The organism is Pseudarthrobacter sp. MM222 (assembly GCF_947090775.1).
GTDB lineage: Bacteria > Actinomycetota > Actinomycetes > Actinomycetales > Micrococcaceae > Arthrobacter.
This window is the reverse complement of sequence record NZ_OX352321.1, coordinates 2,237,116-2,352,458: the sequence shown is the minus strand read 5'-3', so window position 1 is coordinate 2,352,458 and position 115,343 is coordinate 2,237,116. Positions and strand designations below refer to the sequence as shown.

Genomic DNA, 115,343 nt, shown 5'->3' with positions numbered 1-115,343 from the left:
CCGTGGGCTCACCGCTGATCAAGGTTGCCGCGTTCAGCTACGGTGTGCGCTCCGCCTTCACCGCCCGCAAGAAGCCCACCACCGGCCGCCGCAGCCGCTAGTCCCGCTGGAGACACTGACATGAACAGAATCATCTGGATGGGAATCGGCGTCGCCATCGGCGTCATCGCCTTTCGCAAGGTCACCGAGGCGCAGTCCAATCTGGGCCCCGAGGGCCTGAACCGGGCCGTTGGCCGGCTCGCCGACGGCCTGTTCGACTTCGCGGACGCCGTCCGGGAGGGCATGCAGGAGCGGGAAACCGAACTCCGCGCTGCCTTAGGGATTGACGCTGACGCCGATACCGCCGTCGCCGGCCGGGATGCAGTCCGGCGCTAGCCGGGAGAGAATTAGTAAAGGGCCGCGCCCGTCAGGCCGGCCAGGCCGGTCCGCCGACCGGAACCACATTGTCCCGCGGAGTACACGCGTGGACGATGCACGCAGTGAATAACTCAGTGAATATTGAAGGGTAAGTAATCAGCTCATGAAGTCGCAGGAGATCACCAAGCGCTGGATCGACTTTTTTGTCAGCAAAGGGCACACGCCGGTCCCCTCCGCCTCCCTGGTCTCCAGCGACCCCTCGTTGCTGTTCACGGTGGCCGGCATGGTGCCGTTCATCCCGTACCTGACAGCTCGCGAGGAAGCCCCGTACAAGCGGGCAACCAGCGTGCAGAAGTGCATCCGCACCGGCGACATCGAGGAAGTCGGCAAGACCGCCCGCCATGGAACCTTTTTCCAAATGTGCGGCAACTTCTCCTTCGGCGACTACTTCAAGGAAGACGCCATCAAGTACGCCTGGGAACTGCTCACCTCCAGCGTTGACGACGGCGGCTACGGACTGCCGCCGGAACTCCTGTGGGTCACCGTCTACGAAGAGGACGACGAGGCCGAGCAACTCTGGCTCACGAACACCGGCATGCCGGCCGAGCGGATCCAGCGGATGGGCAAGGCGGACAACTACTGGTCCACCGGCCAGCCCGGTCCCGCCGGCCCCTGCTCCGAGATCTACTTCGACCGCGGCCCGGCGTACGGCGTCGAAGGCGGCCCGATCGCGGACGAGAACCGTTACGTCGAAATTTGGAACCTCGTGTTCATGCAGTACCAGATCGACAACGTCCGCTCCAAGGTGGACTTCGACATCACCGGCGAACTGCCCAAAAAGAACATCGACACCGGCCTCGGCATGGAACGCCTCGCGATGATCCTGCAGGGCGTCGAGAACATGTACGAGACAGACCAGGTCCGTCCCGTGATCGACCGGGCCGCGGCACTCTCCGGCCGGGAATACACCTCCGCCGAATCCGCCGAGGACCCGCACCACACCGACGACGTCCGCATGCGGGTCGTCGCCGACCACATCCGCTCCGCCCTGATGCTGATCGCCGACGGCGTCACCCCCTCCAACGAGGGCCGCGGATACGTGCTGCGCCGCCTCATCCGCCGGGCCGTCCGCTCCATGCGCCTGCTCGGCGTCGAAAAGGCGTGCCTGCCCGAACTGCTGCCGGCTTCCCGGGACGCCATGAAGGGCGTCTACCCGATCGTGGAGACCGACTTCGACCGCATCAGCCGGATCGCCTATGCCGAAGAGAAGGCATTCCTGCGCACCATCGCCTCCGGCACGGCCCGGCTGGAAGACGCCGTCCAGGAGTCCAAGACCGCCGGCCGCCCGCTCTCCGGAGCCGACGCGTTCGCCCTGCACGACACCTACGGCTTTCCGATCGACCTCACGCTGGAAATGGCCGAGGAGGCCGGGCTGAAGGTGGACGAGCCCGAGTTCCGCAAACTCATGCTCGAACAGCGCCAGCGCGCGCAGGCCGACGCCAAAGGCAAGAAGGGTTCCCATGCGGACCTCAGCGCCTTCCAGGAGCTGCTGTCCGCCGGCGAAACCGTGTTCACGGGTTACACCGAACTCAACGGCGAATCCAAAGTCCGCGGCATCCTGTCCGGCGGCCAGAAGGTGGCCCAGGCCGCCACGGGCGATGAAATCGAACTGGTCCTCGCCGAGACCCCGTTTTACGCCGAGGCCGGCGGCCAGGCGGCCGACACCGGGCTGATCACCGGCGACGGCTTCGTCGTCGAGGTTCTGGACGTGCAGCGCCCGATCAAGGGCCTGAGCGTGCACAAGGCAATCGTCCGCGAAGGCGAAATCGGTGCCGACTCGCTCGTCCAGGCGGCCGTGGACCGGGAACGCCGGCACGCCGCCGAGCAGGCCCACACCGGGACGCACATCGTGCACGCGGCCCTGCACCAAATTCTCGGCCCGGAAGCGCTGCAACGCGGGTCCTTCAACAAGGCCGGCTACCTGCGCTTCGACTTTGCCTGGGGCGAGGGCCTCAGCGCCGCCACGCGGTCCGAGATCGAGGAAGTTTCCAACCTCGCCATCCGCAACAACTACCGCGTCGAAACGAAGGTTATGGGCCTGGCCGAGGCGAAGGCACTCGGCGCCATGGCACTCTTCGGCGAGAACTACGGCAACGAGGTCCGTGTCGTGGAGATCGACGGCGCATGGTCCCGGGAGCTCTGCGGCGGCACGCACGTCGAGAACACCTCGCTGATCGGCAGCCTGTCACTGCTGGGGGAGCAGTCCGTCGGTTCAGGAAACCGCCGTGTCGAGGCCTTCGTGGGCATGGACGCCTTCCGGCACCTTGCCGCGGAACGCGCCCTCGTCACGGAGCTGACGGAGATGCTCAAGGTTCCGTCCGGGCTGCTCGCGGACCGGATCGCCACCACGCTGACCAAGCTCAAGACCGCCGAAAAGGAACTTGAGCGTCTGCGCAGGGAACAGCTCACCGCTGCCGCCGCACAGCTTGTCGGCACCGCGAAGGATGCGGCCGGAGTCAAGGTCATCGCACACGACGCCGGCCAGGTCAGCGGCGCGGACGACCTGCGCGGTCTGGCCCTCGACCTCCGGACCCGCCTCGGCTCCGAACCCGCCGCCGTCGCGGTGGCCGGTGTCAGCAATGAGCGCCCGGTCATCCTGATCGCCACGAACGAAGCTGCCCGCGCCGCAGGGGTCAAGGCCGGCGCGCTGGTGCGGCTCGCCGCCGGAATCCTCGGCGGCGGCGGCGGCGGCAAGGACGATGTCGCCCAGGGCGGCGGCACGGACGCCGCCCAGGTCGGCGCGGCACTGGCCGCCGTCGTGGATGCCATTACCCGGCGATAACGGACGACACGTGAACGAAGCTGCTGTGCCCGACGGCTACCCCCGGGGCGTGAAACTGGGGGTGGACGTCGGCACCGTCCGGGTGGGCGTGGCGGTCTGTGACCGAGACGGCATCCTGGCCACACCATTGCGCACGCTGGACCGGAACGCGAAGAAAAACACCGACGTCCGGATCCTCGCGGCGCTGGCCGAAGAGCTCCATGCCGTCGAGATCTTCGTGGGCCTTCCGCGGACGATGAAAGGCGAAGAGCACGCTTCGGCGCGGATGGCCACGGACTACGCGCAGCTGCTGGCAACTGCCCTCAGGGACCTCGGATCCGAGGTCCCGGTACGTCTGGTCGACGAGCGGTTGAGCACGGTCACCGCACACCGCAACCTGCACGAAGCTGGCATGAGCAGCCGGAATCACCGTAAAGTAGTTGATCAGGTTGCGGCCGCAGGTATCCTGCAACATGCGATCGATATGCAAAAGGCCAGGGGAACGGAGATCGGAAGCCGCGTTTACGCGGAAACCGCTCCGGGGCCAACCGGGAACGGCGCTTCTGCCGGCCCGGACGTACACACGCAATCTGCAGAAAACGGAAGGCTACAGTGAGCCCGGTCAACAGTGACGACTCCCCAGGAGACGCGTTCGGCGCCTCCGGCCGACCGCTGACGCGCAAAGAGATTAGGGCCCGGGAAAAGTCGCTGATGACCCAGGGCCACGAGGTCATCCCGCCGCAGGCGTTCGAAACCGGGCAGGACAGCCCGACGGCGCCCGCGCCCGCGCCCGCTGATGCCGCGCCCGCTCCCGCGCCCGCGCCCGCTGAAGCCGCGCCGCCCGTCCACGCGCCCCAACCCCCTGCGGCCCGGCCGACCGTGCACGAGGACACTGAGTCCCAGGAGACCGTCCCAGCGGACAGCGCGGCCAGGGACAGCGCGCCCGAGGACGCAGCGTTTCGGCATGCCCCGCGCGAGTACGCCGGTAGCGTCATCCCCGGGTCCGGACCGCACTACGAGACGGGACTTCAGCCCGGCTACGCAGCCCACCCTGGTGCGGACTACTCCGGCTATGAGGCCCACCCTCACGATTCAGACGATCCCTATGGCGATGACTCTGACCGCTACCCTGATTATTCCGACGCGGAAGCCGGACACGAAGTATTGGCCGGAGCTTCCGCCAAGCGCAGCGGCAAGGGACTTTCCAAAAAGTCCGCCGCCGGCGCCGTTTCCTGGCTCTGGTGCTGACCCTGGCAGTGTTCGTGGCCGCCATCGTTGTGGTCGCCCAGTTCATCAAGCCCTTGCTCGGCGGCGACACGGTGGCCGACTACCCCGGACCGGGGACCGGCGAGGTGACCATTACGGTTCCCTCCGGTGCGGGACCCAAATCCGTTGCCGCGGAACTGCAGAACAAGAAGGTCGTAGCCAACGCCGACTCTTTCCTAAAAGAATTCGCGGCCTCCGGCGGGGCGCTGAGCCCTGGCGACTTCAGCATGCGCACCGAAATGAAGAATGCGGACGCCGTAGCCGTGCTACTGAACAAGGACAAGGGCAAAGTCATGTACTTCGCCCTCAACGCAGGCCTTCGGATCGGAGAGTCGTTGCAGGCGATTTCCGAGGGCACCGGGATTCCGGTGGCCGAGTTGAAGGGCTTGAGCGACTCCCCGGCCCAGTTCGGCGTTCCCTCCAAGTCCAAGAACCTTGAGGGCTTCCTCGCCCCGGGGGAGTACCGCTTCCCGCTCGGCACCCCGGCCAAGGACATCCTGGAGAAACTCGCGTCCACCACCCTGGACGAGCTCAAGGCCCAGGGCATCACGGACCCGGCCAAACAGTACGACGTCGTCACGGTCGCCAGCATTGTCCAGGCTGAAGGCGGACAGGCCGAATACGGCGACGTGGCCGGCGCGATCTACAACCGGCTCAAGCCCGGCAACACCGAAACCAACGGGCTGATCCAGTCCGATGCAACGGTGACCTACGGCCTGGGAATCCGGAGTTTCCATATCGACGAGGCGCAGAAGGCCGATGCCTCCAATCCGTACAACACCTACGCGAACACCGGCCTGCCCGCTGGACCCATCGGCTCGCCCGGCAAGACAGCCATCGATGCCGCAGCGAAGCCCAAGTCCAACGATTACCTCTACTGGGTGACCATCAACCTGGACACCAAGGAGACCAAGTTCTCGAAGACCCTGGCGGAACACAACGGCTACGTGCAGCAGTACAACGCCTGGTGTGAGTCCAACGCCGGACGCTGCGTATGACGCTGCGGGCCGCCGTGCTTGGGCACCCCATCAGCCATTCGAAGTCACCGGCACTGCACCGGGCCGCGTATGACCATCTCGGTGTCGAAATCAGCTATTCGGCGATCGACGTGACCGAGGAGGAGCTGCCGGCCCTCATGGCGCGGGTCCGGGAGGAATCCCGGCACGGGAAAGGCTGGTGCGGCCTGTCCGTCACGATGCCGCTGAAAACCGCAATGGTCGCGGAAGTGGACGAGGTCCGCGGCGTTGCCCGCGCACTCGGCGTCATCAACACGGTGGCCTTCGAACCGGCGGCCACCGGCGGCCACCCTGGCGGGGACACCGCCGGGTCCACCCGCCTCGTCGGCTACAACACGGACGTCGCCGGCATTGTCAACGCCCTGCGTCACGCGGGCGCCGCGACCGCCCCGACGGCCGCCATCCTCGGCGGCGGCGGGACCGCTGCGGCAGCCATCGCGGCCCTTCGGGAACTAGGCGCCCCCGGCGCGGACGTCTTTGTGCGTGATGTCGGCCGCGCCGCCGAAGCGCGGGCCGCCTCAGCCGCCGTCGGGCTGCCCATCCGGGTGCGGTCCATCGCCGGAGCCGCCGCGGCAGTGGCCGCCGCCGACGTCGTCATTTCCACGCTGCCGCCCCGCGCGGCGGATACCCTGGCAGCGGAGTTGCAGCAGGCATTTGAGAGCGATCGCACCGCCGCAACCGCCCGCAGCCGTCCCGGCGTGCTCCTGGATGTGGCCTACGATCCCTGGCCCAGCGTGATCGCCGCGGCCTGGCAGGATGCCGGCGGCACGGTGGTTCCCGGACTTGAAATGCTGATCTACCAGGCGGTGGAACAGGTACGCCACTTCACCCGGCTCGGCGCCGCCGTACCGGAGGAAGTCATAGATGTGATGTGTGACGCAGTAGGGGCACCCCGACGGGTGTTCTGAGGACCTTACATGGCAGGATGGAAATTATGTTGCGTTGGTTGACTGCCGGAGAATCCCATGGTCCGGCCTTGGTCGGAATTATTGAAGGCGTGCCCGCCGGTGTTGAACTCACCAGCGCCCAGATCGCCGATTCGCTGGCCCGCCGCCGGCTCGGCTACGGCCGCGGTGCGCGGATGAAATTTGAGCAGGACGTGGTGACGATCCTCGGCGGCGTCCGCCACGGCATCACCCAGGGCGGCCCGGTCGCCATCCAGGTCGGCAATACCGAATGGCCCAAGTGGGAGCAGATCATGTCTGCGGATCCCGTGGCCCCGGAAATCCTCGCTGACCAGGCACGCAACGCGCCCCTGACCCGGCCGCGGCCGGGTCACGCCGACTTCACCGGTATGCAGAAATACGGCTTCGACGAGGCACGTCCTGTGTTGGAGCGCGCCAGCGCCCGCGAAACCGCCACCCGGGTGGCCCTCGGCACCGTGGCGTCGGCCTTCCTCAAGCAGCTCGGCATCGAACTGGTCTCCCACACGGTCTCAATCGCCAGCACCGCCGTGCCGGAAGGCCGGCCGCTGCCGGTACCGGCCAACGTGCTGGCCCTCGACGCCGACCCCTTGCGCTGCTTTGACCGCGAAACCTCCGACGCCATGGTGGCCGAGGTTGACGTCGCACACAAGGAAGGCGAAACCCTTGGCGGCGTGGTCGAGGTGCTCGCCTACGGCCTCCCGCCCGGACTGGGCAGCTACGTCCACTGGGACCGCCGCCTCGATTCACGGCTGGCGGCTGCCCTGATGGGGATTCAGGCCATCAAGGGCGTTGAGGTCGGCGACGGTTTCCTCACCGCCTCCCGCCGCGGCTCGGCCGCCCACGACGAGATCGTCAAGGACGCGGACGGCAGGATCATCCGCACCAGCAACCGGGCCGGCGGCATCGAAGGCGGCATGAGCATCGGCGATGTGCTGCGCGTCCGTGCGGCCATGAAGCCGATTGCCACCGTGCCGCGTGCCCTCCGGACCGTTGACGTCAGCACGGGGGAGGCCGCCAAGGCCCACCACCAGCGCTCCGACGTGTGCGCGGTCCCGGCCGCCGGTGTCGTGGCGGAAGCCATGGTGGCCCTCGTCCTGGCCGAAGCCGTCACGGAAAAGTTCGGCGGCGACTCGGTTGAGGAAACCGCCCGCAACATCAAGGGTTACCTGGACAGCATTCCGGCGGCCCTGGACTCGATCGGCCAGTAGTGTCGGCCGGAAACAATGCCGCTTTCCGCCCGATCGCCCTGATCGGACCGATGGCCGTGGGTAAGTCGGCCATCGGCCGGCAGCTCGCCCAGCAGCTGGGGGCGGAGTTCGTGGACACCGACGTCGCGATTGTCGCGTCCCATGGAACTATCGCGGAAATCTTCGCCTGCCGGGGCGAGCACGCCTTCCGCGAACTCGAGGCCCGGGCCGTGGCCCAGGCAATCGAGGACGCACAGCTAACGAGCACAGTGATCTCCCTGGGCGGCGGAGCCGTGCTGGATTCCGGGACGCAGCAGCTGCTGGAGCAGTGCACCGTGGTGTACCTCGAATGCGACGCGGACACGGTGGCGGAACGCATTGCCAGGAACTCCGGGCGGCCACTGCTGGCGGGTGACGCCATGGAACGATGGAAGGCACTGTTCGCCACCCGCCGGCCCGTCTACGAGCGGCTGGCCGATTTAGTATTCGACGTCCGGAGCGGATCCGTTCCGGACCTCGCCCACCGGCTGGAAGATGCGCTGGGTGGGTCCGTCACGGCGAAAACCGCGGCTGGATCCACGCCGGCGGCGACAAAGGAAGTTGAAAAGTGATTACCGAATCAACCGTCATCAAGGTCACCGGCCTGACGCCCGGCGAAAATTACGACGTCGTGGTGGGCCGCGGCCTCCTGGCCGGGCTTCCGGCCCTGCTGGGAGAGCGCGTCAAACGGGTCCTTGTCGTCCACCCCCGCGCGCTGCGGCTCACCGGGGACACCGTCCGGGAGGAGCTGGCCGCCGCCGGCTTCACCGCGCTGACTGCCGAAATTCCGGACGCCGAAGAAGGCAAGCACATCGAGGTGGCATCCTTCTGCTGGCAGGTGCTGGGACAGAACGATTTCACCCGCTCCGACGCCGTCGTCGCCGTCGGTGGCGGAGCCGTCACCGACCTGGCCGGATTCGTGGCGGCCACCTGGCTTCGCGGCGTCAAGGTGATCCACATGCCCACCAGCCTGCTGGCCATGGTTGACGCCGCGGTGGGCGGAAAAACAGGGATCAATACGGCCGAGGGAAAGAACCTCGTCGGTTCTTTCCACCCGCCTGCAGGGGTCCTGGCGGATCTGGACACCTTGGATACGTTGCCGAAGAACGAGATGATCTCCGGCATGGCCGAGGTCATTAAGTGCGGCTTCATCGCCGACCCCGCCATCCTCGATCTGATTGAACGGGACCCTGCCGCGGTTTCCGATCCCCGCTCGGACGCCGTCCGGGAACTTATCGAGCGCGCCATCTCGGTCAAAGCCAGGGTCGTGTCGGCGGACCTCAAGGAGGCGGGCGAGCGTGAGATCCTCAACTACGGCCATACTCTGGGCCACGCGATCGAACTGGTTGAACGCTACTCCTGGCGGCACGGCGCCGCCGTCTCCGTCGGCATGATGTTCGCCGCGGAGCTGGCCCGCAGCGTGGGCCGTCTCAGCGACGCCGACGCCGACCGGCACCGGAGCATCCTGGAAAGCCTCGGGCTTCCCATCACCTACCGCCGGGACCGCTGGCAGGCGCTGTTGGACGGCATGCGGCGGGACAAGAAGTCGCGCGGTGACCTTTTGCGTTTCGTGGTGCTCGACGGCGTCGCCCGTCCCGGTATCCTCGACGTCCCGGACACTTCGCTGCTGTTCGCCGCCTACCAGGAGATCGCCTCTTGATGAACGGCCTCAGGGTCGGTACCAGCGAATGGCCCGACGGCGGGTTCGCTGGGATCAGGGTCAATCCAGTCAGCCTGATGCCGGAGATCGTCAATGAGGAAGCCTGCGCCGCCGCGCTGTCGGCCTCCGCGGATCCAGCGGACCTGATCTTCGTACGCCTCGTCCAGGGGCACGCCGGTGAGGCAGCGGAGCTGCTGGCCGAGGCCCGGTACAAGGACCCGGATTCACTCCGGCTGCGTATCTTCGAGGCTGACGTGCTGCGGGTCTCGCACCGTTCTGACCGCGCCGTTGACCTGTTCCGGCAGCTGCTGGCGGAAACCCGGGGTACGCCGGATGAAGCCGTCATCCGTCAGCAGCTCGGCCGTTCCTACTTCGCCGCTGGCAACATCGCCGCGGCCGTGGAGTCCTTCGCGACAGCGCTGGATCTCCGCGTGGCCGGTTCCGCCGACGCGGCACTGATCTACGCCTCCACCGTGGCCCTGCAACGGGCCCGGGACGTGCTGGATCTCGCCTCCTGAGGCGCTGCGCCGGGCGCCGTCGGACTCCCCGTCCGGCGGTGGCCCACTGGAACCGGTAGAATGGTTCTTGGATTTTTGAAAACTACGCGCTGGCGGGCCGCATGGCATGCCTGCCCGACATAGCAGCTGGCAGCCAGAACCAGTTCGAAACGAAACCAGAGGATACAGTGGCAACCACTAACGACATCAAGAACGGCACCGTCCTTAAGCTCGAGGGCCAGCTCTGGAACATCATCGAGTTCCAGCACGTCAAGCCCGGCAAGGGTGGCGCATTCGTGCGCACCAAGATGCGCAACGTGATGTCCGGCAAGGTGGTCGACAAGACCTTCAACGCCGGACTCAAGATCGAGACCGCCACGGTTGACCGCCGCGACTACCAGTACCTGTACCAGGACGGCGCCGACTTCGTGTTCATGGACACCACGGACTTCGACCAGCTGACCGTTCCGGGCGCCACCGTTGGCGACGCCACCAACTTCATGCTCGAGAACCAGATGGTCAACATCGCCATCCACGAAGGCAACCCGCTGTACATCGAGCTTCCCCCGAGCGTCGTGCTTGAGATCACCTACACGGAGCCCGGCCTGCAGGGTGACCGCTCCTCGGCCGGCACCAAGCCCGCCACACTCGAAACCGGCTACGAGATCCAGGTGCCCTTGTTCGTCGAGAACAACACCAAGGTCAAGGTCGACACCCGCGACGGCAGCTACCTCGGCCGGGTCAACGACTAGTGAGCGCCCGCGGTAAGGCCCGCAACCGGGCCCTGGACGTACTCTTCGAGGCCGAGCAGCGCTCGGTCTCGGCGTTCGACGTGCTGAAGTCCCGTCGCGAACAGACGGACCAGATCGTCAATCCGTACACCCTCGAAATCGTCGAGGGCGTGGTCTCTTATCAGCCGACGATCGACGAGTTCCTCGAAACCTATTCACAGGGCTGGACCTTGGAGCGGATGCCCTCGGTGGACCGCATCATCCTGCGGATCGGCACCTGGGAATTGCTCTACAACGACGACGTCCCCGACGGCGTCGCCGTGAGCGAGGCCGTGGCCCTGGCCAAGACCCTCTCCACCGACGAGTCGCCGCAGTTCATCAACGGCCTGCTGGGCCGCCTGCAGCAGCTGAAGCCTTCGCTGCTCGCCTGACACCCGCTGACACGCTCACAAGGAACCCCGTTCGGCTCAGCCCGGACGGGGTTTCTTTATGTCCGCGTCGTCCTGCAGCAGGCAGCTCCGGGCGGTTATTGTGGTCCCGTGATGACCGATCCAGTGCTGGCTGCGACGCTCAGGGCCCGGTTGGGGCCGCGGGCTTCCCGGTTTGCGGGCGCCGCAGTGACCGTCGACGCAATTAAGATCGGCGTCCACGGGGTCTCCCCGGACGCCGACTTCGAACTTGGCTCCATCTCTAAGGCGCTGACCGGCCTGCTGTATGCGGACGCGTCCGCGCGGGGCGAGATCGGTCCTGACACAACCCTGGGGGAGTTGTTGCCGCTGGCCGGTTGCGCGGTCGCGGAGCTCAAACTGGAACCCGTGAGCCGGCACTGCTCCGGACTTCCGAGGCTCCCCCCGGGTCTTCCGGGCGCACCCTCGCGGCTGCGGCGCAGCGTTTCGTTTTACCTGCACGGGACAAACCCGTACGGGGAGAGCCTTCCGGAGCTCCTCGAGCAGGCACGCGCGGTCCGGCTGCAATCACCCCGCCCGCGGTACTCCAACCTGGGCTTCGAGCTCCTCGGTCACGCCATTGCCGCCGGCGCCGGGTTGAGCTACCGGGACCTCGTCGCCGCGCGCCTCTGCGCGCCGCTGTCCCTCGACTCGGTCTACCTGCCCGCAACCGCCGGCGAACTGGGCCCGGAAGCCCTGACCGGCAGCAGCCGGTCCGGGCGCGCGAAGGAACCCTGGACGGGGGAGGCGCTGGGCCCCGCCGGGGGCATCCGCGCATCCATCCGCGACATGGCCCGGCTCACCCGGGCGCTCCTGGACGGCTCGGCCCCCGGACTGACTGCCCTGGACCCGGTGGCGGCGTTCGCCGGTCCCGCGGCCCGTATCGGCGCCGCGTGGATCACCCTGGAGGTCAACGGACGTCAAATCACCTGGCACAACGGTGCCACCGGCGGATTCCGGAGCTGGATTGGCCTGGACCGGGAGGCAGGTGCCGGCGTCGTGCTGCTGACTGCGTCCTCGCAGGCCGTGGACCGGCACGGCTTTGCGTTGTTGCGGGAGCTTGCAGCTCGCTGACAGCAGTATTGGCTTGCCCGCGCCCGGACGCTTGGGTTAGTGGACGACGGCGGCGCGCAGGCCGACGACGTCGGAGAGCAGGTGCTGCTCATCGAGCTGGTGGGCGGGGACGTCCCGGCCGCTGAGGATCCGCTGCCGGGTGAAGGCCAGTTGCGTCGCGGTATGCAGGAAGGCTTTCATCTGCGGTCCCCGGCCAATGGAACGGGCCCAGCGCAGGGCCGCACGCCGGCCCGCAGGCGTGGATACCATTTCCACCTCCGCGGCCGTGAACCATCCGGCCGCCGCGTACTCCTTGAGCCGCTGGCGGGTCAGCCGGCGTTCCGCGACCCTCAGCAGCACGATGACCAGGACCGCCAGCAGGAAAATCGGAATTTGGACCACGATGTACTGCGCCAGGAAGTCCTGTCCCATGCTGTTCCAGCCGCTGTGAAGCAGCATCGCAGGAATCAGCCCGACGGCGAACGCCACCACGGACAGCCCGTTATGCCAGCGCCGGGCGGCCAGGCCGAGAATGAGTCCGGTGGTTCCGGTGAAGATGGCGTGGGCAAAGGGTGACATGACGCCGCGCAGGAAGAACACCACCGCAAGATCCGTGCCGGGATCCGAAGATTCCGCGATGGCCCGGCCGAAGTACAGGATGTTTTCGGTGAAGGCGAAGCCGCCGGCGATCGTGAAGGCGAACACCACGCCGTCGACCGGTCCGTCGAAGTGCCGGCGCGCGAAGAGCAGGAGCAGCAGCAGGCCCAGCGATTTGGCGAACTCCTCGACTACCGGCGCCTGCACGGTGACAGCGAAGGTCCGGTAGTCCAGTCCGGACACGGGACCCGCGGCGAGCGAAAAGTACGGCTGGATCAGTAGGGTGACCGAGATGGACACCACCGCGCCCCAGACGAAGGCGAAGAGCAGCAGGCTCTTGGGCTCAGGCTCCCAGCGGTCGATTACGCGCACGGCAAGCAGGACCGCGGCCAGCGGCAGCAGCGAAGCGACGAAACCAATAACGAAGCCTGCGATACCGGTGTTGCCCAGGACGAACGGCAGGACCGAGAAAAGGCTGAAGAACCCAAGCACGCCTCCGCCCGCCACCAGCCCTCCCGCACCGGTGGAACGCCGGCCACCGCGCGGGGCCGGGACGGCGGGAGGCAGGGCGGCCTGGAGCTGGCCAGCGAAGTTCGCCGGTGCCGGCCGGTAGTGCTGATCCGGGACCTGCCCCATCCAGCTCGGGTTGGCTTGCTGCGGCAGCGGCGCGCGGCCACCGGGCCGCGGATTGGAGCTCGTCATGTACAAGAGCCTAGGGGATTCCATGGCCAGCGGGGGTGCGGCACTCGCACGTGCCGGTTTGGCGCTGTGTTCGGGTTAGGGGCAAACTGACTGACCTTTTTAGGCCCACCTTTTGGGCCCACCCTGGTGAGGTTGAACTCCCGGTGAACTGGTCCCGGGCTTGGGTGGTTTCGGTAGGCATCCGGCAGGTCGTGCGCCGACCGATTCATGCACCACTCCGATCAAACGGACATCGGTACCGCCGCCAGCCAGCACTCCTCGACGGCATCCCCTGCGGGCGATGAGTGCCAGTCCGTATCTATTGCGGGCCATTGCTGTCCCGCGGTGAATTGCTGCCGGGCAGTGAATTGGTGCCAGTCCGGGAAGGGGTCAGTGGGCAGTTCCTGTTCGGGGTCGGGGCCGGGATCCTCGGGCAGGCCGGGGTCCGCGGGGAAGTAATGGTCCGGAAACTGCTCCGGTTCGATATCGGGCCCCTGCTCCAGGAGCGGGCCGGAGTCGAACAATGTGTCCGTGTCCGTGTCCGTGTCCATGTCCGTGTCCATGTCCGTTGCCGGGAGGTGGGGCGGCCAGGTGGGTGGTTCCCAGTCCTGGTGTTCGCTGGGGTAGTGGCGTCCGGTGGGTGAGGTCCATCCGGGTGGGGTGGTTTTGGTGGCTGGGGTGGGTGTCCAGGCGGTGGTGTGTTTGAGGCGGTGGTGTTTGGGGCAGGGTTGGCCGAGGTTGGTGATGCCGGTGGTGCCGCCGTCGGCCCAGGCCAGGAGGTGGTCTGCTTCGTTGTCGAGGGAGTGGTTGTTGCAGCCGGGGAAGGGGCATTTGGCGTCGCGGAGGCGGAGCCAGCGGCGTTGGGGTGTGGTGAGGCGGTAGCTGGTCCGTCCGATTTCGAGCGGCGCGCCGTCGCGGGGGTCGGTGAGGACGCGGTAGAAGGAGTCGGCGCCGTCGGCGATCAGGCGGCGGGCCATGGAGGGCGGGATCGGCCCGTACCCGTCCAGGATGGCCGGTTCCTCCGTGGCGCCGAGGAGGGACAGGACCGGGACGGTGATCAGGACCTGCGCCCGCGGCGACGGAACACCCCCGGGCACAGGTCCGCCCACATCCCGGCCCGTGCCGGTGCCTCCATCGGCCGTTCCGACGGTGGCGCCGTTACCGGCGGTGCCGGTGGTGAGGAGCCAGGTGGCGGTGATGTCGGCGCGGAGCTGGGGCAGGGTCCTGGCCTCGTGGGGCCCCTGGAGCGCGCGGGCGGCGGCCGTGGTCCGGTCCCAGATCCCGGCGGCGGTGTCGGCCGGGAGGTAGGCCGAGAGCCAGGCCATGCCGTCCCGGTCCGGGGTGTAGTCGACCCGGCGGTCCGCGGCGCTTCTGGTGTGGCGTGCCTCGATGCTGGCCGGGTGGTGGCGCTCCCGCCAGGCGCGGGCCTTGGCCCGGAACCGGCCCGGAGTGAGGTCCCCGGCGGGGCAGCCGCGGGCCGGGTTCGGTGCAGCGGGGTCCAGGAAGTGCGCCTCGAGCGCGGCCGCCGCGCCGGGTTCCAGGTTGTTGGTTTCGTCGATGAGGATCCGGGCGTGCTGCCAGGAAATCATCCCGGCCTGCAGGGCAGCCAGGGTCAGCGGCAGCGCCGCCGTTAGGGCCAGGGCTTCGGACAGGAGGGCTGCGGCGGTGCGTTCGCTGACGGTCAGGACGCAGGCGACTTCGGCGACGACGGCCATTTCCTGGGCGGTGTGGTCCTGCGGGGACGCCGCCGGTGGCGCCAGGGCCGTGGCGGCCTGGGCGTAGTCGGCGGTGAGCCTGACCTTCAGCGCCGCGGAGCGGGCGTCCATCCGGGCGAGTTCGCCGAGCCCGTCCAGGCACGCGTCCGCCAGGTCCCGCAACGGATTGGCGTCCCCGGGCGCGCTATCGTTTCCCAGCGGGCCGGTCCCGGACTCATCGAAGCTGTCAGCCCCGCCGGGGAAGGCGAGGGCAGCAAGCGCCGCAACGGACGCCGCGATCTCTTTCAGGGCCTCCCTGCTCTCCGCACTCCATGCCGCCGTGCTTTCCATACCCACAGCATTTCAGGAGGCACCGACATTTAGGGGGGCATTGGCGGCCCTGGTTTTTGGTGCTGGCCGGCGCCGGGCAGGCCTAGTGGGAGCTTCGGGGTGCGATGGGACCGAGTCGTTGTCCCGACGGTGCGGCTGCCCAGATGTGGAGATCGTTGGTTTGGCGGCCGTCGTCGTGGTCGCCTGGTGCGGCATCCACTCTGGCACCCGCCGCGGCCCCGGCCAGCGCCCCGCCCGCGGCCCCGGCCAGCGCCCCGCCCGCCGCCCGCCGGCCCCGGCCAGCGCCGCTGTGACGCACGACGCCCCGTCCCGGGCAGGTCCGGGGCGGGCGCTGTGGTAATTTGAAAGGGCAAATGATCCTTTTTTAATTCCGTCCCGTGAGGCGGGGAAAGGGGAGACGAGCGTTGACTTCTGTTCCAGAAGCACCGGTTCCGGCCAAGGTTGTTCTTACCCGAGTGGTACTCAACCAGGCGGACATCGACCGTGCACTCACTCGTATCGCCCATGAAATTCTCGAGTCCAATAAGGGCTCCCAGGACCTGGTCCTGCTGGGCATTCCGCGGAGGGGCTACCCCCTCGCCGTCCGCCTCGCCGAGAAGATTGCCGCAGCCGATCCCACTGTGGATGCCGCCGCGATCGTGGGCCAGCTGGACGTCACCATGTTCCGCGATGACCTTTCCCACCAGCCGACGCGGCCGCCGTACCCGACGCAGCTTCCGCGCACCGGGATCGACAACAAAGTTGTTGTGCTGATCGACGACGTCCTTTACTCCGGGCGCACCATCCGCGCCGCCCTCGATGCGATCATCGACCTCGGCCGCCCGCGGATTGTCCGCCTCGCCGTGCTGATCGACCGCGGCCACCGCGAATTGCCCATCCGCGCCGACCACGTCGGCAAGAACCTGCCCACGTCCTCTTCTGAAAAAGTCCGTGTCCGGCTCGAGGAAACCGACTCTGTGGACGGGGCGCCCGACGGCGTCCCCGTCAATGAAGTGGTCATCGAGGCCACCGCATGAGGCACTTGCTTTCCACCGAAGACCTGAGCCTGCACAACGCCGTCCGCATCCTCGACACCGCCGAGGAAATGGCCGCCGTGGGGGAGCGGGAGGTCAAAAAGCTCCCCGCGCTGCGCGGCCGCACCGTGGTGAACCTGTTCTTCGAGGATTCCACCCGCACCCGGATCTCCTTCGAGGCCGCCGCCAAGCGGCTCTCGGCGGACGTCATCAACTTCGCCGCGAAGGGCTCGTCCGTGTCCAAGGGCGAGTCGCTCAAGGACACCGCCCAGACCCTTGCCGCCATGGGCGCCGACGCCGTCGTCATCCGGCACTGGGCTTCCGGAGCGCCGCACCGGCTCGCCGCCACGGACTGGATCGACGCCGCCGTCATCAACGCCGGCGACGGCACCCACGAACACCCCACCCAGGCGCTGCTGGACGCCTTCACGATGCGCCGGCACTGGTCCAAGCTCGCCGGAACCCCGTCCGCCGGGGCCGACCTCACAGGCATGCGGGTTGCGATCGCCGGCGACGTGCTGCACTCCCGGGTGGCCCGCTCCAACGTCTGGCTGCTGCGCACCCTGGGCGCCGAGGTCACCCTCGTGGCGCCCCCGACGCTGCTGCCGATCGGCGTCGAAAAGTGGCCCTGCACCGTCAGCTATGACCTCGACGAGACGCTCGCCAAGGGCGTGGACGCCATCATGATGCTCCGGGTGCAGGGGGAACGGATGAACGCCTCGTTCTTCCCCACGACGCGCGAATACTCCCGCCGGTGGGGCTTCGACGACAACCGGCTCCGGGCCCTGGACCGGCTGGGCTTCAAGGACACCATCATTCTGCACCCCGGCCCGATGAACCGGGGGCTGGAAATTTCCTCCGCCGCCGCGGACTCGCCCCGTTCCACTGTGCTCGCACAGGTCCGGAACGGCGTCTCCATCCGCATGGCCGCGCTTTACCTGCTGCTCTCCGGGGACACCCGCGAACCAGCTGCCAATTCCACGAAGGAGAGCCACTGATGGCATCACAGCAACAGGACACCGGCACCAACGGCGCCTACCTGATCCGCGGAGCCGCCATCCTCGGCGGAGCCCCTGAAGACCTCCTGATCCGGGACGGCTTCATCGCCGAACGCGGCCAGGACCTTTCCGCGGAGGGCGCCACCGTTATCGAGGCCGCCGGGCTCGTGGCCCTGCCAGGCATGGTGGACATCCACACGCACCTGCGCGAACCCGGCCGCGAGGACGCCGAAACGGTCGAGACCGGGACCCGCGCCGCGGCCCTGGGCGGTTACACGGCCGTGCACGCCATGGCCAACAGCACCCCGGTGGCGGACACCGCCGGCGTCGTCGAACAGGTACTGACCCTGGGCCGCACGGCCGGCTGGGTGGATGTCCGCCCGGTAGGCGCCGTCACCGTGGGCCTCGCCGGGGAACAGCTCGCCGAACTCGGCGCGATGGCCGATTCCCGCGCCCACGTGCGGGTTTTCTCTGACGACGGCATCTGCGTCTCCGACCCCGTGCTGATGCGCCGCGCGCTCGAATACGTCAAGGCGTTCGACGGCGTCGTGGCCCAGCACGCGCAGGAACCCCGGCTCACCGCCGGTGCCCAGATGAACGAGGGCGAAGTGTCCGCCGTCCTGGGGCTCACGGGCTGGCCCGCCGTCGCCGAGGAAAGCATCATTGCCCGCGACGTCCTCCTCGCCCAGCACGTCGGTTCGCGGCTGCACGTCTGCCATGTCTCCACCGCCGGCTCCGTGGAAATCATCCGCTGGGCCAAGTCCCGCGGCGTCAACGTCACCGCCGAGGTCACCCCGCACCACCTCTGGCTCACGGACGAGCTGGCCCGCAGCTATGACCCCGTCTACAAGGTCAACCCGCCGCTGCGTACCGACGCTGACGTCCAGGCCCTGCGCGCCGCGCTGGCCGACGGAACCATCGACGTCGTCGGCACGGACCACGCCCCGCATCCGAGCGAACACAAGGAATGCGAATGGGCGCAGGCCGCCATGGGCATGACCGGACTGGAAACGGCGCTGTCCGTGGTGCAGCACACCATGATCGAAACCGGCCTGATGGGCTGGTCGGACTTCGCCCGCGTCACCTCCACCGCCCCTGCCGAGATCGGCCGGCTGGAGGATCAGGGCCGCCCGCTCGACGCCGGGGAACCCGCCAACGTCACACTCGTGGACCCGGCTGCGCGCTGGACCGTGGACCCTTCTAAGATGGCAACCATGGGCCGTAACTCACCGTTTGCCGGCCGGGAACTCCCGGGCAAGGTGGTGGCGACGTTCTTCAAGGGCCACCCCACCGTCCTCGACGGCAAACTCAACACCCCGTACCGGTGGCTCCCCGCCGTACCGGGCACGCCCGACACCGCAGCGGTAGGCCGCGACTGATGGTCAAGGACCTTTCATTGCTCTTCACGCTGGTCCTGATCGGCGTCGCGCTAACGCTGATCTGGCTCGGCTGGCGGAACCGCCTGCGCCGCCAGGCCGACGTCGATCCCTTGCCCCAGATCCCTGCGGAGCTCGGCTCCCCGCTGGCGGCAGCCGACGGCCAGTACGTCGCCTCCACCACCGCCGGTGACTGGCTGGACCGCATCGCGGTCCACAACCTCGGCATCCGGACCAACGCCGAACTCAGCGTCCACGCCGAAGGAGTGCTCTTCGAGCGCTCCGGCGCCGGCCCGGTCTTCATCCCGGCCGACCGGCTCACCGGCGTCCGCCAGGAAAGCGGCATGGCCGGAAAGTTCGTCGAAAAGGACGGACTCCTGGTGCTCAGCTGGATGCTGGGCGCCCATGAGCTGGACACCGGGTTCCGCACCCGGCACGCCGACGACAAAACGACCCTCCTCAACGCCCTGCAAGATCTGATCTCCGCAGCCCCTCAGGCGAATGCCGATAGTGGAAAGTAACAACGTGACGGAAAACCCCACAGTGACAGAAGCGGAAGCGACGGCAAACGCAGCCGCCTCCACCCCCGCGGCCCTCGTGCTCGAGGACGGACGGATCTTCCGTGGCACCAGCTACGGCGCCACCGGAACCGCCCTCGGCGAGGCTGTGTTCGCCACCGGGATGACCGGCTACCAGGAGACCATCACCGATCCCTCGTATGCCCGCCAGCTGGTGGTCCAGACCGCCCCGCACATCGGCAACACCGGCGTGAACAAGGACGACGCCGAGTCCCGGCGGATCTGGGTGGCCGGCTACATCGTCCGGGATGCTGCCCGCCGCCCGTCCAACTGGCGCTCCGAGCGGTCCCTCGACGCCGAACTGGTGGAGCAGGGCGTCGTCGGCATCCAGGGCGTGGACACCCGCGCCATCACCCGCCACCTGCGCGAACACAAAACCATGCGCGCCGGGATCTTCTCGGGCGACGCCGTCCTGGCCACGGACAAGGAACTCGTGGACACCGTTTTGGCCAGCGCCCCGATGGAAGGCTCCCGCCTCGCGGAGGAAGTCAGCGTGGACAAGGCCTACACGGTCGAGCCGAAGGACTGGGGCTGGGACAAAGAGCCGCTGTTCAGCATCGCGGCGATCGACCTCGGAATTAAGCGGATGACCCCGATCCGCCTCGCCGAACGCGGCATACGGGTGCACGTGCTGCCGGCCACCTCGACCATCGAGGACGTCAACGCGGTCAACCCGGACGGCTTTTTCATGTCCAATGGTCCGGGCGACCCGGCCACAGCGGACAACCAGGTGAAGCTGCTCCGCTCGGTGCTGGACGAGAAGATCCCGTACTTCGGCATCTGCTTCGGCAACCAGATCCTGGGCCGCGCCCTGGGCTTCGGCACCTACAAGCTCCGCTACGGGCACCGCGGCATCAACCAGCCGGTGATGGACCGCCGCACCGGCAAGGTGGAGATCACCTCGCAGAACCACGGCTTCGCCGTCGACGCTCCGCTTAACGGCGCCACCCAGGCTCCCGAAGAGCGGTTCGGCCGTGTCGAAGTCAGCCATGTGAGCCTCAACGACGACGTCGTCGAAGGCCTGTCCTGCCTCGACATTCCGGCTTTCTCGGTGCAGTACCACCCCGAGGCCGCCTCCGGCCCGCACGACGCCGCCTACCTCTTCGACCGCTTCATCGACCTGATGGCGGACAGCAAGAAGGAAGCCGCCGCTGCTTCTCCCACGACTTCCACCGAATCCAAGACTGAGGACAAGAAGTAATGCCCAAGAGAACTGACCTTAAGAGCGTCCTGGTCATCGGTTCCGGCCCGATCGTGATCGGCCAGGCGGCCGAATTCGACTACTCCGGCACCCAGGCACTGCGCGTCCTCAAGGAGGAAGGCCTGCGCGTCATCCTCGTCAACTCCAACCCGGCCACCATCATGACCGATCCCGAGTTCGCCGACGCCACCTACATCGAGCCGATCACCCCCGAGGTGGTTGAAAAGATCATCGCCAAGGAACGCCCGGACGCGATCCTGCCCACCCTGGGCGGCCAGACCGCGCTGAACACCGCGATCGCGCTGGACAAGAACGGTGTGCTGGAGAAGTACAACGTGGAACTGATCGGCGCCAACATCGCCGCGATCGAGCTCGGCGAGGACCGCGAGAAGTTCAAGGGCGTCGTGGAACGGTGCGGCGCCGAATCGGCCCGCAGCCACATCATCCACACCATCGACGAGGCCCTGACGGCGGCCGAGGACCTGGGCTACCCGATGGTGGTCCGGCCCTCCTTCACCATGGGCGGCCTCGGCTCCGGCCTCGCCTACGACGAAAACGACCTCCGCCGGATCGTCGGCCAGGGCCTGCAGTACAGCCCCACCAGCGAAGTGCTGCTCGAAGAGAGCATCCTCGGCTGGAAGGAATACGAGCTCGAGATGATGCGCGACAAGAACGACAACGTCGTGGTGGTCTGCTCCATCGAGAACTTCGACCCGGTTGGCGTGCACACCGGCGACTCCATCACGGTGGCCCCGGCCCTGACCCTGACGGACCGCGAATACCAGCGCCTGCGCGACATCTCCATCGCCGTGATCCGCGAGGTCGGCGTCGACACCGGCGGCTGCAACATCCAGTTCGCCGTCGAGCCGGACACCGGCCGCGTCGTTGTGATCGAGATGAACCCGCGCGTCTCCCGGTCCTCCGCCCTCGCCTCCAAGGCCACCGGCTTCGCGATCGCCAAGATCGCCACCAAGCTCTCCCTGGGCTACACCCTGGACGAGATCCCGAACGACATCACCCAGAAGACCCCGGCCTCCTTCGAGCCGACCCTGGACTACGTCGTCGTGAAGGTCCCGCGGTTTGCCTTCGAGAAGTTCCCGGCGGCGGACCCTACCCTGACCACCACCATGAAGTCCGTGGGCGAGGCGATGGCGATGGGACGCAACTTCACCGAGGCACTGCAGAAGGCGCTGCGCTCCCTCGAGCAGAAGGGCTCCCAGCTGGACTTCAGCCACGTCCCGGAATGGGAAGTCGCCGAGCTGATCGAGAAGGCCAAGCGGCCCACCACCGACCGCCTGCACCAGGTCCAGCGCGCCATGCTCGGCGGCGCCACCGTGAGGCAGCTTTTTGAGGCCACCAAGATCGACCCCTGGTACCTGGACCAGCTGCAGCTGCTGAACGAGATCTCGCTCGAAATCCGGCAGGCATCGGCCCTGACCCCGGAGATGCTGCAGCGCGCCAAGCGCCACGGCTTCTCCGACGAGCAGATCGGTGCCCTGACCCACAACTCCGAGGACGTCGTCCGCGGCGTCCGGCAGGCCCTCGGCATCCGCCCCGTCTACAAGACCGTGGACACCTGCGCCGCAGAGTTCGCCGCGTACACGCCGTACCACTACTCCTCCTACGACGAGGAGGACGAGGTGGCGCTGCACGCCAAGCCGTCCATCATCATCCTCGGTTCCGGTCCCAACCGGATCGGCCAGGGCATCGAGTTCGACTACTCATGCGTGCACGCCTCGATGGCGCTCCGCAAGGCGGGCTACGAGACCGTGATGGTCAACTGCAACCCGGAGACCGTCTCCACCGACTACGACGTCTCCACCCGCCTGTACTTTGAACCGCTCACCCTCGAAGACGTGCTCGAGGTCATCGCCGCCGAAGAACGCACCGGCGGCGTGATGGGCGTCTTCGTCCAGCTCGGCGGCCAGACCCCGCTCAAGCTCGCCCAGCAGCTCGCCGACGCCGGCGTGCCGATCCTCGGCACCTCCCCGGAAGCGATCGACCTCGCGGAGCACCGCGGGGCCTTCTCCCGCGTCCTCGACCAGGCGGGGCTCATCTCGCCGAAGAACGGCACCGCGGTGTCCTTCGAGGACGCCAAGAAGATCGCCGACGAGATCGGCTACCCGGTCCTGGTCCGCCCGTCCTATGTCCTGGGTGGACGCGGCATGGAAATCGTTTACGACGAGCCCAACCTTTCCCGCTACATTGCCAACGCGACCGAAATCACCCCGGACCACCCGGTGCTGATCGACCGCTTCCTCGAGGACGCAGTCGAGATCGACGTCGACGCGCTTTACGACGGCAAGGAGATGTACCTCGGCGGCATCATGGAGCACATCGAGGAGGCCGGCATCCACTCCGGCGACTCGGCCTGCGTGCTCCCGCCGATCACCCTGGGCAACAACGTGCTGGAACGGGTCCGGACCGCGACGCTGGCCATTGCCGAGGGCGTGGGTGTCCGCGGCCTGATCAACATCCAGTTCGCGCTGGCCTCCGACGTCCTCTACGTCCTGGAAGCCAACCCGCGGGCCTCCCGCACGGTTCCTTTCGTCTCCAAGGCGACCGGCGTGCAGATGGCCAAAGCCGCCGCCCTGATCGGCACCGGCGTGACCATCAACCAGCTCCGCACCGCCTACAAGATGCTGCCGGAAACCGGCGACGGCTCGACGCTGCCGCTCGATGCGCCGGTCTCGGTCAAGGAAGCCGTGCTGCCGTTCAGCCGTTTCCGCACCCCGGAGGGCAAGGTGGTCGACTCGCTGCTCGGCCCCGAAATGCGTTCCACCGGCGAAGTCATGGGCATCGACAAGCACTTCGACACCGCCTTCGCCAAGAGCCAGGCCGCGGCCAACAACGCGCTGCCGACCGAGGGCAAGATCTTCGTCTCGGTCGCCAACCGGGACAAGCGCTCGGTGATCATGGGCGTCAAGCGGCTCTCCGACCTCGGCTTCGAGATCGTCTCCACGGGCGGCACGGCCGACGTGCTGCGCCGCAACGGCATCCAGGCCACCCCGGTCCGGAAGGTCGCCGAGGGTTCCAGCGCCGAAGGGGAAGGCACCATCGCCGACCTCGTCATCGCCGGCGAGATCGACATGGTCTTCAATACCCCCTCCGGCGGCGAAGCCCGCAGCGACGGCTACGAACTGCGCGCCGCCGCGACCTCAATCGGCATCCCGTGCATCACCACCGTGGCCGAGTTCAACGCCGCTGTCCAGGCCATCGAGGCGCTGCGCACCTACGAATGGTCCGTCACGAGCCTGCAGGAGCACGCAGCCGCCCTCACGGCCTCGCAGAACGCGGCCGCGCAGGCCGCCTCGCAGATCGCGGCACCACAGAATGCCTGAGCCTGAGGCGGCAACGGCCGGCCGGGAGTCCTTCGGCTCCCGGCTGGGCCGGGCGATGGCCGGGCGCGGTCCGCTCTGCGTCGGAATCGACCCGCACCCGGCGCTGCTGCAGCGCTGGGGCCTGAACGACGACGCCGCGGGCCTGGAGCGTTTCTCGCTCACCGTGCTCGACGCGGTGGGTCCGCTCGCTGCCGCGGTCAAGCCGCAGGTCGCCCTGTACGAGCGGCACGGCTCCGTGGGGATGGCCGTACTGGAACGGACCCTGGCCGCCGCCGCGGACGCCTCGGTGCTGACCATCGCCGACGCCAAGCGCGGGGACATCGGCTCCACCATGGCCGCCTACGCGGATGCCTGGCTGCGGGACGGTTCGGCCCTGGCCGCGGATTCGGTAACCCTGAGCCCGTACCTGGGCTTCGAGTCGCTGCGGCCGGCGCTCGACCTGGCGGCGCAGACCGGGCGCGGCGTGTTTGTCCTCGCTCTGACCTCCAACCCCGAGGGCGCCTCGGTGCAGCACGTCGGCGGCGCGGATTCCGTGGCCCGCCGGATCGTGCGGGCGGCCGCGGCGGAAAACCAGCGGTACTTCACGTCCAATACCTCAAATAACCAGCTGGCCGCCCCGGATCTGGGTTCCGTCGGTCTGGTCGTCGGCGCCACCGTCGGCTCCGCCCTCACGGACCTGGACCTGGACCTCGCCGCGGTCCGCGGCCCGATCCTGGCCCCCGGCCTGGGCGCGCAGGGGGCCACCGCGGCGGATCTGCGCCGGACTTTCGGGGCGGCCTACGGGCAGGTGCTGGGGACCTCCAGCCGGGAGATCCTCGGCGCCGGACCGCGGGTCCAGGACCTGCGGGACGCGGCCCAGCGCACCCTCGAAGAGCTGCGCCTCGCCTGACCTTCGGACAAGCTGGGACCGGGCAATCGTCCATTGATTTCTCCAGCATCCAGACTGTAGGTTCAGGACACGCCCACGCAACTGCCTGGGCGCTGTCCGGCCGGGCCGTTACAACGCAGTATTTGACGTACCGCCGGACAGGCCCGGCAGCGCAGCAGGGAGGACTTCAGTGAGTTTGCGACCCCTCACTCCGCAGGAGCGTGCCGACGCCTTGGGCAAGGCGGCCGCCGCCCGGACCACCAGGGCGGCGGCTAAGGAACGGCTGAAGTCCGGGGAACTGAGCATTGCGCAGCTCCTCAGCTCCGGCGACACCGACGACGCCATCGCGCGGATGCGGATCGTGGAACTGCTCGAGGCCCTGCCCGGGATCGGCCGGGTCCGGGCCGCAGCGATTATGGAGCAACTCGGGATTGCCGCCTCACGACGGGTCCGCGGCCTCGGCATTCACCAGCGCCGGGCGCTGGTAGATTTTATAGACGACAAATAGCTTCACCGGCTATGCCAAACACCGCCCAAAGGAATATGTGAGCAAGAATCCGGGACTGACAGTCCTCGCCGGCCCGACGGCTGTTGGTAAAGGCACTGTGTCCACCTACATCCGGGACAACTATCCTGGCGTCTGGCTATCCGTCTCGGCGACCACCCGGCCGCCGCGCCCGGGAGAAGTGGACGGTGTCCATTACTTCTTCAAGTCCGCCGAGGAATTCGATGCCCTGGTGGAAAACGGCGAGCTGCTGGAGTGGGCCGTGGTCCACGGACAGAACCGCTACGGCACGCTCCGCAGCACCGTGGACGCCGCGATCGCCGAGGGCCGGGCCGTGTTGCTGGAGATCGACCTGCAGGGCGCCCGGCAGGTCAAGGAGGCCGTCCCGGAGGCCCAGTTCGTGTTCCTGGCGCCGCCGACCTGGGACGAAATGGTGCGCCGCCTGGTGGGCCGCGGCACCGAAACAGCCGAAGAACAACAGCAGAGGCTGGAAACCGCTAAACTAGAACTTGCCGCTGAACCGGAGTTTGACCACACCGTCATCAATGATGACGTTCGACGGGCAGCGGACGAGCTAGTTTCACTCATGGGGCTGACCCCGAACCCACGCTAGGCGCCGGGACGTATCGGCCCGTTAGAATTTGGAGAATTCGTGTCCACGAACCTTGAAGGCATCATCAACCCGCCGATCGACGAGCTGCTGAAGGCCGCCGACTCGAAGTACGGACTGGTAATCTTCGGCGCCAAGCGCGCACGCCAGATCAACGCCTACTACGCCCAGCTGCACGAGGGCCTGTTCGAGTACGTCGGCCCGCTGGTCGACACGAAGCTGAACGAAAAGTCGCTTTCGATCGCGCTGCGCGAAATCAACGAAGGCAAGCTCGTTTCCACGCCGATCGAAGCTGCAGAGTAATTACGTAGCCGTTGACGGAGGTCACGTGCGCATAGTCCTCGGAGTCGGGGGAGGGATTGCCGCCTACAAGGTGGCGTCGCTCCTCCGGCTTTTTACTGAAGCGGGCCACGACGTCACGGTCATCCCCACGGAGGCCGCCACGCGCTTCGTGGGCGTGGCCACGTGGGAAGCCCTGTCCGGGCATCCGGTCAGCAACAGCGTCTTCGACGACGTCCACACTGTAAACCACGTCCGGCTCGGCCACGAGGCCGAGCTGATTGTGGTGGCCCCCGCGACAGCGGATCTGCTGGCGCGCGCGGCAACGGGACAGGCCGACGATCTGCTCACCAACACCCTGCTGATGGCCGGCGGCTGTCCGGTGCTGATGGCGCCCGCCATGCATACCGAGATGTGGCAGCACGCCGCCACCCAGGCCAACGTCGAGACGCTGCGCAGCCGCGGCGTCACCGTGCTGGAACCGGCCACGGGCCGGCTGACCGGCGCGGACTCCGGGCCCGGCCGGCTGCCCGAACCGGAGGCGATCTTCGAGGCGTCCATGGCCCTCGCCGGCGCCCCGGCGGTGCCCAACGCCCCTACTGAGGCCAACGGTATGGCGGCACCCAACGGCGCGGCCGTGCCCACGCAAGCCCTGCCGCTGTCCGGGCTGACAGTCACCATCAGCGCCGGCGGCACCCGCGAACCGCTGGACCCGGTGCGCTTCCTCGGCAACCGCTCCTCCGGCAAGCAGGGCGTGGCCCTCGCCGCCGCCGCCCGCGAAGCCGGCGCGAAAGTTCGACTCCTCGCCGCCCACATGGAGGTCCCGGCTCCCGACGGCGTTGAACTGGTCCGGGTGGAGACCGCCCTGGAACTGCGCAAGGCCGCGCTGCATGCAGCCGCGGATTCCGACGTCATCATCATGGCCGCGGCCGTCGCCGACTTCCGCCCCGCGGACATCTCCGGCACCAAAATCAAGAAGCGCGACGACGTCGCCGATCCCGTCATCTCCCTGGTCCGGAACCCGGACATTCTGCGGGAGCTGGTCGAGGTCCGCGACGCCGCGTCCCGGAACCAGCTCATCGTCGGCTTCGCGGCCGAGACCGGTGACGCCGACGGGGACGTCCTGGCGTACGCGGCGGCAAAGCTGCGGCGCAAGGCCTGCGACCTGCTGGTGGTCAACCAGGTGGGCAAGGACCGGGTCTTCGGCGAGGACACCAACTCCGTAGTCATCCTTTCCCGCTCCGGCTCCGAACCCCAAGAGGCGTCGGGTGCCAAATCCGACGTTGCGGCTGCCGTTATCGACCGGATCAGCGCCGAGTTGAGCCGGGTTGTTCCGCCAGCCTAGCTTTGGCGTAATCAACGTCTCCTTAGCACGGGGACACACGCCGCCGGACGTTCGTTTTCCAACCAGTAAGGTAGTTGAGTGACTTTACCGCTGCACATCCCTGACTTTCACGGGTCCACGCCCGCTTCGCTCCGGCTGTTCACGTCCGAGTCGGTGACCGAGGGACATCCCGACAAGATCTGTGACCAGATCAGCGATGCGATCCTCGACGCCCTGCTGGCCAAGGACCCCGAGTCGCGGGTCGCGGTGGAGACCCTGGCCACCACCGGGCTGGTGCACGTAGCCGGCGAGGTTACCACGGACGCCTACGTCGAAATCCCGCAGATCGTCCGCGAGACCATCCTGGGCATCGGTTACGACTCCTCGGCCAACGGCTTCGACGGCGCCCGCTGCGGCGTGTCCGTATCCATCGGCCAGCAGTCCAACGACATTGCCGGCGGCGTCTTCAACTCGCTGGAAGCCCGCGAAGGGCGCCAGGAAGATGATTACGACCTCCAGGGCGCCGGTGACCAGGGCCTCATGTTCGGCTACGCCAGCGACGAGACCCCCTCCTACATGCCCGTCCCGATCTGGCTCGCGCACCGGCTCTCCGAACGCCTCACCGAGGTCCGCAAGAGCGGCGAACTGGCCTACCTCCGCCCCGACGGCAAGACCCAGGTCACGGTGGGCTACGACGGGGACCTTCCCGTCTCGGTCGAGACGGTCGTCATCTCCAGCCAGCACGCCGAGGGCGCCAGCCTCGAACAGCTCCGCGCCGACCTGGCCGCGTACGTCGTCGATCCGGTTCTGGCCATGTCCAACCTGGACATTTCGCGGGCACGGAACATCCTGAACCCGGCCGGTGCCTTCGTCATTGGCGGCCCCGTTGGCGACGCGGGCCTCACCGGCCGCAAGATCATCGTGGACACCTACGGCGGCATGGCCCGCCACGGCGGTGGTGCCTTTTCCGGCAAGGATCCGTCCAAGGTGGACCGCTCGGCCGCGTACGCGATGCGCTGGGTCGCCAAGAACGTGGTGGCTGCCGGACTTGCCAAGCGCGCTGAGATCCAGATCGCCTACGCGATCGGCCAGGCCCGCCCGGTGGGCACCTACGTGGAGACCTTCGGCACGGAAACCGTTGACCCCGCGAAGATCAGCGCCGCGATCGCCGAAATCTTCGACCTGCGTCCGCGCGCCATTATCGACGCCCTGGACCTGAAGCGGCCCATTTACGCCAAGACCGCGGCACACGGCCACTTCGGCCGGGACGATCCCGACTTCACCTGGGAGCGGCTCGACCGGGTGGACGAGCTGAAGGCTTTCTTCAACGCCTGAATGTCATAGCCGTGTGATGGACTGTAGCCAGGCCGCCGTTCCGGGGCCTGGCTACTTTCGATTGATCTGAAGGGGAGGGACACGCCATGGCCCAGGTCCCTGCCGGTGCACCGGCGCAGGAGGAGCCCTTCCAGCTGTCGCTGCTCGCCGGCTTCCCCACCTCCGCCGCTGCTTCCACGACCTCAGGGCCAGCCCTGGCCGCCGAACTGCCCGTCGCGCGGGTGCTGATCGAGTCATCCCTCCCGCACCTGGACAGGCCCTTCGACTACAGCGTCCCTGCGGACCTGGACGCCGCGGCCCGGCCCGGTGTGCGCGTGAAGGTCAGATTCAACGGCCAGGAGCTCCCCGGCTACCTCGTTGAGCGGACCGCGGAGTCCGACGCAGGCCACGCCCTCGTCCCGTTGCACAAAGTCGTTTCGCCGGTCCCCGTTCTGACGGCCGCCGTGGCGGAGCTCGCCGGGCGGGTGGCGGCCCGTTACGCCGGAACGCTCAGCGACGTCCTGCGCGTCGCTGTGCCGCCGCGGATGGCCAAACTGGAAAAGGAATTCGCCCCGGACGGCCACCTAAACCCCGCACTGTTCGCCGACGCCGGGACTGACGACGACGCGGGAGCAGCCATTCCTGCCGGCCTGCAGGCGTCCAGCTGGGCAGGCTACCGCAACGGTCCGGCCTTCCTCCAGCATCTCGGCGCGGGGGAGTCGCCCCGGGCCGTGCTGGGCGCACTCCAGGGCTACGGCGAAGGAGGCTGGCCCCGGATGATCGCCGAGGCCGTCGCTGCCGTCCGGCTGTCGGGCCGGGGCGCCGTCGTGGTGGTGCCCGACTACCGGGACCTGGACCGGGTGGAAGCGGCCCTGCTGGACCTCCTTCCCGCCGGGGACGTCGCCCGGCTCACCGCCGACGACGGCCCGACGCCGCGCTACCGGAGCTACCTGCGGATCCTCAGCGGCGCCGCCGGGGTCGCCGTCGGCACCCGGTCCGCCGCCTACGCGCCGGTCTCCAACCTTGGTCTCGTGGTGTGCTGGGACGACGGCGACGACCTGCACATCGAGCAGCGCTCACCGTACGCCCACGCCCGCGAGGTCCTGCTGCTCCGGGCGGGCCAGGAGGGGGCAGCCTGCCTGCTCGCAGGCCACACGCGCAGCACCGAAACGCAGCGGCTCGTCACCTCCGGCTGGGCCTGGCCCGTCGAGGCGGACCGCACCGTGATGCGCCGCACCGTTCCGCGGGTGCAGAACACCGCCGACAGCTTCGAATTGGAGCGCGACCCCCTGGCCCGGGTCGCCCGGCTTCCGGGCGCAGCCTGGCGGGCAGCCAAGGAGGGCCTGGAACGTGGACCCGTCCTCGTCCAGGTGGCCCGCGCCGGCTATGCCCCCTCGCTGGCCTGCGAGACCTGCCGCGAACCCGCCCGGTGCGCAGCCTGCAGCGGCCCGCTGGCGGTCGCCGGGTCCACCGGGACTTCCGCCGTGCCGCAGTGCCGCTGGTGCTCGACGCCGGCTCCGGACTGGCGTTGCGGCACCTGCAGCGGTGTCCGGCTCCGGCGGGGCGCCACCGGGGCGCTCCGCACGGCAGAGGAATTGGGCCGCGCGTTTCCCGGCACCCCCGTCCTCACCTCCTCCGGCGACCGGGTGCTGGCCGCCGTCCCGGACGCGAAGGCGCTCGTCGTGGCCACCGTCGGCGCAGAACCGGTGGCCGCCGGCGGCTACGCTGCCGCCCTGCTGCTCGACGGCGACTCACTGCTGCGCCGCGAGAACCTCCGGGCCGGCGAAGACGCCGTCCGCCGCTGGTTCAACGCCGCGGCCCTGGTCCGGCCCGCCGCCGAGCAGGGACTGGTGGTCATCACCGCAGACGACACCGCCGGCGTGGGCGCGCTGCTGCGCTGGGATCCCGCCGGCTACGCACAGCGCGAGCTGGCGCTGCGGCAGGAGCTGCAGCTGCCCCCCGCGGTGCGGATCGCCTCCGTCACCGGCGGCCGGACCGCCGTCGGACACTTCACCCAGGCCGTCGAGCGCCAGCTGGGCGGGCAGGGGATCGTGCTGCGGGCCGCCGGACCGGCTCCCCTTGTACTCGCGGCCGGCCTCGGCGCCGCGGCGGCCGGGGCCGGAAGTACCCCGGGCAGGGGCGGCGGCGAAGACGTCCGCACCCTGCTGTTCATTCCCTATGCCCAGGCCGGGGAGGTCACCCGGGTGCTGCGGGCGGTCAAGGCCGCTGCCGCCGCGAAACGCAGCGATGACCCGGTCCAGCTGCGCCTGGACGGCGTCGACGTTCTCTAGCCGGTGTGCCCGGGGCTGCCTAAGGGCGGCGTCCGCGGAGGACGACGGCCTCCTCGGCAACTGCAAGCAGCCTGCGTGCAGACTCCTCCCAGCTGAAGTCGGCCGCGCGTTCAACCGAACGACGTGAACGTTCCTTCCAGAGTTCCGGTTCTTCCAGTTTCCGTACCGCCGCGGCGAAGTCAGCCGGGGAGTCCGGGTGGACATAGCTGACCGCGTCGCCGCCGACCTCGCGGAAGATGGGGATGTCGCTGGCGATCACGGGCGTGCCGTGGGACATCGCCTCAACGAGGGGGAGTCCGTAGCCTTCCGCCCGGGAGAGGCTGATCAGGGCGGTGGTGCGGGCCAGCAGTTCCTCGTACTCGGCGTCCGTCACGCCGTTGTGGAACACGATCCTGGCGCCGGCCGGGGCCAGGGCGTCCAACTCCGCTCTGCGTTCCGGCGTAATGCGGCTCAGCAGGTGCAGGGTGAGGTGGGGCAGTTCGGCCATGCCCCGGATCATCGTCTCGACGTTCTTGTAGGGCATGAACGATCCCATGTAGAGCAGCGTCTTCTCTGCCCCGGCTCCGGGATCACGGGGACTGAGGCCGGGCTGGGGGCGTTGCCCACGATCCGCACCGGGCGCCTGGTGAGCCGGTATTTGGAGATCAGCGCCGCCGTCGTGGAGCTGATGGTCGCGACGACGTCGGCCCGGTTCAGCAGGAGCCGTTGGGGCCAGTAGGCCTTGTGGTAGAGGCGCCAGAGGATCCGGACCGGGGCCGGGAGGAAGCCGGGCGGGGCAGGGTGCTCATAGTAGATCAGGTCGTGCAGTGTCAGGACGAGGGCGTACTTCCGGCCCCAGCTCCCCATCGTCTGCATCGGGCACACGACGACGTCGGCGCCGAGTTTGTTGACCCGTCCGGCGACGAACAGCTCGGCCGGGGACAACGGGCTGTTGATCAGCGTATACGGAACGTCTGGCAACAGCGCCAGTTGCCGGACGTCGCTGATCAGCATGGAGACATCCGCGATCCTGGCCGTTGCCGCGATGAGGCTCGCCCCGTAGCGGCTGATCCCGTCGTGGTGGTCCAGGCGGGTGAAGCGGGCATCGATGAGGATTTTCACGCGGTGTGGTCCTTCAGGAAGCGGCGGATGAATTCGGCGGCGGGCTCCGGAGTCTCGTAGTGGATCAGGTGCCCAACGCCGGGGATCACGTCCAGGTGGCCGTCCGGCAGCATGGCGAGGAGCTTGTGCTGGTCCGTGAGCTCGGCGATTTCATCCTTCTCGCCGGCTATGAGAAGGACCGGCAAGGTAAGCCTGTTGGCGATTTCCGAGACGTGGTTCCCTACGGAAGCCCTGAAGGCTTCCAGCAGGCTGTCGCGGTTGGCGAAGGCGGAGAAATAGGCGCTGTGTTGGGCGTGGACGAACCGGCGCAATGCCCTGTCCGGGGTCTTGGCCATGGCCTCGCTCATCACGCGCACTATCAGCTGGCTGCGCAGCAGGGCCTGCCCGAGCCGGCGGGGGAGCCGGGCAGCGGCCTCGTAATAGAGGATGGCAAGCTTCGTCATCAGTCCTTTGGCGCCCTCAAGGGCGGGGGCCGCGATGGGATTAATGAGGATCAGCTCGGCGACGGCCCCCGGGTTGGCCGCCACGAAATGGCCCGCCACGATCGACCCGAACGAGTGGCCGAGCAGTACCGTCTCCGGGCCCAGCTCAAGGGCGGCCATGAGTTCGGCGAGAAAGCGTCCGTAGCGCTCCACGCTGTGTTCGTCGGCCGCAAACGCCGCGGAGCTGCCGAAGCCCGGGAGGTCGGGCATGATCAGGCGCATTTCGGGGAGCTGGTCAGCCACCCGGAGCAGGCCGTGGTGGTCACCGCGGAAGCCGTGGACCACCAGGATGGTCCGGGTTTCGGGCGTGACCCGGAGCGGTTCATAGCTCCAGTACGCCACGCGCGCGCCGGCCAGGACCACCTCGGCCGGAGCGGTTCGGCCCTCGAGGTCGCTGCTGAAGAGGGGCCTGGGGGAGGACTCGGTGTCCACGGTGTCCATTCGTTTGCGTCCTAGTTGACGTTGTCAGGGTGGGAGCCGGTGCGGAACCCGCGGTCCAGCGCTGCGATGTCGGCAAGATCGACGTCCGAGAGTTCAAAGTCGAACACCGCACGGTTTTCCCGGATCCGGTCCGAGGAGCTGGCCTTGGGAATTGTGATGTTGTCCAGCTGGAGCTGCCAGCGGAGGATGATCTGGGCCGGCGTGCGGCCATGCTCGGCGGCCAGGGCGAGAATCACCGGGTCGCGAAGCACCTGTCCCCGGCCCAGCGGGCTCCACGCCTCGGTGCGGATGCCGAGGGCTTCGTGTTTCTTCCGCAGCTCAGCCTGCTGCAGCCAGGGGTGCAGCTCTATCTGGTTGATGGCCGGAACCACTTCGGCGGTCTGCATCAGACGGTCCAGGTGGTCGGGCTGAAAGTTGGAGACGCCGATCGCCCGGACCTTGCCCTCCCGGTAGAGCGTTTCCATGGCACGGTAGCTTTCCGGAAACAGCCCCTTCCGGGCGCAGGGCCAATGGATCAAGTACAGGTCGATGTACTCCAGTCCCAGGTTGGCCATGGACGTGTGGAAGGCCCGTAGCGTCGCGTCGTATCCATGATCGTCGTTCCAGACCTTGGTGGTGACGAAGAGGTCCTCGCGGGACAGGGCGGGGGACAGTTCGCCGGACCCGCCGGCCGCCCCCTCGAGTCCTGCGAGGCCGCCGATGGCCTTGCCGACTCCGCTTTCGTTGCCGTACATGGCTGCCGTGTCAAAGTGCCGGTAGCCGGCTTCCAGGGCCATCGTCACGAGGCCGGTGGCCTCCTCGGGCGGGACTTTGTACAGCCCGAATCCCAGCCGGTCGATCAGCACGCCGTTGTTCAGGGACGTCCGAGGGGAGATTCTCATAGCAACGACTCTACCCATTGCCCCGGCGGCGCCGCCGCGGACAGGCCGTCGGCGATCACCGACGTCGCTCCCCGTCGGCCGCTCAGGAGTCACCGTCGAACCGCACCAGCCGCCGGGCGCTGGCCTCGTCGAGGATAAGATCCGTCGCCAAGCCCGCGGCGAGGGCTCCGCGCAGGCCGTTGATCTTGGACGCGCCGGACACCACACAGATCCGCCGGTGGACCTGGCGCAGCTGCGCGAGGTCCGGCCCGGTGGACCGCTCGTTGAGGACTATTCCGTTCGAGGAACCGTCCGCGCGGAAGAACACCGTCGCGACGTCACCGACGACGTCGGAGCTTGCGAGGATGTTCAGATCGTCCTCATCGAGGTAGCCGCCCGCGTAGACGTGGCTGGGGTAGTCGGCGTCGACCGACCCGACGCCGAAGATCGCGATGCTCATCCGGGCCTGCAAGGCGAGGATGCGTTGCACACTGCGCTCATTCCACATCGCCTTCTTGGTTGCGGCGTGGTCAAAAAACGCAGGCACCGGGAACTGCTCCACCCGTGCCCCGTAGGCGCTGCCGAAGCGGCGCATGATGTCCGAGGCGTAGGTGATGCCGGTGGTCTGCATGTTTCCGGCCCCGTTGAGCTGGACGATCACGCTGTCATGCGTGATCTTCCGGGTCAGATGGCGGCTGACAGCGCTCAGGGTTGAGCCCCAGGCGACACCGATAATGGCGTTTGAATCCACGAGGGGCCCGATGGTGCGGGCCGCCTGCATGGCCACTCTGTCCAGTGTTTCCGCCTCATTCAGCGTGTCCACCACCGGCACGACGTGGACGTCAACCTTGTACTCGGTCCGGATCAGGCGCTCCAGCTCCGGGCCGGTGTCGAGCGGGCTGCGGATCTGCACCTGCACCAGACCGGATTCCCGTGCCGAGGAGAGCAGCCGGGAGACGGTCGACCGGGAGGTCCGCAGTTCCCGTGCAATCGCGTCCATGGTCAGGTCTTGCAGGTAGTACAACTGGGCCGCGCGGAGGGCGTCGGAGTGGCGTGAACTCAATTCGCATTTTCCGTTCTGCACGTTTGTGCATAGTGCTTGACTCCATTTTCCATTATTCCAAACAATAGTCTTTAACGGCGACGCGCCCTCCGGCGCGCCGCGCAAAGCCAGACCCAAGGGAGCAGTTTTGGGATACAAGGATTCAGCCCGCAACCAGGAGCCGGCAAGCAGGCGCGCGCCGGTGCAGAGGCTGCGGATGCGGCCGAAGGCCCAGGTGCTGATCATCGGCGGCGGGATCAACGGAGTGGGTACTTTCCGGGACCTGGCCCTGCAGGGCGTCGATGTAGCGCTCGTGGAGCGCGGCGACTATTGCCAGGGCGCCAGCGGCGCCTCCTCGCATATGATCCATGGCGGCATCAGGTACCTCGAAAACGGGGAGTTCCGGCTCGTCCGTGAGTCCGTGGTCGAGCGCAACCGGCTGCTGCGCATCGCTCCGCACTACGTCAAACCGCTGCAGACCACGATCCCGGTTTTCAGCACCTTCTCCGGCGTCCTGGCGGCGCCGCTCCGTTTCCTGACCCACAAGCAGCAGGGGGCGCCCAAGGAGCGCGGCGCTTTCCTGATCAAGCTGGGCCTGAGCCTGTATGACTTCTTCTCCCGGGACGGCGGAACGGTGCCGCGCCACCAGTTCCGCGGCCGCAAGCGGGCCCTGGCGGAGCTACCGCGGCTGCATCCGGGCATCAAGTATGCGGCCACCTACTTCGACGCTTCCGTTCACAACCCGGAGCGGCTCACCCTCGACGTGCTGCAGGACGGCGAACGGGCCGGCGGCTCCGGGGACACGGCCCGCGCCAGCAACTACCTCTCACTCGACTCGCTCGAAGGCACGGCCGGTCCCGGGCCCGGCAGCACAGTCCGGCTCCGCGACGAACTCACGGGGGAGGTTTTCGACTTCACCGCGGACGTGATCGTCAACACCACGGGCGCGTGGGTCGATCTGACCAACGAAGCAATGGGTGCGGCGTCCTCCTTCATGGGCGGCACCAAGGGCTCGCACATCGTCCTGGACCACCCCGAGCTGCTCGCGGCCTGCAACGGCCGCGAAATCTTCTTTGAGCACACCGACGGACGGATTGTGCTGATCTACCCGATGGGAGACCGGGTCCTCGTGGGTACCACGGATGTGGACGCGGACATGGCCGAAGATGCCGTCTGCACCGAGTCCGAGATCGACTACTTCTTTGACCTGATCGGCCACGTCTTCCCCGACGTCGCCGTCAACCGGGAGCAGATCGTCTACACCTTCTCCGGGGTCCGTCCGCTGCCGAAGCACGACGCGACCCAGCCGGGCTTCGTCAGCCGTGACTACCGCATCGAACGCGGTGCAGCGCGGCCAGCCGGGGAAGCCGGCGGCAGCGGCGCCGTCGTACTGAGCCTCGTCGGCGGAAAGTGGACCACCTTCCGGGCCCTGGCCGAACACCTGAGCAACGACGTCCTCGCCGAACTCGGCAGGGAACGCAGGGTATCGACAGCTAAGCTCGCGATCGGCGGTGGCGCCGGCTTCCCCGACAGCGAGGACGGCGTCCAGCGCTGGATCAAGGCGCACATGTCGGACCGCCGCGACGCGGACCGCACCGCGGGGCTGCTCACCCGCTACGGCACCCGCGCCGAGGAGGTCATCCGCTTCCTGGACAGCGGCAGCGGCGGCACGCCCGACAGGCTGCTGCGCTCCACCCGCGAACTCAGCGTCCGCGAACTCGAATTCATGGCACAGAACGAGCAGATCGGGCACTTGATCGATGTTCTGATCCGCCGAACGTCCCTGGCGTTCCGGGGACTGGTGACCGGCGAGCTGCTGAACGAGGTTGCCGAAATCCTGTCGGGCCCGCTGGGCTGGGACACGGCAACGCGAGCCTCCGAGATCAGCCACGCTCAGGAGGTGCTCAAACGGTTCCATGGCGTCCAGGTTCACAGCCTGGTCTCCTGATTAGACCTCGGCGCCCGGACGGGGGACGTCCGGGCGCAAGGACTGCGGGGCCCCACAGCGGGACCGGCGCAGTTGCCGGCCGGCGGCGCAACACCTTGCCGGCCCAACAGCCTCTCAAAATCGCGAGGGCTGACAACAGAAAATAGAGGAGTCAAAGATGTCTCTTGGAATAGTTTTCCTGTCCGAAGTTTTCGGTACCGCGATGCTGACCCTGCTGGGTTGCGGCGTTGTGGCGAACGTTGCGCTCAAAGGCACCAAGGGCAACAACGGCGGGTTCCTGATGGTCACCTGGGGATGGGGCATTGCCGTCTTCGCCGGTGTCTACGTCGCCGCCAAGTCCGGGTCACACCTGAACCCGGCCGTCACCTTCGGCCTGCTGCTCAACGGAAAGCGGGAGTATGCTCCCGGCGTTCCTGTCGACTTCGCCTCCACGCTCACCTACTTCGGCGGTGAACTCCTCGGCGCCTTCCTGGGCGCAGTGGTGATGTGGCTGGCCCACAAGCAGCACTTCGACGCCGAGCCTGAGCCCGCCAACAAGCTGGGCGTATTCTCCACCGGTCCGGCGATCCGCTCCACCCCGTGGAACCTCATCACGGAAATCATCGGCACCTTTGTCCTCGTGTTCGTCATCCTGGCCTTCGGCGGGATACCCTCCGGGCTCGGCCCGCTGGCCGTCGCCCTGCTCGTGGTGGGCATCGGCGTCTCGATCGGTGGACCCACGGGCTATGCCATCAACCCGGCCCGGGACCTCGGCCCCCGCATCGCGCACGCTTTGCTCCCGATCAAGGGGAAGGGTTCCAGTGACTGGAGTTACTCCTGGATCCCGGTGGTCGGACCGCTGATCGGCGGAGGGCTCGCCGGCCTCGTCGCCCTCGTGGTGCCGATCATCGCCACCGCGGCCCCCTAGTTTCCCCTCGCGTCAGTATCCACATAAACAGCAGGCCAAAAGACAAGGACGTCAACATGAACCAGTATGTAATCGCCATTGACCAGGGCACCACCAGCACCCGCGCCATCGTGTTTGACCACAGCGGCAACATCGTCTCCTCCGGGCAGATGGAGCACGAACAGATCTTCCCGCAGGCCGGATGGGTGGAACACGATCCGGCGGAGATCTGGAACAACACCCGTGAGGTCATCGGCTCGGCCCTGTCCAAGGCGAACCTGACCCGCCACGACATCGCCGCCGTGGGCATCACCAACCAGCGCGAAACTGCTGTCGTGTGGGACAAAACGACCGGCGAGGCGATCTACAACGCCATCGTCTGGCAGGATACCCGCACCCAGCCGATTGTCGATGAGCTGGCCCGGGACGGCGGACCGGAGCGCTTCAAACAAAAGGTGGGCCTGCCGCTGGCGACCTACTTCTCCGGCACGAAGATCAAGTGGATCCTGGACAACGTCGAGGGTGCCCGCGCCAAGGCCGAGGCCGGCGATCTGGTCTTCGGCAATACTGACTGCTGGGTGCTGTGGAACCTCACCGGCGGAACCGACGGCGGGGTGCACGTCACCGATGTGACCAACGCCTCCAGGACCATGTTCATGGACCTGGAAACACTGTCCTGGGACCAGGAAATCCTGGACGCCTTCGGTGTTCCGGCCTCCATGATGCCGGCCATCAAGTCCTCCTCCGAGGTCTACGGCACGGTCCACACGTCTCAGCTGCTGCGCGAAGTACCCGTCGCCGGCATCCTGGGCGACCAGCAGGCGGCGACCTTCGGCCAGGCCGCGTTCGACGCCGGCGAAGCCAAGAACACCTACGGCACCGGCTGCTTCCTCATCTTCAACACGGGAGAGGAGATCGTGCACTCCAAGAACGGGCTGCTGACCACGGTGGGCTACAAGCTCGGCGATGCGGCTCCGCATTACGCGCTGGAGGGCTCAATCGCCGTCACCGGGTCCCTGATCCAGTGGCTGCGCGACAACCTGGGCCTGATCAGCAGCGCCCCGGAAGTGGAAACCCTCGCCGCATCGGTCGAGGACAACGGCGGCGTGTACATCGTCCCGGCGTTCTCCGGCCTGTTCGCGCCCTACTGGCGTTCCGACGCCCGCGGCGCAATCGTCGGCCTGACCCGCTTCGTGAACAAGAACCACATTGCCAGGGCCGCCCTGGAGGCGACCGCCTTCCAGACGCGCGAGGTCCTCGACGCCGTCAACGCGGATTCCGGTGTGCCGCTGACAGAGCTCAAGGTCGACGGCGGCATGGTCGCCAACGATGCTCTGATGCAGTTCCAGGCGGACATCCTCGGCGTCCCGGTGATCCGGCCGAAGGTCGTCGAGACCACTGCGCTCGGTGCTGCGTATGCCGCAGGCCTGGCCGTTGGTTTCTGGAAGGACCTGGGCGAGTGCTCGGCCAACTGGTCCGAGGACAAGCGCTGGGAACCGCAGCTGGACCAGACGGAGCGGGAGCGTCAGATGCGGCTCTGGAAGAAGGCCGTGACCAAGTCCATGGACTGGGTGGACCAGGACGTGAAGTAGAGGCGTTCAGCACAGGGTTCCAACAGCACAGAAGAGCTCCGGCCGGATTTCCCGGCCGGAGCTCTTCTGTGCTGTCCGGTGTGGCGCGTGCGCGCTACCGGCGCCCGGGCTTGGCGACCACAGCGCGGGGCGTCTTGGCGTAGACGTCCCTGCTGACGGTGTAGCCGCGCCTGTCGAGGGCCAGTGCTTGCTCGTTGATGCTCTTCAGCTCGGAGTCGCTGAGTTTCTTGATTTTGACGAGGTCCAGGGACTCCTGGTCCTCCCCGCCCACGGGCTTGACCTGGACCAGGCCTGTCTTCTTGGAATAGAACTTGTGTTGGAGGCCCGCGACGCTTCGCGGCTCCAGCGGGTTGGATTCCTCGATGACCAGCACGTTGTTGTAGCAATCCGCCGGGACGCAGACGTCCACGTGCCGGTCCACGACCTTCGCGCAGTCCAGGAAGTCCACGCTGGGTGCGTAGGCCTGGGGATACGCCGGTTCCTTCGGGCGGGGGTGGTCCAGCATGGCGATTCCGGCCTGGGCCTTGTCGATTCCACTGATAAAGGTGCTCGGCGCGCCCACCAGCTTCCCGTTTTCATACTCTTCGGGATACTCGCCGAACAGCCACACGGTTCCCTTCTTCGTCTCTGCGAAGAAGGCCAGCTCTGATTCCGCAAGCTCACCGTCGGAGATGTCCCGGTCCCACACCACCACGGTGTTGACGCCGTCGATCTTCTTGGTCAGCCCGGTCACCGTGGAGATGACCGTGCGCTTGGTCACCGTTTTCTCCACCGTGTTGACCACCTTTCCGGTCGTGGTGAACTGCATACCGGGCTCAAGCGGGAACCACTTGTTCTCGATTTCCGGATCCCACGGGAAGGCCGAGCGGTCCAGAGTGATCGCCGTGCCAGGTCCGCAGAGGTCCTTTCCTTTGGTGGTCGTGGCGGTGGCCGTGGCCGCCGTCGTCACTGTCAGCGTTGCCAGCACCAGGAGGGCCGCAGAGCCGTAGGCGGTGATTCGGGTGCTTCGCTTAAGCATCTGCATGGCCTCTCCTGGTGTTGGGTGATCACGGCTAGACAGCCGCGACCGGTTCGGGCTGACGGGGCCGGCGTTGACGGGCCGGTCCCTTCTTGGCAAACCGCAGGTACAGCGAGGGGACAATGAACAGGTTGACCAGCGTCGACGTGACGAGCCCGCCCAGAATCACCACCGCCATCGGGTGTTCAATCTCATGACCGGGAATATTGCCCATGACCACCAGCGGAACGAGGGCCAAGGCGGTAGCAAGGGTGGTCATGAGAATCGGGGACAACCGCTCGGCCGCTCCACGCAGCACCAGGTCCCGGCCGAAGGGCATTCCCTCGAACTGTTCCAGGTGCTGGCAGTGATTGATGAGCAGGATGCCGTTGCGGGCCGCGATGCCCATCAGCGTCAGGAAGCCGACCAGCGACCCCAGCGAGAGGATGCCACCGCTCATATGCGCGGCGATCACACCGCCCACGAGGGCCACCGGCAGCGTCAGGATGGCCAGGATCGCCAACCGCCAACTGCGGAACGCCGCCTGGAGCAGCAGGAAAACCACGATGACAGCGCCGATAGAGTAGAGCAGCAACCGCTGCGAGGCGGCCTGGCGTTCTGCGTACTCGCCGAGGACAACCGCTTCGTAGCCGACCGGGAACTCAACCGACTTCATCTGGGACTCGAGGTTCTCGACGACCTTCGCCAGGTCGCCTTCCTTGACGTTGGCGCTGACGTCGATGCGCCGGGATCCTTCCGAACGCTCAATCACGTTTGGAGTAGGCTTGACCGCCACTGTGGCCACGTCCGCCAACCGGATCCTCTGCCCGCTCGGGGTATCAATCTGGAGGTTTTCGATGCTCGTGACGCTGGTCCGGGTTTCCGGCGGGCTCCACACTTGGACGTCGTATGCCTTGCCGTCCCGGTAGATGTCGCCCACCTCCTCGCCGGCGATCATCGTGGCCGCGGCCCGGCGGACGTCGCCAGGTTTCAGCCCGTAGCTGTTGGCCTTGTCCAGGTTCACTTCCACGTTGACCTGTGGGATGTTGGCCTGGAGAGCGACCTTCGCACCCACGGCTCCTTCGATACCGCCCAGGATGGTCTTGAGCTTGTCAGCCTCCTTTTTCAGTATCGCGAGGTCGTCACCGTATACACGAACGACGACCGCGTAACCCGTGCCGGTCAGGACCTCGCGGATGCGTTCCTTGAGGTAAGTCTGGACATCCCGGACGATGCCGGGGTAGCCGTCCACCACTTCCTGAACAGCGGCCAGCGTCTCGTCATAGTCGACCGCAGGGTCGACGCTGATCCAGTTCTCACCGAAGTAGACACCCACCACCTCGTCGGCGTTGAAGGCCTGCCCGATGTGGGATCCGCAGTTGTTAACGCCCGGGATCGTCATGAGCTCCCTGCAGGCCAGCTGGCTGACACGGACCTCCTCCGAGTTGGACGTGCCCGGCTGCGTGAGCCAGTGCATCAGGAAGTCCCGTTCCTTGAAGGACGGCAGCAGCGATTGGCCCAGTAGCGGAGCCGCCACGATGCCCACGACACCCAGTGCACCCAGGGCAAGGTACCCCGGTACGGGCCGGCGGACGATGGGCCGAAGCGCACTGGCGTACCAGCGCTTCAGAACCCGGACCAACGGCGGATCACGATCCTCCAGTTTGGCGTTCCGGAGGAAGATGTACGCCATCGCCGGGGTGACGGTGAGCGCGACCAGCATGGACGCCATCACCGCGAGGGTGTATGACGTGGCCAGCGGCCGGAAGAACGCCCCCGTCAGGCCGTCCAGGAAGAAGATCGGCACGGTGGCAGCAACGATGATCAGGGTTGCGTACACAATCGGTCCCCGGACCTCAAGCGAGGCGTTGACCACCACCCTGGCGGTGCTTTCGGTGCCGCCATTTGCCCGGTGCTGCCGGAGCCGTCTGACGATGTTTTCGACGTCGATGATGGCATCGTCCACCACCACCCCGACGGCAATCACCAATCCCGCAAGCACCATCGTGTTGATTGTGCCTCCGGTCCAATACAGCACCAGGGCTGCGGCCATGAGAGACAGCGGAATGGCCAGTACACTGACCAGCGCGGTCCGCCACTGGAAGAGGAAGACGCTCAACACCATGATGACCAAAAGGCATCCGAGGACAAGAGCCACACCCAGGTTGCCGAGTGATTCCTCGATGAAAGTCGCCGGCCGGAAGATCGTGGTGTCCACCGCGATCCCGGTGAGGCCGGGTTCGAGTTGCTTCAGCGCCTCTTCGACCCCACGCGTGACTTCGAGCGTATTGCCCCACGGGAGCTTTTCCACGATCAGCATGAGCCCCGGGCCGCCGTTGATGACGGCGTCACCGATCAGCTGCTGGTGATCTTCCACGACGTTGGCGACGTCGGAAAGCCGCAGCGGGGCCTGCCCCTCCCGGTCCGCCACCGCCACCTTCGCCAGTTCTTCCGGCGAGGTGATGGGCTGGACGTGTCGGATGCCCATTGTCTGGCTCGGCGTGTCGATCGCTCCGCCGGTACCGATGAGGGCACCTGGCGAGTACTGCAGCAACCCCGCGTCCAGGGCGTCCGACGTACTGCTCATCACTGTGTCAAGAGTGACGTTGTTGGCCGCCAGTTTGTTGGGATCTACCTGCACCTGCAGCATCTGGAGGCGTTCGCCCCAGATGGCCACGTTGGCCACGCCCGGAACGCGGAGCAGATGCGCCCGGATGTTCCAGTAGGAAATCATCGACATCTCGATGAGTGACCGGGTGTCCGAGGACAGCCCGATCTTCATGACACGGCTGGTAGAGGACAGCGGCTGCAGCATCAGCGGCGGCGCGGCCCAGGTGGGCAGGGTCGGGATCACTGTAGCCATCCGCTCCGACACCAGTTGCCTGGCGGTGAGCACATCCGTACCGTTTTCGAACTCCATGACAATGGACGAGAGCTGGGGTACTGACTTCGACCGCATATGGTGGAGGCCGTCGATGCCGTTGAAGGCCTCCTCCAAGGGAACGGAGACGAGTTCTTCGACCTCAGCGGCGGTGAGTCCCAGGCAGGCTGTCTGGACCTCCACCTTCGGCGGCGCAAACTCGGGGAACACGTCCACCGAGGCGCTGCTGAGCTGTGCGCCGCCGACGATCATCAGCGCCGCCGCCATGGCGATGATGATCGATCTGAACCGCAGACTTGCTGCGACTATCCGGCGCATGTCATTTGCCTGTATTGAATTCGGCGCCGAACAATTCAGCCGCGCCTACCGTGACAACCTGGGTTCCAGCCGGAGGACCAACGGTGGCCGTGACCACGCCGGCTTCCACCTTGCTGACCGTGACCTCCTGGCGCTCGTAGACCCGCTCGGCTGGGTTGGTGTAGACCCAGGTCTTGCCGGCGGAGTCGTACATCAGGGCTCCGTAGGGCAATTGAACTCCTCCCGCGCCGGCAGTTACCGGCTCGGTCTTGAGTTCGATCCGATCCAGACCGCGCTGCGTCAGGGTCAACTTTGCGATTCCCGTCGTAGCGTTCTTCTCCACCTTGGCGGGGGCCTCACCAACCGCTGCAGGGGCGGCCACGGGCGCGGCGCAGGCCGGGAGGGAGAACACGAGGGCGGCACAGACAGCGGCCGCCAGGGGCAGGCGCCGTTGGGGCTTTTGGCTGGTCATTTTGCTTCCACCTTTTCCTGCATAACGGGCTGAACGGGGGTTTCCAATTCGTATACTTCCGACCACTCTTCCGGCGCGGTGCGGGGACCGAACCAGAGGGTCAGCAATGGGAGCACCAAGAGCCCCACAAGCGTGGTGGTCACGAGGCCGCTGGCGATTATCAGCAGCATCGGGACAATCAGGGCCTGGCCAACAGTGGTGCCCACCAGGGCTGGCGGGATCAGAACCGCAAGCGTGATGAGCGCCGACTTGAGGATTGGTGAGATGCGCTCCCGGGCGGCCGTCAGAACGACCTCCGCCCGCGACTGCTGCGGCGTGGAGCGCCACAGTTCGTCGGTCCGCGCTGACAAGAGGGCCGCGTTGCGGGCGGCAATCGCCAGGACCGCAGCGAGAGCCGTGAGCGAGAGCCAGGACAACGAGGCTGACATGAGCCACGCGGCCACAAGAGCGCCCGACAGGGCCGCCGGAAGGGCCAGGAAGACCGCTAGGGCCAGCTTCCAACTCCGAACGGCCGTCTGGAGAAGCAAGAGCACGCCGATGAGGGACGCTGCCGCCAGCCAGAGAACCAGGGAGTCTGCGGCCTGGAGCTCGCCATACTTCTTCGGGATTTCGGCGTGGTACTCGAGCGGGAACTGGATCTGCTTGACTGCAGCTTCAATATCCCGCTGTACGTCAGCCAGAGGCCGTCCGCTGACCTCGGCTACGATGTCGACCCGCCGCGACGTGTCATCGTGTTGGATGACAACCTCGTTCGGAACCAGCCGGACGGCGGCGATCTCGCCCAGCGTGACGTGTCCGCCATTGGGGGTGTCCAGGAGCAGTTCACGGATGCTGGTGAGGTCATCCCTGACGCCGAGCGCGCCTCGCACTACCACCTCGAACACTTTCTGCTGTTCGAACAGGTTGCCAACAACGACGCCCTGCATCAGAGTCGCCGCGGCACGCCGGGCGTCACCGGGCTTGATACCAACCCGCTGGGCGGCCTCGAGATTGACTTCGACCTCGACGATGGGAGTCGTGGCACTTGCGTTAATCGTGGGGTTCTTGATCCCGTTGATGTTTGCCAGCGCCTTCCGCACCTCTTCTGCCTTCTCCCGCAGGATAGGCATCTCGGTCCCGTAGACGCGGACCGCAAAGTCTGGTTCCAGCGTGTCCTGCATGGCACCGATCTTCTGCTGCGAATAGTTGACGACATTGTGCGAAATGCCGGGGTAGCCCTGGACAACGTCGCGGACTGCCTGTTCCGTATCACCGAAGTCGGCGTCGGAGGCAATCGAGACCCACAGCTCGGCGGAACTATTGCCGACAATCTGATCAGACGTGATGGCACGGCCGATGTGTCCGCCGACTCCGGATACGCCCGGGAGCGCCCGCAGTTCGTCAGATGCCTTGGACGCGATCCGGCGGACTTCATCATTGGAGGTACCGGCCATGGAGTCCCACTGCACGAGCAGGGTCCTGTCCGGCAGAGTTGGAACCAACGGCCGGTTGCCGAGCAGCTGGGAGCCGGCGGCAAGACCCAGCACACCGATTACAGCTACGGCGACCAGGCCGAGGGCCTTCCGGGAGCCGGCACCTGCCACTGCGCGGTCGTAACTGGCCCTTGCGCGGCCGGAGGCAGCGGATTCCGCCCGGGGCGCGGTCTCGCGAGGCAGGAGCATCTGCGCCAGCACCGGCGTAACCGAGAGTCCGACCAGCAGTCCCGCTGCGAGGGCCAGCGCCGTCGACCAGACGAGCGGCTGGAAGAAGGAGCCGCCCACTCCGGGGAGGAACAGCGTCGGGATGAGGGCGATCGCCATGATGAGCGAGGCATGGAAAAGCGGTGTGCGGATTCCCCGGACGATGTAAATGATGCGCGACCGAATCGTTGCGTCCGTTTCCGTGGCCTCGGTGACGAGGGACCGACGTCGCTGGGCTTGGACGTCCTCCACAATGTCGCCGACTATCACCGACATTCCCAGTACTATGCCTACCAGGACAGTGACATTGAGCGTGGCGTTTTGTGCGAAGAGCACCAGCGCCGCCACTATGACGGTGGTGGTGATCGCCACGAGGGAGATCACGGCAACACGCCAGGAGCGGAAGAGCAGCCAGAACAGTCCGACGGCGATCAGCAGGCTAATCAGGAGAGCTGCGCCCAGTCCTGACACCGAGTCCTGAACTGCGGTTGCAGGCCGGAACACGCTGGTGTCGATCTGGACTCCGGTCAAACCGGGCTCCATATCCTTCAGAGCTGCCTCGATATCCTCGGTTACCTGCACCGCGCTGGTTCCGGGGAACTTCTCGATGACCAGCATGAGGCCGGCGTCCTGCCCTACGACGGCGTCGCCGATCAGGGGCTGGTGGTCTTCCCGGACAGCCGCGATATCGCCGAGCAACATCGGCGTGGGTGCGTCCTCCACGCTGACCTTGGCCAGATCGGCCGGCGTGCGAATCGGAAGGACATGCTGGATACCCAGCCGCTGGCTGGGGGACTCGACGAAGCCGCCGGTGCCCGGAGTCGAGGCCTCCAGGAAGCTCAACGGAGAAACCCAGACTGCGTTGCCGGTGGTCTTGATGACCTGTTCCAGGGTGATGCCCTTGTCGCGCAGTTGGGTCGGGTTGACCTCGACCTGGAGTTGCTGCTCCCGCTGGCCCCAGATGGACACGTTGGCAACACCCGGAATTCCGATCAGGCGCGGCTTGATCTTCCAGCGCGCCAGGACGGACATCTCGATGCCGGAGAGCTGCTTGGAGTTCAACTTGACCATGAGGACACGGCTGGTGGATGACGTAGGCTGCATGATCAGCGGTGGGGCCGAGACGTTCGGCAGGGCTACTGCCTGCGTCATCCTCTCCGCCACTAGCTGGCGGGCGCGCAGTAGATCCGTGCCCGGCTCAAATACAAGTTCGATAGATGACAGCCCCGGTACGGACTTCGACCGGATCTCGTCCAGCCAGGCCACTCCGTTGAGGAGATCGGCCTCCATCGGGGAGGTGATGAGCTGCTCGACTTCGACAGCTGAGAGGCCGAGGGCCTCAGTCTGGATTTCAACCTGCGCGGGCGCGAACTCAGGCATGGTGTCCACGGCCATCCGCGGAACGTTGACAACGCCGAAGGCAATGAGGCCGGCCGCGAGGGCGAGAACCAGAATGCGGAATTGCAAACTGAACCGGGTAACCCAGCCAAACATGGCTAGCCCTGTTCCTGGGGGCTGCCGATAACGGCGTTGCGCCCGGTCAGAAGAAATATTTGTGGCAGAACAGAAACACGCAATAGATACATGACAGGCTCCTCAACCCGAGACCTTTTTGCGAATCCCCCCAGAGATCTTGGGAGAATAGTGTTCCTCTTCGGTATCTTTGGCAAGGCCGCTGGAATTGCGGTAGCCGGGCTCTTTTCGGGGAGCCTAAACCATCAGAGTGCTGCATTTTCCGCAGTGGCTAGCGGACTACGCGGAGCGCGCCCCGGGGCTACTCGCCTTGCCGTCACCTTCTACCTGCCAATTAGTGCAAACTACTTGGGGGGCGATTTTCTGCACTCGTCGCCGCGGCACGCGATATTAAAGTAAGTACGGTTTATTTCCAAGTGGGGCATTTATAACAATTTGAGCGCATATTGAAGCCGCGGCATTTTCGCGGCGTCAATGGCCGACTCCCGGCGGAGAACTGTTTCGTCGCACAGCCCTTGCCGGAGGCATGTGGGCCGTCGTCCTGGCCTTTGATGCGGGCGGGTGTGCCGCCCGCGAACCAGTCGGAGGCGCTAAAGTAGATCTATGCATGCGATCCTTCTGCTTAGCTAGCCGCCCGGCATCCCGAGGAGAACTCGGAGTGTCGAGCGGCCGCCCCTCCCTATCGAGGGGCTTTTGTGTGTCTGGGCCCTTTCGGGCCTGCAGCAGGGGACAGGGGCCAGAGCGGGACGGCCCCGCGCAGTACGGACTTGACGGTAATCAGGCTTGAAGAACAGAAGAGGCCAGCAGTGAGTGTTCAGCCGGAGACAGAGACCGGAACAGCAGGAATCGGAACGGAAGGACCCGAAGAGGGTGCCTACAGTTTTGCGGCAATGGAAGCCAGGTGGCCGCAGGTCTGGGAGGACCTCAAGGTCTTCACGCCCCTCGACGACGGTTCCAAGGAACGGCGCTACGTGCTGGACATGTTCCCTTACCCGTCCGGTGACCTGCACATGGGCCACGCCGAAGCCTTCGCGATGGGCGACGTCGTAGCGCGTTACCTGCGCCAGCAGGGCTACGACGTGCTGCACCCGATCGGCTGGGACTCCTTTGGGCTCCCCGCGGAAAATGCTGCGATCAAGCGCAATGCCCACCCCAGTGAGTGGACCTACGCCAACATCGAGACCCAGGCGGCGTCATTCAAGCGCTATGCCATTTCCGCCGACTGGTCCCGCCGGATCCACACCTCGGACCCGGAGTACTACCGCTGGACGCAGTGGCTGTTCAAGCGCTTCTACGAGCGCGGCCTGGCGTACCGCAAGGATTCACCGGTCAACTGGTGCCCCATGGACCAGACCGTGCTGGCCAACGAGCAGGTGGTCAACGGTGCCTGCGAGCGTTGCGGCACCCCGGTCACTAAAAAGTCCCTGAACCAGTGGTATTTCAAGATCACCGAGTACGCGGACCGCCTGCTGGACGACATGGACGAGCTGCGCGGCCACTGGCCCGAGCGGGTCCTGGCCATGCAGAAAAACTGGATCGGCCGCTCCGAGGGCGCGCACGTCCATTTCGTGATCGAGGCCGACGGCGCCAAGCCCGCCACGGACGTCACGGTCTTCACCACCCGCCCGGACACCCTGTACGGGGCAACATTCTTCGTTGTCGCCGCCGACGCGCCGCTGGCCCTTGAACTGGTGACCGAGGAGCACGCCCCGGCCCTGACCGCGTACCGCGAGCAGGTCAAGGCGCTCACGGAAATCGAGCGCCAGTCCACCGAGCGCGAGAAGACCGGCGTCTTCACCGGCCGCTACGCCATTAACCCGCTGAACGGCGAAAAGCTGCCGGTCTGGGCTGCCGACTACGTCCTGGCCGACTACGGCACGGGCGCGATCATGGCGGTCCCCGCCCATGACCAGCGCGACCTGGACTTTGCCAGGACCTTCGATCTTCCGGTCCGGGCTGTCCTGGACACCGGCGACGAGGATCCTGCCGCCAGCGGCGTGGCGACCTCGGGCGAGGGAACGCTGATCAACTCCGGCGCGCTGAACGGGCTGCCGAAGGCTGAGGCCATCCCCGCCGCCATCGGGATCCTGGAGCAGCAGGGCACGGGCGAGAAGTTCGTGAACTTCCGGCTGCGCGACTGGCTGCTGAGCCGGCAGCGCTTCTGGGGCACGCCCATCCCGATCATCCACTGCCCAGCCTGCGGGGAGGTCCCGGTGCCGGACGAGCAGCTGCCGGTTGAACTGCCGGCGGGGCTGCGCGGCGAGGACCTGTCGCCGAAGGGTACGTCACCGCTGGCCGCCGCGGAGAGCTGGGTCAACGTCGATTGCCCGAACTGCCACGGCCCGGCCAAGCGGGACACGGACACCATGGACACCTTCGTGGACTCGTCCTGGTACTTCCTGCGCTTCGTCTCCCCGCAGTACACCGAAGGCCCCTTCGATCCCGCGACGATCAACGACTGGATGCCTGTCGGCCAGTACGTCGGCGGCGTCGAGCACGCCATCCTGCACCTGCTCTACGCACGGTTCTTCACGAAGGTCATCCACGACCTGGGCCTGATCGAGGCGGACGAACCCTTCCGGGCCCTGCTAAACCAGGGCCAGGTGCTCAACGGCGGCAAGGCCATGAGCAAATCGCTGGGCAACGGCGTGGACCTCGGCGAGCAGCTCGACAAGTTCGGCGTCGACGCCGTGCGCCTGACCATGATTTTCGCTTCCCCGCCGGAGGACGACGTCGACTGGGCGGACGTCTCGCCGTCTGGTTCGGCGAAGTTCCTGGCCCGCGCCTGGCGCCTGGGGCAGGGCGTCACTAGCGCGCCCGGCGTCGACTTCTCTACCGGCGACCGGGCACTGCGCACGGTCACCCACCGGACGATCGCGGACGCCGAGGCCTTGCTGGACTCCAACAAGTTCAACGTCGTCGTCGCGAAGCTGATGGAACTGGTCAACGCAACCCGCAAGACTATTGACGCAGCCTCGGGCGCCGGCGGCGCGGACCCCGCAGTCCGCGAGGCCGTCGAAGCCGTCGCCGTGATCCTGAGCCTGTTTGCGCCGTACACGGCCGAGGACCTGTGGAACGTCCTGGGCCACCCCGCGTCGGTAGCCAACGCCGGCTGGCCCACGCACGACGAGGCGCTCCTCGTCCAGGACACGGTGACCGCCGTCGTCCAGGTTCAGGGCAAGGTGCGGGACCGCCTTGAGGTGGCCGCGGGAATCGGCGAGGACGAACTGCGCGAGCTAGCGCTGGCGTCGGAGAACGTCCAGCGCGCCCTCGACGGGCGGGGCATCCGCACGGTCATCGTGCGGGCGCCTAAGCTGGTCAATATCGTCCCGGCATAACCGCGCGGGCCAATGAGCCGGCCGCCGGCACCAGCTGTCGGCCGGTTCAGCCTTAACGACCAAGCGAGCAGGAGGTGCTCTGTGCCCGACCGTGAGCCAGCAGGATGGCCGTGGCTGAGGGAGCGCCTTACGCGGCTCCGTCCGGCCCCCCGTGCCGGAGCCGAGCCCACGCCTTCCCTGGGCGGTGCGCGGACGGCCGTGGTCACAGACTCGGCTGCCGCCCTGCCTGCCGACTGGGTACGGGCCTTCACGGTCGACGGGCGGCTGACCGTTGTTCCCATGCCTGTCATGGTGGGCGCGGAGATCTACGGGGAGGGTGAGGACGACATCACCGAGACGATCGCCGTGGCCATCGCCAGCGGCAGGTCGGTCAAGACGTCACGTCCTTCCCCCGGACAGTTCGAACACGCGTATCTGGCGGCGAAGCAGCGCGGCTTTGAGTCCGTCCTGTCCGTCCATATTTCCGGCGAACTCTCCGGAACGGCTGATGCCGCCCGTCTCGCGGCCGGCAGGGTCCCTATCCCGGTGGAGGTCCTGGACTCGCGCACCGTCGGGATGGCCCAGGGGATGGGGGTCCAAAGCGCTGTCGTCGCTGCGGCGGACGGCAGGAACGCGGCTTACGTCCGCGCTTTCGCGGAGGAACGGCTGGCCCTCACCAAGGTCTACTTCTACGTTCCGAGCCTTGAGCAGTTGCGCCATGGAGGGCGGATCGGCGCGGCCGCCTCGCTGTTGGGCACTATGTTGTCCATCAAGCCCATTCTTGCGGTCGAGAACGGGAAGATCGTCCCGCTGGAAAAGGTCCGCTCCGCAGCCAAAGCCGTGGCGCGGTTGGAGGAAATCGTCACAGCCGACGTCGTGGCCAGGCCGGTCGGGCACGCCCGGATCGCCATTCACCACTTCGGCAACCAGGCGGAGGCCGAACGGCTCGCCGCCCGCCTCGCCATCGCGCTGCCCGACTGTCCGGCGGCGCAGACCAGCGCCCTCCCGGCTGTCCTGGCCGCCCACGCAGGGCTCGGCGTGCTGGCCGTGATTGTGGGGGAGAGCAGCACCCCGCCGGCCTGATCCGGAGTGCTTTCCACATAGACCCGGCCGGGGATGCGCACCCCGGCGGGGCGACCCTACCGTTGGTCCTATGCCACGCCGGAGCCTGTTCCACCTAAAGCCCGGAACTGAACCGCCCGACGGCGTTCCCGGTGCCCGGCACCGGCTGTCCGCCACGCTCGGCGGGCCGGACGGCACCGGACTGGTCACCGGACTAGTCACCGGGCCCCGGACCGGGCTGCTGGAGCCTGCGGCGGCGGAGGACGCCCTCGCGGACCAACCTGACGATGGCCGTCGCGGCATGCCCGGAGTGCGGAGCCGCATCGGCCTTAGAGCGGTCGCCCTGCTCGGAGTGGTTGCCGTCGTGCTTGGCGGCTGGTTCTGGTGGAATGCGGTCACCGGCGCACCGGACGCGGTTCCGCTGAGCGACGTGTCCTCGGCCGGCGTCCCACAGCAGGACACTGACTCCCGACCCGAATCTGCGCCGGCCGGGGAGGGCACGAGCCCGGAACCGACGAGGATTACGGTCCATGTGACCGGGGCGGTGGCACGTCCTGGCGTGGTTGAGCTGCCGGCAGGGAGCCGGCTGCACGAGGCCCTCGCTGCCGCCGGCGGCCCCACCGGCTCGGCGGAACCAGACCGGCTCAATCTCGCCTCGTTCGTCGAGGACGGGCAAAAGATCGTCGTGCCCGAACGGGGGCAGCCGGAGGCGTCGTCCGGCGAAGCAGCAGGCTCCGGCGACGCCGCCGGCCCGCCGGACTCCGGGGGCGCCGGTTCGGGGAGCGGCGGAGCCGGTGTTACGCCCGGCGGAAGCAAGGTCAATCTGAACACCGCAGGCATCGAGGAACTGGGCACACTGCCCCGGGTCGGGCCGGTTCTGGCCCAGCGCATCGTGGACTGGCGCAAGCAACACGGACGCTTCCAGACGGTGAACGAGCTGGACGCCGTCGACGGAGTAGGCCCCAAGCTCCTTGAGGCCTTGCTTCCGCTGGTACGTGTCTGATGGCGGTGCCCTGATGACACGGCAGAGCCGCTGGCAGCGGTACGTCGATGCAGCGGTGAAGGGCCCGGCCGGCCACGGCGATCTGCGGCGCAGCGGTGCCGCCACGCCGCCGCGACGGGCGGGACCTGGCTTGGCCGGCGCCCGGGCGGGTACCCGGGCACGTGCCGGACGTGAACATGTCCGCGACTGGCTGAGCGGCCGGCAGCTCACCGCGGCAGCTCCACACCGTTCCGCACCGGACCATTCCGGCCATACGGCGCGCAGGACGGACCTCCGTCTGGTTCCGGCGGCGCTATTGGCCTGGGCCACCGCGGCTGCCGGAGGCTGGCTGGACCCCGGCGCACTTGGTGCCTTGTGCGCCGTGTTGCTGGCAGGCTCCGGGGCGTTGCTGCTCCGGGTCGCGGTCCGCTCAGCCGAGCAGACGAGGGACCGGACCGGAGGCCGGGCTGGCACCCCGGGATCATCCGGACGGAGCGGGCCGGCGCCGCGCAGCCTGCACGCTACTGCGGCGGTGGCAATGCTGCTTGCGGCCGTGGCGGGCTCCCACTCAGCTGTTGCGTCCGCTCAGCGCTCCGACGCGGACCTGGCTGGCGCTGTGGCTGCGAACGCGCCGGTGGTGGTGGAACTCGTCGTCGCCGGCGCGCCGCGGCGGCTCGCGTCGCCGGGTCGGTCTGGGCTGTCGGACCGGTGGGCCGTACCGGCCATGCTGATCGCTCTGGACTGGGACGCCCGCCGGATCCGGGCGGCCGCCGGATTGCTGGTAATGGGTGGCCCGGACTGGGAACACGCCAGGCCCGGCGAGCGGCTCCGGACGACCGGAAAACTCAGGGCGGCGGAGCCGGGCCAGGTCGCGGCGGCCGTTCTCTCGGCCTCCTCTGCCCCACGAACGCTGGCAGGCCCGGGAGTTCTGCAGCAGGGGGCACGATCGCTGCGGGAGGGCCTGGCCAGGACAGGGGAACGGTTCGGTGGTGACGCCGGGGGGCTGCTGCCGGGGATGGTCACAGGGGACACCAGCAGACTCGATCCGCAGCTGGAGAGCGCGATGAAGACGGTCGGGATGACCCACCTCACGGCTGTCAGCGGGGCCAATTGCAGCCTTATTCTGGGCGTGCTCCTGTTGGCTGCCCGCAGTCTCCGGCTGGGCCGGGTTGCTGCCGCAGCCGTGTGCCTCGCCGGGCTGGGCATGTTCGTCCTGATGGTCGGGCCGGACGCCAGCGTCCTTCGCGCCGCCGTGATGGGCGCCATCGGCCTTGTTTCCCTGGTCGGCGGCCGGACCGGAGGCGGCCTCAGTTACCTGTGCCTTGCCGTCATTGGCCTGTTGCTGGCGGACCCGGGACTGTCCACGGCTTTCGGATTCCTGCTTTCGGTGCTGGCCACGTTGGGCATAGTGGTCACGGGACGGCCGATCATGTCCTGGCTTCCCAAGGTCGTGCCGCGCTGGGCGGCTGCCGGCCTTGCCGTCCCGTTGGCGGCGCAGGTCTTCTGCGGCCCGGCAATTGTCCTCCTTCAGCCCCAATTTTCGATCTATGCTTTGGCCGCAAATCTTGTTGCCTCCGCCCTGGTACCGCCGGTCACCCTGTTCGGGACGGCAGCCGTGCCGCTCGTGCCGCTTTCGCCCGAGCTTGCTGCGGTACCGCTGGCGGTGGCTGCGGTGTTCGCGACCGGGGTGGCCGGCGTAGCCCGCTTCTTCGCCGGGCTCCCCGGGGCGGTGCTGCCCTGGCCGGAGGGCACCTATGGCATGGCGACAATGGCGCTGTTTTCCGCGGCGGTCCTCAGCTCGGTCTGGCTGGTCCTGCATTCCGCCGCCGTCGTCGCGCTGGCCCTGGCGGCCCAGAGGCAGACCGTCGCCCTTCTCGCCGGGCTGTCGTCCGGCCACTCTCGCCTGCGGGGGCCGGCCGGACGGGTCCAACGCGGCTTGGTGGACCGTCCGCGCCGTGGCACGCTTAGAGTCTGCAAACAAACATCCCGGAGGAATCACGAGTGGCTGCTGCCCAGACCCAACGCCCCAGGACCGCCGCGACGAACACGGCCACCTGGCGGGACGTGACCCCCGCGGCCGTCGTGCTGGTCGGTGGTCCGGAGGACTACCTGGGCACGCGCGCCATGGACCGGGTCCGCTCGCAGGTGCGCGCGGCCGCGCCCGACGTCGAAGTCACCCGCCTCAATGCCGGCAGCTACGAGCCGGGCTCGCTCGCGATGAATGTCAGTCCGTCCCTGTTCGGTGAGCGAAAGCTCATCGAAGTCGAGGGGCTCGAGGCCATGAACGATGCCTTCCTGTCCGACGCGCTGAAATACCTGGCGCACCCCGAACCCGATGCTGTGCTGGTTTTCCGCCATGGTGGTGGCGTGCGGGGGAAGAAGCTGCTGGAAGCAATCAAGGCGGGCGGCTGGCCGGTGGTTGACTGTCAGCCGCTGAAGAAAGACGCGGACAAGGTCGCCTTTGTGACCGGCGAGTTCAGGGCCGCGGCCCGCCGAATCGACCCCGAGGCAGTGCACGCGCTGGTGAACGCTGTCGGCGCCCACCTGGCCGAGCTCGCGGCTGCCTGCAGCCAACTGATTGCCGATGCCGCAACCGGAGTGGACGCCGCCATGGTGGACCGGTATTACGGCGGCCGTGTGGAAGCAACTGCCTTCAAGGTGGCCGATGCTGCCCTCGCAGGGAATGCCCCGCTGGCGCTGTCCACCCTCCGGCATGCCTTGGCCACCGGTGCCGACCCTGTTCCGCTCGTCGCTGCGCTGGCTTCCAAGCTGCGCAGCCTGGCCAAGGTCGCCGGGGCACAGGGCTCATCGGCCCAAATTGCCAAGCAGCTGGGGATGCAGCCGTGGCTGGTGGAGCAGGCGCAGCGCGAGGTCCGCCGCTGGACGCCGGAGGGACTGGTCCGGTCCATTCAGGTGACGGCTGAGGCGGACGCACAGGTCAAGGGAGAGGCCCGGGACCCGGTTTATGCCGTGGAGCATGCCGTCACCGTGATTGCGACCTCGGTCCGCCGCTGAGCGCTGCCGACGGCGGAATGTCGGTCCCTGGGCTTCGGGCCGGGCACGTCCCCGCGGGGCCATGCTGTCCGGAAGTGCCCTTTAAACTGGACGTGGCCGGCACCCTGAGGGTGCCGGCCACATTCATCAGTTCCGTTGAACTGGAAACCTTAGAGCGCGTTGACCTTTTTGGAGATCGCGGACTTGCGGTTTGCTGCGTTGTTCTTGTGCAGAACACCCTTGCTGACAGCCTTGTCCAGCTTGCGGCCGGCGGCAACCAGTGCGGCAGCGGCGGCATCCTTGTCGGTGGACTCAACGGCGGTGTTGACGGCGCGGATGGCCGTCTTCAGCTCGGACTTGACTGCGTTGTTGCGCAGGCGAGCCTTCTCGTTGGTGAGGATGCGCTTCTTCTGGGACTTGATATTAGCCACGTGTGAACTCTCTTTTTCAATGCGGAAAATGGTCTAGAGGGCTTTCAGATTGGCCATTGACTGAGCGGCGTGGGGATACCTATGGCGACCAACCATATGTGGCCGTCGACCTGCACGGACACACAGCTGTAAATCATAGCAGAGACGCCGGTCCGGTGACGATCCGGAGGGCTGCGGTCAGGACCAGCCGTGACGCGTGCGCAGCGCCGTGGCGACCAGGTTGAACCGGCCGGCGTCGAGGATCGCTCCTTCGCGTCGGATGTCCGCGGGGTTGACCTGGAGGATCCGGTCCATCTTCGCCTCACTGGGGCGCCCCTGCCGGTCCCAGTCTCCGGTGCCTATATCCACGTAGTCGTCGGCGTCGCGTCCGTCGCGGTCGTGGTCCTTGCTGGTCAGCATGAGCCCCAGCAGGTAGTCCCCGGTGTTGCCCACCAGCAGTACCGGGCGGTCCTTGCCCTGCGAATGATCCTCTTCATAGGGCACCCAGGTCCAGACCACTTCACCGGGTTCGGGGAGGCCGTTGGGGGAGGGGGCGTAGCGGACCGCCGCGGTTCCCTGGAAGTCGGCCGGGTATTTCGCGGCGGTTCTTGTCGCGACGGCGGGCTTTCCCGGGCGCGGTGCTGCCTTCGCCCGCGCTGGAGCCTGCTTTCCCTGTGGCGCGGGCCTCTTTCCGCGGGGCTTTGCGGGAGCGTCGGTGGGCGTTCCGGAGCTGCCGGATGCAGAGCCGGACAGCCGGTCCAGGAGGCGCAGGGTGGTGCGGACGGCGTTGCCGATCATGCGTAGATTCAATGCCATGGGGAAACCATACCGGTGCCACCAGCGGGGCCGCCCGGTCTTGGAAGGCAGTAATGCACTGCGCCGCGCCGGGACGTGGGAGACTAGAAGTTCGAAGATGCGGCACGTCGCGGGATGGCACCACCATCCGCACGGATCCGTGCAACGCCAACAGTAAAGCCAACAGTAAGGACCCTGCGTGTCTCCCATGGCCCGCACCGCCCCGGTGCCTGCCGCAACAGATCCGGCCATCATCCGGAACTTCTGCATCATTGCGCACATTGACCACGGCAAGTCCACGCTGGCCGACCGGATGCTCCAGTACACCGGCGTCGTCAAGTCCCGTGACATGAAGGCCCAGTACCTGGACCGCATGGACATTGAGCGCGAACGCGGCATCACCATCAAGTCCCAGGCCGTCCGCATGCCGTGGGAGCTCGACGGCACCAGCTACGCGCTGAATATGATCGACACGCCCGGACACGTCGACTTCACCTACGAGGTCTCCCGCTCGCTCGCGGCCTGCGAAGGCGCTGTGCTTCTCGTGGACGCCGCGCAGGGCATCGAGGCGCAGACCCTCGCCAACCTCTACCTGGCGATGGAAAACAACCTCACGATCATCCCGGTGCTGAACAAGATCGACCTCCCGGCCGCCCAGCCCGAGAAGTACGCTGCAGAGCTGGCCAGCCTCATCGGCGGCGACCCCGACGAGGTGCTGCGTGTCTCCGGCAAGACCGGTGCCGGCGTCGAGGTCCTGCTGGACAAGATCGTCCGCGACCTGCCCGCCCCGGTGGGCGACCCCAACGCCCCGGCCCGCGCCATGATCTTCGACTCGGTCTATGACACGTACCGCGGCGTGGTGACGTACGTCCGTGTGGTCGACGGCATGCTCCACCCCCGCGAACGCATCCAGATGATGTCCACCCGAGCCACGCACGAGCTCCTCGAGATTGGCGTCAGCTCCCCGGAGCCCACCCCCTCCAAGGGTCTGGGCGTCGGCGAGGTCGGCTACCTCATCACCGGGGTTAAGGACGTGCGCCAGTCCAAGGTCGGCGACACCGTCACCAACCTGGCCAAGCCCGCCACGACGTCGCTCAGCGGCTACGCGGATGCCAAACCCATGGTCTTCTCCGGGCTGTATCCGCTGGATGGCACCGACTATCCGGTACTTCGCGATGCGCTGGAGAAGCTGATGCTGAACGACGCCGCGCTCGTGTACGAGCCGGAAACGTCCGCGGCCCTGGGATTCGGATTCCGCGTGGGCTTCCTGGGCCTGCTGCACCTGGAAATCACGCGGGAACGCCTGGAACGCGAATACAACCTGGACCTGATCTCCACCGCCCCGAACGTCGAATACGAGGTGACGCTGGAGGACAAGAAGATCGTTCACGTGACCAACCCCAGCGAGTACCCCACCGGCAAGGTCGCAGAAGTCCGCGAGCCGATGGTGTCCGCCACCATCCTGGCGCCGAGCGAGTTTGTCGGCGCCATCATGGAGCTGTGCCAGAGCCGGCGCGGCGTTCTCGGCGGCATGGACTACCTTTCCGAGGACCGGGTGGAAATCCGGTACCGCCTGCCGCTGGCCGAAATCGTCTTCGACTTCTTCGACATCCTCAAGTCCAAGACCCGGGGCTACGGGTCGCTCGACTGGAAGGCCGACGGCGATCAGGTCGCCGATCTGGTCAAGGTGGACATCATGCTCCAGGGCGAACAGGTTGATGCCTTCTCCGCCATCACGCACCGTGACAAGGCCTACGCCTACGGTGTGATGATGACGGGCAAGCTGCGCGAACTGATTCCGCGCCAGCAGTTCGAAGTGCCCATCCAGGCCGCCATCGGTTCGAGGATCATCGCCCGTGAAAGCATCCGTGCCATCCGCAAGGACGTGCTCGCCAAGTGCTACGGCGGTGACATCACCCGAAAGCGCAAACTGCTGGAAAAGCAGAAGGAAGGCAAGAAGCGCATGAAGATGGTGGGCCGGGTCGAGGTCCCGCAGGAAGCCTTCATCGCAGCCCTCACCACGGACGAGTCCAAGGACAAGGCCAAGAAGTAGCGGTGCCCCTTATGACTGTCCACCATCAGCCGGGCGGCTCCGGTGCCTAGCGCTCTGCCGCTGGGAGACCCGGCGCCGCCGGACGGACTGCTGCCCGCCCAGGCGCTCGAGGGCGCCGCCGGGCGGGCCTTCGGGCTCTACGTCCACATCCCGTTCTGCGCCGTCCGCTGCGGCTACTGCGACTTCAACACGTACACCGCCACGGAGCTCGGCGGCGGGGCATCACAGGACGCCTACGCCAGCACCGCCATCGCGGAAATCGACTTCGCCGTACGGGCACTGGCCGGCAGCGGCCTGCCCCCGCGCTCCCTCGGAACGGTCTTCTTCGGCGGCGGGACGCCCACGCTGCTCCCCGCCGAGGACCTGGCGCGCATCCTGACCGCCGCGATCTCCGCGTGGGGCCTGGCGCCCGGCGCGGAGGTCACCACCGAAGCGAACCCTGACTCCGTCACGCCCGAATCCCTGCAGCTGCTCGCCGACGCCGGGTTCACGCGCGTCTCGTTCGGCATGCAGTCGGCGGTCCCGCACGTGCTGAAGGTCCTGGACCGGACCCATACCCCCAGCCGGGTGCCGCAGGTGGTCCGGTGGGCCCGGGACGCAGGCCTGGCGGTCAGCCTCGACCTTATCTACGGGACCCCGGGGGAGTCGCTGGAGGACTGGCGCTACTCGCTGGAGACAGCCCTGTCCTACGGCCCGGACCACATCAGCGCCTACGCACTGATCGTCGAGGAAGGCACCAAGCTTGCGGCCCAGATCCGCCGCGGCGAAGTGCCCGGGATCGACGACGACGACCACGCCGCCAAGTATGAACTCGCCGACCAGCTCATTTCGGCTGCCGGCCTCGGCTGGTATGAAGTCAGTAACTGGGCCCGCACCGCCGAACAGGCTTGCCGCCACAACCTCGCGTACTGGCGGGGTGACGACTGGTGGGGGATCGGACCGGGGGCGCACTCCCACGTGGGCGGCGTCCGCTGGTGGAACGTCAAGCACCCGACCGCCTACGCGAACCGGCTGGGTTCGGGGCTCTCGCCGGCCGCCGGGCGGGAAACGCTGGACTCGGAAACCCGCAACGTGGAGCGGGTCATGCTCGAAGCGCGATTGAACACCGGGCTGGAGATCAACAGCCTCGGCGGGCTGGGGGACACCGGCCGGCACACGGTGGCCGGTCTGATTGCCGACGGCCTGGTGGAACCGGCAGCGGCGTTCCAGGGCCGGCTGGTGCTTACGCTACAGGGCCGGCTCCTCGCCGACGCCGTGGTCCGCCGGATTCTGCCGGACTGACCCCCGCTGCCCCCCGGGCTGATGCACTGCGCGCTGACTCCCTGCGCGCTATTTAATCCAGCGCAGGTTGAAGTCGTAGCGGTGCGGCTGGCCGCGGTTGACGTGGATGCCGGCGGCGACGGAGAAGCAGGTGACCGCAATCCAGATCACCGTGGCCAGGACCGCGAAGATGTTTCCCACCACGGGGACGAAGACCAGCAGGTTCGCGACCACGGCCGCGATCGTCGGCGGCAGAGTGAAGTTGAGGGCTTCCTTGGACTCCTGTGCCGTAAACGGGCCACGGTCCTTGAAGATCAGGTAGATCAGCAGCGAAGGCACGCAGCCGAGGATGCCGCCGAAGTGCGCGAGCGTGGCCCATTGCCGGTCCTCGCTGGCCGTCAGGGGCAGCGCGTTGGCCGGAACGCCATGGTACGGGGGCTGGCCATGGCCGGCCTGGTTGCCCGTGTGTTCGCGTGCGTCATCTGCCACGGTTTCTCGTCCTTTGGATTGCTGAGGTGCGTTGTTACTTGGAGTGCGGGAGCAACGCCAAGTGCGCGGCCGCCAATCCCAGAATACTTGCTCGGACGCCGAATCAAGGATCGGGCCTCACGGAACCGTCAGGAAATCGATGACCTCTTCCACGCGGCCCAGCAGGGAGGCTTCCAGATCGGCGTAGCTGCGGACGGCGCCGAGGAGCTTCTGCCAGCCCAGGCCGATATCCTCCTTGGTGCTGTGCGGCCAGCCGAAGGCCATCAGGATGCCCGTTTTCCAGTCCGTGCCGCGGGGGATTACCGGCCACTTCTCGATGCCCAGGACCGCCGGGCGGATGGCTTGCCAGACGTCCACGTACGGGTGGCCGACGATCAGGACGTTCCCGGCGGCGCCGGGCGTCGCCATCACGGCGTCGGCGATCCGGGATTCCTTGGAATCCGGCACCAGGTGGTCCACGAGCACGCCGAGACGGCGTCCGGGGCCGGGACGGAACGCCGCGACGGCGGCGGAGAGGTCATCGATGCCGTGCAGCGGCTCGACGACGATACCTTCCACCCTCAGATCGTCGCCCCAGACCTTTTCCACCAGCTCGGCGTCGTGCTTTCCCTCCACCCAGATGCGGCTGGCCTTGGCCACCTGGGCACGCTGGCCCTCGACCCGGACCGATCCGGACGCGGTGCGGCCTCCGGCCGGGGCCTGAGCGGGCCTTGGGGCCGGTGGCATCAACCGGACGGGCTGGCCCTCCAGCAGGAACCCAAAGCCGAGCCGGAAGGACCGCGATTTGCCCCGGCGGTCCTCCAGGGCCACCACATGCATCCCGCCTGACTTCTCGACCCGGGTCACAGCGCCAACCCAACCGGACTGCACATCTTCAAGCACCATGCCGCGTTCCACCGGCACTTCGGGCAGCTGGGCCTTGGCGGGGGCGGACAGGTCCTGAGGTCCCCAGTTCTGGTATGACATCTGTTACACTGCCTTCTTTCTACACTGCCTGGCGCTTGGAGGGACACGGCGGGCTGTGCCCGAAAACACCCGCCCCGGGAACAACGCCTGGAGCGAATCCAATGCTAACAACGCGGCGACTCATATTAGACTGGTTAGCACTTAGGCATGTCGAGTGCTAACCCTGCCTGTTCTAAGCCTGCCCAGTGCGGACCGCCCAGCCGGGCGGGGCCGGAGAGGGCGGCACCGTATGCGGGACAGCCGATTGGAGGTGGAGCGTGAGCGAACCACGCAAACTGGAAGTGCTGCGCGCCATCGTGGAGGACTACGTCCATTCCCGTGAACCCGTTGGCTCCAAAGCCCTCGTGGAACGGCACCACCTCGGCGTGTCCAGTGCCACCATCCGCAATGACATGGCAGCGCTGGAAGACGAAGGCCTCATCATGGCGCCGCACACGAGCGCCGGACGGATTCCCACGGACAAGGGCTACCGGCTCTTCGTGGACCAGATTTCCGCCGTCAAACCCCTCTCCCCGGCGGAACGCCGGGCCATCCAGGCCCTCCTGGAAGGTTCCGATGACCTCGACGACGTCCTGGAACGGACCGTGCGGCTGCTGTCGCAGCTGACCAACCAGGTCGCCGTCGTGCAGTATCCGCATCTGAGCCGGGCCAAGGTCCGGCACATCGAATTCGTCCTGCTGGCACCCCGTAAGGTGCTGGTGGTCCTGATTGCGGACACCGGCAAGGTGGAACAGCGGGTGATCGACGTCGGCCAGGACCTACCGGACGAGGCCGTCGCGGAGCTCCGCACGCGGTTCCTGGGCAGCCTGTCCGGGACGTCGCTGAACCTGCTGCCGCAGTCCCTGCAGTCCGTGATCGCCAGCTGCCCGCCGGCGCGGCGCACCGCGGCTCAGGCACTGGCCCGGGGACTTGAAGCCGTGGCCACGAGCAGCCGCGAAGAGCGGATGGTCATGGCCGGAACGGCAAACCTGGCCCGCTCCAATGTGGACTTCCCGCTGAGCATCGGCCCGGTGCTGGAGGCCCTCGAGGAGCAAGTGGTGATGCTCCGGCTGCTTAGCGACATGGCGGCGGATCCCCGCGGCGTGACCGTCAGCATCGGCCGGGAGAACCCCTATGACGGGCTCGCCGAGGCGTCGGTGGTGGCCACCGGCTACGGCCCGGACGCCACCGCCAAAGTCGGCGTGCTCGGTCCGACCCGGATGGACTATCCGACCACCATGGCCGCCGTCCGTGCGGTGGCCCGCTACCTTTCCAGGATCCTCGGGCCCTGACCGTCCACGCAGCGGACAACGCGCCGCTGTTGACCAGACTTCTTGCCCCAACAGGCAGTGCCCCACCGGCAGTACAAAAAGGAAGAGATACACACTTTGAGCAGCCACTACGACGTTCTTGGAGTCTCCCGCGAAGCAACCGGGGAAGAGATTAAGAAGGCTTACCGCAAGCTTGCGCGGACCCTGCACCCGGACGTGAACCCCGGCGATGACGCATCAGAGCGCTTCAAAGCCGTCACGCACGCCTACGAGGTGCTCTCTGACCCGCAGAAACGCCGGGTCTACGACACCACCGGCAACGAGAACGGCACCGACAACGGCTTCGGCGGCGGCAGCTACGCAGGCCAGGGCTTCGCCTTCCAGGACATCTTCGACACCTTCTTCGGCGCGGGCGGCCAGGCCGGTCCGGCCTCCCGGGTGCGGCGCGGGCAGGACGCGCTGATCAGCGTCCGGATCGAGCTCCGCGACGCGGTGTTCGGCGTGAACAAGAAGCTCGAAGTGGACACCGCCGTCACCTGCCCCACCTGCGCTGGCTCCTGCTGCCGGCCGGGCACCCACCCGGAGCGCTGCGACATCTGCGGCGGCAGCGGCCAGGTCCAGCGCGCCGTCCGGTCCATCCTCGGCCAGGTCATGACGGCTGCGCCCTGCGGCAGCTGCGAAGGCTTCGGCACCGTCATCAAGGATCCCTGCAACGAGTGCGCCGGCCAGGGCCGGATCCGCAGCCGCCGGACGCTCACCGTGAAGGTCCCGGCAGGCGTGGCCACCGGCACCCGCATCCAGCTCTCCGGCCAGGGCGAGGCAGGTCCCGCCGGCGGTCCCGCCGGCGACCTCTACGTGGAGATCCGGGTCAACACCGACGCCACCTACGTGCGCGACGGCGATGACCTGCACGCGAGCCTGAACATTCCGATGACGGCCGCCGCGCTCGGCACCGAACTGACCCTCGACACGTTCGACGGTCAGCAGGAAATCGATGTCAAGGCCGGCACCCAGTCCGGCGAGGTCATCACCCTGCGCGGACTCGGCGTCACGCACCTGCGCGGTTACGGCCGCGGGGACCTCAAGGTCCACCTGCAGGTCGAGACCCCGGCCAAGCTCGACCCCGCCCAGGAGGACCTGCTCCGGCAGCTCGCGAAGCTGCGCGGCGAGCAGTTCACCGAAGGAAAACTCGCTGCGAGCGGCGGCGTCTTCGCCAAGCTCCGGGACCGGCTCGGTAACCTGTAGCGGTGAGCAACCCGGTCTTCTTCACCGCCCCGGGAACCCTGGACCAGCAGGTCCCCGGTTCCAGCTTTGTCCTGGACGGCCCTGAGGCGCGCCACGCGGTTACGGTGAAGCGCCTCGCCGTGGGCGAGACGGTGGATATCGCAGACGGCGCCGGCAAGCGGCTCACCGGTTCCGTGACCGCCGTCGCGCCCGGCGAACTGACGGTGGAGTGTGCGCAGCTGACCGCGGAACCGCGGCCGGACATCCGGCTGGTGCTGGTTCAGGCACTCGCGAAGGGCGACCGGGACGAACTCGCGGCCGAGACCGCCACCGAGCTGGGGGTCGACGCCGTCGTCCCGTGGCAGGCGGAACGCTCGATCGTCCGCTGGAAGGCCGAACGGGCCGCGAAGGCCCATGCCAAGTGGGCATCAGTGGTTGCGGCGGCCGCCAAGCAGGCACGCCGCGCCTGGATCCCGGAGGTCCGACCGGCCGTCGACGGCGCCGGCCTGCAGGCGGCCGTCGCCGCGGCAGATCTGGCAGTCATCCTGCACGAGGACGCCGTGCGTCCGCTGCGGCAGGTGCTGGAGTCCTGGCGCGCGACCGTGGAGGCCGACGCCGACGCGGAGGGCGCCCGGGAGGTGCTGCTGATCGTGGGCCCGGAAGGCGGCATCAGCCCCCGTGAAGTGACAAGACTGTGCGACGCCGGCGCCGTCACCGCGCTGCTCGGGCATCACGTGCTGCGTTCCTCCACCGCCGGCCCCGCGGCAACCGTGCTGGCAAGCGACATCCTGGGCCGCTGGTAGCGGCCTCAGCAGCGATCCATTGCTCCCCACCGGCCCCCTCGCCTCGCAAGCTCGGCCAGGGAACCCTGCCGGCGTGGGCCCAAACCACCGGCCCCCTTGCCTCGCAAGCTCGGCCAGGGAACCCTGCCGGCGTGGGCCCAAACCACCTGCCCCCTTGCCTCGCAAGCTCGGCCAGGGAACCCTGCCGGCGTGGGCCCAAACCACCTGCCCCCTTGCCTCGCAAGCTCGGCCAGGGAACCCTGCCGGCGTGGGCCCAAACCACCTGCCCCCTTGCCTCGCAAGCCCGGCCAGGGAACCCTGCCGGCGTGGGCCCAACCCACCGGCCCCCTCGCCTCGCAAGCTCGGCCAGGGAACCGTGCAGGCGTGGGCCCAAACCGCCGTTTTGGGCGCCCAGAAGGGCCGTCACGGAGCAGTCGATGCCACCTGCGGCAGGGGCGTGCCGCTACTTGACCGTGAAGCCGCGGGTGTCGACGTTGAGGTCCTGGGACGGGTCGCCGTCCTGAAGCTGGGACACCCGCACTTCGTAGTTCCCCGGACCCAGGTCCACCGGGAGGTTGAACAGCCCGGACTGTGCTGCATCGGTTGAGGCGTTCGCGATCCCGTTCAGGTAGCTCGTCTTGACGGTTCCGTCGATCCGGAGGATCTCCCAGTGGAGCCTTCCGCCCGGGACGGTGCTCCTGCCGCTGATCTTGACCGTGCCGTCCTCCAGCGAGGAGGCTTCCTGGGGGTCGATGATCCAGACGGGCGCGACCATGCCGGAGCTGCGGGAGGTCGGGTTTCCGAGGCGGACGTGGTTGAAGGCGACGTAGTCCGTATGACCGTCAACGAGGACCACCACCTGGATCTGCTGCCCGGCATCGATCAGTCCGGCGCTGGCACCTGCCGCCGTCGCGGTGTAGACGAGCTGCTGGACCGCGCGTTCGGCCATCGCCGCGTCCACGTTGCTGTTGAAGGCATCGTCTGAAAGATCCACGGTGATGACGTTCTTGCCCGAGATGGACGTGGCGAGCTTCCTGGGATTCTGCCAGGGGGTGAAGAAATCCGGATCGAGCGGCTTCTCGGACATCATGACCCGAAGCGCACGGGTGACGGGGTTGTCCTGCTCCGGAACGTCCCGGAACTCACGGTAGAGGAACATGCTGTCATTGCTCCGGCCGATCCAGTACACGGGAGCCTTGTTGGAGGCCTGGGTGGTTTCCAGCGGCGCGCTGGTGGTCGGCGCTCCGGGCGAGGCCGGACCGGACTGGAGCTGGGAGGGGATGTTCGAGGTGGTGACGCCGGGCTGTGGAGTGGCCACGCAGCCGGACAGGACAAGCGCCGCGGGCAGCACCAGCAGCAGCACGCCCGGACGTATCCGGGAACCGCCTGCTGGCTTCGAACTGATTCCACGCTGCCTGATGGCTGCTTCCTTTCCGCTTCCTAACCCGAACGACCAGCCCCCGCCATGGTCAGTCGCCGTGCCGGGATCACTCCCGCCGGACGGCCGATTCCCAGCATGGCATACCGTCCGCGCGCCGCACGGGGGTTTGGGTCCGGGCGGCGGAACTGCAACGGGAACGATATGAGGCCGATACGAAGTTGATACCTAAGGCCGGGTGTGGCGGCCCCAGTGTGGACCCGAGGCCCGGCGGTGCCAGCGGCGTGCGCCGCCCGCCGCTGGCGTAAGATGGAAGGACCCGCTGAGACCCGGGACCAGAAGGCGAGTACCGCCGTCGGGCCGGATCACGGGCACAGACCATTTCCGACTGGAGGGGACCAGAGGCCCGCGGGCCAACACCATGACTGAAGCAGCGAACGGTAAAGCCCGGATCAGCGCCGGAGGGCGCGCCGCAGGCGAATTTCCACACTCCCTCCCCGGGTTGCGGACGGAGGTGGTCCTGTTCGACAACTCCGACCAGATGGTCCAGTCCCTCGGCAGTCATGACGAAGCCCTGCGCTACATTGAGACCCAGTTCCCGGCCGTGGACTTCCATGTCCGCGGCAACGAGCTCTCGATCAGCGGTCCGGCCGCCGACGTCCCTAGGATCATGAGGCTGCTGAACGAAGTCCGCGGCCTGGTCTCCCGGGGTACGGTCATCACCCCCGCCGTGCTGCAGCAGCTCGTGTCCCTGCTCCGCAGCCAGTCGCTGCAGAACCCGGTGGACGTGCTCACGCACAACATCCTCTCCAGCCGCGGAAAGACCATCCGGCCGAAGACGCTGAACCAGAAGAACTACGTGGACGCCATTGACGCCAACACCGTGATCTTCGGGATCGGGCCTGCCGGAACCGGCAAGACCTACCTGGCCATGGCCAAGGCCGTCCAGGCGCTGCAGCAGAAGGAAGTCACCCGCATCATCCTGACGCGTCCGGCCGTCGAGGCGGGGGAGCGGCTCGGCTTCCTGCCCGGCACCCTCAGCGACAAGATCGACCCTTACCTGCGCCCGCTCTACGATGCGCTGCACGACATGATGGACCCCGAATCAATTCCGCGCCTGATGGCCGCCGGCACCATCGAAGTCGCGCCCCTGGCCTACATGCGCGGCCGCACCCTCAACGACGCCTTCATCATTCTGGACGAGGCGCAAAACACCACGCCCGAACAAATGAAGATGTTCCTCACCCGGCTCGGCTTTGGCTCCAAGATGGTAGTCACCGGTGACATCACCCAGGTGGACCTGCCGTTTGGGACCCGCTCGGGGCTGCGGATCGTGGAAGAGATCCTGCAGGGCATCGAGGACGTCAACTTCACGGTCCTGGACGCGTCCGACGTCGTCCGCCACCGCCTGGTGGGCGACATCGTCAATGCCTACAGCATCTGGGACGAGATCCAGAGGAACCGGGTCAAGCAATCAGTCGCCCGGGAAAAGCGGGGAGAGCGCGCATGAGCATTGAGGTCAACAACGAATCCGGCGTGGCCGTCGACGAATCCCAGCTGGTCTCGCTCTCGCGGTTCATCTTCGAGCGCCTCTTCATCCACCCGCAGGCGGAGCTGTCCATCCTGCTGGTGGACGAGCCCGCCATGGAGAAGCTGCACATCGAACTGATGGACGAGCCCGGCTCCACCGACGTGCTGTCCGTCCCGATGGACGAACTGACGCCGGGCACACCGGACAAACCGACGCCCCAGGGCATGCTTGGCGACATCGCCATCTGCCCGCAGGTAGCCCAGGTCCAGGCGAAGAACGCCGGCCATTCGACCCAGGACGAGATGCTGCTCCTCACCACACACGGCATCCTGCACCTGCTCGGCTTCGACCATGCCGAACCGGAAGAGAAGGAAGAAATGTTCGGGCTCCAGCGCGAGCTGCTGTCCGCCTTCACCGGCAAGGACGCCCCGGCAGAGACGATTCAGTGACCCCACTGATCCTCGCCGGCATGGCGTTGGTGTTCCTCAGCTTTGCCGCCCTCCTGACTGCGGCCGAGTCCGCGTTCAACTACCTGCCCCGGCACGACGCCGAACAGGCGGTCCTGCAGAGCAACGGCACGGCGCTCAAACGCATCCTCGCCCAGCCCGTGGCCCACATGCGCGCCCTGAGGTTCTGGCGGACCTGGTTCGAGATGGCCTCTGCCGTCGCCGTGACCGTGCTGCTGTCCAGCCTCCTGGAAAACGTCTGGCTCGCAGGGCTGGCGGCTACCGGCATCATGGCGCTGCTTGGCTTCGTGATCGTCGGCGTCTCGCCCCGCCAGCTCGGCCGCGTCCACTCCGCCAGCCTGGTCCGGTTCGCGGCGCCGCTCATCCGTTTCCTGTACGCGGTGCTAGGCCCCATTCCGGGATGGCTCGTCACGGTGGGCAGCGCGGTGGCGCCCGGGGCGCCGGCGGACAACGAAGCCTTCTTCAGCGAAGAGGAATTCCGTGAACTCGTGGACCGCGCCACGGAATCGGACGTGATCGAGGACAACGAGGCGGAGCTGATCCAGTCGGTTTTCGACTTCGGCGACACCCTCGTCCGGTCCGTCATGGTGCCGCGGACCGACATCGTCTTCATCGACTCCGGATCCAGCCTGTACCTGGCCATGTCGCTGTTCCTGCGCTCCGGCTATTCCCGGATCCCGGTCATCGGCGAGAACACGGACCAGATTCTCGGCATCGTGTACCTCAAGGATGTGGCCGCGGTCCTGCACAACCTGGGCGCCGATGAGGAACCGCCTTTCGTCGACGACCTGGCCCGGGAAGTCCGCTACGTGCCGGATTCCAAGCCGGTCAGCGAACTGCTGCGCGAACTCCAGAAGGAATCGACGCACGTCGCGATCGTCATCGACGAGTACGGCGGAACCGCCGGGCTGGTCACCCTTGAAGACCTGATCGAGGAAATCGTCGGGGAAATCGTCGACGAGTACGACACCGAAAGCGCGGAGGCGGTGGCGCTCGGAGACGGCACCTACCGGGTGAGCGCCCGGATGAGCATCGACGACCTCGGCGAACTCTTCGACCTCGAGCTCGACGACGACGAGGTGGACACCGTGGGTGGCCTGCTCGCCAAGGCCCTGGGGCGGGTGCCGATCGTCGGCAGCACCGTCGAGGTCCACGGCCTGGCCCTCCGCGCGGACCGGCTGGAGGGACGGCGGAACCGGGTAAGCCACATCATTGCCTCCGCCGTTCCAAAGGAAGAAACTGACTTTCAAGACCTCCTCGACGAGGCCGCACCAATCCAACAGGGAGTACCACGTGAGCAAGCAGAATAAGTCCGACGGCGAAGCAGCCTACGGCGGCTATCGCGCCGGTTTCTCGGTGCTGGTCGGCCGCCCCAACGCCGGGAAGTCCACCCTCACCAATGCCCTCGTCGGCAAGAAGGTCGCCATTACCTCGGCGAAGCCGCAGACGACGCGGCACACCATCCGCGGCATCGTCCACAGGGACGATGCCCAGCTGATCCTCGTGGACACGCCCGGCCTGCACCGCCCGCGCACGCTGCTCGGCAAGCGCCTCAACGAACTCGTCGCCGACACCCTCGCCGAGGTCGACGCGATCGGCTTCTGCCTGCCGGCCAACGAGAAGATCGGCCCCGGAGACAAGTTCATCGCGGCGCAACTGGCCGCCGTCGGCAACAAGCCGATCATCGCGATCGTGACCAAGGCAGACACGGTGGACCGCCAGGCCCTCACCGAGCAGCTCCTGGCCGTGGCGGCCCTGGGCCGGGAGGTTCTCGGCGAGGACGGCTGGAAGGACATCGTTCCGGTGTCCGCGACAGACGGCTTCCAGGTCGAAACCGTGGCGGACGTGCTCATCAGCCACATGCCGCCGTCGCCCCCGCTGTACCCGGACGGGCACCTGACGGACGAACCCGAGGCGGTCATGGTGGCCGAACTCATCCGCGAAGCCGCGCTGGAGGGCGTGCGCGACGAACTGCCGCACTCCCTGGCCGTGGTCGTTGACGAAATCGTTCCCCGCGAAGGGCGTCCCGAGGACAGCCCGTTCCTCGACGTCCGGGTCAACGTGTATGTCGAGCGGCCCTCGCAGAAGGCCATCATCATCGGCAAGGGCGGCGCCCGGCTGCGTGAAGTCGGCACCACCGCGCGCAAGGGAATCGAGGCGTTGCTGGGCACCCGCATCTACCTCGACCTGCACGTCAAGGTCGCCAAGGACTGGCAGCGGGATCCCAAGCAGCTGGTGAAACTCGGCTTCTGAGCCCGGCTCCCGGGTGGGGCCTCCGGGTGGTCCGCCGCTCCCAGCGCAGCGGCCATCGGGGAATTCCCAGATACGGACACTAAAATAGGCGGACTCCCCGTTCGTGAAGGAAGGCTCAAACCTGTGGCTCGACCCCGCCCAGACCGTGCAGACGGCACCACACCGCCGGTTCGGTCAGCCGCCGCTGCCCGGCATTCGGACGATTCCGCTGTCGGCCCGGCGCGCCACCTGGGCGTTCCACCGCGGTTGCCGGCCTGGCTGAAAATCGGCACCGCCGTGGTTTCGGTCCTGCTGGTCGGTGTCCTGGCCTTCGGCGCCTACTGGGTGGTCCGGCTGCAGGGCAATATCAGCAAGGCCTCGCTGGGTGCCGGCAGCTCGACCGAGGGCGCCGTGAACGAATCCAACGGCAGGATGCAGATCCTGATTCTCGGCTCGGACACCCGCGACGGCAAGAACTCGCAGTACGGCACATCGGACGACTCGACCGGGTACGGGCATTCGGACGTCATGATGCTGATGGACATCTCGGCTGACAACAAGCGCGTCAATGTCGTCAGTTTCCCCCGTGACCTGCTGGTCGACATCCCCAAATGCCGGGACCAGAAGACCAAGACCGACTATCCGGCGCAGCAGGATGTCATGATCAACGCGGCGATGTCCGAAGCCGGCATCGGCTGCGCCGTGGACACGGTCAACAAGCTCACCGGCCTCAAGGTCGACCACTTCATGATGGCCGACTTCAACGCGGTCAAGGAACTGTCCAACGCCGTGGGCGGCGTGGAAGTGTGCATCAGCGACGCGGTCTTCGACCCCGATTCGCAGCTCCGGCTTCCGAAGGGCACGTCCACGGTGCAGGGCGAGCAGGCGCTGGCGTTCCTCCGGACACGGCACGCCTTCGCCGACGGCGGCGACCTCGGGCGGATCAAGGCCCAGCAGGGCTTCCTGTCCGCGCTGACCCGCAAGATGAAGGACGACGGCACCCTCGGCAACCCGGCGAAGATGCTCACGATCGCCGACGTCGTCACGAGGAACCTCACCGTCGACGACGGCCTGGCCTCCATCCCGACGCTTCTGACCGTGGGCAACCGCCTGAAGGACATCGACGTCGGAAAGGTTGCGTTTGTGGCGGTGCCTACAGTTCCGGCGGAGATCGACATTAACCGCCTCCAGATGGCCGAGCCCGCCGCCTCCCAGCTCTTTGCCGCAATGCGCAAGGACGTTGACCTCACCGACCCGACGGCAACCCCGACCGGGTCGGCCGACCCGAGCGCCAGCGCAGCACCGACGGCCAGCGGGACGGCCACGGCCTACGACAAAACCCTGCAACCCGTCACCGTGGCCAACGGCTCCGGCGTGCAGGCCCGGTCCGCCGAGATCATGCAATCCCTCCTGGCCGGCGGGTTCACCCAAACGGCCCAGCTCACGGCCGCCCCGGTCGCCACCACCGCCGTCTACTACGGCGCGGGCTACGCTGACGTGGCCGCGGAAGTTGCCGCGCTGCTGGGAGTTCCCGCCACCCAGGTGCTGCCGGCCGCGAACGTCACCGGCGTCCAGGTCTACCTGGGCACCGACCGTGCCGGCGGCACCACCACCGGAAGCACCCCGGCGGCGCTGCCGCCGGACATCGTCAACCAGACGGCCGGAGACACCGTCTGCCAGCAGGCCAACCCGGCACTGGTCACGCGCTGACCAGGCGCTGATCGGCCTGATCGAGCCCGCCGCCGGCCCGCCGACCTGATCGGGGCCGGCGGCGGGTTCCTACCAGATACTGACCCGCTCCGCCGGCGGCATCCACATGCCGTCCTGCCCGGTCACGCCGAAGCCGTCGTGGAATGCATCGAGGTTCTTGGCGATCTGGTTGGTGCGGAACTCGTTCGGGGAGTGCGGGTCCGTGGCGAGGCGGCGGACCGCTTCCTCGGTCCGCATGACCTGGCGCCAGCCCGCAGCCCAGGATGCGAAGAACCGCTGGACGCCGGTGAAACCGTCCAGCACGGCCGGTTCCTCGCCGGCGAGGCTGATCAGGTACGCCTTGTACGCGATGGTCAGGCCGCCCAGGTCGCCGATGTTCTCGCCCAGGGTGAGCTTCCCGTTGACATGGTGTCCGGGGGCGGCGCTGGGGGAGAGCGCGTCGAACTGGGCCACGAGCCTCGTGGTCAGTGCCTCGAACGCGGTGCGGTCGTCCTCGGTCCACCAGTTCCGCAGCAGTCCGCTGCCGTCGTACTGGGAGCCCTGGTCGTCGAAGCCGTGGCCGATCTCATGGCCGATCACCGCCCCGATCCCGCCGTAGTTGACGGCGTCGTCTGCGTCGGCGGTGAAGAACGGTGGCTGCAGGATGGCCGCCGGGAACACAATCTCGTTGAGCAGCGGGTGGTAGTAGGCGTTGACGGTCTGCGGCGTCATCAGCCATTTCTCGCGATCCACGGGCTGGCCCACCTCGTCCAGGTGCCGGTCGACGTCGGCGCTGTGGGCGCGCTCCACGTTGCCCAGCAGGTCGGACGGGTCGATCTCCACCGCGGAATAGTCGATCCACTTGTCTGGGTAGCCGATCTTGGCCCGGAAGGAGTCGAGCTTCTTGAGCGCCTCCTTTTTGGTTTCCTCGCCCATCCAGCCCAGCCCGGTGATGGACTCCCGGTACGCTTCGATCAGGTTTGAGACCAGCGACTGCATGCGGGCCTTGTGGGATTCCGGGAAGTGCCGGGCCACGTAGATCTGGCCGACGGCCTCACCGAGCGCGGCCTCGACGACGGCAACGCCGCGCTTCCAGCGGTCCTTGTTGCGGGGCGTGCCGCTGAGCGTGGTGCCGTAAAAGGCGAAGTTGGCGTTCACGAACGCGGCCGACAGGTACGGAGCGGCCGCGCTGACCACCCGCATGGCGAGCCATTCCTGCCAGCTGGCCAGCGGGACCGTGTCCAGCAGGGACGCCGCTCCGGTGAAGAAGTCCGGGGTGCTCACGACGACTTCGGCGCGCTTGTCTGGAGCAATCCCGGCGGCGTCGAACCAGTGGTCCAGCAGCGGGAAGAGCTGCGCCGCCTCCTCGGCGGACTTCAGGTTGTAGGTCTTCTGCGGGTTGCGCAGGGTGACGTTGTCCCAGTGGTGCGACGCCAGCGCGGTTTCCAGTTCCACCACCCGGCCCGCGGCGGCCTCCGGATCGGGGACGCCGGCAAGGCCGAACATGCTCTGCACGTGCCCGCGGTAGGCCTCGACCACCGGGGCGAACTTCTCCTCGCGGTAGTAGGACTCATCCGGCAGGCCAAGCCCGCCCTGGCCGGTGTACAGCAGGATCCGGTCCGGGTTTCCGGCGTCAGGGGCGGGATAGATATAGAAAAGGCCCCCCACGTCGGCGCGGAACAGCCGCCCGGCCAGCGCCATGAGGTCCGCAACGGACGCCGTCGCAAAGACTTCGGCCAGCCGTGCCCGTATCGGTTCGTCACCCTTGGCCTCCACCACGGCCTCGTCCAGGAAGCTGCTGTAGAGCTCGCCGATTTTCCGTTCGATACCGGTGGCTTCCCCGCCGCGCGCGGCGGCGTCCTCGATGATCTCCTTGACGGCGAGTTCGGCACCGTCACGCAACGCCGTGAAGGTCCCCTCCAGGGGACGGTCGTCCGGGATCTCGGTGCTCTTGAGCCAGGCCCCGTTGACGTGCTGGTACAAGTCGTCCTGCGGGCGGGTGCTGGCGTCGATGGTGGACAGGTCGATTCCCGAAACTGGCACGGATGCTCCTCGAAAGAGGCAGCCCGGCGCGGCGCTGGCACCGGCACGGGGTCTGCATGGTGGACGGTAGGAAGTCTGGCTCCTTCATCTTACGCACGCGTGTTACTGTGAAATGGTGCGCGCAGAACTGCTCCTTCTTAGCTGCCGCGGCGAGGCTTCAGACGCGATCTAGCGCAAGGCCTACCCTCGCTGCGGAGTTTGTGTTGCCCGGCCTCCCTTTCATCAGGATTCACAGAAAAGGCCCCGATAGTAATGCGAAACGCACAGAAGCCCTCAGGAATGCCGGTCCACCGTTACGTCCCGTTCCAGGACATGATCACGGTGGAGGTGCCGGACCGCACCTGGCCTGACAAGGTCATCACCAAAGCCCCGCGCTGGTGCGCCGTTGACCTCCGTGACGGCAACCAGGCGCTGATCGATCCGATGAGCCCGGCCCGCAAGATGAAGATGTTCGACCTGCTGGTCCGGATGGGCTACAAGGAGATCGAGGTTGGATTCCCGTCCGCCTCGCAGACCGACTTCGACTTCGTCCGGCAGCTGATCGAGGGCAACCACATCCCCGACGACGTCACCATCCAGGTGCTGACCCAGGCCCGCGAGCACCTGATCGAACGGACCTACGAGTCGCTGGTCGGCGCCAAGCAGGCGATCGTGCACCTGTACAACTCGACGTCGGTCCTGCAGCGCCGGGTCGTCTTCAACCAGGACGAGGACGGCATCCTGGACATCGCATTGCAGGGTGCAAGGCTGTGCAAGAAGTACGAGGAAACCCTCGTTGACACCCACATCACTTACGAGTACTCGCCGGAGTCCTTCACGGGGACCGAACTCGAATACGCCGTCCGGGTCTGCAACGCCATCGCCGACGTGTTTGAGGCTTCGGCCGACAGCCAGGTCATCATCAACCTGCCGGCCACGGTCGAAATGGCCACCCCCAACGTGTACGCCGACTCCATTGAATGGATGAGCCGGCACCTGCACCCGCGGGAGGGCATCATCCTGTCCCTACACCCGCACAATGACCGTGGCACCGGAGTGGCGGCCGCCGAACTGGGCTACCTGGCCGGCGCAGACCGGATCGAAGGCTGCCTTTTCGGCAACGGCGAGCGGACCGGCAACGTGGACCTGGTGACCCTGGGACTGAACATGTTCGTGCAGGGCATCGACCCGATGATCGACTTCTCCGACATCGATGAAATCCGCCGCACAGTGGAGTACTGCAACCAGCTGCCGGTGGCCGAGCGCTCACCGTACGGCGGGGACCTCGTCTTCACCGCGTTCTCCGGCTCGCACCAGGACGCCATCAAGAAGGGCCTCGAAGCGCTCGAGAAGGAGGCCGCCGCCGCCGGCAAGGAGGTCGCCGACTTCACCTGGCAGGTCCCGTACCTGCCGGTCGACCCGAAGGACCTGGGCCGCAGCTATGAGGCCGTCATCCGGGTCAACTCGCAGTCCGGCAAGGGCGGCGTCGCCTACCTGCTCAAGAACGAACACAACCTGGACCTGCCCCGCCGTGCCCAGATCGAGTTCTCCGGGGTCATCCAGAAGCAGACCGACACGGCCGGCGGCGAAGTCAGCGGCGCCCAGCTGTGGCAGGTCTTCCAGGACGAGTACCTGCCCTCCACCGCCGCCGACACCCAGTGGGGTCGCTATGCGCTCGGCGCCATCAGCACCGAAACCGACGAGGACGGGGCAATGACCCTGACCGCTTCGCTCAAGGTCGACGGCACCCAGGTCCGCCGGACCGGCACAGGCAACGGCCCGATCGCCGCGCTGCTGAGCATCCTGCGCGCGGACGGCGTCGACGTGCGGGTGCTGGATTACAGCGAGCACGCCCTGTCCGAAGGTGGCAGCGCCCTCGCCGCGGCCTACGTCGAATGTGCCGTCGGGGAGCGGGTGCTGTGGGGCGTCGGGATCGACGCGAACACCAGCACGGCTTCGCTCAAGGCAGTTGTCTCGGCCGTGAACCGGGCCATCCGGGACGCCCGCGCCTAAGCTTTCCACACTGCGCCGCCGGAGCACCCCGGCGGCGCAGTGCTGTCCGCATGCCGCCCCTGGCCAAAGACAGTCATTGGCAAAGTCGGCGGTTACCGAGAGACAGTGCGAAGATTAACCGTGCCCCAACCGTCTTCCTTTGCAGCCCGCGCCTACCGCGATGACGCCGTCGTGCTGCGTACCCACAAACTGGGCGAGGCGGACCGCATCATCACCCTGCTGACCAAGCACCACGGCCAAGTCCGGGCCGTGGCCAAGGGGGTCCGCCGCACCAGCAGCCGCTTCGGTGCGCGGCTTGAGCCGTTTATGGTGGCGGACCTGCAACTGGTGTCGGGGCGCACCCTCGACGTCGTGACCCAGGCGGTCGCCAAAGGTGCCTATGGAAGCAATATCGCCGCGGACTACGGGCGCTACACGGTGGCCGCCGCGATGACGGAGACGGCGGAAAAGCTAACCGACGTCGACGGCGAAGCCGGGACCGCCCAGTACAACCTGCTGGTCGGTGCCCTGGCCTCCTTGAGCCGCGGCGACCACACCCCAGAACTGATCCTCGATTCGTACCTGCTCCGCGCCCTCTCCACCGGCGGCTGGGCGCCCAGCTTCACCGCGTGCGCGCGTTGCGGCGTTCCGGGACCGCATAACGCGTTTTCCGCACCGCTCGGCGGCATGGTCTGCGCCGACTGCCGGCCGCCCGGTTCCCCGGCGCCCGCCGCGGAGACCGTCCTGCTGCTCGGTGCCCTGTTGACCGGGGACTGGACAACGGCGGACGCCTCGGTGTCCGTGCACCGCCGGGAGGCTGCCGGCCTGGTGGCGAGCTACCTGCAATGGCATCTGGAACGTGTCCTGAAATCCCTCAAACATGTGGAGCGAACTTAACTGTGGCTTTGGGAAGAAACCTTGGCAGGAACCCGGAGAAGAAGCCGGGAATGACGAAGAACCGGGCGCGGCAACGGAGCGAGCCCGTCGTGAGCCCGTATCCGCACCCCTCGGGTGCGATGCCTCCCGCGATTCCGGCGGAATTCATTCCGCGGCACGTCGCGATCGTGATGGACGGCAACGGCCGCTGGGCAAACCAGCGGGGGCTCCCGCGGATCGAGGGCCACAAGGCGGGGGAGCCCGCCCTGCTGGACGTGGTGGCCGGGGCGATCGAGCTGGGGATCCAGCACGTCAGCGTGTACGCCTTCTCCACCGAAAACTGGCGCCGTTCCCCGGAGGAAGTCCGGTTCCTGATGGGCTTCAACAAGGATGTCCTGCGGCGGCAGCGGAACCAGCTGGATGATTGGGGTGTACGGATCCGCTGGTCCGGCCGGCGCCCCAAGCTCTGGGGCTCGGTCATCCGGGAACTGGAAGAGGCCGAGGACTATACCCGCGGCAACAGCACCTGCACGTTGAATATGTGCGTTAACTACGGCGGCCGCGCCGAGATTGCCGACGCCGTGTCCGCCATCGCCGAGGAGGTGGCCGCCGGACGACTCCGCCCCGGAGCCATCACCGAGAAGACCATCCAGAAGTACCTTGATGAGCCCGACCTGCCGGACGTGGACCTGTTCCTTCGCAGCTCCGGTGAGCAGCGGCTGTCCAACTTCATGCTCTGGCAGTCGGCGTACGCGGAATTCGTCTTCCTGGACACGCTCTGGCCTGATGTGGACCGGCGCACGCTGTGGGACGCAGTCGAAATCTACGCCCAGCGGGACCGCCGTTACGGCGGTGCCGTTGACGCCGCTGTCCCCGTCTCGGGGGGTCCGGGCATCTAGGACGGCCGGCCGGCGCAGCCGGACCGGACCTCCACCGTGGTCATCGCGGACCGCCGCCATCCAGGGCATAGGCCCGGATCCAACGGGCCAGCCGGGTGTAGGCGTCCTTGCGGACCCGAGGGGCGGACAGGAACACATCGTGCAGCGCCCCGTCGATCCGCTCCAGGGTCACGGTACGACCCAGGCTCAGGGACCGGAGGGCGATCATGTTCACATCCAGCACGGCATCGGTGCTCCGCATCGATTCCTTCCAGACCATCCCGTTGGCGCTGGCCCCCGAGATCAGGACGAGGACGGGGACGTCCAGGTTCAGGCCACGCGCCACTCGGGCCTGGCCGTCGAGCACTGCGCTGAGCCAGCCCGCGCGGACGGGAAAGGCCCGCGGGGGCCGGAACTCGTCGTTGAGCGTCCATTCACCCTCGGCCGAGCTGCTGATGCTGCGCCAGTAGAACCCCCGCTCGGGCAGCCGGATCACCGACTCAGGCCGCAGCCGCGCCAGGGGGCCCAAAAGGGTGCGGGCCGCCCGCCGGACGGCTGGGCTGCCATGCATTTCCAGCCATGGGCTGTTCAGGATCAGCTGCGACGCAACGCCGGGGTGCCGGCTGGCCCAGAGCGCGGCAACCAGGCCTCCGGTGGAGTGACCCATCAGCGTCACCGCTGGCAGGGGTGTGCCCTCCTGGCGGAGCGAACCAATGATGCCGATCGCCGCGGTGATCTCGGCGTCGTAGTCTGCCAGATCGGCGACATAGCCGCCATGCGTGTCCGGCCGCAGGCTCCGGCCGTGGTTGTGCAGGTCAAGCGCGAAGAAGTGGAAGCCGCTGCGGGTCCAGAATTCCGCGAGTTCCGTATTGAAGAAGTAGTCGCTCCAGCCGTGCAGGAACAACACCGCCCGGAAGGGCGGAGGAGCCGCATGGAGGGCCTCATCAGCCGGAGGGGCGTCCCCCGGACGGAGTTCGGGGCCGGACCCTGCGGCACCGCGGGGAACGTGCCGGACCAGGGTGGCGGTGCGGGCAACACCTTCCGGATCCCTCGCCTGGAAGGCGCAGGCTTCGAAGTCGGCTCCGAGGATGTCGGCGTGCCATTCCGTCGTTCCCCGGGCCGGAACGGCGCTGTCGCTGGTCATGGCATCATGCTAACGCGCGGAACCGCTGCCGCCGCGTGCCCGGCTACCGGCCGGGCCGGCCGGCGTCATACCGGGAAGCACGGCGGGCCGGGTTTGGTCTGGGCCGCAGGAACCGGAAAACTAGAGCCATGCGCGTATATCCGACTTTCTTCCGGCTGGCCTTCTCATGGATGGACGCCGAACGCGCCCACAAAATCGGGTTTCGGGCCATTCGGCTGGTCCACAGCTGCGGCGCCGGACGGGTGCTGCAGAAGTTCACCGCGCCGGCGGCATCGCTCCAGACGCACGCGTTCGGCCTGACCTTTCCCTCCCCGTTCGGGCTGGCAGCCGGCTTCGACAAGGAAGGCCACGGCATCGAGGCCCTCACCGAGCTCGGCTTCGGCCATGTGGAGGTCGGCACCATCACGGGCCAGGCGCAGCCGGGCAACCCGGCTCCGAGGCTCTTCCGCCTCGTCGAGGACAGGGCCGTCGTCAACCGGATGGGATTCAACAACGACGGCGCCGCCACGGTCGCACCCCGCCTGAAGTCGGCCCGGGCCGCCCTGCAGCGCAGGCACCCGGGGGTCCGGCCGGTGATCGGCGTCAATATCGGTAAGAGCAAGGTCGTGGAACTGGACGAGGCGGTGGAAGACTACCTCGTTAGTGCGCGCAGCCTGGCCCCGGCCGCCGACTACCTTGTGGTCAACGTCAGTTCGCCGAACACTCCCGGGCTCCGCCTGCTGCAGGACGTGCAGACGCTGCGTCCCTTGCTGACCGCCGTGGGCGAGGAAGCGGACAAAGCGGCCGGCCGCCACGTGCCGCTGCTCGTGAAGATCGCGCCGGACCTCAGCAACGAGGACATCGACGACGTCGCGCGACTGGCGCTGGACCTGAAACTGGACGGCATCATCGCCACCAACACGACCATCGGCCGGGGCGGGCTGGCGTCGGGCCCGGAAAAGGTTGAGGCGTGCGGAGCCGGCGGACTCTCCGGAGCACCCCTCAAGCAGCGTTCACTCGAAGTGCTGGCCCGGCTCAAGGCGGCCACCGGCGGTGAGCTGACCCTGGTCTCCGTCGGCGGCGTCGAAACGGCGCAGGACGTCCAGCAGCGGCTCGACGCCGGGGCCACGCTGGTGCAGGGCTACACGGCCTTCCTGTATGAAGGTCCCTTCTGGGCCGCCCAGATCAACCGGCTGCTCGCGAAACACCCGTCCCGGCGCTAGCCGCGCGGTGTGTCCCCGGAAGTTTAGGCATGAAAAAGCCCCGGCAGGAGATCTGCCGGGGCTTTTTCGAACGAAAAATCAGGCCGGGTAGTCGCCGCGCTTGACCTGCGGCTTGGGCAGGCGCAGGCGGCGGAACTGCAGCGAGCGCATGGAGCCGTACCAGACCGTGCCGCGTTCGACGTCGCCGAACTTCTCGGTGAGGCGCTTCTTGAGCTTCCGGGAAAGGATGAAGACGTCCACGAAGACCGCCAGGAACATGACCCAGAAACCGCCCAGGACGTAAATCATCTGTTCACTGGAGGCGGGCACCAGGAGAGAGACGACAACGAAGATCAGCGCACCGAACATGAGGAACTCGCCGAGGCTGAAGCGGGCGTCCACGTAATCCCGCGCGAAGCGCTTCTGCGGGCCCTTGTCGCGGAACGGCAGGAACCGCTCGTCCCCGGTATCCATGGCCTGCCGCATCTTGAGCCGCTGGTCCTGGATCGCCACGCGTTCGGCCGCCTTGGAAGCCTTGCGGTCCTCCGGCACGAGCGGCCGCTTGCGTGCGGCCACCTGCGCGCTGCGCTTGGGGGTGGGCGCTCCCTTACCCATGGCGGCGTCGCGGGCTGAAGCCGCGGCCGCCTGCTGGTCAACTATTTCCTGCGCCGAGGGCGCTTCCTTTTTTCGTCCAAACACCCATCTAGAATACCCCGCGGCGGCAGGCCCGGGCCCCGTCAGGACGGCCTTGGCGCTGTTTGTGGTGATCCGGGACACGGGTAGTGTTTCCGCCATGACTTCATTCCCTGCGGCGAACCCGCAAACCGCTCCCGGACAGGTCGGGAACATCGACGCCTACGCCCTCCGCCGGGCCGTTGCCGAATCGTTCGATGCCACGATCACCCAGTTGAAGGACCTCGTTGCGATCCCGGGGATCGCGTGGCCCAGCTTCGACCCTGCCCCGCTGAACGCCAGCGCCGAAGCCGTCGCCGGACTCGTTCGGGCCAGCGGGTTCGACGACGTCCGGATCCTGCGCTGCGACAAGGCCGACGGCACCCCCGGCGGCCCTGCCGTCGTCGCCCGACGCCCGGCCGCCGAAGGCAAGCCCACCGTCCTGCTGTACGCGCATCACGATGTGCAGCCGACCGGGGATCTGGCACTGTGGGAAACCGAGCCGTTCACCGCCGTCGAACGCGAAGGCCGGCTGTACGGCCGCGGCGCCGCCGACGACAAGGCAGGCATACTGGCGCATATCGCGGCATACTCCGCCGTGGCCCGGGTGCTGGGCGACGATCTGGGCCTGGGCGTGACCTTCTTCTTCGAGGGGGAGGAGGAAGCCGGCTCCCCGACGTTCAGGTCCTTCCTCGAAAGCCACCGGGAACTGCTGCGCGCCGATGTGATCGTCGTGGCGGACTCTAGCAACTGGAAAGTCGGCGTCCCGGCCCTCACCACCAGCCTGCGGGGACTGGTGGACGGCACCATCGAGGTAAAGGTCCTGGACCACGCCGTGCACTCCGGTATGTTTGGCGGCCCCGTGCTGGACGCCCCGACCCTCCTTGCCCGCCTGATCGCGACGCTCCACGACGCCGACGGCAGCGTCGCAATCGCCGGCCTGGTCAGCCGCGACAACGCTACGGTGGACCTGACGGAGGCGGAATACCGTGCCGATGCCTCGGTGCTCGACGGCGTGCGGCTCGCGGGCACGGGAAGCATCGCCTCGCGGATGTGGACCAAGCCCGCCCTGTCCATCATCGGGTTCGACGCCCCAGCGGTGGACGTCGCCTCGAACACACTGCTGCCCCGGGCCCGCGCCAAGTTCAGCCTGCGGCTCGCCCCCGGCCAGGACCCGGCGGAGGCCATGGACGCGGTCCGGAAGCACATCGAGGCCAACGCACCCTTTGGCGCCCACGTCGTGTTCACCCCGGGGGAGAGCGGCAGCTCCTTCCTGACGGACACCTCCTCAAAGGCCGCGAGGCTCGCCTTGTGGGCCCTCGGCGAGGCGTGGGGCGTCCCGGCGGTGGAAATGGGGATCGGCGGTTCCATTCCGTTCATCGCCGACCTGACCGAACTGTACCCGGACGTCCAGATCCTCGTCACCGGCGTGGAGGACCCCGATTCGCGCGCCCACAGCGCCAACGAATCGCTCCATCTGGAGGACTTCCGGAATGCTATTACCGCCGAAGCCTTCCTGCTGGCCCGCCTTAATGCAGAGGGACTGGCCTGACCGGCCGCGCTCCATCCGCCGTCCGGGGAACATCCAGCCGGTTCGCACGGTTACGTCAGAAGTTAGAGCTACACCGCTGATCGACGTAGCATGTAGCTATAGCCCATACCGTTTAAGTAGGGGCGGGCACCGCGCCAGCGGAGCCGCCACCACCGTCGTAAGAAGGTAGGCCATGAGCACTACAACCAATGAAAACAGCGCCGACACCACCGCTATTGCTGGCGAGGAGCTGGCCACGCACGAGGTCAAGCTGACCGACGTTGCCGCCGGCAAGGTCCGCAGCCTGCTCGAGCAGGAGGGCCGCACCGACCTGCGGCTCCGCGTTGCGGTGCAGCCGGGCGGTTGCTCCGGCCTGATCTACCAGCTCTACTTCGACGAGCGGCTGCTCGACGGAGATGCCGTCCGCGACTACGACGGCGTTGAAGTCGTCGTCGACAAGATGAGTGTCCCCTACCTCAGCGGGGCCAGCATCGACTTCGAGGACACCATCGCCAAGCAGGGGTTCACCATCGACAATCCCAACGCCGGCGGCTCCTGCGCCTGCGGTGATTCCTTCCACTAAGGCCGGGCAGTTTGCCCGGCCTTAGTGCCGCCCCAAACGGAGGCGGGCCGGGCCGGTAAAAACGGACCCGACCCACGGTGCGGAGATGTGGGCGAAAACTCCTGGGGAGCGGTAAGCTCTACACCAAGTAGTAAAACTTTTCGTGTGCCCGGAGCGCCATCGGCGGCCGGGCGACAGCAACAAGTAGGAAGGGCCGTCTGTGAGTTCGCAGAACCGAACCGGCAGCCGACGCAAAAAGATCTCTACGATCACTGGCTTGGCACTAGCCGGCGCGTTGGCTTTGACTGGATGTTCACCAGAGGTACAGAAGGGGTGGCTGCCCACCGAGCGTGACACCACCAATCACACTGACCGCATCATGGACCTCTGGGTCAACTCATGGATTGCCGCGCTGGTCGTCGGCATCATTACCTGGGGCCTGATGATCTGGTGCATCGTCGCTTACCGGCGCCGCAAGGGCACCGTAGGGTTCCCCCGCCAGAACAGCTTCAACCTGCCGCTGGAAGTGTTCTACCTGACCGTCCCGCTGTTCATGGTGCTGGTGTTCTTCTACTTCACCGACCGCGACCAGCAGGCGATCGACAACCGCAGCCAGCCCGCCGACGTCGTAGTGGACGTCCGTGGCAAGCAGTGGGCCTGGGACTTCAACTACAAGCAGGGCGACGTCGTCACGGGAGACGTCCATGAGGCCGGCGTCCAAGCGCACCTGACCGGCAACGAAGTGGACAAGGAAAAGCTGCCCACGCTGTACCTTCCGGTGAACAAGTCGGTTGACCTCGAGCTCAACTCACGCGACGTCATCCACTCCTTCTGGGTTCCCGCCTTCCTGCAGAAGCGGGACATGATCCCGGGCAAGACCAACTACATCAGGTTCACCCCCACCAAGGAGGGGACCTACGACGGCAAGTGCGCCGAACTCTGTGGTGAATACCACTCCGAAATGCTGTTCCGCGTGAAGGTTGTCTCCGAGTCGGAGTTCCAGGCTCACCTGGAGGAGCTGCGCCAGGGCGGCAACACCGGCCTGCTCGGTGAAGAGTACGACCGACTCCCGGCCAAGACCGAGAACAAGTAAGGGGAGCGCGAAGTGGCAACGACCTACTCTCAGCCCTCCGGGATCCTTGAGGCTCCCGTAGTACCCAAGTCCAAGGGACGCATCGTCGTCAACTGGATTACCTCCACCGACCACAAGACCATCGGGTACATGTACCTGATCGCGTCCTTCGTGTTCTTCTGCTTCGGCGGCGTCATGGCGCTGCTGATCCGTGCCGAACTGTTCGAGCCCGGGATGCAGATCCTGCAGACCAAAGAGCAGTACAACCAGCTGTTCACGATGCACGGCACCGTGATGCTGCTGATGTTTGCCACGCCGCTGTTCGCGGGCTTCGCCAACGTCATCATGCCGCTCCAGATCGGCGCCCCCGACGTCGCGTTCCCGCGATTGAACGCGCTGGCCTTCTGGTTCTTCCTCTTCGGCTCCACGATTGCCGTCTCCGGCTTCATCACCCCGCAGGGCGCGGCATCGTTTGGCTGGTTCGCGTACGCGCCGCTCTCGAACACCACGTTCAGCCCCGGCGTCGGCGGTGACCTCTGGGTCTTCGGCCTGGCGCTCTCCGGCTTCGGCACCATCCTTGGCGCGGTCAACTTCATCACCACGATCATCTGCATGCGTGCTCCCGGCATGACCATGTGGCGGATGCCCATCTTCACCTGGAACATCCTGGTCACGGCCATCCTGGTCCTGATGGCGTTCCCGCCGCTGGCCGCCGCGCTGTTCGCCCTCGGGGCGGACCGCCGCTTCGGTGCCCACATCTTTGATCCGGAGAACGGCGGTGCCGTCCTTTGGCAGCATCTGTTCTGGTTCTTCGGCCACCCCGAGGTGTACATCATCGCGCTGCCTTTCTTCGGCATCGTCTCCGAAATCTTCCCGGTGTTCAGCCGCAAGCCGATCTTCGGCTACAAGGGCCTCGTCTACGCGACGATTTCGATTGCCGCGCTCTCCGTGACTGTGTGGGCGCACCACATGTACGTGACCGGTTCCGTGCTGCTGCCGTTCTTCTCCTTCATGACCATGCTCATCGCCGTTCCGACCGGCGTGAAGTTCTTCAACTGGATCGGCACGATGTGGCGGGGCTCCATCACCTTCGAGACCCCCATGCTCTGGAGCATCGGCTTCCTGGCCACCTTCCTCTTCGGCGGCCTGACCGGCATCATCCTGGCCTCGCCGCCGTTGGACTTCCACGTCTCCGACTCCTATTTCGTCGTGGCGCACTTCCACTACGTGGTCTTCGGAACCGTTGTGTTCGCGATGTTCGCCGGTTTCTACTTCTGGTGGCCGAAGTGGACCGGCAAGATGCTCAACGAGCGTCTGGGCAAGATCCACTTCTGGATGCTGTTCCTGGGCTTCCACGGCACCTTCCTCATCCAGCACTGGCTGGGCGTCGAGGGCATGCCGCGCCGCTACGCGGACTACATGCCGCAGGACAACTTCACCTGGATGAACCAGTTCTCCACCTACGCCTCCTTCCTGCTGGGCGCCTCGCTGATCCCGTTCTTCTGGAACGTGTACATCACCTGGCGCAGCAATGAGAAAGTGGAAGTGGATGACCCGTGGGGCTTCGGTGCTTCGCTCGAATGGGCAACGTCCTGCCCGCCGCCGCGCCACAACTTCACCTCGCTGCCGCGGATCCGTTCAGAGCGTCCTGCCCTGGACCTGCACCACCCCGAGCTCTCCCAGTCATACACCGTCGAGTCGCCTGCCCCGGCAGCCGCTACGCTCGGTAACGCCGACCAGAAGGACACCGCCCAGTGAAGATCGAATCAAGGCTTTTCGGACTCGGAGTCTTCTTCTTCGTCCCGGTCGCAGTGGTCTACGGATTCATGACCAACTGGTCCGAGTGGGTCGGTATTCTCGGCATCCTGCTGGTTGCTGGCCTGGCCGGCATGATCGGCGCCTACCTCGGCTTCACCGGCAAGCGCGTCGGGATGCGCCCCGAGGACCGCAGTGACGCTGAGATCCACGAAGGCGCCGGCGAGCAGGGGCACTTCAGCCCCTGGAGCTGGTGGCCCCTGTTCCTCGGCATGGCCGCCGCCACCGGTTTCCTCGGCCTGGCCATCGGATTCTGGATTGTCTTCATCGGCGGTGGCCTGGCGATCATCGCCCTCGTCGGCTGGGTCTACGAATACAGCCGTGGCGACCACGCGCACTAGCGGCGGATAAGCACTACAAGACAAACGACGGCGGGCCCCACCATATTGGTGGGGCCCGCCGTCGTTTTGCGTTGGGTCGCCTGCGCCGGGCCCCGGTCGATCGGGCCGGGTCGGCCGGCAGGGTCGGTCGGCAGGGTCGGTCGGCAGGCAGAGGCGCACAGGGTCCCCCGGACCGGGCGGCCGGCAGGGGTGCACCGCAATAGGCCGGGGGAGACCCCTAGCTGGACTGTGCGGACTCCAAAACGAGCCGCAGCTTCTCCAGGGCACCCTCGACCTCTAGCAGGCTGTACGGGGCTGGGATAGCGTCGGCAGCGACCGCCAGTTCGACCTCACAGCCGTAGGCAAAGTCTTCGGTCATGACCTCGAGCAGTGACCGGGCGTCAACGCCTGGCTTGCCTTTTTTGCTGATGGTGACCGGCAGTCCTGTGTCCGTCACTGCCCGGACAAACACCGCCGCCGGTCGGGCGTGCAGGCCGATGCTTGCCTGGACGATTGCCTTGCGTACTGGCAACGGGACTCCTTAGTTGTGGGGTGTTTTCCAGCCTAGCCGGGCGTGGGGGCAGCAGGCGAAACGGGGTGCATGTGGTCTAGACCTCTACCTGAAGTGGCCTACCCTTGAGATATGAACGTATGCGGCGGGCAGTGCCATGGCGTCCTCTGACGCGGCCCGGATGGTCGGCGAGATCGACCGCCAGAACGGCACACCCATCTATGTCCAGTTGCGCGAGATCATCAGGGCGCACATCGGGACGGCGTGCCCGCCGGGTTCGGCGCTGCCGTCCGAGCGGGACCTCGCCGTCCGGTTCGGACTGGCACGGATGACCGTGCGCCAGGCCATCGACGCCCTCGTGGGTGAGGAAGTCATTGAGCGCGTCGTCGGCTTGGGGACCTTTGTCCGTAAACCGAAGCTGGACCTGCAGGTGAAGCTGACGTCCTACAGCGAGGAGATGCAGCGGCGCGGCATGGTGCCGGCGGCCAAGGTCCTCAGCTTTGAGCAGATCGGTGCCAGTGCGTTCCTCGCCCGCGAGCTGCAGTTGGAGGAGGGGACGCCGCTCGTGCGGTTCCGGCGCCTGCTGCTGGCAGACAACGAGCCCATGAGCGTGGATGAGAACTTCATCCCGGCACACCGTGTTCCCGGGCTGCTCGACGGGGAGCCTCCGACGTCGCTCTACAACATCCTGAGCGAGCGTTTCGGCCTGGTGATGGAGTGGGGCGAGGACATGATCGAGGCCACTGCGGCTTCGCCGTCGACGGCCAGGCTGCTCAATGTTGAGGTGGGTTCGCCGTTGCTGAAGATCCAGCGCCATGCCTTTGTGGCAAGGGCCATGGTGGACTACTCGGTGTCCTATTACCGGGCCGACCGCTACAAGCTGTGGGTCCCCCTGCAACGGCCCGGTGTGCGGCCCACGCGCAATTACGCCTCGGGGTACCGGCAGTAGCGATGCAGCGGACAAAAGAAAGGCCCGGTCCTGATGGACCGGGCCTTTCTCGTTCTGCGGTGGTACTAGTGGCTGAGGGTCTTCTGCGACTCGGCCGCTTCGATTGCCTCGTGACCGCCGTGGTGGCCGTGGGCCGCCTCCAGCTCCGCGGGTGTGGCCGGGGCAACCCGGTCCTCGAAGAACCACTGGGAGAGCTTCGCGCGGCGCTTCTCCTTGGCGTCAACAACGCCGTGGTCGTTCGGCTCCGCGGGCAGCGGGGAGGGCGACTCGAAACCGACCAGCTTGTAGCGCTTGTACTCGTCCAGCGGGGCGTGAACCTCGATGAACTCGCCGTGCGGGAGGCGGACGATGCGGCCGGTTTCGCGGCCGTGAAGGGCGATCTCGCGGTCCTTGCGCTGCAGCGCCAGGGCGACGCGCTTCGTCACGGCGAAGGCAATGACCGGGCCGAGGAAGAACAGCGCACGCAGCCAGTAGGTGACATCGTTGAGCGACACGTGGAAGTGCGTGGCGATGAGGTCGGAGCTGGCCGCGGCCCACAGGACGCAGTAGAACGTGAAGCCGGCCATGCCGATAGCCGTGCGGGTCGGCGCGTTGCGGGGACGGTCCAGGACGTGGTGCTCGCGGTCATCCTTGGTGATCCAGCGTTCGATCCACGGGTAGGTGAAGAGAACCGTGAACACAATTCCGGCCGGTACCAGGGCGGGCAACAGAACGTTCAGCGTCAGGACGTAGCCGAGGACGACGAACTCGAGGTGGAAGTCGCCGATGACACCCGGCATCAGGCGCAGCGCACCGTCGACCCAGCCGATGTACCAGTCAGGCTGCGTGCCTGCGGAGACGGGGGAGGGGTCGTAGGGGCCGTAGTTCCAGATCGGGTTGATGGTGAAGAAGGCAGCCATCAGGGCAACGACACCGAACACGATGAAGAAGAAGCCGCCGGCCTTGGCCGCGTAGACCGGGCCTAGGGGGTAACCGACCACGTTGCCGTCGTTCCGTCCCGGGCCGGGGTACTGGGTGTGCTTGTGCACGACCACCATGAAGAGGTGCAGCACGATCATCAGGAGGATGAGTGCCGGAACCAGCAGGATGTGCAGCATGTACAGGCGGCCGATAATCATCGTGCCCGGGAACTCGCCGCCGAAGAGGAAGAACGAGATGTAGGTGCCGATAACGGGAATCGACTTGATGACACCGTCGATGATGCGCAGGCCGTTGCCGGACAGCAGGTCATCGGGGAGCGAGTAGCCGGTGAAGCCTGCAGCCAGGGAGAGGATGAGCAGGACGCCGCCCACCACCCAGTTCAGTTCGCGGGGCTTGCGGAATGCGCCGGTGAAGAAGACGCGCAGCATGTGCACAGCTACCGAGGCGCAGAACAGCAGCGCCGCCCAGTGGTGGACCTGGCGCATGAACAGGCCGCCACGGACATCGAAGGAGATGTCCAGCGAGGAGCTGTACGCCACCGACATCTCGACGTTCTTCAACGGAATGTAGGAGCCGGTGTAGTGCGTTTCGGCCATCGACGGATCGAAGAAGAACGTCAGGAAGGTGCCGGAGAGGAGCAGGATGACGAAGGAGTACAGCGCCACCTCTCCGAACATGAAGGACCAGTGGTCCGGGAAGACCTTGCGGCCGAATTCACGCAGCATCCCGGAGCCGCCGACACGCTGGTCAACGAAGTCGGTGATACGGCCGGCCTTGGTCGTGGCGACGAAGGTGGGGGCATTAGGCGTTGTTGTTGCGCTCATGCTCATCACGCTCCCAATAGCTAGGTCCTACAGGTTCGTGGAAGTCGCTGGTGGCGACCAGGTAGCCCTCGGCGTCAACTGCGATCGGCAGCTGGGGGAGAGGCCGGCTGGCCGGGCCGAAGATAACCTTGCATTCCTGGGTCAGGTCGAAGGTTGACTGGTGGCACGGGCACAGCAGGTGGTGGGTCTGCTGCTCGTACAGGGCAACAGGGCAACCAACATGGGTGCAGATTTTGGAGTAGGCGACGATCCCGTTGTAGCCCCAGTCCTCGCGGCCCGCGGAGGGCTTCAGGGATTCGGGGTTCAGGCGCATGAGCAGGACCACGGCTTTGGCCTTCTCATTCAGCTTGCCTTCGTGCAGCTCATTGAGGCCTTCCGGAATGACATGGAAAGCGGAGCCGATGGTCACGTCGGAGGCCTTGATCGGGGTGCCGTCGGGATCCCGGGTCAGCCGCTTGAGCTTGCCCTCCTGCGGTGCCCACATGGTGTGTGCGAGCTTGTCGTCGGGGCGCGGCCCGAGGTCACCGAAGACGGCCAGGGCCGGCAGGGGTGCCAGTGCGACGGCGCCGAGCAGTGTGTTGCGGATCAGCGGGCGGCGCTTGATGCCGGTTTCCTCGACGATGTCGTCGACGATCCGTACGGCTGCCTGCCGGTCGTCCTCCGTGCGGATGCCATGGCGCTCTTCCGAGACTTCGTGGTCCGGCATGAGGGCCTTGGCCCAGTGCACGATACCGGTGCCAATGCCAAGCATGGCAAAGGCGGTGCCGATGCCCAGCAGGGCGTTCTGCAGCCGGATGGTGGCGATGGTGGTGTCGTCGCCCAGATCGATGGCAAAGTAAGCCACTAGGAATATCAGGGTGCCGACAACGGAGCTCCCGAATAGGAGGGCTACCTGCCGTTCTGCTCGCTTTGCGGCCCTCGGGTCCGTGTCAGCCAGGCGCAAACGATGCGGAGGAATTCCAGGATCCTGGAACTTCTCCACCTCATTCTGACCAGCCGTAGCTACGGTGCCCGAGTGGATCGGACTGCCGTCACTATGGTTGCCCATAATTCGCCTCATCCCTCTCTCGTCCCGGCATCTGCCGGGTTAGCTTTCAATTCAAACTGCTGAAGGGTCAGCAGAAACTTCTTACAGGTGCTGCGGATGTGGTTAGGACGTCCGCGAGGTCAGCCAGATGGTGAAGGCGATGATGACGCCAAGACCGGCGATCCACACAAACAGACCTTCGGACACCGGACCCAGAGCACCAAGATCGGCGCCTCCGGGTGAACCGTTGGCCTCGATCTGCTTCAGGAAGGTGATGATGTCGCGCTTGCCCTCCGGGGAGACGTTCGCGTCGTTGAAGACCGGCATGTTTTGCGGGCCGGTAACCATGGCTTCGTAGATGTGCTTGCCGGAGACATCGGCGAGGGACGGGGCGAACTTACCCCGGGTGAGGGCGCCGCCGGCTGCGGCAGCGTTGTGGCACATGGCGCAGTTCACGCGGAACAGCTCGCCGCCCTCGGCGGCGTTGCCCTTTTCGTCGAGGAGGTGCTCTTCGGGGAGGGCCGGGCCGGGGCCCAGGGTGGCAACGTAAGCAGCCAGCTGGCGGGTCTGCTCTTCGTTGAACTGGGCGGGCTTCTCATAGGCCTGCGGGCCGTTCATCTGCATGGGCATGCGGCCGGTGCCAACCTGGAAGTCAACGGCGGCGGCGCCGACGCCAACCAGGGAGGGGCCGGACTGCGAGCCGCTGGCGCCCATGCCGTGGCAGGTGGCGCAGTTGGCCTCGAAGAGCTTCCCGCCTTCTTCCGCGTCGTTTGCGCTGAAGCTCGTGGTGGCTTTGGCCTGATTGACGGTGGTAGCAACGGCGTACAGCCCACCCGTGACCAGGAGGCCCATCAGTAGCAGCGCTATTGCTGCCAGTGGGTGACGTCGCTTCTGCGAGAGTGCCTTCACGTGGTGGTTCCTTTATTCGATCCTGCGTTGGCTCGGGGAGCCACTTCTAGAAATTCTGCCTCTTGTAGAAAAAGAGTCAAGTCGGGGCTACTTGAGGACGTAGATGACCAGGAAGAGGCCGATCCACACGACGTCGACGAAGTGCCAGTAGTACGAGGTGACGATTGCGGAAGTTGCCTCGAAGTGGCCGAATTTCTTCGCCGCGAAGGAGCGTCCGATGATGAGCAGGAAGGCAACCAGGCCGCCGATGACGTGTAGGCCGTGGAAGCCCGTAGTGATGTAGAACGCTGAACCGTAGGCATTTGAGGAGAGCGAGACGTGCTCGGAAACGAGCATGGCGTATTCCGTCGTCTGGCCGGCCACGAAGACGGCGCCCATGATGAACGTCAGGGTGAACCACTCGTTCATTCCCCAGCGGGTGAAGCTGCGGCGGCCGCCGCTTCGGCGCGGCTGGAGCCGCTCGGCGGCAAAGACGCCCATCTGGCAAGTAAAGGAACTGGCCACGAGGACGATCGTGTTAACGAGCGCAAAGGGGAAGTTGAGCTTGGCTGTCTCCTCGGCCCACATCAGTCCGGAAGTCGAACGGAGTGTGAAGTACATGGCGAAGAGACCGGCGAAGAACATCAACTCACTGGACAGCCAGACTACGGTTCCAACAGAAACCATGTTCGGGCGATTCAGCGTCGGGTGCGCCGGGGTACTGGGGGCATGGGTCGCAGATGTCACATAGACATTATGTCTATAAAAGTCCGTCCTGCCCAACGCAAACCGCGTTTTCGGAGGACTTTTTCTACAAAGACGCGAATTCGCGCGGAAAAGTTCCCGTACCCGTTCACATTGGTCATAGCGGTCCGCACCTCGATAGCATCGGGAGGTGACTTCTCAGGCTTCTGCCCAGCCCGCAGGCAACACCTGGCCGCGGCTCATCGGCGCACTCATTGACGGTACGGATCTCACGACCGGCAGCACGGAGTGGGCGATGAACTCGATCATGTCCGGCGAGTCGTCGCCGGCGCAGGTGGCGGGCTTCCTTGTCGCGTTGCGGTCCAAGGGCGAGACCGTGGACGAGTTGGCCGGTCTGGTGGAGGCGATGATCGCCAACGCCAACCCGATAGACATCGCCGGCGAGAAGCTGGATATCGTCGGTACCGGCGGGGACCAGCAGAACACCGTGAACATTTCCACCATGGCAGCGCTGATCGCCGCGGGCGCGGGCGCGAAGGTGGTCAAGCACGGCAACCGCGCGGCGTCCTCGACGTCCGGTTCAGCCGACGTCCTGGAAGCCCTCGGCGTCCGGTTGGACCTTCCGATTCCGCGGGTGGCGCTGAACGCGGATGAGGCCGGGATCACCTTCTGTTTTGCCCAGGTGTTTCATCCCTCGATGCGTCACGCAGCGGTGGCCCGCCGGGAACTGGGCGTGCCGACGGCCTTCAACTTCCTCGGCCCCATGGTCAACCCCGCCCACGTCCAGGCATCGGCCGTCGGGGTCGCCAACGAACGGATGGCGCCGCTGGTGGCTGGCGTGCTGGCCAAGCGCGGCAGCCGCGGACTCGTCTTCCGCGGCAGCGACGGGCTCGATGAACTGACCACAACCGGGCCGTCCCGGATCTGGGAGATACGGAACGGCGTCGTTGCCGAGGAAACCTTCGACCCGCGTGACCTCGGGATCCGTCAGGCGACGCTTGAAGAGCTGCGCGGCGGGGACGCGACGGCGAATGCCGCCGTCGTCCGTGCAGTCCTGGCCGGTGCACCGGGAGCCGCGCGCGACGCGGCCCTGCTGAACGCCGCCGCCGGCCTCGTGGCCTTCGACCTCGATGCGGTCGGCCCGCTCAAGGAGAGGATGGCCGCGGCGCTGAAGCGGGCCGAGGAATCGATTGAGTCCGGCGCTGCGTCCGAGGTGCTGGACCGCTGGGTCGCGCTCTCACACAGCAATTGAAGCCCACGGCCTGAAGGGCACGGACTGAGGGCACGGCCCGACGCGCGGCGCGCGAGGCTACTCTTCGATGCCGAGGGCGAAGGCCGCATCGAGATCGTGCTGGGAATAGGCCCGGAAGGCGATCTGGGTGGTGGTGTGGACAACGCCGGCGACCTTGGAGAGCTTGTCCGCGATCGCGTCCGCAAGATCTTCGTGCTTCGGCACCCTGGCGATGGCAATGAGATCCCATTCCCCGGTCACGGAGTAGACCTCGCTGATGCCCTGGATGGCGGAGATTTCCTCCGCCGTTTCCGGGATTCGCGAAGCGTCTGTCTTGATCAGGACGAAAGCGGTGACCACATCGAACCTTTCCGGATCTGTTACGCCGTTACCGGCCGATCAGATGGCCCGTCGGGACGGAGCCATATGCCTGCAAGCCTAGTACATCAGGCCTGTCGGCGGTGTGACCGGAACCGGTCCACACCGGAGACAAGGAGCCGGTATCCAAGCAGGAAAACGCCCAGCGCGAGCAGCGCCACGACTACGAACGGAAGAACCACCGTCTGCCCGGTAACGGCACGCAGCAGCATGCCAACGGCGACAGTCCCCAGCCAGACGCCGACGCCGGTCGGCCATAGCGCGAGGGGAGCGCGCCAGGCGCGCAGGACGAGCCAGCTTGCCGCAGCACCGGCGAGGAAGGGCCAGGCAGTGGCCAAGATACCGGTCACGATCTCGCCGCGCTGGTGCGCGTCCCGTCCGATGGCGGCAAAGGCCAGGATCAGCGCCGCGTCGGCTCCGGCGGCCGCGGCCCGCTTGAGGCCCGAGCCCTGGCCGCTAGCACGCGGAATTCGGGATGTGGAGAACGTCATGGCTTCAACCCTAGCCCCGCAGCCGGGCCTGGGCGCAATGGCCGGTCACCGCACTGCCGTCGGGGTGACCGGACGTTGTGTGCCTAAGGGTGCGGGGCTAGGCTCTGGCTCAACCCGCATCGCCGCCGGACACAGCCCTGCGGCACGGGCAGAGCGGAAAGAGCGTGCGCAGTGAGCGAAAAAATCACCACCTGCCTGTGGTTCGACAACCAGGCCGAGGAGGCCGCTGAGTTCTACGTTTCCGTCTTCGGGGACGGCAAGGTCCTGGACGTGGCCCGCTACGGCGAAGGTGGCCCCGGGCCCGCGGGCCAGGCGATCACGGTCCGCTTCGAGATCGGGGACCGGACCTTCACCGCGCTGAACGGGGGACCGGCCTTCACCTTCAGCGAGGCGGTCTCCTTCGTCGTCGATTGCGCCTCGCAGGAAGACGTGGACCGCTACTGGGCGGCGTTGAGCCAGGGCGGCTCCGAAGGCCAGTGCGGCTGGCTCAAGGACAGGTACGGGGTCTCGTGGCAGGTCATACCGTCCGTGCTGGGCCAACTGCTCGGCGGCCCCGACCCGGTGGGCTCCCAACGGGCCATGCAAGCCATGCTCTCAATGCACAAGCTGGATATCGCCGCGCTGCAAAGGGCCTACGACGGCCGCTGAGCCGCGAGCAAGCGCGGGCGGGCCGTGAGCCCGGAGGCCGGAGATTGGCTGGCTCTTGCTGTCGGCTCCTCGCAGGGTGTCAAATCCTTAACACAGGCCTTTTCGGCCGCACGGCCGCGGACCATGGATACAACGCCAGGAGGCACTCATGCCGACGAAGGATGCAAAGGTTCCGGCGAAGAATCCCGGCCGCGGCGCCGACCTCCGGCGGGCGGACGCAACAGTCGGATCGCCGCCGGACCGGCCCGAGCAAATCCGGAATGTGGCCCTCGTTGGCCACTCGGGCTCCGGCAAGACTCTGCTCACGGAGGCGCTGCTCGCCGCCACCGGCGCCATCTCACGCAAGGGCTCCATCGCGGAAGGCACCACCGTCAGCGATTCGGAACCGGCGGCGATCCACCAACAGCGTTCCGTCGCGCTCTCGGTGGTGCCCATCGGGATCAACGGCGTCAAGGTCAACCTGCTGGACACTCCCGGTTACGGGGAGTTTATCGGTGAGCTGCGGGCCGGACTGCGCGCCGCGGACGCGGCGCTTTTTGTCGTCTCGGCCGTTGACGATATCGACGCTGCGACCAGCGCACTCTGGACGGAGTGCCAGCGGGCCCGCATGCCGCGGGCGGTTGTAATTAGCCGCCTGGATCACCCCCGGGCGGACTTCGACGCCGCCCTCGCCAGATGCAGGCAGGCCTTCGGTGACTCGGTGATGCCGCTCTACCTGCCGGTCGGCACGGGGACCGCCACCACGGCCTTGTTCGGGCTGCTCTCCGGCACCGTCTCGGAACTGGCGGCGGACAATCCTTTGCCCGTCTTTCGGAACGCCGACGACGTCGAACTCCGCGCGTCGGAGGCTGCGCGGAGCGCCCTCATTGAAGGCATCATCGCGGAGAGCGAAGACGAGACGCTGATGGACCGGTACCTTGCCGGCGAGGAAATCGCAGCGGACATTCTGGTTCAGGATCTGGAGACGGCAGTGGCAAGGGCCTCCTTCCATCCGGTGCTGCCGACCTCCGCGGAGACCGGCCTCGGCCTGGCAGAACTGCTGGAGTCAATGACGCGGGCGTTCCCGTCCCCGGTCGAGCGTGAACTGCCGCCTGTAACGGATCTCGCCGGTAGCCCGGCCGGCCTCGCGGGCTGTGACCCGGCGGGCCCCCTGGCCGGCGAGGTCGTGCGCACCACGATCGACCCGTTCCTGGGCCGGGTCTGCCTCGTCCGCCTTTTCTCCGGCACGCTACGGGAAGACTCGGCTGTCCATGTCGGCGGCCGCGGCCTGGCCGACCGGGGCCATGAAGACCACGACAGCGACGAGCGGGTCGCGCACCTGTATTCCCCCTTCGGTTCCAGTCTGCGGCCGGTCCCATACTGCGTGGCCGGAGATATTTGCGCCCTTACAAAGTTGGGCGCCGCCGAGACCGGGGACACCATCTCGGCCAAGGAGCTGCCGCTGTTGGTCCAGCCGTGGGAGATGCCCCAACCGCTGCTTCCCGTCGCCATCGAGGCGGCCTCGCACGGTGACGAGGACGTCCTGGCCAAAAGCCTGGGAAAGGTCGCGGCCGGCGACCCGGCCCTCCGGGTCGAGCGGAACCCCGAGACCCATCAGCTGATCCTGTGGTGCATGGGTGAGGCGCACGCCGAGGTGGTCCTCGGCAGGCTGCGGGACCAGGGGGTGAACCTGCACACGGTGGAGGTGGTGACACCGCTGCGGGAGACCTTTTCGGCGCGCGCGGCCGGCCACGGCAGGTACGTCAAGCAATCCGGGGGCCATGGCCAGTATGCCGTCTGCGACATCGACGTCGAGCCGCTCGCGCGCGGTGCCGGCTTCGAATTCATCGACAAGACCGTGGGGGGCGTCATTCCGGGGCCTTTCATCGCTTCGGTGGAGAAAGGGGTACGGGCCCAGATGCAGAAAGGGGTCGCCGCAGGCTTCCCGGTGGTGGATATCCGGGTGACGTTGCTCGGCGGCAAGGCACACAGCGTGGACTCCTCCGATGCCGCATTTCAGGCGGCGGGTGCGCTGGCCCTGCGCGAGGCGGCCGCGGCCACGCGCATTCAATTGCTGGAACCCGTCTCCGAAGTCACCATCAGCGTTTCAGACGAGCACGTGGGGGCGGTAATGAGCGGTTTGTCCTCCCGCCGTGCACGGCTGACCGGCACAACGTCCACGGGGGGAGACATCACGGAAATCGGCGCCGAAGTCCCTGATCAGGAACTGTTGCGGTATTCGATTGAATTGCGCGCCCTGACGTCCGGGAGCGGAAGGTTCAGCCGGAGCTACCTGCGGCACGAACCGGTGCCAGCGAGTGCCGTCCGACCGACCGGGAAAGGTTGAGGACCGGTTGCGCCGTCGACCCTCCTCGCCTGAAAAGAAGGTGTGACCCTATTCGGGACGATCACCCCCGGACGGTTCCTGGGCAAGCGCCGGCGCCTGGACGGGGGGCGGCTCGATGGCAAGGGTGAACCCATCCTGCGGAGCAGTACTGTCCCGTCCCACCCCGCTAAGGTGCAGCAACAGCGCGATTTCCGGGTCCCAGGGATGCTCACGGACAAGATTTCGCAGCCGGACACGCACCTCCTCCAATTCGGGCCCGGTGCTGTTGAGGAGGCTGGCGATGATCTCGAGGACCTGCAACCGAAGCGAGGTGCCGGCATATTGGTCGGGCGCACGGTCGTGCGGCGCTGCCCTGCTGCCCCAATCCCGGCCCGGGAGTTCGCCGGCGTTCCGGAATCCTTCACCGGAGGTCATGCTGATTCCGGCAGGGCCGGGCCGACCGCCAGCTTAACATGTACCGATCCGGCTGCCAGTCCACCGGCTTGCACCGCGGAAACCGGGAAAAAGGACCCACCTATTCGTTGCATTCCGGTCTCCATTCTGTGCGTTTGTCGCCGCTCCGGCCCGAGGGGCAGGAACAGGGTGCGCCCGGGGCCCACCTGTTGACCGTCACGCTATGGATGCGGACTTGTAAATATCCTGTTGCCAGAAAGCCCGCGCGTATGGCCGGAGCGACGTTCCAAGGGTTTCCCTAGGGCTGAGGCCGGACACTTATCAACATGTCACGGTCAACAACGCTCCAGCGCACGAAAATCCTGGTTCCGGCGATTCTGCTCACCCTTGTCGGGGTCATTGTCGCCAGCCTCCTGATGGCCACGCCGCGGAAACCCCCCGCCCCCCTGGGCGCCTCGGCCGGTGTCACCGGGGGAGTCGCCCGGATCAACGGGGTCATACCGACCGAGGTCGACGGTTGGATGCCCGCATCGGCTCCGGCCGCGCTGGCTATCCCGGCCGCGGAGGGGCTCCACCGGGTCCGCGTTCTGCTGGAGCTGACCGCATTGGAAAAGGGCGGTCTCTCCATTGACCCCTCTGACTACTCCATCTCGGGCCTCGGCAGCGGAACCTGGAAAGCCGTCTGGTCTTCCCCCCTTCCGCCTACCGCGGCCCAGGGGGAGAGCATCAACGCCACACTTGTGTTCGAGCTCCCGGATCGCGCCATTGATCTGACGCTGGAACTGCCCGGGGGACAGGAGCTGTCGCTCGGAGCGGGTCACCACCGGGGCAGCTGAGGCCTGAGCCTCCGGGTAGTCCCACGCAGGAAAAACGAGTACAGCACACTGGTGTTGAGGCTTATCGCATACCAAATGCTTGGGAGCACAAGTTCCCGTCTGAATTGCAGGTCTCGAAATGCTCCTCAATCCCTTGCAGGAAACCACTGAACAATCCGTCGTTGCGGGGCCGCCACGGCCGCCGGGTTTCCTGGACATCAAGATCCTCGGCCCCCTGCGGATCCAATCCGCAACCGCAACCTTGGATGCCAGCGGGCTCGGCGGTACCAAACCGCGTCAGATCCTCGAAATCCTTCTTTTGAATCTGGGCATGCCCGTATCCAAGGACCGTCTTATTGACGTCCTGTGGGCTGGGCGGCCGCCGGCGGAGGCACTTCCGACGCTGGAAAGCTACGTCAGCGTGCTTCGCCGGCACCTCCAGCCCGGCCAGGGCAAGACCGGTCCGCTTCGGACGGTCACTGGTGGCTACATGATGGATCCCCTCCTGGTGAACCTTGACGTCAGCCGCTTTAATGAACTCTCCAGGCGGGCATCGCAGTGCGAGCCGCCGGAGGCATTGAAGCTCCTGCAGGAAGCGCTCACCCTGGCCACCGCGCCCTTGCTGGGGGACGAGTTGCAGGCGTCGTGGGCGGAGGAAGAGCGAGGCCAGCATGAACTTCGGGTCGGCCGGGCCCGAGCCCTCGCCGCCAAATTGGCGCTGTCCCTGGACGAACCCGAACTGGCAATCGCCTGGGCAAGGGAAGCCGTAGCAATTGATCGCCTAAACGAGAGCGCCTGGTCTTCCCTCGTCCTTGGGCTGGAGGCGTCAGGGCAGCCGCTCGAAGCGCTCCGGGCCTTTGAGGAGTTCCGCCGCACATTGGACCGGGAGATGGGGTGCAGCCCAGGGGATTCGCTTCGCGCCGCACACGCCCGCCTGCTGCGGTTGACCGCCGACCACACACCCCCGGTGTCCGTGGCTGACCCCAAAATCCCGGCGTCGCCAAATGGAAGCCAGCCCGTCAGGGACGCGGCTCCCGCGGCCACCCTTCGGATCGTCACTATCGATGACCACCGGACGTTCACCGAACTGCTGACCAGCGCACTGGACCGGGAACCGGACCTGCAGAGTGTGGGCTCGGCTGAGTCCGTAGAGACTGGCGTGCTGATGTGCCGTGAACTGGCACCAGACGTGGTGGTCATGGATTATCACTTGCCGGATGGCGACGGGCTCACGGCCGCACGCCGGATTCTGGAACAGGACCCGGATACGCGGATCATCATGCTGACGGGCGACCCCACCCAAGAAGTCCTCCGGCAGGCAGCGGCAATAGGAATCTGCGGTTTCCTGCCCAAAGACGGCTCGCTGGCCATCATGCTCGATACCCTCCGGCATGCCAGGGCCGGGAACATGGTGGTTCATCCCTCGCTGGTGGCACAGATTGGTGTCCCCCAAATGGCTCCCCCGGGCGGGAACTACCCGGACCCGCTCAGCATCCGCGAGGTGGACGTCCTGCGTTTGATGGCCGAAGGGCAGGAAATAAGGGCAGTAGCAAAGGGCCTGGGCATCTCGGTCCACGCCTGCCGCGGACATGTCAGAACCATCTTTTCCAAGCTCGGCTCGCATACGCACACGGAAGCTATGGCCGAGGCGGAAGTCCGTGGGATCTTGAGCGTTGACGGTGTCCAGGCCTTCTGACACCGAGGAACGCACCCAGCCAATCGATCAGGCAGCAGCCGCCGAGCGCTTCCAGGTCCGCGCTGCGGTAGCGAAATTCCTCCTGATGGGGTTTCTTGCCCTGCTGGTCGTGGCGACGCCGGTTGCGTTCTGGATCCGCAGCGTTGCGGAACGGCACGCACTCGACCAGGCCCTCATTCTTACGCAGCGGGTGGCAGACCTTGCCATCAGACCATTGGTGAATGACCAGCTGCTGGCCGGTGACTCGCTGGCACTGTCCGAGTTGGACAGCGCGTTGCAGCCTTGGCGCGACGACGCCTCCGTGCTTCGTATCAAGGTGTGGGATGCGGATGGCCGAGTGGTCTATTCCGACATGCGCTCGTTGGTAGGCCAGAAATTTGATCTGCCGCAGTGGGCCCAAGAGCTGCTGGACGGTGGGCCCGGCACTGCTTCCCTGGAAAGCCAGCAGGAACTGGAGAACGAGTTTGAATCAGCCTCCGGAGAACTGGTTGAGGTCTACGTCAGCTCCTCGGCACTGGACGGCACCCGGCTGATCTTCGAGGCGTACTACGACGACGACCCCGTCCGTGAAGGACAACAGGCGGTCCTGTACAGCATGATTCCGCCGCTGCTGCTCTCGCTGGCCGCCCTGCAGCTCGCCCAGCTGCCCCCCGCCATCCGCCTGGCCCGCGAAATCCAAATGCATCAGGTGAGCCGGAACCGGCTGCTCAAGCGCTCCGTTGAGGCCTCCGACCTGGAACGCCGGAGGATCGCGCGGGACCTGCACGATGAAGTGATCCAGGGGCTCTCCGGGCTGGGCTACGCACTCGAGTCGGAAGAGGTCCACGGACCGCCCGAACAACGGCCGGTGCTTGGCGTTGCCCGGCGAATTCTCCAGGACAGCGTCCGGGCGCTGCGGGCGATGATCAGCGAACTGTACCCACCGGACCTCGAGCAACTGGGGCTCAACACAGCGCTCGAACGGCTCGTGGAGCCCCATCGGGAACGCGGTCTCGCGGTCCAGGTCCTGATCCCTGACGACGTTCCGTTGGATCGGGGCTCAGCAGCCTTGCTTTACCGGGTGGCCCGGGAAGCGCTGTCGAACAGCGCCAAACACTCCGGCGCCACCGAGGTGATGCTCGGGCTGCGGCTGGACCATCTGGGCGCCGAAATAAGCATCGCTGACAACGGCGCTGGATTCGATCGGACCCAGCTCGCCGCGGAGGGACACGTGGGGCTTCGGATCCTCAAGGACACCATCCAGGAGGCCGGTGGGGCCCTGCAAGTCCTCAGCGTCCCGGGCGCCGGCACTACGGTGACTGCCTGGTGCCCAACCTCGCGGCGAGCCGCCGATTAATTCCGGGAATCCACAGGATTCCCCCAAGGTCCGTACTGCACTGTCGGATTACCGAAGAAGAAAAAGGAGACCGGTCATGTCCGTTTCACGACGTCAAGTTCTGCTGATCGGGGGACTGGGAGTCCTCGGCGCAGGTGGTGCCATGCTGCCGACGGGAACGGTGGAGGCCAAATCGGCAAGCCGGCTCAGCTCCAAGGAGATGCCGCGGCCATTCCAGACACCCTTCGTGCAGGCTCCTGTGCTCGCCCCCTATGCCACAGGGACCGACCCCGCAGACGGCCTGCCGGTCAACTACTACAAGCTGACTCAGAAGGCCGCGATGGCCAACATCCTGCCACGGCTCAGCACCCCCATTCTTGGCTACAACGGTCTGTTCCCCGGACCGACAATCAGCCTCGACCAGGGGACGAAGGCCGTGCTGCGGATCCGGAACCAGTTGCCGGCCACCCACGCACTCGACGGCCACGCCCTGTCCACGTCCACGCACCTGCATGGTTCTGCATCGAAGCCGCAATTCGACGGCTACGCCAGCGACATCACTCATCCGGGGTTCTACAAGGACTATCACTACCCGAACTTCCAGCCAGCCCGCACGCTCTGGTACCACGATCACGGCGTGCATTTCACCGCCATGAACGCCTATTCCGGGCTGGCCGCCCAGTACCACATGCATGATCCCATCGAGCGGAAGCTTCTCCCGCAGGGCGACTTCGACGTCGCCCTGACCATCAGCGATGCCATGTTCGCTGCCAACGGAGCCCTCGGCTACGACGACAACAGCCACTCCGGGCTCTGGGGTGACGTGATCCTGGTCAACGGAAAGCCATGGCCGGTCATGAAGGTGCAGAAACGCGTTTACCGCTTCAGGGTGCTCAACTGCTCCATCTCCCGTTCCTTGCGGCCCACGCTCAGCACCGGCGATCCCGTGGTCATGGTGGGCTCGGATGGCGGGCTGCTCCCGGTGGCAAAGACCGTGGCCAACTGGCGCCATGCCGGAGCGGAGCGGTACGAGATCCTCATCGACTTCCGGAAGTACAAGACGGGCCAGCGGATCGAACTGCGGAACCTGTCCAACAAAAACAACGTCGACTACGACTTCACCAACAAGATCATGGCCTTCGACGTCACGGATACGCCCGTCGACACCACGGACCCCACCTGGGACCGGATCCCGACCACGCTCACCAACAGTGAAGCAATGTCGCTGGTGCCGGCGCAGTCGGTGAAAACACGCAAATTCCGGGTCAAGAGGAACGACAGCACCAACCTGTGGACAATCAACGACGACAGCTGGCAGGACGTCATCGCCAGCGGCTACAAGAAGGTCGTTGCCGACCCGGAATTGAACTCGGTGGAGATCTGGGAAATCGAAAACAAGTCCGGCGGCTGGTTCCACCCCCTGCACATCCACCTGGTGGACTTCCAGATCCTCAGCCGCAACGGGCGGCCCCCCTTCGACTACGAGCGCGGGCCCAAGGACGTGGTGTACGTGGGCGAAGGCGAGACCGTCCGCCTCCTGATGAAGTTCACGCCCAACACGGGCCTCTACATGATGCACTGCCATAACCTGCCGCACGAGGACCACGACATGATGGCGCAGTTCCGTGTGGGCCTGAAGGAAGACGACTGGGACGGGGACCATCCCATGACGGCGGCCAAGCCTACCTGGGACGAGGAACGGGATTGACCACCCTCGAAAAGGCGGCCCACGGAAGACGAGCCCTCCGGAGCCCCCGGACGAGGACCCATCCGCCGTCGGCCAGGTTCCGCTGGGCCCGGATCCTCGCCGCGGCGTTAATCCCCGTCCTGATAGTTCTTGCCGTCCGCACCTGGCTGGTCGAGCCTTTCACGGTTTCATCGGACAGTATGGAGCCGACGATCCACTCCGGCGCCATTGTGCTCCTCTACAAGCCGGCTGCGGCCACGGGCGGGATCAGGAACAGTGTGGTGGTGGCCTTTGCCAGCCCCGTAGACGGACGGACCGCCATCAAGCGCGTCATAGCGCTGGAGGGGCAGAGCGTCGCAATCCGGGACTCTGAACTGTTCGTCGACGACGTCGCCGTGCCCGAGCCGTTCGTCGACCACAGCCGCATCGACGGTACCTACTTCGGACCCGAAAAGGTGCCGGCCGGAAGTGTCTTCGTCCTTGGGGATAACCGGGGCGTATCGATCGATTCCAGGGACTTCGGAGCAGTGCCGCTGACGGCGATCCAGGGCGTCCTTATCACCGGCCAGAAATAGGCGGCGTCCGGCAGCCGCCCTGCACCAGAACACCCGACAACCACGACACCCGGTTCGCTACCCCCGAACCGGGTGTCCTTCTGATTGGGCCCGGGTGCTCCGCCTCCCCGGCGCGCACGGCCGCCTCAAGGTTTCGGCAGGTTTTACGCAGGGTGGGACCGATAGTTCTGGACGCACGCCGTGGGACTCCCACGGAAGAGTTAGGTCTCCGCAATATGGGGATCTCCCTATTGAGTAAGGGGAAAACCGCCATGTCAATCAGAACAGCCCGTCCTGGCAGCACATCTGAAACCGTCCAGAACAGGCGTGAACATCCGCCCGGCCGGCTGCGCTGGTTGTCATCCGTCGCTGTCGGGTCCCTATTGGCAGCCGCCCTGGCTCCGCTGGCGATGGTGCCCGCACAAGCTGCCGTGGCAGGCATGGGTCCCGTGGATCCGCAGAACGGCTTCCCCACGTGGTACTCGGACGGAACCGTCAAACTGCAGCTGTGCTACATGGCCGGATCCGGCTGCCTCTCCGAGCCGCCGGACGCCTCTGCGCCTGCCGCGTATCCGGATAACTTTCCCGAAGAGGCCTTCTGGTTCCAGGCCACGGCCGAGGGCGGCAACCTTCTCTTCGAGGCGGCCCTTGAGGCGGCGCATCTCAACGGTGCAGTGGTGCCGGGGGAACAGATGGGCTTCGCCCGACTGCGCTTCGACATGACCGGCCTCGTGCCGGGCGCTTCGTACACTTTCAGGCACCCCTATGGTGTCACCACCCTGACGGCGGATCCGGCAGGGGGGAAGAGGCCGGGGCAGATTCGGGCCACAATCGACGACGGTGTCTGCACTCCCTCACCGAGGATCCCCTGTGACTGGGTGGGTGTCGGTGAAGCGTTCCTGGGTGACTACCAAACCGGCGCCACCGCATCCTTCCTGCGGCAGGTCGGTGCCCCGGCCGGGACCATTGGCGACATCAATACCGCACGCCCGGTGACCGGCGCGCCGTCCGGGCTCAACGCAGTGGTCGTAGAGGGGCCCAATGCGGGTGGCCCCGGCGTCAACACACTGACCGTCAACACTTTCTCCGTTCAGGGCCTGATCTACGACGGACCGGACGCCGCCCCCTCCACCCCCGACCTGACGGCAGCCAGCGACAGCGGACGCTCCAACACCGATAACACCACCAACAACACCACGCCGGCGTTCACCGGCACAGTCCCGGGGGTCGGTGCTTCGGAAGCCCCCGTGGAGATAATCCTGGATGGCGCCGCGACTCCAGCGGCAGCCACCACCACGGTCAACGGCGCCTACTCGGTGCCTCTGGACGCCGCGTTGGCGCCGGGCGTCCACCGGGTCCAGGCACGGACCCTTAATCCGGCCTACACAGTCGACCCCGAGACCGGACTGCCCACCGATCCCGCCGTATCGCAGTACCTGACGTCCGGGACACTTTCCTTTACGGTCGACACGGCGGCTCCGGTGACCACAATCATTGCCCCGTTCCCGTCCAACCCGTCTGCGGACACCACACCCACCGTCAGCTACCGGAGCGACGATCCCGGGGCCTTCCATGAATGCCAGCTGCTGCCCAGCAACAGTTCGTGGGACCCCGTCTGTGCGTCGCCCAAGTCCTATGACGCGCAGCTCAACGGCAGCTACACCTTTAACGTGCGGGCGACCGATGCCGCCGGCAACGTCGGGACGCCGGCCACGTACTCCTGGCGGATTGGTGACCCGGACACTGTAGCGCCCACCCTGACCGGTCAGTCCCCGGCGTCGAACGCGACCGGAGTCCCGTCGTTCAACACCGTTACCGCCACGTTCTCCGAGGCTGTCAGCGGCGTGAACGGTACGTCCTTCGTCATGCAGGACCCGAGCGGCGCCGTCGTACCGGCCGCGGTGACGTATGACACCGCTGCCCGCAGGGCAACCCTGGACCCGACGGATCCGCTGGCAAGCAGCACCAGGTACACGGTGTCCGTGAAGAACACCATCACCGATCCGTCGGGCAACGCCTTCGCCGGCGCCACCTGGGCCTTCAACACGGCCGATACCGTCGTGCCGACGGTGACGACGCGGACACCGGCGGCGGACGCCACGGCCGTTGCCACAGGCACGAATATCACGGCTACTTTCAGTGAGGCCGTCCAGGCCGTGAGCGGCACGACGTTCACCCTGACGGACCCCAACGGCACTGCTGTTGCCGGGGCAGTCAGCTACAACGCCACCACCCGGGTCGCCACGCTGGACCCGACGGCAGACCTGGGCGCGGGAACCACCTACAGGGCTACGCTGACCGGCGGCGGGGCCGACATCCGTGATGCCGCGGACAACCCGCTCGACACCTCCAGCTGGACGTTCACCACGGCTACTGACAGCACGGCGCCGACCCTGTCGACGCGAACCCCTGCAGCTGGCGCGACGGCAGTTGCTGCCGGCGCGAACATCTCGGCCACGTTCAGCGAGGCCGTCCAGGCCGTCAGCGGCACGACGTTCACGCTGGCCGATGCCGCCGGGAACACGGTGGCGGGAACGGTCAGCTACGACGCTGCCGCCCGGATTGCTACCCTGAATCCGGAGGCTGACCTGGCCTCGGGGAGCACCTACACGGCAACCCTGACCGGCGGTGCAACCGCCATCCGTGATGCGGCGGACAACCCTCTGGAAACCGCCAGCTGGTCATTTACGACGGCGGATACCGTCGTTCCAGCGGTGTCCACTCGTTCACCCGAATCCGCGGCGACGGCAGTGCCCGCTGGCGCTAATGTCACGGCCACATTCGATGAGGCCGTCCAGGCCGTGGGCAGCGCGACGTTCACGCTGCGGACGGGAACGGCCACCGGGACCGGAACCGCGGTTGCGGGTGCGGTCACCTATGATGCCGTAACCCGGACCGCGACGTTTGACCCCACCGCCAACCTGGCCTCGGGGACCACGTATACCGCGACCCTGACCGGCGGTACGGCCGCCATCCGCGATGCGGCCAACAACCCCCTGGCCAGCACCAGCTGGACGTTCACCACCGCTGATACTGCCGCTCCGGCAGTGACCACGCGTACCCCCGGAGCCGCAGCGACGGCGGTGACGGTGGGGACGAATGTTTCAGCCACCTTCAGCGAGGCCGTCCAAGCCGTCAGTGGCACGACGTTCACGCTGCGCACGGGAACGGCCACCGGGACAGTCGTTCCCGGGGCTGTAACGTACAACCCGCTCACCCGGGTTGCCACGCTGGACCCCACGGCCGACCTGGCCGCGGGAACCACGTACACGGCCACTCTGACCGGCGGCGGTACGGCCATCCGGGACAACTCAAACAACGCGTTGGCGACCACCAGCTGGACGTTCACCACCGCGGTGCCGGCTGACACGGCAGTACCCACGGTGTCGACGCGTACGCCGGCAGCGGCAGCGACGGCAGTTGCCGTCGGTACGAATGTCACGGCCACGTTCAACGAGGCCGTCCAGGCAGTCAGCGGCACGACGTTCACGCTGGTGAACGGCACAACCGCCGTTGCGGGTGCGGTTAGCTACGACGCCGCCACCCGGGTTGCCACGCTGAACCCGACGGCCGACCTGGCCCCGGCGACGACGTACACGGCCACCCTGACCGGCGGAGCTACGGCCATCCGGGACAACTCAAACAACGCCTTGGCGACCACCAGCTGGTCGTTCACCACCGCGGCACCGGCCGACACGACGGTACCCACGGTGACTGCCCGCAGTGCAGTTCCGAACGCCACCGGAGTCAGCGCAGCGGCGGATGTCACGGCGACGTTCAGTGAGGCAGTCACGGGAGTCAGCGGCACGACGTTCACGCTGCGGAACGCGGCAGGAACGGCCGTTGCCGGGACGGTGTCCTACAACGTCCTGACGCGGGTGGCCACGTTGAACCCGACAGCGAACCTCGTAGCGGACACCCGCTACACCGTCACCCTGACCGGCGGGGCGACCGCCATCCGCGACGCGGCAAACAACGCCCTGGCGGCCACAAGCTGGTCCTTCACCACCGGTCCCGCGCCGACGGTGACGGCCCGGAGTGCTGCTCCGAACGCCACCGGGGTGAACGTAGCGGCGGATGTCACCGCGACGTTCAGCGAAGCGGTCACCGGAGTCAGCGGCACGACGTTCACGCTGCGGAACGCTGCCGGAACGGCAGTTGCCGGAACGGTGGCCTACAACGCCACAACACGGGTTGCTACCTTGAACCCGACGGCGACCCTCGTTGCGGACACCACTTACACCGCTACCCTGACCGGCGGGGCGGCCGCCATCCGGGACGCGGCAGGCAATCCGCTGGCCACGACCAGCTGGACCTTCAGGGTGGGCACGGCTCCGACGGTGACCGCCCGCAGTGCCGCCGCCAACGCCACCGGTGTCAGCCAGACGGCGGATGTCACGGCCACGTTCAGTGAGGCAGTTACCGGAGTCAGCGGCACCACCTTCACGCTGCGGAACGCGGCCGGAACGGCTGTTGCCGGGACGGTGGCCTACAACGCCACGACGCGGGTCGCTACCTTGAACCCGACGGCGACGCTCGTAGCGGACACCCGCTACACCGCCACCCTGACCGGCGGTGCAGCCGCCATCCGGGACGCGGGGGGCAATTCGCTGGCCACGACCAGCTGGACCTTCACGACCGGTCCGGCTCCTACGGTGACAGCACGCAATATTGTTCCGAATGCTACGGCCGTCAGCCGGGCAACCAACGTCACTGCAACTTTCAGTGAAGTGGTTACCGGCACCAGCACCACGACGGTCACGCTGAGGAACGCCACCACCAACGCCCTGATCCCGGCGGTGGTGTCCTACAACACCCTCACACGCGTGGTCACCCTCGACCCGAGTGCGGCTCTGGCGGCGAACACCCGGTTCACGGCGGGGCTGACGACCGGCATTGCCGACGCCGGAGGCAACCCTCTCCCGGCCACGACCTGGAGCTTCACCACCGGCCCGTGAGGTAGCACGAACGGGACGCTCTAGCTGCGGCCCCGGATGGTCATCACCGACCATCCGGGGCCGCGGGCGTGCCAGTGGGGGAGCGGGGCCGATCCGGCAGCACCCGGCAGCACCCGGCCGCATCGTCCGGCGCTAGAAGTCGATCCGCATGACGGCGCGCCTCGGCGTCGGCCTGCTTACCTCGGTGAAGCCGGCATCGGCAAAGATCGTGCGGCTGCCCACGTAGAGTTCACCCCACGAAAACTCCTGCCCGGGCCGGGTGATGATCGGATAACCCTCGACGGCGCGGGCGCCGCGGCTCCGGGCGAAGTCGACCGTGGCGTGCGCCAGGGCGCGGCTGATACCGCGACGGCGAAAGCCGGTGCGGGTGACAAAGCAGGTTACGGCCCATACGCCGTCGTCGTCCTTGTCCTCCTGCCTGCCGGACCATGGGACCCGGGCCCGCAGCAACCGCTGATAGGCCGTGCGGGGCTCGACGGCACACCAGCCGGCGGGTTCGCCGTTGAAATACGCCACCAGCCCGCTGGTCGATTCCGCTGCGGGATTGCCGCAGCCGCTCTGCTCGCGGAGCCGTTCGGCGCGTACCTCGACCGGAACTGAACTCCAGTCCCGGTCGCGGATCTTGAACCACTGGCACTGGCACCCGTACGGGTCGCCGCGGCTGCCGAAGATCGTCCGGAGGTCCTCCCAGCTTGCCGTGTTCGCCGGCGCGACGGAGATCGCCTGGTCAGTCCTGGGGCTCGTTCCGTCCATTACGCGTTCCTTTCCCCATCGAGTGCGGCGGTGCACCCTCCGGACCGGATCCGGAAGCCCCGTGATGGTGCCGGGCACGACTTATGGCTCCTAACTGTTGCGCGGGTCACAGTTCATGTCTAGCCTAGACGGGGGCCGCAGCGTCGCGGTCCGTCTCTGTAGGGGGTTCAGCATGCACGAAAAGCTCAGTGTCCTGGTTCGAGTCGACCTTGAATGCGCGCAGGCGCAGGTGGCAGCCCGCGGTCACGTGACTGTCCAAAACGTCCAGGCCCTCTACGTCGTCGTAAAGCGCGCCAACGCCCTGCTCGACGGGCTTGTTACGGAAGTAGATGTCTCACACGCCATGGTCGATCCGGTCGCACTCGAGCAACTGCAGGAATCTTCCCGGTCCCGTCACCTCCCTGAGCGCATCGACCCTCTCCAGGCCGAGTGCCGTTTCAGCGTTGTGGCACCTGATGATTCCGCGACCCTCGCAGCGTCGATGCGGCTGGCCGCCTGAAGGCCCCCTCGACGGTATGAACTAGCGGCCGGCCCTTCCTGTGCGCGCCACCTGGTGGCACCATGCCAATATGAGCGAAAAGAAGGACGAATCGACGCAAAGGGACCAGGGGGCTTACGTCGGGTCGCCGACTACGGGGCAAATGCGTTCCGTCGGTCAGCGCCGGCGGGAAGCTGAAGAGAAGCTCGAGCATCACCTGGAGGAAGCCCGCCACAGGGAGGATTCCTCGAACGCTGCCCAAGAAGTCAAAGATGACGACGACGGAGCGATCGACAGCGGTGACGTTGCTGACATCCAGAATGATGACAGCCTGTCTGCAGCTGACCGCGTGGATCTGATAGCCAACCAGGCACTTGCCAGTGACACTGAGGGCGGGCCTGCCTCTGAACGCGGCAAGAAGGCGTGAGGGGCCCTCGGTATCAGGACTCGAAGCTGCGAGTTGCCGTAGGGTGCGTAATCTGACGGAAACGATGCAAGTGGCATACTGATGCAACATTTCCGTTCACGGCAGGACATTTTTTTGCTTGATGTATTCAGTCTCCGCGTGGCGTTTGCAGTTGTAGCGCTGACTCTGCTGGTACTTTCTTATTTGGTGACGTTTCGTTCGACCAAGTCAATACAGCGCCTGGTGGTGCCTGGCCGTGGCTGCCTTTCTCCTGGGATCATCCGCCTATCTGCTGAACGGGACGTGGCACCAGCGGTGGGCTAACCCGGCCGGAAATGCCGTACTGGTCCTGGGTGCGGGCTGCGTGCGGGGCGCGGCCCGTTCCTTGCGGATGAAGACGGTCAAGCGCTGGCACCTCCTGGCCGCTCCCGTCCTCACCGGTATCCTCTCGGCGCTCGACAATCCTTCGGTCAACAACTGGTCCGGCGGACCCTATTTCCTGTTGTCGATGTCCGTCATGATCGCTCTTGCGGCCTGGGAGTTATGGCGGCGGAGAAGCGGTCACCACGGGGCGGAGGTGCCCATGGCCGTCATCTCGGGGATCGTTGCGGTTTTCTACTTGTTCCGGTGCGCAGCGTTCATCCTGGATGGGGCGGGTGGTTCCATTTTCCGGACTTACTTCGGCTCGGCCGTTACGACGCTTCTGACCATCACGTTGTTGATCGTCGTTTCGTTCAGCATCGCGGCACTCAGCGCCGAACAGTCGACCCAGGCTCTCCGGGTTCGTGCCAGCCACGACGGCCTCACCGGTTTGTTGAACCGTGCCGCGTTCCTCAACCTGTTGGACGACAGATTGGGCCGCCGCCGTGGCGCCGGGAGCTTCGGCTCGCTTGTGATGGCGGATTTGGATCACTTCAAGGCCGTGAACGACCGGAACGGCCATGCGGCCGGTGACGCCGCCTTGAACGCCTTCGCCTCAGCTTGCCGGAATTCGGTTCGTTCGAATGATCTGGTGGGCCGGTATGGCGGCGAGGAATTCATCCTCTTCTTGCCAGGGGCAACGCCTCGGCAGGCAGCCCGCCTCACGGAGCAGATCAGTGTGACGATGAAGAACTCGGACGGAGCGCCTTTGCTGCCCACCATCAGCTACGGCATCGCCCCGGTGAGCGCTGGCGGCGACGCTTTGAAAGCAGCGATCGCTTCCGCCGACGCGGCGCTCTACGAAGCCAAGGCACGCGGGCGGAACCAGGCCGTTTTGGCAGCGGCGCTGGAGCCTATGCACGACAGGAAGACATGAGCGGACTCGAGGAACTGATGTCCGGATCCAACGACCGGCGGTCTCGTTCCCCCCTGGCAATAGACAGTGTAGCTATCCGATAGTTAGACTATCCATATGAAGATGGCTGAACTGAGCAAGGCCAGCGGCATCCCGGTCCCAACTATCAAGTTCTACCTGCGCGAGCAGCTGCTTCCCGCGGGTGAGCGGACGGGACCCAACCAGTCGCGTTACGGAGAGGAGCATCTGCGGCGGTTGCGGCTTATCCGCGGCCTACTGGAGGTGGGCGGGCTCAGCGTCGCGGCGGCGCGCGGCGTGATTGACGCCGTCGATTCGGAGCTTCCGCTGGCACACTCCTTCGGCGTGGCCCAGCGCGCGGTCTCCGCCAAGATCGATCCCGGCGACATCGACCCCGCGGCGCTGGCCGGCATCGATCGGCTGATCGAGGGCTGGCAGGTCTCGGGGGAGAACCCGGGCCGGCTTGCCGCTGCCCGCGTGCTGGAGACGTTCGCAGCCCTGGGGCAGCGGGACGAAGGGAGCTGGCTCTCCCGCTACGCCGCCGCGGCGCTGCTGGTGGCCGAGGCAGACCTGGACCAGGTGGAGGCCCGCGGCAGTCGCGAGGCCATGGCCGAAACAGTCGTCATCGGCACCGTGTTGGGCGACGCCCTCTTTTCCGGGCTTCGCCGTGCCGCGCAGGAGCATATCTCAACCCTGCGCCATCCCGCCCCCTCCGAGCTCGACCGTGCACCCACCCGGGAGTGAAAATGTCCATGACCGCTACTACCGCGTTTCCTGCGGTGCAGACCCCCTGGCACCGCCCGCTTCTCTGGCTCAGCTTCGCGATGGCAGCCTCGATGCTGGCGACCCTGGCCGGACTGATCTTCGACCCCCGGCTGCTGGACGGGGCACCGCTCTGGGCGAAACCGTTCAAGTTCTCCATTTCCATTCTGGTCTATGCCCTGACGTTGTCCTGGCTGCTGGCCCAGCTGCCGCGTTGGCGACGGCTGGCGTGGTGGGTCGGCACTGTTGCCGCTGTCTTCCTCACGGTGGAAATGGTCATCATTGGGGGAGCGGCGGCGGCAGGCCACACGAGCCACTTCAACGTTTCCACACCCCTTGCGGCGGGACTCTGGTCGGTGATGGCCGCCTCGATCGTCATCGTGTGGCTCGCGGCCCTGGTCGTAGCGCTACTGCTCTTCAGGGCTCCACCCGGTGACCGCGCCCAGTCCTTGGCAATCCGCGCCGGGCTCGTCATCGCGCTCATCGGGATGGCCCTGGCGTTCCTCATGACGGGCCCCACGGCGGACCAGCTCAACAACTTCCAGGGCATCGCGGGGGCACACACGGTTGGCCTGCGCGACGGCGGCCCCGGCCTTCCGCTGCTGGGCTGGAGCACCGAGGCGGGAGACCTGCGGGTGCCCCACTTCGTGGGCATGCACGCCCTCCAGGTCATCCCGCTCGCGGCCCTGCTACTCGAACTTGGTGCCCGCCGGATTCCGGTGTTGCGGGCCGCCGCCACGCGCCTTGGCCTGCTGTGGATCCTGGTCATGTCCTACTTGGGCGCCCTCGCATTACTCACCGTGCAGGCTTTGGCCGGCCAGTCGGTCGTGCGCCCCGACGGTGCCTTCACGACCTGGGGTGTGACGCTCCTCGCAGCGGCGGGCCTGGCCGCCGTCGTCGTCCTCACCCGGGCCTACGGGACCGGACGAAACCTGTGGAGGAGCTGAGAGCGGGGCGGCGCACATTTGTCGGGGATCAGCTGTTAGCCCATTCTTGAATCATGAAGGTCCAGGCCATCGCCGGTCGGTCCGCGTCCCGTGGAGGGCAGTGGGGTGTTCGCAAGCGCGCCACCGCGACGGCGATGGGCGTCGTCGCGGTGGCGCTGCTCATCGGCGGGTTCACCCTTCTGGTCCTGCTCCAGGGGGCGTTGGCCGCCTCAACCGAGTCGGGCGCCCGGCACGAGGCCCTGGAAGTCGTTGTGCAGATGCGGGACCAGGGTGTCGCCGAGGCAGGCCGGTACATCGCCGGCACCGCCCACGGTGGGCAGATCGTCCAGATCCTGGACCCGGCCGGCGCCGTCGTCGCAGCCTCCGTTCCCAGTGCGGGGGAGCGGCCGCTGACCTCCCTGCGACCGGCTCCGGACCAGACCCAGACGGAGGCCTTGTCCGGATTCGAGAGCATCGGCGGCAACGATAAATTCCTGGTCGTCGCGACCGGTGTCCTGCTCGACGACGACCCCTACACGGTGGTCGTCGCGGCTCCGGTGCAGCTACTGGCGGAAACGGTATCCACGGTCTCCTGGTTCCTGCTCGGCGCCACTCCATTGTTATTGCTTGTCGTCGGCGTCTCGGTTTGGCTACTGGTGGGGCGGTCCCTGCGACAGGTCGAAAGGATCCGCGGGCAGGTCTCCCACATCGATAGCGCACGCCTGGACGAAAGAGTCGATGTTCCGCGTACCAATGACGAGATCCAGTCCTTGGCGCTGACCATGAACAAGATGCTGGAACGGTTGCAGTCCGCGGACCGTGAGCAGCGCCGGTTCATTTCGGACGCGAGCCACGAACTCCGCAGCCCCCTGGCCACACTGCGCGCCGGGGTGGAGGTCGCGGCCGCGGACCCGTCGGGCGAGACCTGGCACGAGCTGACGGACATCCTCTCCGAAGAAACCTCCCGCATGCATTACCTTGTCGAAGACCTTCTGACACTCGCCAAGGCCAGCGACGGGGGCATCCGGCTGAACGAGGAAGATGTTGACCTGGACGACGTCGTAGACCGCGAAACCCGGCGGCTCCGCTCCACAAGCCCACACGTCATCACAGCAGATCTCAGCCCCGTGCGGATTACCGGGGACGCGCGCCGGGTGGGACAGGTCCTTCGCAACGTCCTGGACAACGCCGACCGGCATGCCATGTCCCGGATCCAGATCAGCCTGAATCGAGGTGGGGGTGGAGCCGGGGCGGTGATCACCGTGGACAACGACGGCGACCCGGTACCGGAAGCGGACCGGCAACGTGTCTTTGAGCGGTTCGTCCGGCTCGACGAGAGCAGGTCACGGGAAGGTGGCGGAAGCGGGCTGGGACTGGCCATCGCGGCCGGAATCATGGCAGCCCACCACGGCTCGATCCGGGCCACCGAAAGCCCCGTGGGCGATTGCCGCTTCGAGCTGGTCTTTCCCGCACCCAACGGCTGAGGGCCGCGCGGCTTACGTCCCGGAGGATCGTGGGGACCCACTCCGCGGTTCCTGGTCGGCGCTCAGCTGATAGCCCATGCCCCAGACTGTGGACAGGGTCTGCACGCCGAAGGGAGCGTCGATCTTGCGCCGGAGGTAGCCGATGTAAACCTCCACCACATTGTCCCCGCCCTCAAAGGCGGGGTCCCAGACGTTGTCGAGGATTTCAGCCTTTGTCACGACCTGGTCGTGCCGCCGGATGAGGTATTGCAGGAGCCCGTATTCACGCGGGGTGAGTTTGATAGCGGTGTCCCCGCGCCGGACGCTGCGATTGAGCGGGTCCAGCGTCAAGGTGCCCAACCTCAAAACCACCGGACGTTCGGGGGCGCCGCGGCGGATCAGTGCCCGGATCCGTGCCGTCAGCACCAGGAAGCTAAAAGGCTTCGTCAGATAGTCATCGGCGCCCAGATCGAAGGCGTCGGTCTGATCGTACTCGCCGTCTTTCGCCGTGAGCATCAGCACTGGAGTCCAGATCTTGCGTTCCCGCAGCACCCTCAGGACCTCATAGCCGTTCATCTGGGGCAACATCAGATCCAACAGAATCGTGTCATAGGGATTTTCCGTCGCCGCCCACAGGCCACTGACGCCGTCGTGCACGACGTCGACGACGAAGCCTTCATTCGTGAGTCCGCGGCGGACCGCTTCGGCGAGACCTTTTTCATCCTCGACGACCAGAACCCTCATCGGCCCCTCCCCTTCATACAGGCAGTATGTCCCAACCGATTGAGCAGAACCTGAGAAACCTCGGTCCAGGTGCCCGCGCTGCC

98 protein-coding genes and 1 pseudogene (1 of these 99 running past the window's edge) are annotated in these 115,343 nt (G+C 66.8%); 71 read left to right on the top strand and 28 right to left on the bottom strand.

Features of this window, described 5'->3' with window-relative positions:
• The 14 genes from OM977_RS10620 to OM977_RS10560 form a co-directional block, all read left to right on the top strand.
• Nucleotides 1–101 carry the final stretch of a DUF948 domain-containing protein gene (locus tag OM977_RS10620; RefSeq protein WP_264353944.1) on the top strand. 274 nt of this gene lie to the left of the window's left edge, so the window shows 101 of its 375 coding nt (coding positions 275–375); its start codon lies off the left edge, out of view; the stop codon is at nucleotides 99–101.
• A gap of 19 nt (nucleotides 102–120) precedes the next feature.
• Nucleotides 121–375, top strand: a complete 255-nt coding sequence (locus OM977_RS10615; RefSeq protein ID WP_264353943.1) for a DUF6167 family protein — start codon at nucleotides 121–123, stop codon at nucleotides 373–375.
• Between the two features lie 145 nt (nucleotides 376–520).
• A complete protein-coding gene (alaS, locus tag OM977_RS10610) occupies nucleotides 521–3,199 on the top strand; it encodes an alanine--tRNA ligase (protein ID WP_264353942.1) in 2,679 nt (892 codons plus the stop codon).
• Nucleotides 3,200–3,209: 10 nt separating this feature from the next.
• Complete coding sequence (gene ruvX, locus OM977_RS10605; protein WP_264353941.1) at nucleotides 3,210–3,794, top strand: Holliday junction resolvase RuvX; 585 nt, start codon at nucleotides 3,210–3,212, stop codon at nucleotides 3,792–3,794.
• The gene (locus OM977_RS19680; protein WP_333473974.1) at nucleotides 3,791–4,426 is read left to right on the top strand and encodes a hypothetical protein; all 636 of its coding nucleotides are present in this window, start codon (nucleotides 3,791–3,793) and stop codon (nucleotides 4,424–4,426) included. Before ruvX ends, OM977_RS19680 begins: the two co-directional genes overlap by 4 nt.
• Nucleotides 4,420–5,442, top strand: a complete 1,023-nt coding sequence (gene mltG, locus OM977_RS19675) for an endolytic transglycosylase MltG (protein WP_333473973.1) — start codon at nucleotides 4,420–4,422, stop codon at nucleotides 5,440–5,442. Before OM977_RS19680 ends, mltG begins: the two co-directional genes overlap by 7 nt.
• Complete coding sequence (locus OM977_RS10595; protein ID WP_264353940.1) at nucleotides 5,439–6,368, top strand: shikimate dehydrogenase family protein; 930 nt, start codon at nucleotides 5,439–5,441, stop codon at nucleotides 6,366–6,368. The genes mltG and OM977_RS10595 overlap by 4 nt, the downstream gene beginning before the upstream one ends.
• A gap of 26 nt (nucleotides 6,369–6,394) precedes the next feature.
• On the top strand, nucleotides 6,395–7,594 hold the full coding sequence (aroC, locus tag OM977_RS10590; RefSeq protein ID WP_264357378.1) for a chorismate synthase: 1,200 nt from the start codon (nucleotides 6,395–6,397) through the stop codon (nucleotides 7,592–7,594).
• A 50-nt stretch (nucleotides 7,595–7,644) separates the two neighbouring features.
• A complete protein-coding gene (locus OM977_RS10585; protein ID WP_264357377.1) occupies nucleotides 7,645–8,184 on the top strand; it encodes a shikimate kinase in 540 nt (179 codons plus the stop codon).
• The gene (aroB, locus tag OM977_RS10580; protein ID WP_264353939.1) at nucleotides 8,181–9,272 is read left to right on the top strand and encodes a 3-dehydroquinate synthase; all 1,092 of its coding nucleotides are present in this window, start codon (nucleotides 8,181–8,183) and stop codon (nucleotides 9,270–9,272) included. The genes OM977_RS10585 and aroB overlap by 4 nt, the downstream gene beginning before the upstream one ends.
• Nucleotides 9,272–9,790: a tetratricopeptide repeat protein gene (locus OM977_RS10575; RefSeq protein ID WP_264353938.1), complete on the top strand. Its 519-nt coding sequence runs from the start codon at nucleotides 9,272–9,274 to the stop codon at nucleotides 9,788–9,790. The genes aroB and OM977_RS10575 overlap by 1 nt, the downstream gene beginning before the upstream one ends.
• 167 nt (nucleotides 9,791–9,957) lie before the next feature.
• Nucleotides 9,958–10,521: an elongation factor P gene (efp, locus tag OM977_RS10570; RefSeq protein WP_056429593.1), complete on the top strand. Its 564-nt coding sequence runs from the start codon at nucleotides 9,958–9,960 to the stop codon at nucleotides 10,519–10,521.
• Nucleotides 10,521–10,931, top strand: a complete 411-nt coding sequence (gene nusB, locus OM977_RS10565) for a transcription antitermination factor NusB (RefSeq protein WP_264353937.1) — start codon at nucleotides 10,521–10,523, stop codon at nucleotides 10,929–10,931. The genes efp and nusB overlap by 1 nt, the downstream gene beginning before the upstream one ends.
• Nucleotides 10,932–11,042: 111 nt before the next feature.
• Entirely contained in the window at nucleotides 11,043–12,020 is a 978-nt protein-coding gene (locus OM977_RS10560; protein ID WP_264357376.1) for a serine hydrolase domain-containing protein, read from the top strand.
• Nucleotides 12,021–12,056: 36 nt separating this feature from the next.
• Here OM977_RS10560 and OM977_RS10555 read toward each other — a convergent pair whose 3' ends face one another.
• A complete protein-coding gene (locus tag OM977_RS10555) occupies nucleotides 12,057–13,298 on the bottom strand; it encodes a PrsW family intramembrane metalloprotease (RefSeq protein WP_264353936.1) in 1,242 nt (413 codons plus the stop codon).
• A 221-nt stretch (nucleotides 13,299–13,519) separates the two neighbouring features.
• The gene (locus OM977_RS10550; protein WP_264353935.1) at nucleotides 13,520–15,322 is read right to left on the bottom strand and encodes an HNH endonuclease signature motif containing protein; all 1,803 of its coding nucleotides are present in this window, start codon (nucleotides 15,320–15,322) and stop codon (nucleotides 13,520–13,522) included.
• 145 nt (nucleotides 15,323–15,467) lie between these two features.
• On the opposite strand from OM977_RS10550, the gene OM977_RS10545 reads away from it, so the two are divergent.
• From OM977_RS10545 to OM977_RS10480, 14 genes are all read left to right on the top strand, one after another.
• On the top strand, nucleotides 15,468–15,662 hold the full coding sequence (locus tag OM977_RS10545; protein WP_264353934.1) for a hypothetical protein: 195 nt from the start codon (nucleotides 15,468–15,470) through the stop codon (nucleotides 15,660–15,662).
• Between the two features lie 64 nt (nucleotides 15,663–15,726).
• Nucleotides 15,727–16,338: a bifunctional pyr operon transcriptional regulator/uracil phosphoribosyltransferase PyrR gene (gene pyrR, locus OM977_RS10540; RefSeq protein ID WP_264353933.1), complete on the top strand. Its 612-nt coding sequence runs from the start codon at nucleotides 15,727–15,729 to the stop codon at nucleotides 16,336–16,338.
• Nucleotides 16,335–17,333, top strand: a complete 999-nt coding sequence (locus tag OM977_RS10535) for an aspartate carbamoyltransferase catalytic subunit (protein WP_264353932.1) — start codon at nucleotides 16,335–16,337, stop codon at nucleotides 17,331–17,333. The genes pyrR and OM977_RS10535 overlap by 4 nt, the downstream gene beginning before the upstream one ends.
• A complete protein-coding gene (locus OM977_RS10530) occupies nucleotides 17,333–18,712 on the top strand; it encodes a dihydroorotase (RefSeq protein ID WP_264353931.1) in 1,380 nt (459 codons plus the stop codon). Before OM977_RS10535 ends, OM977_RS10530 begins: the two co-directional genes overlap by 1 nt.
• Nucleotides 18,712–19,230, top strand: coding sequence for a PH-like domain-containing protein (locus OM977_RS10525; protein ID WP_264353930.1), 519 nt, complete (start codon nucleotides 18,712–18,714; stop codon nucleotides 19,228–19,230). Before OM977_RS10530 ends, OM977_RS10525 begins: the two co-directional genes overlap by 1 nt.
• Nucleotides 19,211–20,488 carry a glutamine-hydrolyzing carbamoyl-phosphate synthase small subunit gene (gene carA / locus OM977_RS10520; protein WP_264353929.1) on the top strand — a complete coding sequence of 426 codons (1,278 nt, stop codon included), beginning with the start codon at nucleotides 19,211–19,213 and terminating at the stop codon, nucleotides 20,486–20,488. Before OM977_RS10525 ends, carA begins: the two co-directional genes overlap by 20 nt.
• The gene (gene carB / locus OM977_RS10515) at nucleotides 20,488–23,829 is read left to right on the top strand and encodes a carbamoyl-phosphate synthase large subunit (protein ID WP_264353928.1); all 3,342 of its coding nucleotides are present in this window, start codon (nucleotides 20,488–20,490) and stop codon (nucleotides 23,827–23,829) included. Before carA ends, carB begins: the two co-directional genes overlap by 1 nt.
• The gene (gene pyrF / locus OM977_RS10510) at nucleotides 23,822–24,718 is read left to right on the top strand and encodes an orotidine-5'-phosphate decarboxylase (protein ID WP_264353927.1); all 897 of its coding nucleotides are present in this window, start codon (nucleotides 23,822–23,824) and stop codon (nucleotides 24,716–24,718) included. The genes carB and pyrF overlap by 8 nt, the downstream gene beginning before the upstream one ends.
• Nucleotides 24,719–24,887: 169 nt before the next feature.
• Nucleotides 24,888–25,205: an integration host factor, actinobacterial type gene (mihF, locus tag OM977_RS10505; RefSeq protein WP_264353926.1), complete on the top strand. Its 318-nt coding sequence runs from the start codon at nucleotides 24,888–24,890 to the stop codon at nucleotides 25,203–25,205.
• A 37-nt stretch (nucleotides 25,206–25,242) separates the two neighbouring features.
• On the top strand, nucleotides 25,243–25,815 hold the full coding sequence (gmk, locus tag OM977_RS10500; protein WP_264353925.1) for a guanylate kinase: 573 nt from the start codon (nucleotides 25,243–25,245) through the stop codon (nucleotides 25,813–25,815).
• Nucleotides 25,816–25,854: 39 nt separating this feature from the next.
• The gene (gene rpoZ / locus OM977_RS10495) at nucleotides 25,855–26,115 is read left to right on the top strand and encodes a DNA-directed RNA polymerase subunit omega (protein ID WP_090581074.1); all 261 of its coding nucleotides are present in this window, start codon (nucleotides 25,855–25,857) and stop codon (nucleotides 26,113–26,115) included.
• Nucleotides 26,116–26,140: 25 nt separating this feature from the next.
• Nucleotides 26,141–27,436 (top strand): bifunctional phosphopantothenoylcysteine decarboxylase/phosphopantothenate synthase, encoded by a 1,296-nt coding sequence (locus OM977_RS10490; protein ID WP_264353924.1) that lies wholly within the window; start codon nucleotides 26,141–26,143, stop codon nucleotides 27,434–27,436.
• 78 nt (nucleotides 27,437–27,514) lie between these two features.
• Nucleotides 27,515–28,750, top strand: a complete 1,236-nt coding sequence (gene metK / locus OM977_RS10485) for a methionine adenosyltransferase (protein WP_264353923.1) — start codon at nucleotides 27,515–27,517, stop codon at nucleotides 28,748–28,750.
• 86 nt (nucleotides 28,751–28,836) lie between these two features.
• The gene (locus tag OM977_RS10480) at nucleotides 28,837–31,020 is read left to right on the top strand and encodes a primosomal protein N' (protein WP_264353922.1); all 2,184 of its coding nucleotides are present in this window, start codon (nucleotides 28,837–28,839) and stop codon (nucleotides 31,018–31,020) included.
• Between the two features lie 19 nt (nucleotides 31,021–31,039).
• On the opposite strand, the pseudogene OM977_RS10475 reads toward OM977_RS10480, so the two are convergent.
• The 4 genes and pseudogenes from OM977_RS10475 to OM977_RS10460 form a co-directional block, all read right to left on the bottom strand.
• Nucleotides 31,040–32,121, bottom strand: a pseudogene (locus OM977_RS10475) (glycosyltransferase family 4 protein).
• A complete protein-coding gene (locus tag OM977_RS10470) occupies nucleotides 32,118–33,044 on the bottom strand; it encodes an alpha/beta fold hydrolase (RefSeq protein WP_264353921.1) in 927 nt (308 codons plus the stop codon). The pseudogene OM977_RS10475 and the gene OM977_RS10470 overlap by 4 nt, the downstream one beginning before the upstream one ends.
• Before the next feature lie 11 nt (nucleotides 33,045–33,055).
• Nucleotides 33,056–33,925: an aldo/keto reductase gene (locus OM977_RS10465; protein ID WP_264353920.1), complete on the bottom strand. Its 870-nt coding sequence runs from the start codon at nucleotides 33,923–33,925 to the stop codon at nucleotides 33,056–33,058.
• 82 nt (nucleotides 33,926–34,007) lie between these two features.
• Nucleotides 34,008–34,967 carry a sugar-binding domain-containing protein gene (locus OM977_RS10460; RefSeq protein ID WP_264353919.1) on the bottom strand — a complete coding sequence of 320 codons (960 nt, stop codon included), beginning with the start codon at nucleotides 34,965–34,967 and terminating at the stop codon, nucleotides 34,008–34,010.
• Between the two features lie 196 nt (nucleotides 34,968–35,163).
• Here OM977_RS10460 and OM977_RS10455 point away from each other — a divergent pair, with 196 nt between their 5' ends.
• The 3 genes from OM977_RS10455 to glpK all read left to right on the top strand — a co-directional run bounded on the left by OM977_RS10455 (nucleotide 35,164) and on the right by glpK (nucleotide 39,372).
• The gene (locus OM977_RS10455; RefSeq protein ID WP_442960728.1) at nucleotides 35,164–36,894 is read left to right on the top strand and encodes a glycerol-3-phosphate dehydrogenase/oxidase; all 1,731 of its coding nucleotides are present in this window, start codon (nucleotides 35,164–35,166) and stop codon (nucleotides 36,892–36,894) included.
• 157 nt (nucleotides 36,895–37,051) lie between these two features.
• Nucleotides 37,052–37,801 (top strand): MIP/aquaporin family protein, encoded by a 750-nt coding sequence (locus OM977_RS10450; RefSeq protein WP_264353917.1) that lies wholly within the window; start codon nucleotides 37,052–37,054, stop codon nucleotides 37,799–37,801.
• Between the two features lie 56 nt (nucleotides 37,802–37,857).
• Entirely contained in the window at nucleotides 37,858–39,372 is a 1,515-nt protein-coding gene (gene glpK / locus OM977_RS10445) for a glycerol kinase GlpK (RefSeq protein WP_264353916.1), read from the top strand.
• Between the two features lie 94 nt (nucleotides 39,373–39,466).
• On the opposite strand, the gene OM977_RS10440 is transcribed toward glpK, so the two are convergent.
• Genes OM977_RS10440 through OM977_RS10425 form a run of 4 tightly spaced genes read right to left on the bottom strand, consistent with a single transcriptional unit; the run spans nucleotide 39,467 to nucleotide 47,192 of the window.
• Nucleotides 39,467–40,396 (bottom strand): hypothetical protein, encoded by a 930-nt coding sequence (locus OM977_RS10440; RefSeq protein ID WP_264353915.1) that lies wholly within the window; start codon nucleotides 40,394–40,396, stop codon nucleotides 39,467–39,469.
• Nucleotides 40,397–40,424: 28 nt separating this feature from the next.
• A complete protein-coding gene (locus OM977_RS10435) occupies nucleotides 40,425–43,568 on the bottom strand; it encodes an efflux RND transporter permease subunit (protein WP_264353914.1) in 3,144 nt (1,047 codons plus the stop codon).
• 1 nt (nucleotide 43,569) lies between these two features.
• Nucleotides 43,570–44,019, bottom strand: a complete 450-nt coding sequence (locus OM977_RS10430; protein WP_264353913.1) for a hypothetical protein — start codon at nucleotides 44,017–44,019, stop codon at nucleotides 43,570–43,572.
• Nucleotides 44,016–47,192: an efflux RND transporter permease subunit gene (locus OM977_RS10425; protein WP_264353912.1), complete on the bottom strand. Its 3,177-nt coding sequence runs from the start codon at nucleotides 47,190–47,192 to the stop codon at nucleotides 44,016–44,018. Before OM977_RS10425 ends, OM977_RS10430 begins: the two co-directional genes overlap by 4 nt.
• 785 nt (nucleotides 47,193–47,977) lie before the next feature.
• Here OM977_RS10425 and leuS point away from each other — a divergent pair.
• From leuS to holA, 5 genes are all read left to right on the top strand, one after another.
• A complete protein-coding gene (gene leuS / locus OM977_RS10420; protein WP_264353911.1) occupies nucleotides 47,978–50,509 on the top strand; it encodes a leucine--tRNA ligase in 2,532 nt (843 codons plus the stop codon).
• 81 nt (nucleotides 50,510–50,590) lie between these two features.
• Nucleotides 50,591–51,571 (top strand): DegV family protein, encoded by a 981-nt coding sequence (locus OM977_RS10415; RefSeq protein WP_264353910.1) that lies wholly within the window; start codon nucleotides 50,591–50,593, stop codon nucleotides 51,569–51,571.
• 70 nt (nucleotides 51,572–51,641) lie between these two features.
• A complete protein-coding gene (locus tag OM977_RS10410) occupies nucleotides 51,642–52,553 on the top strand; it encodes a helix-hairpin-helix domain-containing protein (protein WP_264353909.1) in 912 nt (303 codons plus the stop codon).
• A 13-nt stretch (nucleotides 52,554–52,566) separates the two neighbouring features.
• The gene (locus OM977_RS10405; RefSeq protein ID WP_264353908.1) at nucleotides 52,567–54,600 is read left to right on the top strand and encodes a ComEC/Rec2 family competence protein; all 2,034 of its coding nucleotides are present in this window, start codon (nucleotides 52,567–52,569) and stop codon (nucleotides 54,598–54,600) included.
• Nucleotides 54,534–55,547 (top strand): DNA polymerase III subunit delta, encoded by a 1,014-nt coding sequence (gene holA / locus OM977_RS10400; RefSeq protein WP_264353907.1) that lies wholly within the window; start codon nucleotides 54,534–54,536, stop codon nucleotides 55,545–55,547. Before OM977_RS10405 ends, holA begins: the two co-directional genes overlap by 67 nt.
• Nucleotides 55,548–55,696: 149 nt before the next feature.
• Here the strand turns inward: holA and rpsT are convergent, their stop codons facing one another.
• Both rpsT and OM977_RS10390 read right to left on the bottom strand, forming a co-directional pair.
• Complete coding sequence (gene rpsT, locus OM977_RS10395) at nucleotides 55,697–55,957, bottom strand: 30S ribosomal protein S20 (protein ID WP_090581023.1); 261 nt, start codon at nucleotides 55,955–55,957, stop codon at nucleotides 55,697–55,699.
• 177 nt (nucleotides 55,958–56,134) lie between these two features.
• Nucleotides 56,135–56,752: a type II toxin-antitoxin system PemK/MazF family toxin gene (locus tag OM977_RS10390; RefSeq protein ID WP_264353906.1), complete on the bottom strand. Its 618-nt coding sequence runs from the start codon at nucleotides 56,750–56,752 to the stop codon at nucleotides 56,135–56,137.
• A 178-nt stretch (nucleotides 56,753–56,930) separates the two neighbouring features.
• Between OM977_RS10390 and lepA the strand changes: the two genes are divergently transcribed.
• Together lepA and hemW are read left to right on the top strand one after the other, a co-directional pair.
• Complete coding sequence (gene lepA / locus OM977_RS10385) at nucleotides 56,931–58,784, top strand: translation elongation factor 4 (protein WP_264353905.1); 1,854 nt, start codon at nucleotides 56,931–56,933, stop codon at nucleotides 58,782–58,784.
• A 42-nt stretch (nucleotides 58,785–58,826) separates the two neighbouring features.
• Nucleotides 58,827–60,065 (top strand): radical SAM family heme chaperone HemW, encoded by a 1,239-nt coding sequence (gene hemW, locus OM977_RS10380; RefSeq protein ID WP_264353904.1) that lies wholly within the window; start codon nucleotides 58,827–58,829, stop codon nucleotides 60,063–60,065.
• A 48-nt stretch (nucleotides 60,066–60,113) separates the two neighbouring features.
• Here the strand turns inward: hemW and OM977_RS10375 are convergent, their stop codons facing one another.
• Entirely contained in the window at nucleotides 60,114–60,533 is a 420-nt protein-coding gene (locus OM977_RS10375) for a DUF4870 domain-containing protein (RefSeq protein ID WP_264353903.1), read from the bottom strand.
• A 117-nt stretch (nucleotides 60,534–60,650) separates the two neighbouring features.
• Nucleotides 60,651–61,499, bottom strand: a complete 849-nt coding sequence (locus OM977_RS10370) for a DUF3097 domain-containing protein (protein WP_264353902.1) — start codon at nucleotides 61,497–61,499, stop codon at nucleotides 60,651–60,653.
• Between the two features lie 257 nt (nucleotides 61,500–61,756).
• Here OM977_RS10370 and hrcA point away from each other — a divergent pair, with 257 nt between their 5' ends.
• The 3 genes from hrcA (at nucleotide 61,757) to OM977_RS10355 (ending at nucleotide 64,776) form a co-directional block, all read left to right on the top strand.
• Nucleotides 61,757–62,770, top strand: coding sequence for a heat-inducible transcriptional repressor HrcA (gene hrcA / locus OM977_RS10365; protein WP_264353901.1), 1,014 nt, complete (start codon nucleotides 61,757–61,759; stop codon nucleotides 62,768–62,770).
• 96 nt (nucleotides 62,771–62,866) lie between these two features.
• Nucleotides 62,867–63,994 carry a molecular chaperone DnaJ gene (gene dnaJ / locus OM977_RS10360; RefSeq protein WP_264353900.1) on the top strand — a complete coding sequence of 376 codons (1,128 nt, stop codon included), beginning with the start codon at nucleotides 62,867–62,869 and terminating at the stop codon, nucleotides 63,992–63,994.
• Between the two features lie 2 nt (nucleotides 63,995–63,996).
• Entirely contained in the window at nucleotides 63,997–64,776 is a 780-nt protein-coding gene (locus tag OM977_RS10355; protein WP_264353899.1) for a 16S rRNA (uracil(1498)-N(3))-methyltransferase, read from the top strand.
• A 442-nt stretch (nucleotides 64,777–65,218) separates the two neighbouring features.
• Here OM977_RS10355 and OM977_RS10350 read toward each other — a convergent pair whose 3' ends face one another.
• Nucleotides 65,219–66,118 carry a GerMN domain-containing protein gene (locus OM977_RS10350; RefSeq protein ID WP_264353898.1) on the bottom strand — a complete coding sequence of 300 codons (900 nt, stop codon included), beginning with the start codon at nucleotides 66,116–66,118 and terminating at the stop codon, nucleotides 65,219–65,221.
• A 436-nt stretch (nucleotides 66,119–66,554) separates the two neighbouring features.
• Here OM977_RS10350 and OM977_RS10345 point away from each other — a divergent pair, with 436 nt between their 5' ends.
• The 5 genes from OM977_RS10345 (at nucleotide 66,555) to OM977_RS10325 (ending at nucleotide 72,073) form a co-directional block, all read left to right on the top strand.
• Nucleotides 66,555–67,643, top strand: coding sequence for a PhoH family protein (locus tag OM977_RS10345; RefSeq protein WP_264353897.1), 1,089 nt, complete (start codon nucleotides 66,555–66,557; stop codon nucleotides 67,641–67,643).
• Nucleotides 67,640–68,113 (top strand): rRNA maturation RNase YbeY, encoded by a 474-nt coding sequence (ybeY, locus tag OM977_RS10340; protein ID WP_264353896.1) that lies wholly within the window; start codon nucleotides 67,640–67,642, stop codon nucleotides 68,111–68,113. Before OM977_RS10345 ends, ybeY begins: the two co-directional genes overlap by 4 nt.
• A complete protein-coding gene (locus OM977_RS10335) occupies nucleotides 68,110–69,441 on the top strand; it encodes a hemolysin family protein (protein ID WP_264353895.1) in 1,332 nt (443 codons plus the stop codon). Before ybeY ends, OM977_RS10335 begins: the two co-directional genes overlap by 4 nt.
• On the top strand, nucleotides 69,425–70,384 hold the full coding sequence (gene era / locus OM977_RS10330; RefSeq protein ID WP_264353894.1) for a GTPase Era: 960 nt from the start codon (nucleotides 69,425–69,427) through the stop codon (nucleotides 70,382–70,384). The genes OM977_RS10335 and era overlap by 17 nt, the downstream gene beginning before the upstream one ends.
• Nucleotides 70,385–70,507: 123 nt before the next feature.
• The gene (locus OM977_RS10325; protein WP_264353893.1) at nucleotides 70,508–72,073 is read left to right on the top strand and encodes an LCP family protein; all 1,566 of its coding nucleotides are present in this window, start codon (nucleotides 70,508–70,510) and stop codon (nucleotides 72,071–72,073) included.
• A gap of 69 nt (nucleotides 72,074–72,142) precedes the next feature.
• On the opposite strand, the gene OM977_RS10320 is transcribed toward OM977_RS10325, so the two are convergent.
• A complete protein-coding gene (locus OM977_RS10320) occupies nucleotides 72,143–74,095 on the bottom strand; it encodes a M13 family metallopeptidase (protein ID WP_264353892.1) in 1,953 nt (650 codons plus the stop codon).
• Between the two features lie 252 nt (nucleotides 74,096–74,347).
• Here OM977_RS10320 and leuA point away from each other — a divergent pair, with 252 nt between their 5' ends.
• From leuA to OM977_RS10305, 3 genes are all read left to right on the top strand, one after another.
• A complete protein-coding gene (gene leuA / locus OM977_RS10315; RefSeq protein WP_264353891.1) occupies nucleotides 74,348–76,087 on the top strand; it encodes a 2-isopropylmalate synthase in 1,740 nt (579 codons plus the stop codon).
• Between the two features lie 120 nt (nucleotides 76,088–76,207).
• Nucleotides 76,208–76,963, top strand: a complete 756-nt coding sequence (recO, locus tag OM977_RS10310; protein WP_264353890.1) for a DNA repair protein RecO — start codon at nucleotides 76,208–76,210, stop codon at nucleotides 76,961–76,963.
• A 50-nt stretch (nucleotides 76,964–77,013) separates the two neighbouring features.
• Nucleotides 77,014–77,841 (top strand): isoprenyl transferase, encoded by an 828-nt coding sequence (locus OM977_RS10305; RefSeq protein ID WP_264353889.1) that lies wholly within the window; start codon nucleotides 77,014–77,016, stop codon nucleotides 77,839–77,841.
• A gap of 40 nt (nucleotides 77,842–77,881) precedes the next feature.
• On the opposite strand, the gene OM977_RS10300 is transcribed toward OM977_RS10305, so the two are convergent.
• Nucleotides 77,882–78,964, bottom strand: coding sequence for an alpha/beta hydrolase (locus tag OM977_RS10300; protein WP_264353888.1), 1,083 nt, complete (start codon nucleotides 78,962–78,964; stop codon nucleotides 77,882–77,884).
• A gap of 128 nt (nucleotides 78,965–79,092) precedes the next feature.
• Between OM977_RS10300 and OM977_RS10295 the strand changes: the two genes are divergently transcribed.
• Nucleotides 79,093–80,166, top strand: coding sequence for a quinone-dependent dihydroorotate dehydrogenase (locus OM977_RS10295; RefSeq protein ID WP_264353887.1), 1,074 nt, complete (start codon nucleotides 79,093–79,095; stop codon nucleotides 80,164–80,166).
• Nucleotides 80,167–80,244: 78 nt separating this feature from the next.
• On the opposite strand, the gene OM977_RS10290 is transcribed toward OM977_RS10295, so the two are convergent.
• Nucleotides 80,245–80,844 carry a DUF3043 domain-containing protein gene (locus OM977_RS10290; protein ID WP_264353886.1) on the bottom strand — a complete coding sequence of 200 codons (600 nt, stop codon included), beginning with the start codon at nucleotides 80,842–80,844 and terminating at the stop codon, nucleotides 80,245–80,247.
• Nucleotides 80,845–80,938: 94 nt separating this feature from the next.
• On the opposite strand from OM977_RS10290, the gene OM977_RS10285 reads away from it, so the two are divergent.
• The 5 genes from OM977_RS10285 (at nucleotide 80,939) to OM977_RS10265 (ending at nucleotide 86,138) form a co-directional block, all read left to right on the top strand.
• Entirely contained in the window at nucleotides 80,939–82,369 is a 1,431-nt protein-coding gene (locus OM977_RS10285) for a dipeptidase (protein ID WP_264353885.1), read from the top strand.
• A gap of 172 nt (nucleotides 82,370–82,541) precedes the next feature.
• Nucleotides 82,542–82,931 (top strand): HesB/IscA family protein, encoded by a 390-nt coding sequence (locus tag OM977_RS10280; RefSeq protein ID WP_264353884.1) that lies wholly within the window; start codon nucleotides 82,542–82,544, stop codon nucleotides 82,929–82,931.
• A gap of 199 nt (nucleotides 82,932–83,130) precedes the next feature.
• Nucleotides 83,131–84,003 (top strand): aa3-type cytochrome oxidase subunit II, encoded by an 873-nt coding sequence (gene ctaC, locus OM977_RS10275; RefSeq protein WP_264353883.1) that lies wholly within the window; start codon nucleotides 83,131–83,133, stop codon nucleotides 84,001–84,003.
• Nucleotides 84,004–84,015: 12 nt separating this feature from the next.
• Complete coding sequence (gene ctaD / locus OM977_RS10270; protein ID WP_264353882.1) at nucleotides 84,016–85,740, top strand: aa3-type cytochrome oxidase subunit I; 1,725 nt, start codon at nucleotides 84,016–84,018, stop codon at nucleotides 85,738–85,740.
• A complete protein-coding gene (locus OM977_RS10265) occupies nucleotides 85,737–86,138 on the top strand; it encodes a cytochrome c oxidase subunit 4 (RefSeq protein WP_264353881.1) in 402 nt (133 codons plus the stop codon). Before ctaD ends, OM977_RS10265 begins: the two co-directional genes overlap by 4 nt.
• 217 nt (nucleotides 86,139–86,355) lie before the next feature.
• On the opposite strand, the gene OM977_RS10260 is transcribed toward OM977_RS10265, so the two are convergent.
• The gene (locus OM977_RS10260; protein WP_264353880.1) at nucleotides 86,356–86,649 is read right to left on the bottom strand and encodes an HPr family phosphocarrier protein; all 294 of its coding nucleotides are present in this window, start codon (nucleotides 86,647–86,649) and stop codon (nucleotides 86,356–86,358) included.
• 136 nt (nucleotides 86,650–86,785) lie between these two features.
• Between OM977_RS10260 and OM977_RS10255 the strand changes: the two genes are divergently transcribed.
• A complete protein-coding gene (locus OM977_RS10255) occupies nucleotides 86,786–87,577 on the top strand; it encodes a GntR family transcriptional regulator (RefSeq protein ID WP_264353879.1) in 792 nt (263 codons plus the stop codon).
• Between the two features lie 65 nt (nucleotides 87,578–87,642).
• On the opposite strand, the gene qcrB is transcribed toward OM977_RS10255, so the two are convergent.
• From qcrB to ctaE, 4 genes are all read right to left on the bottom strand, one after another.
• On the bottom strand, nucleotides 87,643–89,322 hold the full coding sequence (gene qcrB, locus OM977_RS10250; RefSeq protein WP_264353878.1) for a cytochrome bc1 complex cytochrome b subunit: 1,680 nt from the start codon (nucleotides 89,320–89,322) through the stop codon (nucleotides 87,643–87,645).
• The gene (gene qcrA / locus OM977_RS10245) at nucleotides 89,300–90,370 is read right to left on the bottom strand and encodes a cytochrome bc1 complex Rieske iron-sulfur subunit (protein ID WP_264353877.1); all 1,071 of its coding nucleotides are present in this window, start codon (nucleotides 90,368–90,370) and stop codon (nucleotides 89,300–89,302) included. Before qcrA ends, qcrB begins: the two co-directional genes overlap by 23 nt.
• Nucleotides 90,371–90,472: 102 nt before the next feature.
• Nucleotides 90,473–91,258: a cytochrome bc1 complex diheme cytochrome c subunit gene (gene qcrC / locus OM977_RS10240; protein ID WP_264353876.1), complete on the bottom strand. Its 786-nt coding sequence runs from the start codon at nucleotides 91,256–91,258 to the stop codon at nucleotides 90,473–90,475.
• Nucleotides 91,259–91,345: 87 nt separating this feature from the next.
• Nucleotides 91,346–92,020 carry an aa3-type cytochrome oxidase subunit III gene (gene ctaE, locus OM977_RS10235; protein WP_442960637.1) on the bottom strand — a complete coding sequence of 225 codons (675 nt, stop codon included), beginning with the start codon at nucleotides 92,018–92,020 and terminating at the stop codon, nucleotides 91,346–91,348.
• Between the two features lie 112 nt (nucleotides 92,021–92,132).
• Here ctaE and trpD point away from each other — a divergent pair, with 112 nt between their 5' ends.
• The gene (gene trpD, locus OM977_RS10230; RefSeq protein WP_264353874.1) at nucleotides 92,133–93,194 is read left to right on the top strand and encodes an anthranilate phosphoribosyltransferase; all 1,062 of its coding nucleotides are present in this window, start codon (nucleotides 92,133–92,135) and stop codon (nucleotides 93,192–93,194) included.
• 57 nt (nucleotides 93,195–93,251) lie between these two features.
• Here the strand turns inward: trpD and OM977_RS10225 are convergent, their stop codons facing one another.
• Both OM977_RS10225 and OM977_RS10220 read right to left on the bottom strand, forming a co-directional pair.
• Entirely contained in the window at nucleotides 93,252–93,533 is a 282-nt protein-coding gene (locus OM977_RS10225; RefSeq protein ID WP_264353873.1) for an Lrp/AsnC family transcriptional regulator, read from the bottom strand.
• Between the two features lie 86 nt (nucleotides 93,534–93,619).
• Nucleotides 93,620–94,042, bottom strand: a complete 423-nt coding sequence (locus OM977_RS10220; RefSeq protein WP_264353872.1) for a DUF3054 domain-containing protein — start codon at nucleotides 94,040–94,042, stop codon at nucleotides 93,620–93,622.
• 171 nt (nucleotides 94,043–94,213) lie between these two features.
• Here OM977_RS10220 and OM977_RS10215 point away from each other — a divergent pair, with 171 nt between their 5' ends.
• Complete coding sequence (locus OM977_RS10215; protein ID WP_264353871.1) at nucleotides 94,214–94,690, top strand: VOC family protein; 477 nt, start codon at nucleotides 94,214–94,216, stop codon at nucleotides 94,688–94,690.
• Between the two features lie 148 nt (nucleotides 94,691–94,838).
• Nucleotides 94,839–97,016 carry an elongation factor G-like protein EF-G2 gene (locus OM977_RS10210; RefSeq protein WP_264353870.1) on the top strand — a complete coding sequence of 726 codons (2,178 nt, stop codon included), beginning with the start codon at nucleotides 94,839–94,841 and terminating at the stop codon, nucleotides 97,014–97,016.
• A gap of 48 nt (nucleotides 97,017–97,064) precedes the next feature.
• Here the strand turns inward: OM977_RS10210 and OM977_RS10205 are convergent, their stop codons facing one another.
• Nucleotides 97,065–97,430, bottom strand: a complete 366-nt coding sequence (locus OM977_RS10205) for a hypothetical protein (RefSeq protein ID WP_264353869.1) — start codon at nucleotides 97,428–97,430, stop codon at nucleotides 97,065–97,067.
• 305 nt (nucleotides 97,431–97,735) lie between these two features.
• Between OM977_RS10205 and OM977_RS10200 the strand changes: the two genes are divergently transcribed.
• The 6 genes from OM977_RS10200 to OM977_RS10175 all read left to right on the top strand — a co-directional run bounded on the left by OM977_RS10200 (nucleotide 97,736) and on the right by OM977_RS10175 (nucleotide 108,434).
• On the top strand, nucleotides 97,736–98,245 hold the full coding sequence (locus OM977_RS10200; protein ID WP_264353868.1) for a hypothetical protein: 510 nt from the start codon (nucleotides 97,736–97,738) through the stop codon (nucleotides 98,243–98,245).
• 118 nt (nucleotides 98,246–98,363) lie between these two features.
• Nucleotides 98,364–99,920: a response regulator gene (locus tag OM977_RS10195; protein ID WP_264353867.1), complete on the top strand. Its 1,557-nt coding sequence runs from the start codon at nucleotides 98,364–98,366 to the stop codon at nucleotides 99,918–99,920.
• On the top strand, nucleotides 99,904–101,256 hold the full coding sequence (locus tag OM977_RS10190) for a sensor histidine kinase (RefSeq protein ID WP_264353866.1): 1,353 nt from the start codon (nucleotides 99,904–99,906) through the stop codon (nucleotides 101,254–101,256). The genes OM977_RS10195 and OM977_RS10190 overlap by 17 nt, the downstream gene beginning before the upstream one ends.
• A gap of 76 nt (nucleotides 101,257–101,332) precedes the next feature.
• Entirely contained in the window at nucleotides 101,333–102,943 is a 1,611-nt protein-coding gene (locus OM977_RS10185; RefSeq protein WP_264353865.1) for a multicopper oxidase family protein, read from the top strand.
• On the top strand, nucleotides 102,940–103,497 hold the full coding sequence (lepB, locus tag OM977_RS10180) for a signal peptidase I (protein WP_264353864.1): 558 nt from the start codon (nucleotides 102,940–102,942) through the stop codon (nucleotides 103,495–103,497). The genes OM977_RS10185 and lepB overlap by 4 nt, the downstream gene beginning before the upstream one ends.
• Nucleotides 103,498–103,748: 251 nt before the next feature.
• Complete coding sequence (locus OM977_RS10175) at nucleotides 103,749–108,434, top strand: beta strand repeat-containing protein (RefSeq protein ID WP_264353863.1); 4,686 nt, start codon at nucleotides 103,749–103,751, stop codon at nucleotides 108,432–108,434.
• Between the two features lie 132 nt (nucleotides 108,435–108,566).
• Here the strand turns inward: OM977_RS10175 and OM977_RS10170 are convergent, their stop codons facing one another.
• Nucleotides 108,567–109,187 (bottom strand): GNAT family N-acetyltransferase, encoded by a 621-nt coding sequence (locus OM977_RS10170; RefSeq protein WP_264353862.1) that lies wholly within the window; start codon nucleotides 109,185–109,187, stop codon nucleotides 108,567–108,569.
• A gap of 172 nt (nucleotides 109,188–109,359) precedes the next feature.
• Between OM977_RS10170 and OM977_RS10165 the strand changes: the two genes are divergently transcribed.
• The 6 genes from OM977_RS10165 to OM977_RS10140 all read left to right on the top strand — a co-directional run bounded on the left by OM977_RS10165 (nucleotide 109,360) and on the right by OM977_RS10140 (nucleotide 114,537).
• Nucleotides 109,360–109,686 (top strand): hypothetical protein, encoded by a 327-nt coding sequence (locus tag OM977_RS10165; RefSeq protein WP_264353861.1) that lies wholly within the window; start codon nucleotides 109,360–109,362, stop codon nucleotides 109,684–109,686.
• Between the two features lie 70 nt (nucleotides 109,687–109,756).
• Entirely contained in the window at nucleotides 109,757–110,092 is a 336-nt protein-coding gene (locus tag OM977_RS10160) for a hypothetical protein (RefSeq protein ID WP_264353860.1), read from the top strand.
• Between the two features lie 235 nt (nucleotides 110,093–110,327).
• The gene (locus OM977_RS10155) at nucleotides 110,328–111,368 is read left to right on the top strand and encodes a GGDEF domain-containing protein (protein ID WP_333473972.1); all 1,041 of its coding nucleotides are present in this window, start codon (nucleotides 110,328–110,330) and stop codon (nucleotides 111,366–111,368) included.
• A gap of 96 nt (nucleotides 111,369–111,464) precedes the next feature.
• The gene (locus tag OM977_RS10150; RefSeq protein WP_264353859.1) at nucleotides 111,465–112,109 is read left to right on the top strand and encodes a MerR family transcriptional regulator; all 645 of its coding nucleotides are present in this window, start codon (nucleotides 111,465–111,467) and stop codon (nucleotides 112,107–112,109) included.
• Between the two features lie 8 nt (nucleotides 112,110–112,117).
• Complete coding sequence (locus OM977_RS10145; protein WP_264353858.1) at nucleotides 112,118–113,074, top strand: hypothetical protein; 957 nt, start codon at nucleotides 112,118–112,120, stop codon at nucleotides 113,072–113,074.
• Between the two features lie 53 nt (nucleotides 113,075–113,127).
• Nucleotides 113,128–114,537: a sensor histidine kinase gene (locus OM977_RS10140; protein ID WP_264353857.1), complete on the top strand. Its 1,410-nt coding sequence runs from the start codon at nucleotides 113,128–113,130 to the stop codon at nucleotides 114,535–114,537.
• Nucleotides 114,538–114,549: 12 nt separating this feature from the next.
• On the opposite strand, the gene OM977_RS10135 is transcribed toward OM977_RS10140, so the two are convergent.
• Nucleotides 114,550–115,260 carry a response regulator transcription factor gene (locus OM977_RS10135; RefSeq protein WP_264353856.1) on the bottom strand — a complete coding sequence of 237 codons (711 nt, stop codon included), beginning with the start codon at nucleotides 115,258–115,260 and terminating at the stop codon, nucleotides 114,550–114,552.
• Nucleotides 115,261–115,343: the final 83 nt, after the last annotated feature.

Bases quoted from the DNA above. Each gene is read 5' to 3' on its own strand.
- OM977_RS10525 (WP_264353930.1), top strand. From the start codon at position 18,712: ATGGTCAAGGACCTTTCATTGCTCTTCACGCTGGTCCTGATCGGCGTC.
- OM977_RS10615 (WP_264353943.1), top strand. From the start codon at position 121: ATGAACAGAATCATCTGGATGGGAATCGGCGTCGCCATCGGCGTCATC.
- OM977_RS10390 (WP_264353906.1), bottom strand. From the start codon at position 56,752: ATGGCATTGAATCTACGCATGATCGGCAACGCCGTCCGCACCACCCTG.
- OM977_RS10285 (WP_264353885.1), top strand. From the start codon at position 80,939: ATGACTTCATTCCCTGCGGCGAACCCGCAAACCGCTCCCGGACAGGTC.
- OM977_RS10170 (WP_264353862.1), bottom strand. From the start codon at position 109,187: ATGGACGGAACGAGCCCCAGGACTGACCAGGCGATCTCCGTCGCGCCG.
- OM977_RS10440 (WP_264353915.1), bottom strand. From the start codon at position 40,396: ATGCAGATGCTTAAGCGAAGCACCCGAATCACCGCCTACGGCTCTGCG.
- OM977_RS10455 (WP_442960728.1), top strand. From the start codon at position 35,164: ATGCGGCCGAAGGCCCAGGTGCTGATCATCGGCGGCGGGATCAACGGA.
- OM977_RS10200 (WP_264353868.1), top strand. From the start codon at position 97,736: ATGTCACGGTCAACAACGCTCCAGCGCACGAAAATCCTGGTTCCGGCG.
- OM977_RS10160 (WP_264353860.1), top strand. From the start codon at position 109,757: ATGAGCGAAAAGAAGGACGAATCGACGCAAAGGGACCAGGGGGCTTAC.
- OM977_RS10345 (WP_264353897.1), top strand. From the start codon at position 66,555: ATGACTGAAGCAGCGAACGGTAAAGCCCGGATCAGCGCCGGAGGGCGC.
- OM977_RS10135 (WP_264353856.1), bottom strand. From the start codon at position 115,260: ATGAGGGTTCTGGTCGTCGAGGATGAAAAAGGTCTCGCCGAAGCGGTC.
- OM977_RS10405 (WP_264353908.1), top strand. From the start codon at position 52,567: ATGACACGGCAGAGCCGCTGGCAGCGGTACGTCGATGCAGCGGTGAAG.
- OM977_RS10150 (WP_264353859.1), top strand. From the start codon at position 111,465: ATGAAGATGGCTGAACTGAGCAAGGCCAGCGGCATCCCGGTCCCAACT.
- OM977_RS10535 (WP_264353932.1), top strand. From the start codon at position 16,335: ATGAGGCACTTGCTTTCCACCGAAGACCTGAGCCTGCACAACGCCGTC.
- OM977_RS10560 (WP_264357376.1), top strand. From the start codon at position 11,043: ATGACCGATCCAGTGCTGGCTGCGACGCTCAGGGCCCGGTTGGGGCCG.
- qcrA (WP_264353877.1), bottom strand. From the start codon at position 90,370: ATGGGCAACCATAGTGACGGCAGTCCGATCCACTCGGGCACCGTAGCT.
- alaS (WP_264353942.1), top strand. From the start codon at position 521: ATGAAGTCGCAGGAGATCACCAAGCGCTGGATCGACTTTTTTGTCAGC.
- OM977_RS10425 (WP_264353912.1), bottom strand. From the start codon at position 47,192: ATGTTTGGCTGGGTTACCCGGTTCAGTTTGCAATTCCGCATTCTGGTT.
- OM977_RS10480 (WP_264353922.1), top strand. From the start codon at position 28,837: ATGGCCCAGGTCCCTGCCGGTGCACCGGCGCAGGAGGAGCCCTTCCAG.
- OM977_RS10280 (WP_264353884.1), top strand. From the start codon at position 82,542: ATGAGCACTACAACCAATGAAAACAGCGCCGACACCACCGCTATTGCT.
- OM977_RS10175 (WP_264353863.1), top strand. From the start codon at position 103,749: ATGTCAATCAGAACAGCCCGTCCTGGCAGCACATCTGAAACCGTCCAG.
- OM977_RS10305 (WP_264353889.1), top strand. From the start codon at position 77,014: ATGACGAAGAACCGGGCGCGGCAACGGAGCGAGCCCGTCGTGAGCCCG.
- OM977_RS10165 (WP_264353861.1), top strand. From the start codon at position 109,360: ATGCACGAAAAGCTCAGTGTCCTGGTTCGAGTCGACCTTGAATGCGCG.
- pyrF (WP_264353927.1), top strand. From the start codon at position 23,822: ATGCCTGAGCCTGAGGCGGCAACGGCCGGCCGGGAGTCCTTCGGCTCC.
- carA (WP_264353929.1), top strand. From the start codon at position 19,211: ATGCCGATAGTGGAAAGTAACAACGTGACGGAAAACCCCACAGTGACA.
- OM977_RS10470 (WP_264353921.1), bottom strand. From the start codon at position 33,044: ATGGACACCGTGGACACCGAGTCCTCCCCCAGGCCCCTCTTCAGCAGC.
- OM977_RS10140 (WP_264353857.1), top strand. From the start codon at position 113,128: ATGAAGGTCCAGGCCATCGCCGGTCGGTCCGCGTCCCGTGGAGGGCAG.
- OM977_RS10220 (WP_264353872.1), bottom strand. From the start codon at position 94,042: ATGACGTTCTCCACATCCCGAATTCCGCGTGCTAGCGGCCAGGGCTCG.
- OM977_RS10585 (WP_264357377.1), top strand. From the start codon at position 7,645: ATGGCCGTGGGTAAGTCGGCCATCGGCCGGCAGCTCGCCCAGCAGCTG.
- OM977_RS10185 (WP_264353865.1), top strand. From the start codon at position 101,333: ATGTCCGTTTCACGACGTCAAGTTCTGCTGATCGGGGGACTGGGAGTC.
- ybeY (WP_264353896.1), top strand. From the start codon at position 67,640: ATGAGCATTGAGGTCAACAACGAATCCGGCGTGGCCGTCGACGAATCC.
- OM977_RS10435 (WP_264353914.1), bottom strand. From the start codon at position 43,568: ATGCGCCGGATAGTCGCAGCAAGTCTGCGGTTCAGATCGATCATCATC.
- carB (WP_264353928.1), top strand. From the start codon at position 20,488: ATGCCCAAGAGAACTGACCTTAAGAGCGTCCTGGTCATCGGTTCCGGC.
- leuA (WP_264353891.1), top strand. From the start codon at position 74,348: ATGCGAAACGCACAGAAGCCCTCAGGAATGCCGGTCCACCGTTACGTC.
- OM977_RS10550 (WP_264353935.1), bottom strand. From the start codon at position 15,322: ATGGAAAGCACGGCGGCATGGAGTGCGGAGAGCAGGGAGGCCCTGAAA.
- OM977_RS10410 (WP_264353909.1), top strand. From the start codon at position 51,642: ATGCCACGCCGGAGCCTGTTCCACCTAAAGCCCGGAACTGAACCGCCC.
- OM977_RS10465 (WP_264353920.1), bottom strand. From the start codon at position 33,925: ATGAGAATCTCCCCTCGGACGTCCCTGAACAACGGCGTGCTGATCGAC.
- OM977_RS10195 (WP_264353867.1), top strand. From the start codon at position 98,364: ATGCTCCTCAATCCCTTGCAGGAAACCACTGAACAATCCGTCGTTGCG.
- OM977_RS10295 (WP_264353887.1), top strand. From the start codon at position 79,093: ATGCGCGTATATCCGACTTTCTTCCGGCTGGCCTTCTCATGGATGGAC.
- OM977_RS10555 (WP_264353936.1), bottom strand. From the start codon at position 13,298: ATGACGAGCTCCAATCCGCGGCCCGGTGGCCGCGCGCCGCTGCCGCAG.
- OM977_RS10530 (WP_264353931.1), top strand. From the start codon at position 17,333: ATGGCATCACAGCAACAGGACACCGGCACCAACGGCGCCTACCTGATC.
- aroC (WP_264357378.1), top strand. From the start codon at position 6,395: ATGTTGCGTTGGTTGACTGCCGGAGAATCCCATGGTCCGGCCTTGGTC.
- OM977_RS10255 (WP_264353879.1), top strand. From the start codon at position 86,786: ATGGCGTCCTCTGACGCGGCCCGGATGGTCGGCGAGATCGACCGCCAG.
- OM977_RS10450 (WP_264353917.1), top strand. From the start codon at position 37,052: ATGTCTCTTGGAATAGTTTTCCTGTCCGAAGTTTTCGGTACCGCGATG.
- glpK (WP_264353916.1), top strand. From the start codon at position 37,858: ATGAACCAGTATGTAATCGCCATTGACCAGGGCACCACCAGCACCCGC.
- OM977_RS10370 (WP_264353902.1), bottom strand. From the start codon at position 61,499: ATGTCATACCAGAACTGGGGACCTCAGGACCTGTCCGCCCCCGCCAAG.
- OM977_RS10205 (WP_264353869.1), bottom strand. From the start codon at position 97,430: ATGACCTCCGGTGAAGGATTCCGGAACGCCGGCGAACTCCCGGGCCGG.
- OM977_RS10595 (WP_264353940.1), top strand. From the start codon at position 5,439: ATGACGCTGCGGGCCGCCGTGCTTGGGCACCCCATCAGCCATTCGAAG.
- OM977_RS10210 (WP_264353870.1), top strand. From the start codon at position 94,839: ATGCCGACGAAGGATGCAAAGGTTCCGGCGAAGAATCCCGGCCGCGGC.
- OM977_RS10300 (WP_264353888.1), bottom strand. From the start codon at position 78,964: ATGACCAGCGACAGCGCCGTTCCGGCCCGGGGAACGACGGAATGGCAC.
- OM977_RS10145 (WP_264353858.1), top strand. From the start codon at position 112,118: ATGACCGCTACTACCGCGTTTCCTGCGGTGCAGACCCCCTGGCACCGC.
- qcrB (WP_264353878.1), bottom strand. From the start codon at position 89,322: ATGAGCGCAACAACAACGCCTAATGCCCCCACCTTCGTCGCCACGACC.
- OM977_RS10575 (WP_264353938.1), top strand. From the start codon at position 9,272: ATGAACGGCCTCAGGGTCGGTACCAGCGAATGGCCCGACGGCGGGTTC.
- OM977_RS10430 (WP_264353913.1), bottom strand. From the start codon at position 44,019: ATGACCAGCCAAAAGCCCCAACGGCGCCTGCCCCTGGCGGCCGCTGTC.